The following is a 115,343-nucleotide window of genomic DNA, read 5'->3' on the forward strand; positions in this document are numbered from 1 at the left end:
GCAAAGATGGTATTACTCGTATCGTAGTTGATGAGCATGAAGTAGCAACGCTTGAAGACGGTATGGTATATGCTGGTGACCAAGGTAGTGCTGCTGTTAAGTTAAATAAGAAAGTCACTGTATCTGGTGGTGTAACTAAGAGCGATACTTTATCTACTGCTGACAATATTGGTGTGGTAGCAACAAAAGATGAAAAGGGTAATGCGGTTCTTGATGTACGATTAGCCAAAGATATTACAGGTCTTAACTCTGTGACTGCTGGTGGCGTAACTGTTGGTACACAATCGACTACGACTGAAGGTGGCGTAACAAAAGACGGTAATTTCGTTACTGGATTGACGAATACAACTTGGAATACAGACGATCCAGATATTGTATCTGGTCGTGGTGCTACGGAAGACCAATTGAAAGTGGTGTCTGGTGATTTAACAGAAAAAATTAATGCTAAATCAGATTATCGTTTAATCCAAAATCCAGCTGCTGATTCCAATGGGGCCTATAAAGTAGCCGATAACAAAGTGACGTTGAAGGTGAAAAATGTTAATGACCCTAATGCTACCGCTGAAGATGTTGTTATTGATGATGTAGCGTCTGCAGATGATTTAGATAAGCTAACGGATCGTGCTGTTAAATATGATTTGACTGGCGATACTGTGAATAAAAATCAAGTAACGCTAGAAGGTACTAGTGGTACACAAATCAAGAATTTAGCAAGTGGCTCTGATGGTATTAAGGATGGGAAACCAACCTATAATACTGATACGAATGCAGCTAATATTGGTGATGTGAAGCATTTTGCGAATGAAGCCGAAGAAAAAGGCTTAAACTTCTCCGCTGATTCTGGTGCGGTTGTACATCGTGACCTTGGTGAAACTTTAGCGATTGCTGGTGATACACAAAACATTGCGACTACAACAGATCCTACTTCCGGCAAAATTATAGTATCTTTAACTAACGATATTTCCGTAGGCCAACCAGGCGTACCAGGTAAAGATGGTCAGCCAGGCACACCAGGTAAAGATGGTTCCATTGGCGCTAAAGGGGCTGATGGTTCGGCTGTCGTACTTAATGGTAAAGATGGCTCTATCGGCTTAACCGGCCCTGCAGGTAAAGATGGGGAACCAGGTAAAACTATCACTATTAAAGGGATTGATGGTAAACCAGGTGTTGATGGGAAAGATGGTATTACTCGCATCGTAGTTGATGAACATGAAGTAGCAACGCTTGAAGACGGCATGGTATACACTGGCGATACAGGTCGCGCAGCCGTTAAATTGAACAAAACAGTAAATATTACTGGTGGTCAGACCGATGCAACAAAATTAGCGGCAGGTCCTAACATTGGTGTTGTAGCAGCTCAAAATAGTGAAAATGGTAAATTAACCATTCAATTAGCTAAAGACATCAACCTTGGTAATGATGGTTCTGTAACAACTGGTAATACTGTAATTAACAATGGTGGTTTAACAATCAATAACGGTCCATCTGTAACAAATACAGGCATCAATGCTGGGGATAAACAAATTACAGACGTAGCGAGTGGCGCTACTGGTAAGGACAAAGATGATAATCCAATATATGGCAATGATACCAATGCAGCCAATATTGGTGATGTGAAGCATTTTGCTACTGAAGCCGAAGAAAAAGGCTTGAATTTCTCAGCTGATTCTGGTGAAGTTGTACATCGTGACCTTGGTGAAACCTTAGCGATTGCTGGGGATACACAAAACATTGCGACTACAACAGATCCTTCTTCCGGCAAAATTATAGTTTCCTTAACTAACGATATTTCCGTAGGTCAACCAGGCGTACCAGGTAAAGATGGTCAACCAGGTATCCCAGGCAAAGACGGTTCTATTGGTGCTAAAGGAGCAGATGGTTCTGCTGTTGTACTCAATGGTAAAGACGGTTCCATCGGGTTAACCGGTCCTGCTGGTAAAGATGGTGAACTAGGTAAAACTATCACTATTAAAGGGATTGATGGTCAACCAGGTGTTGATGGCAAAGATGGTATTACTCGTATCGTAGTCGATGAGCATGAAGTGGCAACGCTTGAAGACGGCATGGTATATGCTGGTGACCAAGGCAGTGCTGATGTTAAGTTGAATAAGAAAGTCACTGTAGCTGGTGGTGTAACTGAGAGCGACGCCTTATCTGCTGCTGACAATATTGGTGTGGTAGCGGCAAAAGATGAAAACGGCAATGCAGTTCTTAATGTACGATTAGCTAAAGATATTAACCTTGGTAATGATGGTTCTGTAACTACAGGTAATACTATTGTAAATAATGATGGTGTAACTATCACTAAAGTAACACCAGATGAAACAGATGCTGTAGATACTAAGCACAAAACTACTATCGGAGCTAAACAAATTGTTGTAAATAACCAAGAGGGTAAAGCTGGCATTGATAGTAAACCGGGGATTGTTATTGGTAATCAAGATGTTACCCCAGTTATTACTAATGCAGATGGCGAGACTAAAGACGGTGAAACTGAAACTGGCAATTATATAACTGGTCTTGATAACACGAAATGGGATCCTACTAAAAAGGGCATTGTAGAAAATCGTGCTGCTACGGAAGGTCAAGTAAAAGCAGCTGTTGATGGCGTCTCTTCCAATGTGACAACTAAAGGCCTGAATTTCTCTGATGATAAAGGCACTGAAGTACATCGTGATTTGGGAGAAACCCTACAAATTACTGGTGATGGTAAAAATATCGCCACAATAGCTGATGCTGAAAGTGGCAAAATTAAGGTATCTTTAACCAACGACCTTAGTATTGGTGTAGCAGGTAAAGATGGTGTTGATGGTAAGATTGGTATTAATGGTAAAGATGGCTCTAGTGTAGTAATTAATGGCAAGGATGGTAGTATTGGAGCTACTGGTGCTGATGGTAAAACGGGTGTAACTATTAATGGTAAAGATGGCTCCATCGGTCTAACTGGCCCAGCAGGTAAGGATGGTCAACCTGGCAAGACAATTACAATTAAAGGTCTTGATGGTAAAGATGGCGTTAATGGTGTTGATGGTCAACCAGTGGACCGAATTATCGTGAATGACGAAACTGTAGCGACTATGAAAGATGGCATGCAATATGCTGGTGATGATGGTCAAACAAAGAATACTCAGATTATTGCTAAAAAGCTTAATGGAAAGCTGGACATTATTGGTGGTGCTACGGGTACATTAAGTGATAACAACATTGGCGTTAATAATGTTAACGGTCAATTAAAAGTTCAATTAGCTGATGAAATTGTTCTGGGTGGCTATGGTAAGAGCGATAGCAAGATTACGGTAGGTGGCAAAAATGGTGGTGCGGTTATTATTGATGGTAGTAAGCGTTCCATTACATTCCAAGATCCTACCAATGGTGAACGCGCACCGATTAATGTGACTGTAGTTCAGGCTGCAACTGAAGAATCTGTTGGTGGTGAACGTTACTCTGGAGATACTCGCTTGACTGTAGGAGGCGCGAATGGTGCTGATTACATAGCATATACATCTGATGGTTATGATTATCAAGGTGATATTGGTGAGGGCGCAGCTGTTGGCCTTAATAGTACTGTTTCTGTAACTGGTGGTATTACTCGTGAAGAGGACCTTGCAAAAGATCCTAATATTGGTGTAATTGCGACATCAGATACTGATGAAAATGGTGATAAGGCTAAATTAGAACTCCGTTTAGCAAAAGACTTGAAAGGTCTTAACAGTGCTGAGTTTGGTACAGTTCTTATTGGCAAGCAGCCAAATGGTAATAATCCTGCAGACGTTAGAAACTATGTAACGGGTCTTGATAATAAAGAATGGGATAAGGATAATATCGTATCTGGCCGTGCAGCTACAGAAGATCAATTAAAGGCAGCTACCGATGCCATTACAAGTTCAAACGATGGTGGTGGTTTTGGCTTAGCAGACCAAAGTGGTGAAACTGTTAAAAAAGATCTTGGTCAAACAATCACCATTAAAGGCGGCGCTACTGAAGGCACAACAAGTGATTCTAATGCTGGTGGTGTTTCCAATATTACAACTAAAGTAAAGGATGGGGCTTTGGAAATTAGTCTTAATAATAAGATTGATTTAGGCAAAGACGGTTCCGTTAAAGTTGGTGAAACTACTATCGATAAAGATGGCATTAAAACTAATAATGTAACGGCAGGTAGCGTAAAAGCCGGTTCTGTTGAGACTGGTACGATTACTGTTGGTGATACTATACGTATTACTAAAGATGGTATTAATGCAGGCGGCACTCAACTTACTAATGTTGACAGTGGTAAATCAGGTACGGATGCTGATGGGAAACCAGTATATAATATAGAAACTAATGGTGCTAACATTGGTGATGTAAGAAATATTGCTAAGTATGAAGCTCAAGAAGCTGCTGAAGGCGTACGTGCTAAAACTGGTAAAAATATTACAGTGAAACCTGATAATACAGTCAACTTAAATGACAAAGTAGAAATGGGCGATGGCCAAATTATTATCGATGCTACTGACAAAGGTCTCGTAACTATTGGCAAAGAAAATTCCATTAAGATTGGCTCTCAGAAAGTATCGCCAATGAAGATGTATCGTGATGTTGGCGATGATGGTACTGAAACAGGAAACTATGTGACAGGCTTAGATAATATAGTTTGGGATCCAGTTGATCATGGTTATGTGCCAAATCGTGCAGCAACAGAAGCCCAATTAAAATCTGTAGACGATAAAATCGAACGTGGTCGTGTCTTTGCCGGTGATAGTGGCTCTACAACTGTTGGTCTTGGTGAAACATTGAAAGTACAGGGCGGTATTTCTGATACAAGCAAATTGAGTGATAATAATATTGGGGTTGTAGCGGATGGTAATCAATTATTGGTTAAATTAGGTAAAGAATTGTCTGGTTTGACTAGTGTTACAACTACTGATGGTACCAATACAACGGTTGTCAATGGTGGCGGTGTACGTACTGGAGATGACACACATAATACGACAATCGCTAGTGGTACTGTTACTCTTGCAGAAGGTGATCAAAATACTGTAATCAATGCGAACGGACTTACTATCTCTGATGGTCCAACCTTCACACGCAATAAAATTGATGCTGCTGGTAATCAGATTACGGGTGTAGCTGATGGCAAAATTGAACAAGGCTCTAAAGATGCTATTAATGGTGGGCAATTATTTGATGCCTTTAACAATGTAGGTGGTGCGATTAATAAACTTGGCAATCGCATTAATCGAGTAGGTGCTGGAGCAGCAGCCTTGGCTGCTTTACATCCACTTGATTTTGATCCAGATGAAAAATGGGATTTTGCAGGTGGCTATGGTAATTACCGTGGTGCTAATGCGGTGGCTGTTGGTGCGTTCTATCGTCCGAATGAAGATACACTCTTTAGTGTTGGCGGAAGCTTTGGCGGCGGTGAAAATATGGTAAATGCAGGTGTAAGCTTTAAAGTTGGCCAAGGAAACCATGTATCAACTAGTCGTGTAGCGATGGCGAAAGAAATTAAAGATCTTCGTCAAGAAGTCGAAATGCTTCGTAAGGGCATGGTAGAAATGTCACAAGGTAAGCAATTAGACCCTACAAAGACCAAGTTATTCCCTGATGTGGATGAAAATCATTGGGCGTATAATGAAATTGCTCAATTGGCTGGTAATGGTATTGTTGAAGGCTATCCTGATGGAAACTTTGGTGGTGATCGTATGATGACTCGTTACGAATTTGCTATGATTGTATACCGTCAGATGCAACAAGGTGCTAAGTTATCTAGTCGCTTGATTAATGAATTTATTCCAGAATTAGAACGCATTCGTGTTGATGTGATTTCTAAAGATAAAGATGGAAATCCAACAATTGAACGTGTTCGAGTAATTCCTGGTCGTGGTTGAGGTGAATTTTATTAAGTATAAAATAGAATATTGAGAAGCACTTACGTGTAAGTGATTGATAAAGGACTACAACTATTATGATTAAGTCGTGAAATAATCTAATGAGTTGTAGTCCTTTTTATTTGTGAAAAAATGGTTTTATAGTGATAATAATAAGTTGTTGAGAAAATATAAATATATGAATAGATATTCAGATATTGTAAAAAGTATATAATTGTTTCTATTTATTTACATAAGATAATCCTTTTATTTACTGAGTTTAAATGTATTTTTTAAGGTTATTATCTATTTTTGAAATATATAGTTGACTAAAAAATAACACTTTTGATATACTTTAAAAAGTTATTAAAGAAAGATGAAGAATAATTGATGAACGTTTATGTGTAAGATGTGATTTGATTTGGAGGGAACATGAACAAAGTTTATAAAGTTATATGGAGTCGTACAAAAGGCTGCTATGTAGTGGCATCTGAATTTGCTAAAAGACATACAAAATCAAGTGCCACGAGTGTAAGTCGAGTAGCGCTTGCCAGCTTGTTGGTAGCAGGGGTATTGACAAGTAGCGTGTACGCAGCTGAGGATAATATAGTCGTTGCTGATGGTAAAGTAGGTATTGGTTATACCACTAGTGCGAATGGTAATCAATCTATTGCTATAGGTTCAGAAGCTACGGCAAGAACTAAAAGCAGTATTGCTATTGGTGAAAAAGCAACGGTAGGGCCAGTGGCTACTAATTCTATTGCTATTGGTGGTGTAGTAGATAGCACTGGTGTCGGAAATACAGTGAATAGTGCAGAGTCCATTGCTTTAGGTGTGGGGAATATAATCAATTCATATCAGGGGGAAACTCAAGGGACAAGTAATTTAAATAGAGAAAATATAGCTATTGGTAAAAATAACATTATGAGAGAACATGGGGAACAAGTTAATAATCCAGTTTTTGGTAATGTTGTAATGGGTACAAATAATGTGATGTATGGCCAGCAGAGTGTAGCTATTGGATATAAAACAACAGTGAGTAATACATCTTCTGTAGCAATTGGGCATAATACAGAAGCTTTGCGAGCTAATACGATTGCAATTGGACAAGCACATGCTAAAAGTACACAATCTATAGCTATAGGTATGAGTTCTACAGTTGAACCTGGCTCAGGCGATGGGATTGCACTTGGTGCATCGGCTAGAGTAGAACAGGGTGCTGTAGAAAGTATTGCTATAGGACCGAGTGCCCGCGCTCAAGGAAAGAATGGAACGGCCTTAGGTAGTTATGCTTTCACTTATGCTGATAATGGTGTAGCCATAGGTACAGCCTCTCAGGCAGTACGTTCTGGTGGTACGAGCATTGGTTATGACCCAATGACAGGTAAGAGAGCGGCGATTACTGGAGATAATCCTACATGGAAAGGTACACATGGTGCCGTATCCGTAGGGGGGACTACGCAAGAGTTTGTAGGTCTTGATGAGAATAATACGCCTCAGTATAAGCGTACTTATATTACTCGACAGATTACGAATGTTGCAGCTGGTGAATATAATACCGATGCAGTTAATGTAGCCCAGTTGAAACGTGTGGATTTGAAAACGACTGCCGATGTAATGAATCCAGCAAACCCTTCAGGTGGCGGGGTTATTTTAAATAGTGAGAGGCTAAAGTTGACCGGTGGTGCTACGGGTGAAGTGGCAGCTAATAATATTAAAACGACAATTACTAGTGATCGAACCGAAGTAAAAATTGAGTTGGCTAAGGATGTTAATTTAACTGAATCTGGCTCTGTTTCGTTTGGAGCACCACAAGTAGAGACCAAAGGTCAGTCAACTACGCCAGTGACAGGTTTAAATAAAGATGGCTTAACTATTGTTGGTACAACGACTGATAAAGATGGTACAACACAAGCTCTGACTACTACAAAAATTGGTGCTGATAAGATTGTAGTTAATGGCCAAGAGGGTAAAGATGGTAACCCAGCGACTGGTGTAGTGATTGGTAAACAAGATGTTACACCTTCCATAAAACAAGCTGATGGCATTACTAAACCTGGTGAGGCACAGACTGGTAACTATGTAACTGGTTTAGATAATACGAAGTGGAATCCTGAAGAAAAAGGAATCGTTGAAAGTCGTGCCGCTACAGAAGGTCAGTTGAAAGATGCAGTCGATGGTATTGTGGATGGTACTGGTGAAAATGCAACTGGTGGGTTTGGTCTTACCGCAGATAACCAAGTTGATGGTAAGCCAGTTGAAGTACGACAAGACTTAGGAAAAACCATTCAAATCGCTGGTGATGGTCAAAACATTTCCACGACAGCTGATCCGACTAGTGGCAAAATTACAGTGGGCTTAACTAATGATCTATCTATTGGTGGTCCAGCAGGTAAAGATGGCAAAGATGGCGTTGATGGTAAAATCGGTGTCAAAGGTAAAGATGGTCTTGCAGGGGTAAGTATTAATGGTGCTGATGGTTCCATTGGCTTAACTGGCCCTAAAGGTGCTGATGGTAAAGCTGGTGTATCTATTACTATTAAAGGTGAAAAAGGGCAACCTGGTGTAGAGGGTGTAACGGGGCAAAATGGTAAAGACGGCTTAACTCGTATTGTGTATGAAGACGAAGCAGGTACACCACATCAAGTCGCTACTCTTGAAGATGGCCAAAAATATGCTGGTGATAATGGCCAAAGTGATGCAACTAAGGTTATCAATAAAAAACTTAATGAACAATTAGACATCATCGGTGGTGCTGACAGCACTAAATTAACAGACAATAATATTGGAGTTAATAATGTAGGTGGTAAGCTAAAAATTCAATTAGCTAAAGATATTAATCTTGGTGAAGCTGGTTCGGTTCGCTTTGTTCCTGAAAGTGCGCCATTGGATGAAAACGGTCAGCCAACAGTACCGGTTACAGGCTTAGATAAAAATGGCTTAACTATTGCAGGCACAACGACTGATAAAGATGGTACAACTCAAGTTCCAACTACAACTACAATTGGTGCTGACAAGATTGTGGTAAATGGTCAAGACGGCCAAGATGGTAAACCAGGAACAGGTGTAGTGATTGGTAAACAAGGTGTTACTCCTTCCATAGAACAGGCTGATGGCACTATTAAACCTGGTGAGACACAGACTGGTAATTATGTAACAGGCCTAGATAATACAGAGTGGAATCCTGAAGAAAAAGGAATCGTTGAAAGTCGTGCTGCTACAGAAGGTCAGTTAAAGGATGCAGTCGATGGTATCGCGAAGGGTACTGGCGAAAATGCAACTGGTGGCTTTGGTCTTACCGCAGACAACCAAGTTGATGGTAAGCCAGTTGAAGTACGACAAGACTTAGGAAAAACCATTCAAATCGCTGGTGATGGGCAAAATATTTCCACGACAGCTGATCCGACTAGTGGCAAAATCACTGTGGGCTTAACTAATGATTTATCCATTGGTGGCCCAGCAGGTAAAGATGGCAAAGATGGTATTAATGGTAGCATCGGTGTTAATGGTGCGGATGGTAAATCTGGCGTTGGTATTAACGGCAAAGATGGTATTAGCATTAAAGGTGCTGATGGTAAAAACGGCGTAACTATCTATGCAAAAGATGGCAAAGACGGCGAAGATGGCGTACCCGGCTCTGAAGGTCATATTGGCTTAACCGGTGCACCAGGTAAAGATGGACAACCTGGCTCTTCGGCAGATATCCATGTTATTAGAGGGGCTGCTGGTGTAGATGGTGTAACTGGTCAAAATGGCAAAGACGGCTTAACTCGTATTGTGTATGAAGACGAAGCAGGTACAACCCATCAAGTAGCTACGCTTGAAGATGGTCAAAAATATGCGGGTGACAATGGCCAAGGTGTTGGTAATGAAGCCAATATTATTAAGAAACATCTTAATGAACAATTAGACATCATCGGTGGTGCTGACAGCACGAAGTTAACGGATAAGAATATTGGTGTTAACAATGTAGATGGCAAGCTGAAAGTTCAATTAGCTAAAGATGTTAATTTAGGTGAAGTTGGTTCGGTTCGCTTTATGCCAGAAAATACACCATTGGATAAAAACGGTCAGGCAACGGTACCTGTTACAGGCTTAGATAAAGATGGCTTAACTATTGCAGGCACAACGACGGATAAAGATGGTACAACACAAGTTCCAACTACTACAAAAATTGGCGCTGATAAGATTGTAGTTAATGGCCAAGAGGGTAAAGATGGTAACCCAGGAACAGGTGTAGTGATTGGTAAACAAGGTGTTACTCCTTCCATAGAACAAGCTGATGGCACTACTAAACTTGGTGAGGCACAGACTGGTAACTATGTAACTGGTTTAGATAATACGAAGTGGACTCCAAGCGAAGGCATTGTTGAAAGTCGTGCTGCTACAGAAGGTCAGTTAAAGGATGCAGTCGACGGTATCGCGAAGGGTACTGGTGAAAACGCAACCGGTGGTTTTGGTCTTACCGCAGATAACCAAGTTGATGGCAAGCCAGTTGAAGTACGACAAGACTTAGGGAAAACCATTCAAATCGCTGGCGATGGTCAAAATATTTCGACTACAGCCGATCCGACTAGTGGCAAAATTACTGTGGGCTTAACTAATGATTTATCCATTGGTGGTCCAGCCGGTAAAGACGGTCAAAATGGTAAAGATGGTGTTGATGGTAAAATCGGTGTGAATGGTGCAGATGGTAAATCTGGCGTTGGTATTGACGGTAAAAATGGCATTAGCATTAAAGGTGCAGATGGTAAAAACGGCATAACTATCTATGCAAAAGATGGCAAAGATGGTGAAGACGGCGTACCAGGTTCTGAAGGTCATATTGGCTTAACGGGTGCACCAGGTAAAGATGGACAACCTGGTTCTTCGGCAGACATCCATGTTATTAGAGGGGCTGCCGGTGTAGATGGTGTAACTGGTCAAAATGGCAAAGACGGCTTGACTCGCATTGTATATGAAGATGAAGCAGGTACACCACATCAAGTCGCTACGCTTGAAGATGGTCAAAAATATGCTGGTGATAATGGTCAAGGTGTTGGCAATGAAGGCAATATTATTAAGAAGCATCTTAATGAACAATTAGATATCGTCGGTGGTGCTGACAGCGCGAAGTTAACAGATAAGAATATTGGTGTTAACAATGTAGATGGCAAGCTGAAAGTTCAATTAGCTAAAGATATTAATCTTGGTGAAGCTGGTTCTGTTCGCTTTATGCCAGAAAATACGCCATTGGATGAAAAGGGTCAGCCAACGGCACCTGTTACAGGGTTAAATAAAGATGGTTTAATTGTTGTGGGTACAACCGCAGGTGAAGATGGTACAACACAAGTTCCAACTACCACAAAAATTGGCGCTGATAAGATTGTAGTTAATGGCCAAGAGGGTAAAGATGGTAACCCAGCGACTGGTGTAGTGATTGGTAAACAAGATGTTACACCTTCCATAAAACAAGCTGATGGCACTACTAAACCTGGTGAGGCACAGACTGGTAACTATGTAACTGGTTTAGATAATACAAAGTGGAATCCTGAAGAAAAAGGAATCGTTGAAAGTCGTGCCGCTACAGAAGGTCAGTTAAAGGATGCAGTCGATGGTATCGCGAAGGGTACTGGTGAAAATGCAATTGGTGGGTTTGGTCTTACAGCAGATAATCAAGTTGATGGTAAACCAGTTGAAGTACGACAAGACTTAGGTAAAACTATTCAAATCGCTGGAGACGGTCAAAATATTTTCACGACAGCAGATCCGACTAGTGGCAAAATCACGATTGGATTAACTAATGACTTATCCATTGGTGGTCCAGCTGGTAAAGACGGCCAAGCGGGTCAAGATGGCAAAGATGGTATTAATGGTAATATCGGTGTGAATGGTGCGGATGGTAAATCTGGCGTTGGCATTAACGGTAAAGATGGCATTAGCATTAAAGGTGCTGATGGTAAAAACGGCGTAACTATCTATGCAAAAGATGGCAAAGATGGTGAAGACGGCGTACCAGGCTCTGAAGGTCATATTGGCTTAACGGGTGCACCAGGTAAAGATGGACAACCTGGCTCTTCGGCAGATATCCATGTTATTAGAGGGGCTGCTGGTGTAGATGGTGTAACTGGTCAAAATGGCAAAGACGGCTTAACTCGTATTGTGTATGAAGACGAAGCAGGTACAACCCATCAAGTAGCTACGCTTGAAGATGGTCAAAAATATGCGGGTGACAATGGCCAAGGTGTTGGTAATGAAGCCAATATTATTAAGAAACATCTTAATGAACAATTAGACATCATCGGTGGTGCTGACAGCACGAAGTTAACGGATAAGAATATTGGTGTTAATAATGTAGATGGTAAGCTAAAAGTTCAGTTGGCACAAAATATTGACTTAGGTGCTAAGGGTTCTTTGGAAGCTGGGGATGTTAAAGTTGGTTTCCACGAAGGTAACTTAACCACTGTAAGCGGAAATCCAGTTAAAGCTGGTCAATATGTAACCGGTCTAAGCAATATAGATTGGGATATTAAGAATCCAGACATTGTATCTGGACGAGCCGCTACTGAAAATCAATTAAAGACTGTATCTGATGCAATCAAAGGTGTTATAGATGGCACTGGTGAAAATGCAACTGGCGGTTTTGGCTTAACTGGGGACGATGGCAAAGAACTTAAACAAGACCTTGGCAAAACGATTAAAGTGGTAGGTGGTATTACATCAAGTGATACAGCGGAAAGTGATGCAAGTGGTGTTTCCAACATTACAACTAGAGTTAATGGTTCTGCGTTAGAGATTAGCTTAAACAAGGATGTTCTCTTAGGTTCTGAAGGTTCTGTTACAGCTGGTGAGACATTTATTGATAAAGCAGGCGTTGATACGAATAAAGTAAACACTGGTGAAGTTGCTATTAAAGAGTCTGATATCAAAATTACTAAAGATGGTATGAATGCAGGCAATAAACAGATTACTAATCTTGCAAGTGGCGCTACTGGCAAAGATGAAAATGATAAACCGGTATATGGTAATGATACTAATGCCGCTAATATTGGTGATGTTAAAGAGCTTGTAGGGCAGGTTGATAAAAAAATTGCCGGTGGACGTGGTTTTGCTGGTGACAGTGGAATGACTACGGTTGGTCTTGGTCAAAACTTAGTTGTTAAAGGTGGCATTGCTGATGAAGCTAAATTGGCTGATAATAACATTGGTATTATCGCTAAAGATGGTTCTTTAAATGTTAAATTAGCTAAAGATTTAACAAATCTTAACAGTGTAACCATTGGAGATAAAGAGGGTGATCATACAAGTATCACTTCTGATGGTATTGCTATCTCTGGTGGCCCAACGTTTACTCGTAATCAGATTGATGCAGCTGATAATAAGATTACTGGTGTAGCTAAAGGGGATATTAATGAAAAATCTACGGATGCTATTAATGGTGGTCAGTTGTTTGAGGAATTAGGAAAACGTGATCAGGCTATCGATGGTTTAGGTGGCGCTGTGAATAAGCTTGGTAATCAAATTAATCGTGTTGGTGCTGGGGCAGCGGCTTTAGCAGCATTACATCCGCTTGATTTTGATCCGGATGATAAATGGGATGTAGCAGCTGGTTATGGACATTATAAAGGCGCTAATGCAGCCGCTATTGGGGCCTACTATCGTCCAAATGAAGATACGATGGTTAGCCTTGGTGGTAGCATCGGCGGTGGTGAAAATATGGTTAACGTTGGCGTAAGTTTAAAATTAGGTCAAGGTAACAATGTATCCCGTGGTCGTGTAGCGATGGCTAAAGAAATGAAAGACATGCGTAAAGAAATTGAAGATTTACGTAGTGCGTTAGTGGCCGTATCTGAAGGTCGTCGTTTAGATCCAACCAAAACTAAGTTATTCCCAGATATTCCTAAGAATCATTGGGCATACAATGAATTAGCTATTTTAGCAGGTAATGACATTGTAATTGGCTATCCAGATGGTAATTTTGATGGCAATCGAATGATGACTCGTTATGAATTTGCTATGATAATTTATCGTGAAATGATGCGTGGCGCTCAGATTAGTGATCGTTTATTTGATGAATTTGAACTTGAATTAGAACGAATTCGTGTTGATGTAATCGCTAAAGATAAAGATGGTAATCCAACTATTGAACGTGTACGTGTTATTCCTGGTCGTGGTTAATAGGAAATTATAAAAAGAGGCTGTAGCCTAGCGTTTGCTAAGCTACAGCCTTTTTAGTTCATTAAGGGGATAGGATAAATATTATTTTTTCTTTTTATCAGGTACATAGACTTGTAAAAAGCCTGGTAATACTTCTAAGTCAACAGGCATAAGTGGACCTTTGTTGCCATCCATATTAGTAGGCAATTCGATATCGTCTAATAATGTGATGTTGGCTTTTCGGACTTTTAAAATCGTTACGTATTTTGATGTGTAAATAGAACCACGTAAAATTAATGGTAATATACGAAGCACATCCATAATAAAATATTCTCGGAAAATGATAATCCGCATATATCCATCATCTACGGAAGCTACAGGCATAAATTTTTCAAAACTAGAAACTACGTTAGTTAATAAAGCGATAACTAATGGCGATCGAATGGTAAAGTCGTGATCTTCCGTTTTAATATGAAAACTATAGTCTTTGGTTGTGAAAAGGGCCTGACCACCTTTTACGAAATAGGCTAAAGGACCTAGTAATTGTTTTTCTTTAGGTGTTACTTCTTCGACGACCTTTGGAATTACACCAGCGGCAATATTATTACAAAAATATTGATCGTTACAGCGACCAATATCTACATGGCGAATTTTACTATGTTTTAAAGCCCGTATAGCAGCCAGTGGCTCTAAAGGAATACCAAGTGCTCTAGACATGTCATTGACCGTGCCTACAGGGACAAATCCGAATTTAGATGTGCCACCACCTTGGGCAATGCCATTAACCGTTTCATTGATGGTACCGTCACCACCCATACAAAATACGGAATGAAAGCCGTTTTCTGTAGCCTCTTTTGCAAAACGAGTTGCATCTCCCGCTTTGGTTGTAAATTTTACTTCCATATGTTCAAAAAGGGTGCTTAGTTGCCATTGTAATTCCATGGCGTATTGTGTTGCACGACCTCCACCCGAGACGGGATTGATAATAATTAAACAGCGACTCATGTATATGTTCTCCCGTGTGTATTTTAAGTTGACTCATTCTATCTATTATCTATATAATTAAAGTAATGCAGTCTGTAGAATTTTATGCGAGTATGCAAGATTTGATTTCTAAGACAAATATTATACATAATATTTAAATTATAATATATATTATGTATATATTATAGTATACTAAAGATTGGCTGTCATTAGAAAGAGTGACATGTAAGATATACATACTTTTATTTTATACCTAAGGTTAGTGTTATTACTAGCATACGGTTACTATCCCTTCTATCATTGAAAGTTGAGGTCCATTATGGGTAAGCAAGAAGAATATCATCTTAATGCGATTGATTCTATTGGTCGTTTACCATTGAGTGAGCAAGTGTATGTAACATTAAAGCAAGCGATTTTAACAGGCGCTTTGAAGCCACAAGTTAAATTGAATGAAGTAAAAATTGCAGAGCAGTTGAATGTAAGTGCTACTCCTGTTCGTGAAGCCTTTCGTAAATTAGCTAAAGATAATTTAGTGGTTATTAAGCCTTGGAAAGGTGTTACGGTAAAAGGCTATACGCCAGAAGAGATTATTGGCATGTATCAGTGCCGTGAAGTGATGGAAGGATTAGGGGCTCGTTTATGTGCTGAAGTTTGTACAGAAGAGCAGATTGAAGAATTACAGAGCCTTTGTGACGCGGGGGCTGCTACGACTGATGCCGAAGAACGAGTACAGATTAATAGTCGTTTTCATACATTAATTTCTTTTTTCTCACAGAATGAGCGCGTGATGGACTATTTAGGTGAGTTCCGTGAAATGGTCAATCGTGATATGTATATTAGTACGATGGATCAGGCCCGGACAGATTCTTGTAATCAAGAACATGCTGAAATTATGGATGCTATTCGAAATCATAATCCTGAAGCAGCGGAACAAGCTATGCGCAATCATATTCGGAATGCTTTTGTATTTAAGAAGGCACATGCTGATTTACGAGCTAAAAAATTTGGCGTGTAAGAGGTTCCTTGTGTAAAGGGATGAAGTTGGAAATGAGTATGTTATAAGGAAAGTGTGTGCTGAAAAGACATAATGGCAGAGTTTTGCATGAAAAAATGCAAAATTTGCATAAGACCTGTTTACATTTTCCTTACAGTTTGCTATAATCATTTCAGGATGTGACCACAGAGTCATATCTCGGGGCACCCCCCAAAGCCCCTAAACATTTGAATGTGATTCAAATGTTCTCTCTCTCTTTTTTCTCAAGCACAAAAGCCTCGGCAGAAGCCGAGGCTTTTGTGCGTTTTAGTAACAATAAATATGAAATACAGTAATACACTTAAAATGTACATTGTAAATGTACATCAATCTTTTGTATAAATGGAGTTGTAGGAGGTCAGGATGAAACGAGTTTCTGTAGCAGAGGCCGTAGGTCAAGTATTGGCTCATGATATTGCACGTATTGTTATTGGTGAAGTGAAAGATACCCCGTTTCGCCGTGGTCATGTAATAAGTTCTGAAGATATAGAGTTATTATTAACGTTAGGTAAAGAACATGTCTTTGTACAAGAAGCGGGCGATGAAGAGGCTTTTGCCCATAAATTGCATGAAGAAGATGTCGCACTCGGCTTATATGAAGTATGTGCCCATGAAAGTTTATATGCTTCTGAAATCCGTGAAGGTAAAATCGAAGCCTTGGCTGCTTGGGACGGTATGCTCAGTATTGATGTTAATCGTTTGAACATGATTAATAGTATTGGTGAATTGACGATTGTCACAAAGTATAATCATCAAGCTGTGCGTAAAGGGGATAAAGTAGCGGGTATGCGTTGTATTCCTTTATGGCTTGAAGGGGTACAGTTAGAGCAAGCACGAAGGATTGGACAAGGGGCACCACTTATGCAGATTAAACCATTTGTGCGTAAGCGTATAGGTTTAGTTACTACTGGTTCGGAGGTAGCTAAGGGACGAATCAAAGATGCATTTCGCCCACGTATTGAAGAACGGGCGGCTTCTTTTGGGATGACGGTTATTGCGCAAGAAATTGTCACTGATGATACAGAAGCGATTATGAAGGCCATTGAAACGGTAAAGCAGGCTGGTGCTGATATTATATTTTGTACTGGTGGCATGAGTGTTGATCCTGATGATTTAACGCCTGGTGCGATCGCACGAAGTGCAGCTCAAGTGGTAACATATGGTTTGCCGGTATTGCCTGGTTCCATGGTTTGTATTGCCTATATGGCTGATGGAACTCCGCTTATTGGTTTACCTGGTGGCGTATTATTTAGTCAACCGACAGCATTTGATATATTGTTACCGCGATTAGCCGCTGATGATCCAATTACCAAAGCTGATTGTGTAGCCTTAGGACATGGTGGTTTACAATAATGTATGTTTGACAGTGTTTCATAGGTAGCGTACAATGAAGGGTGAATTATTTTATAGTAATGTGAGGTGAGATAGAAAATGTTTAGCACATCATTGCAAGTGCGATTTTACGAAACCGATATGATGTCAGTGGCACATCACACTAATCACTTACGATGGTTTGAGCTAGGTCGTGTGGAATTTTTTAGAGCTTGTGGTATTACCTTATGGGATATGATGAACGATGGGATTGTGTTTCCGATTACAAAAGTAGCTTGCGAATACAAGGAACCAGCCCGTTTTGATGATATATTGACAGTAGAAGTGACAGTGGCTAAAATCACACGTGCGCAGTGCGTGTTTACGTATCGAATTGTGCGGGAAGCGGATGGGGCTTTGATTGCTACTGGTGAAACGCAAAATGTATTTACGGATAAAGCAACAGGCAAGGTAGTCCGTCTAAGTGACACTTACTATGTGCCTATGATGCGGACCATGAAGGAGAGACAGAGCGTATGAGTAGACTAGGACCGGCTGAGGTAAAAAAATTGCCTATCGGCGTATTTGATTCTGGTGTAGGTGGCTTGACTGTATTGTCTGTTTTACGGACTATGTTTCCTCATGAAGATTTTGTTTATGTAGGCGATAGTGCTAATAATCCAGTAGGTAATCGGCCTAAAGCTGAAATAAGTCAGATTGCTATGAATATCGGTCATTTTTTAGCAACTGTACCTGTAAAAATGGCAGTTGTTGCTTGTAACACATTCTCTGTAGTGGCCTTAGAGGATTTACAAGCGACCTTTGATTTCCCCGTGATTGGAGTTAGTAAAGGGGTGCGGACCGCTATTGATATGAGTCAGACTCGTTCGATTGCTATTATGGCAACCAAGGCGACGATTGAGAGTCATAAACATAAGGAAGAAGCGCAAGAATTAGATGCTTCTGTAGCCGTGTGGGAACAGGCTTGTCCTGATTTAGCGCATTTAATTGAACAGGGGCATTTGCGCGATGAAGTGATTCATTCGTCTACCAATGCATATTTAACACCGATTATCGCGAGTGGTGCAGATACGGTAGTTTTAGGTTGTACACATTTTCCGTTTTTGACGGAATTGATGCAGGGGTTAGCTGGCCCTAAGATGCAATTTATTGATCCTTCTTATGAAACAGCTCAAGAAGTGAAAGAGGTGTTAACTGCACAACAGTTAATGAATCCACAGACTAATCCGGGTACATTAGATATTTGTTTTACTAAAGATTTACCACTAGCGAAACGAATGATTTCGTTGTTGATTCCGCCAGAAGAATTTACGCTTCGGCATATTACTTTATAAGGGAGTGACATATGGATATGTATTTTTACACCTTAATTAACATAATCGTAACGATTATATTTATTGTGGCCTTGCTATTTGTAGCATTCCGTATTTTTGCTTGGAAACAAGGGGACGAACAAATTGTGATGCTACCTAAAAAACGCACACCGTTTGAAGTAGAAGATATTAGTTTCAATCAAGTGACATTAGTATCTGATATTCCTTTTATCAATAAAGGTCGCCAGAATGGGACAATTATGGATTTATATCCTCGTCATTTATTGCCACAAGAGCAATTTGATGCAGTGCAAGTCAATTCTTGGACTACAGATGTAGCCGATGAACGTCATGATGGATATTGGAAATCTGTAATTATTGAGCCACGCAAAGGTGGTACTGTTCGATTGCGATTAATTTTAACCGCTAAAACTGGCAATATTCGCAAAGATTTAGTGGGTTTTCCTGACATGAATATTGATATTGTATATCAGGTTGTAGGTCGTAGTGATTGGCATATTTCTAAAAATCGTTTAATTTTAACTGCTGAAGAATTACAGCAGGCTATGCGGCAGTAAGAGGAGGTAACCATGGCAAATTTAGAATTAGTACCGGTTCATACTCGTATACTGACCCATCGAGATGATATTGTAGAAGCTATTATGCATTATGCAGGTGATAATATAGGGCCAGAAGATATTGTGTGTGTCGCTGAGTCAGTAGTGGCTATTACTCAGGGGCGGATTACTCGTCCAGAAGATTTACGGCCTACTTGGCAAGCTCGTTTATTATGTCGTTTTGTACCAGCTGAAGGCTCTATGAGTTCTGTATATGGTATGCAATCGGCCATGGAATTAGATGGCAAATGGAAAGTTTTTGGGGCGTTTATTCTAGGGGCCATTGCCAAAGCATTCCGTAAGGATGGTGTATTCTATCAAATTTCAAGAGCCGCAGCGTTGACAGATGATGTAACAGGGACTATGCCACCATTTGATAAACATATTGTATATGGTCCAAAAGATGCGGATAAGGTAGCAGAACGCATTGTACAACGCACTGGTAGTTATGGGGCTGTTGTGGCTGATGTTAATGATTTGAAACGAGCGGCTGTATTGGGCCATAGTCGTGGTATGGACCCTAAGCGCATCGCACGTATTTTGATTGATAATCCATTTGGCAATGATGACCAGATGACGCCAATCGTTATTATTAAAAATTTTGCCTCCATTTCGGAACGGCAATAATAAAGGAGGCCTGAGGGCCTCTTTTTGTTTCTTCAATTGGTTTTAGGGGCTTATAGAAAGGAGAATACTATGTTATTAGGTCTTGATGTAGGTGGTACCTTTACAGATGCAGTAGTGATTGATGAAGGGCATATTTTACAAAGTCATAAATGTCGCACTACAAAGCCTGATTTGATGCAAGGCATTGAAGCGGCTCTGGCTGGGGTGGCAAAGGCCATTGAACCTAGTAAAGTAACACGTATTACCTTGTCGACTACAATGGTAACCAATGCGCTAGTAATGAATCAGGTAGAACCAGTAGATTTATATATTATTCCTGGGCCTGGCATGGACATTCGGCCGTTATTGCCAGTAGACCCAATTGTACTTAGTGGGTATACGGATCATCGTGGTTCTTTAACAGCCCCTTTGAAATCAACGAAATTATCTGAGTTAGCTATGCATAAACAATATAAACGAGCGGCCGTTTCTGCTAAATTCGCTGTACGGAATCCTAGTTTAGAACAGACATTAGTGAAAACATTGAATGAGATAGGTTATGAAAGTGTATCAGCAGGCGCCCAGTTAAGTGGTTCTTTGAATTTTCCGCGTCGAACAATTAGCGCTTATTTTAATAGTGCTGTGCAAAATACGTTTCAAGAGTTTGCTAATGCTGTAGAAGCTGCTTTAGCTAGATATGGGCTGACAGCGCCGATATACATATTAAAAGCTGATGGTGGTTCATTACCATTAGCCCATATGCAGGCTTGCCCTGTAGAAACCGCTTTTACAGGACCTGCTGCGAGTGTATTAGGAATGGCCGCGTTACAATCGATGCCAAAAGCTATGACCGTTGCGCTGGATATGGGCGGTACGACTACCGATATTTCACTTTGGCAAGCAGGAAAACCGCTTATGGCACGTGGTGGTGCAAGAATTCAAAGTTATTCGAGTGCAGTCCGTTCTTTTGCCGTTAGTTCAGTAGGCATTGGTGGTGAGTCAGCCGTTATTGTAGATGATGGTGATATACAAGTGGGGCCTCATCGAATGGGACCTTCTATGGCTTTAGGTGGCGAGATACCTACCTTAGGTGATGCCTTAATTGTATTAGGCCGTGCTTCTTATGGCGAGGAATCAAGGGCCTGGGCAGGATTACGCACATTAGCAGCCAATTTAAAGGCGTGTAGTGAGTCTTCTATTGAGGATGATTCTGTTATTAGGTTAGCTCAAGATATAGTAGCAAAAGCTGTGGCGGTGATTGTTAAGGGGATTACTACATCGGTAAGCCAAGAAAATAAACTCCCTATTTATGTAGTTCGTGATATTGTTGAGCCTGTTGTTTTTAAACCAGAACAATTAGTGGCAGTCGGTGGAACTGCTGAGTCATTGGCTCCTTTTGTGGCGCAAGCTTTGCAACTACCACTAGAAATTCCTACTAATGCGCCAGTTGCTAATGCAGTAGGCGCTGCCGTGGCAAAGGAAACATTAATGATAACACTTCATTTAGATACAGCTAAAGGTATATTAGTTGTACCTGAGTTAGGCATTCATGAAAAGAATCGTTCCCTTCATTCCGCTGCTGAAGTGGAGCAAATGGCTTTAACATATTTAGCCCAAGAGGGGCAACGTCTAGGTTTACACAATGCAAATGAGGGCCATATTGTGGCCGTAGAAGATGTTCCGATTATTGAAGGCTGGCAATCCATACATCGTTTAATTACGGTCAAAGCACAGTTAGAACCGGGGGTGAGCTTGTATGTTAAATAAGAATAAGCAAACAGAAGCTAACTTAGGATTAGTCTTTTTTCCTGCTTTTGATTGGAAGATATCGGCAACACATCCTGAACGACAAGAGCGCTTATTATATACGCGTGACCAATTATTAGAAGAGGGCCTATTAGAGCATCCTGCTATTCGAGAATATAATCCGCTACTAGCATCGTGGCAAGATATAGAACGCGTTCATGTAGGGGCACCGTCTTTACAAAAATGGGTGACAGAAGCTCATCGTGTTTCGGTTGGTGGAGCTATAGCAGCGGCGGAAGCGGTTATGCGTGGTGAAGTGAAACGAGCATTCTCCCTTGTGCGACCACCAGGCCATCATGCGATGACTATGGTCCATGGTATTCGTGGGTTTTGTACGGTTAATGTAGAAGCTATTATGATTGCGTATTTACGTCGTCATTATGGTGTGAAACGAGTGGCAATTGTTGATACAGATGTACATCATGGTGATGGCTCTCAGGATGTGTTTTATCACGATCCGGATACACTGTTTATATCGTTTCATCAAGATGGCCGTACTTTATATCCAGGGACAGGGTTTATGTATGAATATGGTGGGCCACAAGCAGTAGGAAGCACGGTCAATATTCCACTGCCACCGGGTACTGGCGATGAAGGAATGCTCAAGGTGTTACAGGAAGTAGTGTTGCCTATGTTAGCTGATTTTCAGCCTGATATTATTATTAATTCTGCAGGACAAGACAATCATTTCAGTGATCCGTTAGCGAATATGATGGTAACAGCAAAAGGATATGCGCAACTTACTGATTTACTACAGGCTGATATTGCTGTGCTGGAAGGTGGCTATTCTGTGCAAGAAGCCTTGCCTTATGTAAATACGGGGATTGTGTTATCTATGGCTGGCCTTGATTATAGTCAAGTCATTGAGCCTGCTTTTGATGCCTATAGTAATCGTCAACGTAATGATGTGACGCAGCGTATTGATGGTATTATAAAACAATGGCAACACCAGTGGCAACGGCGCTATGAAATGCAAGTTGATGCTTTATTGGGGCTTGGTGACTATTGGCAGGATCAGCATCAAATTTACTATGATGAAACGGGCATTTCAGAGTATCGTAAGGAAACAATTAGACTCTATCCTGATAAAGTGGGTTGGCATAGTATTGACTCTCGTAGTGATGGCGGGCCTTTTGGCTCACAACATGTGTTTGCAACCTTTATTCCTTGGCAAGCTGATGAAATATGTCGCCAAGACGCTTACGATGCCACTTGGATGGCTAAAAAAGAAGGTAAGGCACAACGATATGTAGTGGTAGATCCGATGAAAGATATACAAGAGGAATTATAGACATTATATTTTTACCGGCTGTGAATTAGGACGAGATGACCTTTATAAAGTGTGGAAGGAAAAGTAGTTTGTATATTGAGAAAACTAGGTATCTATATGATATAATAGGAGGGAAGAAAGAATTTAGGAGTGACAACTATGAGAATTGATGGTAGAAATCCAAAGGCTGTACGGCCTATTAAAATTACACGTCATTTTACAGCGTATGCCGAAGGGTCTGTATTAATTGAGTTTGGCAATACGAAGGTACTTTGTAATGCATCAGTAGAACCTAAAGTACCTCGTTTTATGAAAGGCGAAGGTCGTGGTTGGGTGACCGCAGAGTATTCTTTATTGCCGCGTGCAACGCAGACTCGTAATAGTCGTGAAGCCGCAAAAGGTAAGCAAACGGGTCGGACTGTTGAAATTCAACGCTTGATTGGTCGTGCATTGCGGGCGGTGGTTGATTTAGAGGCTCTCGGAGAAAATACCATTACATTAGATTGCGATGTATTACAAGCTGATGGTGGTACACGTACGGCTGCGATTACTGGTTCTTTTGTTGCCTTAGTAGATGCAGTGAACACGCTATTTAAAGGGACCGGTGTCTATCCAGTACGTGATTATTGTGCCGCTATTTCTGTAGGCATTGGCAGTGAAGGACCTATTACTGATTTATGTTATGAAGAAGACAGCAAAGCTGTTGTAGATATGAATGTAGTACGTACTGGTTCAGGAGCCCTTATAGAAGTACAAGGAACAGGCGAACATGGTACATTTAGCCGTGATGAGCTGAATGCTCTCTTAGATTTGGCTGAAACGGCGACTGATGATTTAATGAAAGCACAAAAAGAAGCGTTAGGTGAAGCGGCACAGCATATAGGAGCGACGTATGAAGATAGTAGTAGCGACGCACAATAAAGGTAAACTGCGAGAATTTAAAGCGGCCTTAGAACCACTAGGTATTGAAACTGTTAGTGTTGGTGATATTGTGGCAGTCCCCGAGCCGGAAGAAACAGGGACTACTTTTTTAGAGAATGCTCGTATTAAGGCACAATATTATATGAAAGCTACGCAACTGCCTTGTTTAGCTGATGATAGTGGGCTCGCTGTTGATAGTTTAGGTGGTGAACCTGGTGTATATTCAGCACGGTATGCTGGTGAAGCTTGTGACGATGAAGCAAATAATAGAAAACTTGTTAGTGCCTTACGTGAGGTACCGTTTGAAAAACGGACAGCTCATTATGTATGTGAGTTAGTACTAGCGTATCCTGATGGCCGTGAAGTTAAAGCTACGGGATGTTGCGATGGTATAATTCAAGATAAACCTGTCGGTGATGGGGGCTTTGGTTATGATTCTTATTTTTATGTGCCCCAGTTTCAAAAAACGATGGCGCAAATTAGTATGGAAGAAAAAAACGCCATTAGTCATCGCGGGTTAGCATTACAAAATTTATTACAACAATTAAAAATAGATTAGAATATAGAATTTTAAAGTAAGTGAGTTTATATGAGTACAGTGCATCGTATAGGAATTATAAGCGATACCCATGGGTACTTAGAGGTAATTGATAAAATTTTAGTTGATACGGCTGATTGGCAGTTAGATGTATGGTTGCATGCCGGTGATTATGGGGATGATGCTCGTTATATGGCAACAAAGACTGGAGTACCGGTGATTGCAGTGCGCGGTAATAATGACCGTCAACGTCCTTTTGAACCGAGGGAACAATTGATACCCTTTCAAGATACATATGTATATATGACACATGGTGATCAGTTTTTACCATATAATCGGATTCAGGACGTTATGAGTTTAGGCGCTAGTATGGGGGCGACCCTTTGTATTGCTGGGCATAGTCACCATCATGCTATGTATGAACATCAAGGCTGTTTATTTGTTAATCCAGGTAGCCCTGCTTTACCTAGGGATAAATCAGGGGGGACTTTTGCTGTGGCTACATATGAAAATGGTCAGTTTAAAGGGCAGTTCTATTACTTAAAGGAAAAACCTTGGTTAAAACCTGACTAAATAAAACCATGTATGCGAAAATAAAATATCGAAAGAGTTGAATGTGCAGCATGCTTTCGATATAATGTATTTATGCGAATTTTGAATGAGGAAGGTGTACAGAACATTATGGAGACATCCGTAAAACCGATTAAGAAAATGAAATTATACGGTTTTAATAACTTGACGAAAACATTGAGTTTTAACATTTATGATATTTGTTATACAAGTACAGAGGCTGAAAAGCGACAGTATATCGAATACATTGATGAAGTGTATAATGCACAACGGCTAACGGATATTTTGACTGATGTGTCTCATATGATTGGGGCCAATGTCCTTAACATTGCGAAGCAGGATTATGATCCACAAGGGGCGAGTGTTACGATTTTAATTTCTGAAGAAGAAATCCAGAAAGAAGATGTGGTATGTCATTTGGATAAAAGCCATTTGACTGTTCATACGTATCCTGAAAGCCATCCATATCGTGGAATTAGTACATTCCGTGCCGATATTGATGTGTCTACTTGTGGTCAGATTTCACCACTTAAAGCTTTGAATTATTTAATTAGTAGTTTTGACTCCGATATTATAAGCCTTGATTATCGCGTTCGTGGTTTTACCCGTGACGTACAAGGTAAAAAACTCTATATTGATCATCGCATTAACTCCATTCAAAATTATATTGATGCTAAAACTAAGAATTTGTATAACATGATTGATGTTAACGTATATCAGGAAAATATCTTCCATACTAAAATGATGCTCAAAGAATATGATATTAATAATTATCTTTTTGGGATTACTGAAGAAGACTTAACACCGAAGGAACGTAAACATATTAATCAGTTATTGAAACAGGAAATGGCTGAAATTTTTTATGGTAGAAATCTACCAACTTTGAAACAGTAGGAGGGAATAACATGGACGTACGCGAAGAAGCAGTGCAAAAGAAATTGGAATTAGGTGGCTTTTTAACAACTGGGACAAAGTATCCGTTGAAGGATGCGCATGATTTATCCGTGGCCTATACGCCAGGGGTAGCTGAACCTTGCTTGCGCATTAAAGAGAAAGAAGAATTATCCTTTGATTTAACTTGTCGTGGTAATATGGTGGCTGTTGTATCTGATGGTACTCGTGTGCTTGGTCTTGGTGATATTGGGGCGGCCGCTGCTATGCCAGTTATGGAAGGTAAATCTTTACTTTTCAAACGGTTTGGTAATGTAGATTGTGTGCCAATCGTAGTAGATACTAAAGATGCAGATGAATTAATTCATACGGTTAAATTATTGCAGAAAAACTTTGCAGGTATTAACTTAGAAGATATTTCTTCTCCTAAATGTTACGAAATTGAAAACCGCTTAAAAGAAGAATTAGAAATTCCTGTATTCCATGATGATCAACATGGTACGGCGATTGCTTGCTTAGCTGGTGTTAAAGCAGCGCTTCGTTTTGTGAAAAAAGATTTAAGTAAAGTTAAAATTGTTGTAAATGGTGCTGGCGCGGCTGGTGCTAATATTGCCCGTTTGCTGTATCTTGCAGGAGCACGCGATATTACGCTAATGGTAAGCTCCGGTGTTCTTAATAAAAATTATAAACGTCTTGATTCCTTACAAGCTGAGTTGATTAAATTACTTGGCCAAGAAGAAAAGACTGGTACCTTAGCTGAAGTGGCTAAAGGGGCTGATGTATTATTAGGTGTATCGGCTGCAGGTGCTTTTACTGAAGAAATTTTGAAAAACTTGGCAGAAGATTCTATCGTATTTGCTATGGCTAATCCAAATCCAGAAGCTATGTATGATGATGCAAAAGCTTGTGGTGTACGTGTAATGGGTACAGGTCGTAGTGATGCGCCAAATCAGATTAATAATGTCAATGTATTCCCTGGTTTGTTCCGTGGTGCTATTGACGTGCACGCATCTAAAATTAATGATGAAATGAAATTAGCAGCTGCTGAAGCACTGGCTAATTTAGTTGCTGATGAAGATCTTCGTGAAGACTATGTGGTAGCGAATGCGTTTGATGAACGTGTTCCATTGGCCGTGGCGAAAGCGGTAGCTGAGGAAGCGGTAAAAACTGGCGTAGCTCGTAAAGAAATTAAATAATATTGATTAAAAAAAGGTCTAAGAGTTTACTCGTGACCGGGCTAGGTACACTAGCAACGGTCGCTATATAAACTCTTAGACCTTTTTTGTAATATTATAGTTGTGGATTGTTATTGGTAGGCAAGCTGATTTCCACTTTATTTCCAAATTTTTTGGTGAAAGCTTTAATCGTATCCGCTTTTAATTCATCAACGATTAGTACTAAGCCGGATGCATTTTTATTGGGGGTTACCGCTATAATCGAGCCAGTTGGTTCTTGTTGGTTGTAAAAATAAGCAACGTCAGTCTGCAATTTACCAAGTTCGATTTCTGTTAAATTCCCTATGGTAACTTGTACATTATTGACTAAGTTTTTATCCTTAGTAAATGCGAGGGCGGCGCCTAATTTCTTAGCATCTGCTTCCGATTTCAAGGCGGCGACTAATTTATTGTTTTGCCAGAACATAGCACCATGTGTGCGGAATATATAGCCTTTGCCAAAAGTTCGTTCAACAAGTGTAATCATTTTGTTTTCAATCTGTTGATGTAAGATTTTTTCACGTAAGGCTACCGCTGAACTACTATTGGTTACGCGATACATAATTTCAGTAGCTTCAGCACGAGTGATATATTTTTCAGGACTAAACAGTAGGCGTGACTGATAGTGTAAGAAACCAAGACTAGCGAGTTCACGAACGGCATCTTGGGCCCAAGGGGCTATAAATTTCTGATCGTTGTAGTGGATAGCATCAAGTGTTGTAAGATCTTCTGTTGTGTAGCCTAAGTAATGAATATAATTATTGGCTACAACGGCAAATTCTTGACGGGACATAAAGCGTTCTGGACGATAGGTTTTATCACCATAACCACTGATGATATTAAGTTGTGCTACGCGTTCAATGGCATTAGCTGACCAGCGGTCAGAGGTAATATCTTTGAAAGAGCTAGCCAACATAATAGGCGATTCATCAGAAATTAGATTACTAAATAAAGAGGCTACTTCTTCACGGGTAATCGGTTTATCTGGGCGGAACGTGTTATCGCTGTAACCTGAAATAAGTTCTTGATTCGTCATAACGGCAATAGAAGTGGCCGCCCAATAATCAGCGGGTACATCAATAAATGTGTATTTACGTGCTTCTTGGAATACGGATGGTTGTGCTGTTCCTGTGAAAATGGCACTATCTGCGTTAGTATTAGCCGATGAATTTTTGAAAGACGGTAGTAATTGGATTTGGCCTGTTGGTTTTGATGTCTCATTTTGCGGGGCTTTTTCGTTGCTTGCTGGTAATGTATTTGTTTGAGTTGTTACTGTTTTCGTGTTACTTGCATCCTTTGTTTGTTGTGAATTTTGTAATTGTTGGTCTCTAGAGGCCTTTCCTAAGGCCTGGGCTGTATTATTTTGCATATAATAATTTAGCGTTAAAGGACCAAAAGTGGTTTCATTACTTGCTTCTTTAACAACGCGGACAGGACTGTAGCCAGCTTCGGTGTAATCTTGGTCATCAGTTATTGTTACTGTATTGGCTCCAACAGTGGTACTGGTAAGCAACAGTGCGCAGAGCCATGCTGCTGATTTTGTGTGAAAAAATTTGGACATAAAAAGCCTCCCAAATGATGAAACAGTGTATAATTAATATTTTGATTTAAAAATAATGACATTTTCTACTTGTCCGGCTTCTACAACGTAGGAACTTAAGGTTGTCTGTAAAAAGTCGGTTTTGTATTTACGAGGTACGCAGATAATAAAATCTGTAGTAGTTTGAATTGCTTGTGTCGTTTCAGCCACCGTAGCGATAGGCATTATATTTTTACCTTCACTCCAGATAGACGCTTCTTCGTGAGGATTTAGAATCTGGGTTACGGGATGTTTACTATAATATACTAGCGATGTGCGATAATCACGATAGTAAAAGACTTTTGTTGTATTGGTTAAAGGTAAAGTTTTAGCTAATTGTGCGGTAGAGGCATCATCGACAATTGGTGGTAATAAAATAAGCAATAAAAGATACAGTATACTAGCACTGAGAGCTGTACTTAGCATAGAGAGCTTAAGCTGACGTTTCAGCCAAGCATAGCCTAATGGCAGACAGGCTAAAAGAGTACCACTAGTTAAGATGGCTATGAAGTGGGATAATCCCATGGCTGTAGGATTCATAGGATCTTGGGCTTGCGGAGCACCTAGTATCCACAGGGTTATTGTGATTATGAGGAAAAATAATGTGCCAGGGAATAGGATTGGCCATCCGCCATAATAATCGGTGGATGCTTGGTGGTGTTGCTTGGTTGTTAGATACCCTTGGGCGGTTAAAATAACGAAAGGGATAAGACAAAGAAACGTATAGGTTAAATATTTGGTTGCCATTACATTATAGAATAAAAAGACGCCGAGGCCCCAAGTGAGTAAATAGATTCGCCAAGGATTTCGAGTACCATAGCGTAATTCATAAAGGGTAAGACCTGTCCAGGGCAGTAGCGATACGGGCCAGAGTACTAGATAGAGAAACCACCAGTTTTGTTCTGGATGCTCAGGAATTGTAGCTCGAACAACATTGTGGAGACCAAGGAAGCCTTCGATAAAATTCATACCATGGTAGATATACATGAGTAGATACCATGGTAGCGCTACTAAAGCAAAGAGGAACCACCCTTGTGGTGCAAATAGTAAGGTCACAGTTTGTTTAGTTCGTTGAAATAAAAATACGTAGGCAAGCAGAATAAGGCCGGGCAATACGATGCCTACGGGGCCTTTGGTGAGAACGGCCAAGCCAGCAAAAGCATAGGCTATCATTATATGATGTTTAGCTGATTTGATATCTTGAAGAGATACCTTTGTAGCTCGTACTGTGTTAAACGCCAAGTAAGCAAAATATAAAATACCCTGCGTAAATAAGAATAGATAACCATCTGTTAAAATGGCGTGACTAATATACCAAAATTCTAGGGATGTTCCTAAAAGTATGGCACTCCATAAGGCGAGTGTACGGTGTTGCGTAATAATACGGACGCCATAGTACATCATCATACCGTTTAAAGCGGCGCAACAAATAAAGGGGAGGCGTGCCGTAAAATCCGACACGCCAAAAGTACTAAAGGAAGCCATCAGCATCCAATAGGTCCAAATTGGTTTATCATACCAATATTGGTCATAAATCATAGGGGATACATAGCTGTGATGTTGCAGCATATTGACGGCACTTAATGTATAATTGGACTCTACCGTATCGGTTATGGGGAAGTTCCAAGTAAAGAGGCCATAGGCTAAGAGTAACCAAAGTCCAATGGCTATTAGATAGAGTACATCTTGCCGTTGTAATCGTGTTGCCAGCATGTAATGAAAACTCCTTCAATTATCGTGTAGTAGGCTTGGTTGTTGTATCAGAACTTTTAGGATTGTTGGCTATGAGGAAAACATGAACCTTGTTACCAAAAGCATTGCGGATAGATTCATTCATATAATCAAAGCCTTTATCGATACGAACAACTAATTGGTTGTGGACTACACTTGGGTAGGCGGCTAAAATGGTACCTGCTGGTTGTTTTTTCGCATAATAAGTGCGGAAGTTAGCTTCGATACGATCATATTCTGCCTGACTATATTCAGTGGATTCTAAGTGAATTTGTTTTGCCAAGGCAATCTTATCTTCGTCGGTATTCTTTTCATCCTTAGCCAAGATATCTTCAAATTTTGCTAAATCGTCATCACTTTTGAAGGCTACATGGAGGACATTATTTTGCCAGTACATTACGCCAAAGTTTTGGAAATTACCTGGTGTTTTGTACAACGTATTAAGTTTTTTAAATACTTTGTTTTCTAACTCTGATTGTGCTTCTAAATCTGTTGTTGGTTTAGCAGTTACTGTTTGATTTGATGGCACTGTAGTCGTTGTTGTAGTGCTTTTGGTCGTTGTCGTTGTACTTGTTGTTTCTTTATTGCTTGTAGTTTTACCATTGTCACTTGTTTTATTTGTAGTGGAGCTAATTGGTAAGTTTTTATCAATTCGGAATAGAATTGCAACTGCTTCAGCTCGTGTAATATCGTCAGTAGGACGGAAGAAATTAGAGTCCCCACCAGAGGCCACCATGCCACGGCTGGCTAAGATAATAATAGCGTCTTTATAATCGCTATTGATTTTACTTTCATCAGGGAATGTAACGTTTTCAGGTTTAACTACGATATGAGGCGCATATTCTTTTGCTTTTGTTTTGCTTTTAATGGCCGCTTTAGCAAGTTCATCTTTATAGGCTAAGTATTGGGCTGCGGTTTGGGCAAATTCTTCGCGCGTCAAAGTTTCCTCTTTAGCAAATGGGGCGAGTAGTTCATTGCCTGTAATTTCTTTAACTGTATTAGCAGTAGTTTTTTTATTAGTTTTGGCTTCTTTTGCATCTTTGGCTACTTTAGATGCTTCTTTGGCTTTATCTGCTGCTATTAATTTATTGTATAAGGAAGTGGCATCGGCTGTTTTCAACACTTCATCAGGATGGAATAAGCCTTGACCGTTACCGGATAGAATGCCTTCTTCAAGGAATGTATTGATTTGTATAGCAGCCCAATGATTTTTTACATCTTTGAACCCTTTAGCTTCTTGTTCGGCTGCATAAGCCGCCGCTTTTTTGTTCATTTCTGTTATTAAAACAGCCTTTTTTTTGTCTGCATCTGTTAAGTCTTTTGTTTTGACCGTAGTTGTTGTGGTTGTAGTAGTATCACCATCAGCATCAGTCGCTACGGTTGTAGTTTTAGTTGTGGAAACAGCATTGTCGGTCGTTGATGAGCTAACGGTAGTAGCCGTTGTTTGGCTGGTTGTTGTTTCATCAGCGGCTAAGCTAGTAAAGGATGTAGTTGTTAATAAGGTAGCCACTAATACAGCGAGTGATAAGGATTTTGTTTTCATTGAGAAACCCCTTTCTAATTCATGATAGATTGTCTTATGTAACATGCACATAAGGAATTGGAAATACTGTTTGAATACTTTGATTATATCACGAAGTAGCAGGCCGTTAAAGGTATATATAAGGCTAATAATCAAGGGCGTTTATCAAATGTCGATTTTGAATTGTGTAGAATAAATTCATTTTACTTATATATATTCAAGGTATGCGTTTAGTGCATATAGAATCAAGTATTTGCTAATATCGCAATTCTTTGGACAGAATTTTCTTTATTCTATATAATATTAGTAATGATTTCCGTGCGAATACAGAGGATGAATCTTTTTCAATTTTGAGAATTAGAAAGTGAGTATGCGCAAGTGTGGGTAATCTAAGTAAGTGTAAGTACGTAGGAAAGTTGAGGATGTGAGGAAATGAAAATTCATTTATTTTCACAATGTTTGATTGACATGTTTTATCCCCATGTGGGGATGGCCGGCGTACAGGTATTAGAACGATTGGGCTGTGACTTAACAGTGCCTAAGAAGCAAGTATGCTGTGGGCAGATGTTTGTTAACTCCGGGTATAATGATGCGGCAAAAGGGGCTATCAAGAATACAATTGAAGTCTTTGAAGATGCTGAGTATATCGTGAGTATGTCTGGTTCTTGTGCCTTTGCGATTCGTGATGAATACCGCCATATTTTAGCTGATGAGCCAGAGTGGTTGGCACGGGCGGCTAAAGTAAGTGAACGTATTTATGAGTTTACTGAATTTATTGTAGATGTATTGGGTGTTACTGATGTAGGTGCTACTTTCAATGATAAAGTAACATATCATAAATCTTGTCACGTAACTCGTTTAATGGGTGTTAAAGAACAACCTATGAAATTATTGGAAAATATCAAAGGGCTTGAATATTTACCAATGAATCGAGCTGAAGGTTGCTGTGGTTTCGGTGGTACCTTTACCGTAAAACAGCCAGAAATTTCTGCTGTTATGACACGCGAGAAAGCAATGAATATTTATAATTCTGGTGCTAATGTTGTAGCTGGTAGTGACCAGGCTTGCCTTATGAACATTGAAGGTATGCTTGACCGCCTTTACAAAGATGGTGAAATTGATCGCCGTATTAAAGTAATGCACATTGCAGAATTATTGAATTCTCGCTAGTCGTTAGGAGGAACTGAAAATGGCTATTTTATATGATCAACGTCCATTTAAAACTCGCGTTGCTGATGTTCTTGCCAATGACTTTAAGGTAAAGGCCATTCAAAAAGCGCAAGATGTTTTTTATGCGAAACGTAAAGCCTTGGTTGACCAAGTGCCTGAATGGGAAGAATTTCGTGATGAAGCGGCAGAACTTCGTGACCATGTATTAAGTAACTTAGATTACTATTTGAATCAATTTGCTGAAAATGCAACTAAAGCCGGTGCAAAAGTACATTTTGCTCGCGATGCCAAAGAAGCTAATGATTATGTGCTTCAAGTTGTTCGTGAAAAAAATGCTAAGATGGTTGTAAAAGGTAAAACCATGGTGTCTGAAGAGATTAGCTTGAACGAAGCATTAATGAATGCAGGCGTAGAAGTTAATGAAACAGACTTGGCAGAATTTATTTTACAAACGGCTGATTGGAATCCACCATCTCATATCGTAGTACCAGCTTTGCACTTTGCGCGCGAACGTATTCGTGAAACGTTCCATGATAAATTAGGTTATGAAGGTACAGAAGATCCAGAAGAAATGACTCGTTTTGTACGTAAACGTATTCGTGATCGTTTCCTTCGTGCTGATATTGGTTTCACTGGTTGCAACTTTGCTGTAGCCGAAACAGGGTCTATTACGATTGTATCTAATGAAGGTAATGGTCGTATGAGTAGCTCCATGCCTAAGACAATGATTTGTCTTATGGGGATGGAACGTATTGTGCCTGATTTTGCTGGTCTTGATGTAATGATGGAATTGTTGATTCGTTCCTCTGTAGGGGCGAAGATTTCCAATTACTTCTCCATGATTACAGGTCCTGCTAAAGCTGGTGAAGCTGATGGTCCAGAAGAATTACATATTGTAATTATAGACAATGGTCGTTCCAATATTTTAGGTGGCGAATTTAATTCTATGCTTCGTTGTATCCGTTGTGGTGCGTGCATGAACATTTGCCCAGTCTATCGCCATATCACAGGTCATGCGTATGGTTCTATTTATCCAGGTCCAATGGGCGCTGTATTGACGCCATTATTGGTAGGCTATGAAAAAGCAGGTGACTTGCCATATGCTTCGACACTTTGTGGTGAATGTTGGGAACATTGTCCAGTTAAGATTCCACTCCATGAATTATTGTTGAAACATCGTGTAAATATTGCTGACAAAGCACATCTTCGTCCAGCCGCTGAAGAAGCAATCTTCAAAACAGTGGCCACTGTATTTAGTAACTCCTTCTTATTTGACTATGGCACTAAACTTGGTGCTATCGGTATGAAGTTGATGAGTAAAAATGGTCAGATGGCAGATTGGACTAAACTTTTACCAGTTGTTGGTGGTTGGGTAAAAGCGAAAGATATGAATACATTGAAACTCAAGAAGTTCCGCGATGTATATGCAGAATATGAAGCTAGAAAAAAACGTAAGTAAGGAGATAGGACAATGGATGATGTAAATCGTAAAACATTTTTAAGCCGTGTTTCTCATGCGTTGGGTCGTAAAGAGATTCCTACATTCGTAGCTCCTTACCCTTATGAAAAAGGACCGCAGGAAACGATGTATTCTGACCTTTCCCATGAACAAGTTGTGGATATGTTTAAAGCTGAATGTGAAAAAGTAGGGACTAAATATGTAACTACAGATGAAGCACATGTGGTAGAAACAATCTTGAAAGAAATTGAAGAACGCGGTGGCGGTAAAGTTATTTATCCGTCTTGTGAAGAATCTAAACACTATAAATTAGAAGAAGCTTTTGCGAAAGTAGATGGCACAAAAGCCACATTCTTTGAATGGGATGGAGCTAAAGGCCGTCAGGCGAATATTGATGAAGCAAAAGTGGCTGAAATTGGTATTACGTTCCCAATTCTTGGTATTGCTGAAACAGCAACGGTTATTCAACCAAGTGATCAAACAAGTGGTCGTTCTGTAGGTTTATTGCCACTTTGTCACATTGCTGTAATTCATACTAATACGATTGTACCTCGTATGACACAATCTATGGCAGCTTTGAAAAAAGTATATCAAGATAACCCAGAAGGCTTTCCTTCTAATGTAGTACACATCTCAGGGCCTTCTAACACAGCTGATATTGAGTTAGTTCGTGTTGTAGGGGTTCATGGTCCAATTAATGTAACTTTTATTTTAGTAGATTAATTGACTAGTATAGGTAGATGAATATTTCCGGTGGCAAACGCACATATTGTGTCAATTGTCACCGGATTTTTTTGGAATTTTCTATTAAAATAGTAGGAATTTAAAAAATCTTATGATATAATATCAACGTCACATTCACAATTGAATAAGTTAGGAGGAAATAAAGTGGATATTCCATTTTTCCAACAGTTTTTGATGATTAGCTCACCAGTTACAGTGGGTATACTCATCTTGTTTGCGATTTTGTTAGGGTATATTTATTTCTTACAACGTCGTCAAACAGCCTTTGGCACGCTTGTTATCATTGGTACGTTATTAGGTGCCGTATTGGGCTTTGCGGTTCAATTTATTGCGCAATTCCCAGATGATCCTATGAAAGTCGTTTATATTAAGGAAAGTACAAAGTGGTTCTCCTTAATTGGTGGTGGCTTCATTGATCTAATCTTAATGCTAGTTGTTCCATTGGTATTTATTTCTATTATTCATGTTATTTTAAACATGAGTCATGGAGCTGATTTAAAGAAATTAGTTACGTCTACAGCTGGTGTAGCCCTTATTATGGTAGCTATTGCGGCTATAGTTGGTTTGGCTTTGGGTTCTTTAGCTCACCTTGGTGAAGGTATGATGGCCGTTAATGATGGACCAGCTAAAATGAAAGAAGTAAAACCAGTAGTAGACACTATTCGAGCTTTGATTCCTAAAAATCCAGTAGCCGCTATGGCGAACACGAGTGTAATCGCCGTTGTAGTATTTGGTGTTATTATTGGTGGGATTGCTCGTTTGATTAAACAAACAGGTACTAGCGATTTAGAAATGTTTACCAAATTTTTCAATGAATTGCATTTAATCATTTCTTGGGTTGCCGATTTTGTAATTGGTTTAATGCCTTATGGCGTTATGGCTTTATTGGCAGGTACTTTGGCTACTAAAGGTTTCCAAGCAATTGCCGATATGGGTTTATTCATCGTTTTAATTTACGTTGGCGTAGTTATTATGTTGATTGTACAAGCTATCTTGCTTACTATTTTCGGCGTGAGTCCAGTTATGTACTTCCGTAAAGCAAGAGCCCCTTTGTTCTTAGCCTTTACGTCCCGTTCTAGTATGGGTGTATTACCGTTAACAGTTGATACGTTGACAAAACGTTTAGGTGTTAATGCGACTACTGCTAATACAGTAGGTAGTTTTGGTACAACGGCTGGTATGCAAGGTTGTGCTGGTATTTTCCCTGCTTTATGTATCGTATACATTGCCAATGTAGCAGGTGTTCAACTTGATGTTACGATGTATGTAATGAGTGTTATCGTTATCGCTCTTGGCTCATTGGGGATTGCAGGCATTCCAGGTACTGCGACTATGGCCGCTTCAGTATCCTTGTCTGGTACTGGTTTAGGTGCTTTCTATGGCATGATTTCTCCAGTATTAGCTATTGATCCTATCGTAGATATGGGCCGTACTATGCTTAATGTAAGTGGTTCTATGACAAATGCAATTGTGGTAGATAAACTTATGGGGACTTTTGATAAAGATGCATTTAATGACGCAAGTACGATTGATCGTCCTGTATCCAATAAATAAAATATAAAAAATACTCCATACTCAAGTTACGCGTTCTTACGAACAAAGTTATTTGAGTTATGGAGTATTTTTTATTTGCGAAGAGAGGGGCTTTTCGAGCAGGCTGTCTTTTTACTTAAAAATAGGTAGTTTACTTAATTCATTTCGTAAGTTGATAATATCCCACGGCAAATATTCAACAATAGAGAGGCCTACTAAGTCGGCTACTTGTGATGCATCTAGCAATAAACGACTAATTTGGGCTAATGTCATTTCCCCTACGGCATAGTCAACGGGGCCTTGGTGAGGTTTATTACAAAGGAGACTGCGGAAATCTGAAGGAGTTAACACGTCTAAATCCAAATGAACAAGAAATTGTTTAAATTTATTATTTGTTAGCCATTGTAATAGTGATTGGCTAGAGGCTAACTCTTGTGGTGTTAGATAGGATAATTTATGTGCCTTTAAAAAGTCTGTTTCAAAATCTAATAGACTTTTTTCAACAAGGCCTACATATAGCACTTGCTCAGGGGTAAATGGATGTTGAACTGTTTTAGCAAAATTAGGTGCACCATGGCCTAATAAATTGCCTAGTACCATAGCATGTTCATGATCGAAGTCTTGGGGTGTCATAATATCAGGATGGGCATCTAGCCATAAAATAGCCGTATCTTTTGGGTACTTGCCATGAAGATAATCAAAAGGAACCTGAGAGATGGAACAGTCCCCGCCGAATGTAATTATTTTACTCGGCTGTTTCACGTCAAGAATAGCTTTGGCTGCTTGCTGTTGTTTTAGTAAAACGTCTTCGGCATATATTTTTTTATCAATTTGTTTTTCATAACTGGTGGTCGTTTGAGACATATCCATAATAGGAACTTCTATTTTTTCAGAATCTTTTGGTAAAGGAAATAGCGCAGATAATACTTGGGATCCTACTTGATAGTTGGGATTAGCACCGCCTTGCTATTGCGGATATACTAATTGTAATGTGTGGTTCTTAATTTGAGTATTCATAGTGAAATCTCCTTGGTCTACGTATATGATATAATGAAAAAAATTGTGTGAAATTAGTTTGACGAATTGGGTGGGGAATTTTATGTTGTTGCCACGTTACATTTTTATGAATGATTTTATTGAATTACACTCTATTTTAAAGACGGCACCCTTTGTGAAACAACAGCTAGGTGTTGGCGATTTTTTATGGAAACCGGATGAGCAATTGCAATATATACATTATATTGAATCGGGATTGGCTAAAACCTACATTGTACATGAAACAGGGCGTCGTAAAATTATTTCCTATCATGGTGTAGGCACTATATTTCCCGTATTTCATGAGCTAGACTTTAAAATTGAACAAGCATTAGTAACCGAGGCTGTCAGGCCAATGACTGTATTATCATTTACACGGGCAGATTTTAAAGTATTAGTAGATACCGTCGGGGCTTTATATCCTCATATGGTTTCTTGGTATGCTCGCTATATTAATTTATTATTGTATGAAACGGCACATCAAGAGTATAATGCAGGCTTTGTAAAAGTCTGTAATATTTTGTTTTTATTACAGACTACAGCAGACGCAGAGGGGTTAAAAAGCTTGTCCATATCACAAGAAGAATTAGCTGAGATATTAGGTATGAGTCGCGTTAACTTGACTCGGCATATTCGGCGATTGCGAGATGAAGGAATTATCAATACCTCACGTAAGTGCATTGAGATTTTGAAATTAGCAGCATTATTAGCTTATTGTTCAGGGGAAACAAAACAAGAAACAAAATAGTTGTATTTACTATTCTAGTATAAAAGAATCCTTGCTTGTTATTCTGCTTCATATGATACAAATTAGAAAAATTTTAAAATAAGTTTTATTTCTTGCTTTCTCATTCTCAATGATGATACAATCAAGTTAGATGAATTTAAAATGAATATTAGGGAAGTTCATTTTATGGGGTACTATTTAGTTAAGCAAGGAGTGAAACGTATGAAGAGATTGATGTTACTTTGTTTAGCTTTATTTGCGTTATTAGCAGTTGGTTGTGCGCAAGTAACGTCTGAAATTAAGGTGGATTCAGATTTTAGTGGTGAATGGAACGCTACCATTCAGGCGCCCGTACCAATTAGTAAGGGCGATTTGTTAAGTGCGGTTACTAAAAGTTCAAAAAAACAACCACAAATTGATTTGAAAAAAATTGAATTAGAAGCTATTGGACCTGATGGTAAAGAATTGGATGCAGATAAACCAGGTGTACAAGCACAGACTTGGAAATTAGAAGCTAAGTTTGATAATAAAGATGAACTGGCACAAATGAGTGCCGCTGTATTTGGCCGAAATTCTAATTCTAAGATTAATGTTATTTATCCATATGGTGATGATCCTGATGTATATACCTTCAATTTGGGAGAGGCTTCTGGTGCAACGACCATTGAAGTGGATGGCAAAATTATTAAGGAAAGTGTTGGTAAAGGCCTTCTAAAAGATGATGATACGGTCATTTATGCAGCTGGTGATACCATTAAATTCCAATTTAAAAAAGAAAGTAGCTTTGGCTCTATTATTGGCGGTATTGTAGTTATTGCAGCATTAGCGGGAATTGGGTATGTTATTTATCGTCGACGTCAAACTGCATAGGGGGGAGTCATTATGAAACGGTGTATTACTTATATGATGATGGCTTTGGCTATGGTTAGCCTATTTATTGTTAGTGGCTGCGGTGGCAATTTAGGCAGTTCACAGGATTTTTCTGGTACATGGGGCTATGTAGAAACTGCGTCACCAATAGGAAATAATGAAATAGACTATGAGTATAATCAAGATACAATTTATGTAGTTACATTAGAGAAAAAAAGTGAACATACCTATGCAGCTGACTTTAAAGACTACAAATATTCTTATAAAGGTAGTAGTTTTTTGAATCGGGATGAATATGAACGAGGGGATCGTTGGATAACATTTTTTATTCCAGATGGACCTAATAGTCAAGGATTACTGCCTAAAGTAGAACCAGTATATGAGTTCAAATTGGTAGCTCATGATATGGAAACCATCAGTTTTACTGAACGAGATGGAGTATTATATGTTGATGAAAGTGGTTTAGAATACACGTATGATAAAGATAATGATGCATTAGTAAGTGGTAAAACTGTATTACATCGTATTAAAGATGGAGATATTACATCATTGAAAGAGGAAGTTCAACAACATATTAAAGATTTTTATACAAAAGAATATGTAGATACTAAAAAACGTGATATTACTAATATTAAATTTAATGATGCCCCTAAAAGCAAATAAAGTTCTTCCCTTTTCTTAAATCATCTTTATATTTGGGGGGAACGGCGTAAATGTAGCAAGTAAAATAAAAGGATAGTGTGCTAGCAAGTACCCTTGTTCGTAAGAACGCAGGTACGGCTAGTACACTATCCTTTTATTCTTTTAAAATTATACGGCGTATCCTAAAGTTAAAGTTGATATTTTTTATTCCACAATGTTCTCACACCAAAGTAGAGCAAGAGGAAGGAGGATAGGCAAACGGTAGTACAGTTGGCGACCATAATTGTAATTTGGTAGAGAACGGCTTCATTTGGCATAGCACCCGCTAAAATTTGACCTGTCATCATACCTGGCAAGGCAATGATACCCATACCGACCATGGAATTCATAGTTGGTAAAAAAGCCGTTTCAAGAGCCTGATTAATAAAAGGTCGTAAGATTTTAGCGGGATGAGCGCCTATATTTAGAAGTACTTCGATTTGATGCCGGTTGCTGTCCAAGGCTTCTTTAAAGGCTTTTAGCGCGAGTGTAGCTCCATTCATTGTGGCGCTGACTAACATACCACTAATAGGAATGATATATTGTGGTACAAGGATATTTTTTTGAATAACTACTATTAGCATAAATAAAACAATAGTTAAGCAAGTGATGATGATGGAGGCGGCCGTTATATATTGAAAACGGCGATTGAGCCAAGGATTTTTTCGCAAGGTACGAAATACGGCAAATCCAATCATTAGGGATAAGTACGCTAAAATATATAATGGTGAGGGATTTTTAAAAATATATAAAAGCACATAACCGGCAATAATGAGTTGCACGGTCATTTGAATGGTGCCGAGTAGAAGAAATTTAGTTTGGTCAATATGGCAATATTTAAATACACCGACTACAAGTAAAAGTAATAAATAAATGGATAGGAAACCACTTAGTTGCATCGTAATTGCTTCTGTCATAGATATACCCCTTTGTGTGCTAGTGATTACATATGGAATAGTTTGCGGGCTTTTTCTTTAGCTTTTAGTTCAATTAGATGGTCACTAAATTTAGGATAGAGACCATCGTCATGAGAGATAACTAGGCAGGTTTTATTATAGGTGTGCATGTGTTTTTTTAGCCGTTCAAAAAAGGTGATGGCTGTTGCCGAATCTAAGGCTGAGCTAGGTTCATCCCACATGTAAATATCGGCGTCTAAAGAGAGCATAATCGCATTAAAAACACGTTGTTTTTCGCCGCCTGATAAATTAGTGACGGCTTGATTTACTGTAAATGGAGCAACGGCGATGTGTAAATACTGTTCCATCTCTGAATCCGTTGGGGCCGTGGATTTACGGTACTGATGAAATGTTCGGAAGTTATCTTTAATACTTCCTCCGAATAGGAAGACATCTTGATTCACTAAAATAATTTGTTGGCGGAGTTCCAATGTATTTATAGTTTGAATATCTGTACCTTTAAAATAGATAGTCCCTCGAGAGGGGTTGACAGTTGCATTAAATAAATGAAATAATGTACTTTTCCCACAGCCACTAGGCCCTTGTAAAAAAGTCATTTTACCTTGGGGAATTGTTAAGTCGGGATAAAAGATAGCATCTTGAAATGCTAATCGTGTAGTTGATAATACGTTCATATATTAGCTCCTTTTATATATTGCGAGATTACTTTTATTGTACTGAATTTTTTATATTTTATGTAGTCTTATTTATAATTAGTTATGTGTAACAGTTGATTTAGCCTAGCTTATTTTCAAATGTAATGGATGAAATGACTAAAAGGAATAAATTTTGTAAGACAGGAATCATGTTCGTATAGAGTATACAAATTTGAAATTTAGGAGTATAATTTAGGCGTAGTAATGCGAATGGAGGCAAGTATAATGAGCTTTTCTGTGCGTACAGATGTATGTGTACGGTGTAATATGTGTGTGGCAGAGTGCCCAACAGGATTATTAGTAATGAAAGAACATGGACCAGAAGCCGGTCGAGGTAGTTGTATCTCTTGTGGACATTGTGTCGCTGTTTGTCCTACGAAGGCTATTGATTATTCAGTAACGCCTAGAGAAGAACAGTTGCCAGTTGGTGATTATAGGGTACCCGCACCAGAAGAGGCGGAACAATTTTTACGATATCGTCGTTCCATTCGTACATTTAGCGATAAGCCAGTTTCTAAAGAGTTGCTTACGAAGTTACTGAATGTAGCTCGTATGGCACCAACAGGCTCTAATAGTCAAGGCATTTCATATCGGGTCATTCAAAATGAAGAGACATTACATGCTATTAGCGAAGCCGTGATGAACTGGATGAGCGCACTGGGGAAAGAAAATAGTCGTATGCGAATTTATTCGTACAATGCAAAACGCTATAATCGGACAGGACGAGACTTTATTTTGCATAAAGCCCCTGTTCTTGTATTAGCCATTTCTAAGGATAAATTAGTAGAGCGTGGCCGTGATAATGGTCATTTTGCTCTTACATATGCGGAATTAATGGCGCCTTCTTTGGGGTTAGGCAGTTGTTGGTCCGGTTTTGTAGAATATTGTGCGCAAGCAGGATATGGGCCCTTGTTAGAGTTATTAGGTGTGCCAGATGGGTATACAGTAGCTGGGGCCATTATGGTAGGATATCCTAAATATAAATATCGTTATATGCCAGAGAGAGAACCGCTAACGGTTTATTTTGATGAGGAGGATTAATATGTCGACATCATTAGTTACTCTGGACATGGTCAAGGAAGCACAAGAACGCTTAAAAGGGGTTGCACAGCGGACTGCTATCATGCAGTCTACCTCACTCAGTGAGCGCTGCGGTTGTGAAGTGCATTTGAAAATGGAAAATTTCCAGCGGACCGGTTCTTTTAAATTGCGTGGCGCCTATAATAAAGTGGCATCCTTAACGGCTGAGGAACGAGCTCGTGGGATTGTAGCCTCGTCGGCAGGTAATCATGCGCAAGGGGTGGCGTTAGCTGCTAAAGAATATGGCTGCAAGGCGACGATTTGTATGCCTTCTAATGCACCTATTGCAAAAATTGAAGCGACTCATAGTTATGGTGCTGATATTGTATTAGCTGGTGATTTTTATGCTGATGCGTATGAAAAAGCATGTGCCTTAGAAAAAGAAAAGGGATTTACCTTCTGTCATCCTTTTGATGATCCCGTTGTTATTGCTGGGCAAGGGACAATTGGTCTTGAAATTTTAGATGAACTACCTGATACCGATGTAATTGTGGTACCTATTGGTGGGGGTGGTCTTATTTCAGGTATTGCTGTAGCAGCGAAAGCCGTGAAACCAGATATTCGTATTATTGGGGTACAAACTCAAAATATGCCTTCAATGCAACAATCTGTAGCAGCGGGGAAAGTGACGACTGTGCCAGCGTTAAAGAGTTTAGCTGATGGTATTGCGGTAGGAACGCCAGGGACGCTTACCTTCGATATTGTGTCAAAATATGTAGATGAAGTTGTGACAGTTAGTGAAGCTGAAATTGCAGAGTCTATTTTATTTTTACTAGAACGTGTGAAAACAGCGGTAGAAGGGGCTGGTGCCTGTCCAGTCGCTGCTTTGATGAATAATAAAATTAATCATATTGAAGGCAAGAAGGTCGTGGCCTTAGTCAGTGGTGGTAATATTGACGTTAATATGATTGATCGGATTATTAATAATGGTCTAGTAAAATCTTGGCGACGTGCTTATTTTGATATTGTAGTACAAGATAAGCCCCATGTTTTATCTACTATTACCGGACTTGTATCGGATAGTAATGCCAATATTTTAAGTATCTATCATGATCGTAGTCAGCGGGATATAGAAGTGGGGTATGTTCATGTCGCACTTGAAATTGAAACGATGAATGAAAAACATGTGCAGAATTTATTAACTACTTTAGCTGAACATGGATTTCCAGCTGTATTGCGATAGTTTTGATAGGGCATGTAATATCAAAGCTTTGGGGATATTTCGTATTAATTTAGATACAATGTAAGAATGGCTTAACGTGTAATCTGAGTCATGGTATGTTGGGAATGGTATGGGGAGTTGACGTATTGAGGATTATTGACTAAATGGAGTAGGAGTAAAAAATATTATGGAATCGGGAAAAAGTTTAGAACGTAATTTAAAGCCCCGTCACGTGGAGATGATTGCCCTTGGTGGTACGATTGGGGTTGGATTGTTTATGGGTTCAGCAAGTACTATCCAAACGGCGGGGCCTTCAGTTTTATTATGTTACGCTTTAACGGGCGTAGTTATGTTCTTAATTATGCGCATTATGGGGGAAATGTTGTATTTAGAACCAGTGCCAGGTTCGTTTGCTGCGTATGGCTATCGCTATATTTCACCCTATGTAGGCTTTATTACAGCCTGGTGTTATTGGTTTATGTGGATTTCGGTAGGGCTAGCGGAAGTGACAGCTGTGGGCATTTATATGAGTTATTGGTTCCCTGAATTACCGCACTGGATATCTGCTTTTGTAGGGATGGCCATTATTGTATCGGCCAATATTGCCTCTGTTAAATACTATGGGGAATTTGAATTCTGGTTTGCTCTTATTAAAGTAGCGACAATTGTTTTTATGCTTGTTGTAGGCATGATGATGATTCTCTTCGGCTTTGGAAATGAAGGCGTTGCCATTGGATTTTCTAATTTGTGGGCTCATGGTGGCTTTATGCCTCATGGTTGGGGCGGTATGCTTGCGGCCATGTGTGTAGTGGCTGCTGCGTTTCAAGGGGTTGAACTCGTAGGTATCACTGCTGGTGAAGCGCAGAATCCACGTCATACGTTAGTAAAAGCAATAAAAAGTATTGTATGGCGTATCTTGATTTTCTATGTAGGAGCTATTTTTGTTATCCTTTGTATTTATCCATGGAATGAACTTGGTTTTGTGGGAAGTCCTTTTGTACAGACGTTCCAACGCGTTGGGATTGCTAGTGCGGCTGGTATTATTAACTTTGTAGTCCTAACAGCTGCTTTATCTGGGTGCAACAGTGGCATTTATAGTTGTGGACGGATGTTGTATACGTTAGCTAAAAATGGGCAGGCCCCTAAAATATTTGCTAAATTATCTGATTCGGGGGTTCCTCGTAATGGGATTTATGTATCCATGATTTCTTTGCTATTTGGCGTTGTATTAAATTATTTAATCCCAGATTCGAAATTGTTCTTGTATATTTATAGTGCAAGTGTATTTCCTGCTATGGTATCGTGGTTTGTTTTAGCAGGGGCGCAGCTTAAGTTTAGAAAACGTTGGGGGGCTGACATTATAGCGCAACATCCATTTAAGTCACCTTTATATCCGTATTCCAATTATTTCTGTTTAGCCTTTTTAGTAGTCGTAACTATTGGGATGATTTGGAATGAAGATACACGGGTATCTTTAATTGTTGGTTGGTTATTTATCGGGATTATTACGGCCTTTTATTATGGTTTGGGGATGTATAAACGCCCGATTGTACATGAAGAATTTGTACATGAAGAGGGCTTGGGTGCTGAAGGTGCCTTAGCTGATAGAAAATAAATTAAGTAATATAGATAACCTCATGAGATAGATACATATTTTCTACTCATGAGGTTGTTTTATGTCCTCGTAGTATGATAGGATAATACATAAGTTGATTCCAGGTGGGGATTTTTGGAAATCAATGAAATTAGTAGTTGGATACGACGTTTTATATGAGAATAAAACAGTGTATCTATTGTTGTATTGTGTAGTCAAAAGAAGAGAGAGGTCATACACATGAAAGTAAAAAAATTGTTAGCGCCTTTGTTGGTGGGCGTACTCGCCCTTGGTATTACTGGTTGTGGCAGTGATAGTGGTTCTAAAGAAATTCGGATTGGGGCTACAGCAGGACCGCATGCTGAAGTGGTAGAAGCGGTAGCTAAGGAAGCGGCTAAAGAAGGGATTACTGTTAAGTTGGTAGAATTTTCTGATTATGTAACTCCGAATAAAGCGTTAGCTGACGGTGATTTGGAACTTAATAGTTATCAACATGTGCCATTTATGGAAAACTTTAATAAGCAAAATAATGCGCATTTAGTATCGGTGGGTAAAACGATTTTAATGCGTATGGGCTTATATAGTAATACCGTTAAATCCGTAAACGAGGTGCCAGAAGGAGCCGTAGTAGCAATTCCTAATGATCCGACAAATGGTGGCCGTGGTTTAGCATTACTAGCTAAAGCTGGTTTGATTACTTTAAAAGAGGGCGTTGGTTTTAAAGCTACCTTAGCGGATGTTACGTCTAATCCAAAAAATCTGGTTATTAAAGAGTTAGAAGCGGCTCAATTACCACGTAGTTTAGATGATGTAACCTTGGCTGCGATTCCTATGAATTATGTCATGAGTGCCGGTATTGATGTGGCTAAACAAGGCGTCTTTTTAGAACCTAAAGATGAGCCATTAGCAGTCATGAATCTGGTGGCACGTGAACAGGATAAAGATAATCCAACGTATAAAAAAATTGCGGACATGTATCATTCAGAGGCCGTTAAGCAATTTATTGCTGATAAATTTAAAGGTACTATTATTCCAGCGGAATAAATATAAATTAACAGGTTTATTTTTAAGTTAAGTCTTAAAATTGAAATTTTATAGTAAAAGGAGCTATCTTGAACTACAGTGAGTTCGAGGATAGCTCCTTTTTACTGTTTGTGGTTATTGTAATACTTAGCAAACCTTGGGACGTGATTGTTACGTTTTATATGCGTTTTCGGTGGACTAACTGACCATAGCCTGCCTCACCACAGAACGTATTATTTTCAGCAATTAATTGACCGCGTAAGAAGACTTTTGCTACGGTGACATTAACAGACATTCCTTCGTAGGCTGAATACCCACAGGTTGTGTGTAGCGTATTAGCCGTAAAGGTACGGGATTCTTTAGGATTAAAGAGTACAATATCGGCATCATAGCCGATTTGAATATCCCCTTTGCGTGGTAGCCCAAAAATTGTAGCCGCATTGGTAGCGGTCACTTGTACAAATTGTTCAGGTGTAAGTTTGCCGGTTAAGACACCTTCGCTAAATAGTAAAGGCATTCGTTCCTCTACGCCTGAAATGCCACCAGGACAGTGGCGGAAATCATTGACATAGGCCTGTTTTTCTTCAACGGTGAAAGGACAATGGTCAGTGGCAACGACTTGGATTGCGCCTGTTTGTAAGCCTTGCCAAAGGGCCGCTTGATCTGCTTGTTTGCGCAATGGTGGGGCTAACATATATTTGATCCCCTCTAAAGGACCACCGTCACTGAATTTTGAATCTGTAAGAAATAGGTATTGGGGACATGTTTCTATGAAGATATTTTGTTGGTTCGTTTCACGGGCTAGCATGACTTCACGAAGACTTTCTTTGGCTGATAAGTGGACGATATAAATAGGGGCATCGCCAGCAGTTTTGGCCAAACCAAGAACATTGGCGACACTTATACTTTCAGCTACATTAGGTCGAGTGGTTGCTTGGCTAGCTGGAGTGAGTTCGTTTTTAGATAAGCGACGTCGTAAAGAGGTTGTAATGACATCATTTTCAGCATGGATTGTAAGTAGCCCATGACTTGTTTTCATTTGTTCGAGAATGGCTAGTAGTTCGGCATCGTGCATGGGGGCACTATAGGTTGTATAAGCTTTAAAAGAGGGAAATCCTTCTAGGGTGATGAGTTCATTAGCTTCAGTTAATATTTGCTCATCAATATGCTGAAAAACACCGTGAAAGCTATAATCAATCGGGCAGCTTTGGGCCAGCTTTTTATATATGTCAAATTGGTGGTGCAGGGTACAACCTTTAGGGCCAAAGGCCATATGGTCAATGATTGTAGTAGTACCACCACAGGCAGCGGCTAGGCCACCGTGATAAAAATCATCACAAGAGCGATGTAGCGGGGATTGCTGTAAATCAAAATGCGTGTGGGGATCAATGCCACCAGGGACTACATAATGGTCTGTAGCATCAATAATTTCGTAGGAGTCATCAACAAGTTGCCGTCCTTTGAGGGGCTCTGTAATGGCTGAGATGATCGTCTTAGAGATTATAATATCGCCTTTAAAATGACGTGTAGCCGTGCAGATTAGGCCATTTTCTATGAGATAGTTCATGGTGTTTCCTTTCATAATTGAGTGAAGCTTGAGGGATAGATGGTAAATAGTAAATAGGTACAAAGATTGTTGATTTTGCTAATATATTTATATCATACGCTTTTTAATGTTGAAATCCTAGCGTGAAGTATTCTAATTTGGAATTATTCGTAAAAATAGCCCTACTGTAATAAATAAGGTATAATGAATAATAAGTATTTTAGAGGATTTTGTAGATTGCTATGTCTTTAAATATATAGCGAGTTTGTTTCTAGTAAATAGCAATACTCATAAAGGAGGTCTTATATGTCCATTCTTAAAGTGGCCATTTCTGAACAGGCAGAAGCTGTTATTGGCATGATTACTAAACGTCCTGTGATTCGACCGACAGCTACAGATTTTACAGATGTAGGGGCGGTGCTCATTGGTGATTGTGAAATTGATACGTTAGCTACGACACCAGTCAAAGCATTTGATATTCCCGTATTTGTGGTTCGTACAGGAACTGGTATGGAAGGGTTGACTCCAGAGCAAGTGGCTAAGGCTGAAGATACTGTGTTGCGTGATGCGTATGGTATTTTGGATAGTGAACCTTCAGAGCGCGAATTTTATGCACGGCGTGTAGAGACGGCCGTGCAAAATTATGAACAACGGTCTTTACCACCATTTTTTAGCACTTTGCGCCGATATGTAGAGACGGGTAATTCGCAGTTTAATTGTCCTGGTCATCAAGGTGGCCAGTTTTTTAGAAAACATCCGGCTGGTCGTGCGTTTTATGATTTTTATGGTGAAAATATTTTCCGTAGTGATTTATGTAATGCTGATGTGCAATTAGGAGACTTGTTGATTCATGAAGGTTATGCTTTAGATGCACAGGAACATGCAGCTCAAGTATTCAATGCGGATAAAACGTATTTTGTATTAAATGGCACCTCGACTTCTAATAAAGTTGTGCTTAATGCTTTATTAGCGCCGGGGGATATTGTGTTATATGATCGGAATAATCATAAATCGATTTCTCATGGCGCTTTAGTGCAGGCTGGTGCTATTCCTGTTTATTTAGAAACAGCACGTAATCCGTTTGGGTCCATTGGTGGTATTCCAGAGGCTTGTTTTGATGAAACGGTGCTTTGGGAGCGTATTGCAGAACGAGATCCAGCAAAAGCTAAGGCAGAGCGTCCTATTCGTCTAGCCGTTATTCAATTGGGAACCTATGATGGCACGATTTACAATGCGCGCCAAGTAGTAGATAAGATTGGCCATTTGTGTGATTATATTTTATTTGATTCTGCTTGGGTCGGCTATGAACAATTTATTCCTATGATGAAAGATTGTTCCCCTTTATTGCTCGAGTTAGGGCCTGATGATCCAGGGATTATTGTGACACAATCTGTGCATAAACAATTAGCTGGCTTTTCACAGACCTCACAAATTCATAAAAAAGATGGTCATATTCGGGGGCAAGCACGCTATGTGAATCAGAAACGGTTTAATAATGCTTTTATGATGCATGCGTCAACGTCACCCTTTTATCCGCTGTTTGCAGCGCTTGATGTAAATGCTAAGATTCATGCTGGGGAAGGTGGTCTTGCTTTATGGCATGATTGTGTGGCTGTAGGTATTGAAGCACGTAAGACAGTATTACGGAACTGTCAATATTTGCGTCCTTTAGTACCACCAATGGTACATGGCAAACCTTGGGAAGAAGGTAAGACTGTTGATATGGCACAAGATATTGCTTATTTTTCCTTTGAACCAGATGCTAAATGGCACTCCTTTGCTGGGTATGGGGACGGGCAATATTTTATTGATCCTTGCAAATTTCAATTAATTACGCCAGGGATTAATATGGAAACTGGGGCCTATGAATCCTTCGGGATTCCTGCTACAATTTTGGCTAATTATCTGCGCGAGCATCAGGTTATTCCTGAAAAGTGTGATTTAAATACAATCCTTTTCTTATTGACACCAGCTGAATCATATACAAAAATGGATGCGTTGATTGCCAAATTATTGCGTTTTGAGCAACTGATTGAAGCGGATGCGCCTATGCAGGAGGTATTGCCGACATTGTATGCTATGCATATTGATAAATACCGTGGATATACGATTCGCCAACTTTGTCAAGAAATGCATGATTTTTATAAAGCCCGTCAAGTGAGTCAGTTGCAACAGCGATTATTTCAAAAAGACTATTTTCCGACTTATGTGAAAACACCACAGGAGGCTAATATTGATTTTGTTCGTGGCTATGGCGAGTTAGTTCCTATTGCTGATTGTGTTGGACGTATAGCGCTAGAAGGAGCTTTGCCCTATCCGCCAGGGGTTATTTGTGTACAGCCCGGTGAAGTGTGGTCAGAGACGGCGCGTGATTATTTTGTTGCCTTGGAAGAAGGCATTAATGCATTGCCTGGATTTGCACCAGAGCTACAAGGGGTGTATATTGAAAGAGATGAAACGGGTTACCGAAGAGCGTATGCGTATGTATTGCGTGAAGCGGTAGTGGTTAAAGCATAATGAGGAAGAAGGGGTATAATGGGATTACCAAATGAGGCGTTAGTCGCCATTAAAGAGGCTGTTACAGCAGCGGTGACAGAATTGGTGGCTGTGGGGCGTTTAAGCGCTGGTCATGTATTGGTTGTAGGTTGCTCAACTAGTGAGGTGCGGGGCGCACGCATAGGGACTGACTCAACTACTGAAGTAGGACAGACCATTGTAGAGGCTTTATTAGCCGTATTAGCACCCAAACAAATTGCCCTAGCGGTGCAATGTTGTGAACATTTAAATCGAGCATTAGTCGTAGAGGCTACCGTAGCCAAGGCCCATGGGTGGCCTATTTGCAATGCTGTACCACAATTACATGCAGGGGGGGCTGCATCGATGGCGGCTTTTGCACAATTTAAGGAGCCTGTTGTAGTTGAGACGATTCAAGCTGAAGCCGGCCTTGATATTGGTGATACGTTTATTGGCATGCATTTACGGCCTGTAGTTGTGCCAGTTCGTTTACAGGTAAAACAGATTGGTGAAGCCCATGTGACGGCAGCTCGAATCAGACCAAAATACATTGGTGGTAGCCGGGCGGTGTACGATGATTCGCTAATGTAGTAGAGGTGAAGGAAGTTTGAATTTTTATAGCTATGCCTATATTGTGCAACAAGGGCAGTTTAATGCCCTTATGCAATATGGTGTGTCTTTTTTGTTATTAATAGCACTGTTGTTAGTAAGTATTCAATTTATACGACATCGGCTGAATAGTCGGTATCGTGATTTAACCATTTTGTTATCCTTAATCATAGTGTTTGTCTTAGGTATTCGGTGGAGCGAATATGACTCGTCACTACGTAACTCAGAAGAAAGCAGTCGTATGGCTAATTTTGTAGTCACGGTTTCACAGCGTTTAGGTGTTCCTAAAGAAGATATACGGGTTAGTGCTTTACATTTGAATGAAGATGTAATTATTAGTGTAGGTAATCGTTTTTACCGAGCCCATTTTACTAACAATTTTGAAGCCTATTCGTTGACGCAAGTCCATATGATTGATTCTCAAATAAAAGTAGTGGACATAGCGAAGGAGTAAGACGATTATGATAACAGGATATACGCTCATTATGATTAAATTAATTTTGGGCATTTTATGTTTAGTTTTTCAGATTAATCTGATGGGGAAAGGCAATTTAGCACCCAATTCAGCGATTGATCAAGTGCAGAATTACGTGCTTGGTGGAATCATCGGTGGGGTTATTTATAATGACGCTATAGGGGTGTTACAATTTTTATTAGTTTTGATAGGCTGGACTATTGTGGTTATGGCTTTGCGGTATTTAGCGGCCTATAATCACTATGTGAAACGAATTATTGATGGTAGTCCTGTCATTGTTGTTGAACGTGGCGAAGTGCAAGTTGAAGATTGTATGCGTCAGGGTGTTAGTGCAGGCGAGTTACATCTGAAGCTGCGAAGTGCTGGTGTTCGGCAGATACATGAAGTCCGTCGAGCAGTGCTTGAACAAAACGGACAATTGACAGTGGTTAAATATGGGGAAGATACGGTACATTATCCCTTGATTGCTGATGGGCAAGTGGATGAAAACGTGTTATCCTTAGTAGAAAAGGATCGTGCATGGTTGGATGAAACTGTGGCGACACAAGGCTATTCTATATCCGATGTGTATATGGCTGAATTAATCAAAGATGAGTTAGTCATTACTCCTTATGTTAAAGAGGGGCGTTAACACGTAAGGGGCGATGCTGAGAGGAGCTATTTATGGCAAGTTTACAGCGTGCGTTGTTAGTGATTGCGTTTTTATATATTTTCTATCATATTTATTCGTACGGTGTGACTACGACGAACATGATTGCTGTTGTTTTATTGATAGTATCCTTTATTTTAGAAATCACACGTAAGTCTAGGCGTGCTAAATTAGAGGCCTATTTTGCTCGTAAAGAAGCTGAATTAGCTGCGGAAGAAGCGGCTAAAACGGATGTCTTGATGGAAGATACAAGGGAGAATATAGTAGATAAAACAGTGTCAAAGAATGATACTAAGTAGGTTAGTTATAAGTCATATGTCATATGTGATATGTGTATATACTTGTTTAACCTGCTGGATTAAAATAGACAAGGATGTCTATTCCATGAGAAAGGAGTCTTGCATGAAATTAATTTCTTGGAATGTCAACGGTTTACGAGCCGCTGTGACTAAAGGGTTTATGGAGAGTTTTGAAAAGCTAGATGCGGATATGTTTTGTTTACAAGAAACAAAATTACAGCCTCATCAAATTGAATTAGCGTTGCCCGGTTATGAGCAATATTGGAACAGTGCGGTTAAGAAGGGCTATAGTGGTACGGCTATTTTTACTCGTCATAAACCGATTCAAGTGACTAATGGGATTGGTATTGAAGAGCATGATCAAGAAGGTCGTGTTATTACAGCGGAATTTGAAAATTTCTTTTTGGTGACTTGTTATACACCTAATAGTCAACGGGAATTGGCTAGATTGGCCTATCGAATGACTTGGGAAGATGCATTCCGCGAGTATTTGTTAGGACTAGATGCAAAGAAGCCCGTTATTCTTTGTGGTGATTTAAATGTGGCGCATAAAGAAATTGATTTGAAAAATCCAAAAACAAATCGTAAAAATGCAGGCTTTACAGATGAAGAACGAGCAAAGATGACAGAATTATTAGGTGTTGGCTTTACTGATACGTTCCGCAAATTATATCCTGATGTGACTGATGCGTATAGCTGGTGGTCCTATATGGGCAAAGCGCGTGATAGGAATGTAGGATGGAGAATTGATTATTTTATTACATCGTCACGTTTAGATGATAAAATTGTAGAAGCGCGGATTCATCCAGATATTTTTGGTAGCGACCATTGTCCTGTTGAATTGGATATTAATCTTTAGAGAGTGATCGATTTTGATTTATACTCTATAGAATTAGAAAAATAGAGCTACTTTATAGAGAAATATCTATATTTAATAGTCATATGAATGTAAAAATTGAGAGAGTCTAGCTAACATATGTTAGCTAGACTCTTTTTGTTTCCTGCTGTTTTTGATGTATGCGTATAAGTAATGGGAAAAATGATGAATATGAAAAATGAATGGTGAATATGAGCGCTCTGTGTTATAGTGTTAACAGGATATAGATTAGTTTGTATTAAACTATTGAGTTTATTGTGTACACGCAATAAGGAGAAACGATTATGGCAAATTATAATCCCTACGAAAACATGCTTAATACTCTTGACGAAGCCGCTCAAAAACTTGGCTTAGAGCGTAACGATTATGAAGTAATTCGTCATCCAGAACGTGAATTGCAAGTAGCGATTCCAGTTCAGATGGATGATGGTCATGTAGAAGTATTTAGTGGCTACCGTACGCAACATAGCACTATTATGGGTGCAGCTAAAGGTGGCATTCGTTTCCATCCTGATTCTGACGAAAATGAAGTTCGTGCGTTGGCAGCTTGGATGACAATTAAAAACTCTATCGCTCACTTACCTTATGGTGGTGGTAAAGGCGGTATTAAAGTGGATCCTAAGAAATTAAGTCAGCGCGAATTAGAACGCTTAACTCGTGGCTTTGTACGTAAAATCGCACCTATTATTGGGGTAGATACTGACGTACCAGCACCTGATGTTAATACAAACCCACAAATTATGGCATGGATTGTTGATGAATTCTCTACATTAAAAGGCGTATGGTCACCAGGCGTTGTAACAGGTAAACCATTAGCTGTTGGTGGTTCTTTAGGCCGTAATGAAGCAACTGGTCGTGGTTGTATGTTCACTCTTAAGAGCTATCTTGAAAAGAATGGCAAAAAGATGTCGGACGTAACGATTGCCGTTCAAGGGTTTGGTAACGTAGGTAGTGTAGGTGCTTTATTGATGCATCGTGAAGGCGCTAAAATCGTAGCCATTGGTGATGTTCATGGTTCCATTTATAATGAAAATGGTATTGACGTTGAAAAAGCATACGAATATGCTAACTCTCATGGCCGTTCTTTAGAAGGGTATGAAGAAGCTGGTATGAAACGCATTCCAAATCCAGAGTTATTATTACTTGATGTAGATGTATTATACTTAGCAGCTCTTGAAAACCAAATCAATGGTAGCAATATGAAAGAAGTTAAAGCAAAAGCTATCTTAGAAGGGGCTAATGGGCCTACTACTAATGAAGCTGACCTATACTTCTTCGATAAAGGCATTGACATTATCCCTGATGTATTGGCTAATGGCGGTGGCGTTGTTACCTCTTATTATGAATGGGTTCAAAATAAAGCTGGTTTCTATTGGGACGAAGAAGAAGTAAATACTCGTCTTGAAAAGAATATGAAAATGAGTTTTGAAGAAGTATGGGCTATGCAACAGGAATACAAAGTATATCCTCGTTTAGCAGCCTACATGGTAGCATTGAAACGTTTAGTAGATGCTAGCAAACTTCGTGGCTTTAATGGCTAATTATTGTTTACTATGTACAGTTAAGTACATATCATATAACGCGTAGTTGTACTGTCTAACCAAAGCCTATGAAGTTGAGGCTCTATAATGATATAAAATAGAAGTATACTGTGCGCAACAGCGGCTAGGGAAATGATGCCTAGCCGCTTTTTATGTGACTTTTTGCTATAGAATTAAAAGCTTTTGGGAAAATGTAAAAATTATATAAAAAAGTACTTGCATTTAATTTGATTTTAGTATAGAATATCTCTTGTACCATTCCTCGATAGCTCAGTCGGTAGAGCAATCGGCTGTTAACCGATCGGTCGTAGGTTCGAGTCCTACTCGGGGAGCCAGTGGCCCGTTGGTCAAGCGGTTAAGACACCGCCCTTTCACGGCGGTATCGGGGGTTCGATTCCCCCACGGGTCACCAATATGGACGATTAGCTCAGCTGGGAGAGCGCCTGCCTTACAAGCAGGATGTCGGCAGTTCGATCCTGTCATCGTCCACCACATTGGCGAGTTCGCAATAGCGAGCTCGCTTTTTTATTTTATTATGTAACTTCATTGGCTAATAGCGTAAGATGTGGTAACATAAGAGAATAAATATATAGCTATTATGGATAAGTGAAAATCGATTGGCAGGAGGAATAAGATGTCTGCATATATACCGTATTTAGTTGTATTAGGTGTAGTTTTAGTTTTCTTTATTGTATGTTATTTAGTGTTTCGCGATGGCGGGCCACGTGAAGACGTTGCTAAGCAAGCTACAGACTCAGTTGCTAATGCTGATTATTATGCACGTAAACGACGTGATTATGGGGCTACCTACTATGGCGCAGAGAGTAAAACGGCTGATGAGGTGAGTGAAACCACTGAACAAGAATTAGCGGAGACCTTTGTACCTTTATCTAAGGAACAGGTAGGTAATGAATTTGATAGTGCTTTAGAAGATTCCACAACAACGAGTTTAGGTCGTGAGTTTGCCGCGTCTGTTAAAGAACGTCGCTTAGGTGATGATATTGTATCAGATTTAGACATGACAAAGCCGATGCTTAAGATTCCTACAGAGCCTGCGTCTACAATGGATCCTGATTTAGAATTAACGCGCCGAATTCAACGTGTTGTACCAGCTGGTGTTGAAGGAGCTGAAGCAGCCGATGATGCAACGCGTGTGATGCCTGTGATTAGCGATTCCTTGGGGAAAGATACAAAGAATGGCTATACGGCGAGTGATGGTAATCACGGACCGGCTTTAACGGATTTAATCGCATTAGGTACTAGTCATTTTATGAATTCCTTTGGTGCTGTTAGTCCGAGTACGAAGGAACAAGTATTAGATATTACCACGACGGCCTTTGAACGGTTAGGAATTACTGAGAGTGCTGAATTACATGCGCTATTAGAGAATATTGTGGTGCAAGAAGCGTTATTGTGTATGCAAAAGGCGTATGCAACGACACCGACGGCATGGATGAAAGAAACCGCTATTGAAGCCTTTATGGATGTAGTGCAGGAACCAAAATCGAGCACGCCATATTTAGTAGCGTTTGATGCTTTGCGTATTTTACCACATTTACAGCTCGGTCATTTTCAAATTTTAGCGTTAGCCTTGTTATTGCAATACTCGCGTAATTCGAATAACTATAGCTTAGAACATTTGCAGCATTATGTAGATAAATATATTGAGCCATTCTTGTCAGATTTGCCACGAGAAGAATCTATGTATCGTCAGCTTGATTATTTACGTTGTTCGACGGCTGAACCAGAACGCAATACATTCTGGGATATTATGATTCATTCGTATCCACTAGTATTTGCCTATGCTGGTTTTGATAAAGAAGAATTATCGCGCGCTTTGCGTGGGCAGGCTTTGGATGGTCGATATGTAGTAAAGAGTATTAACTCTCCTTTATTAAAATTGGCTGTTGTTGATGAAGGCTTGGCGATACGCTATTTCCAAATGGCTCAGATTGATAATCCTGAAATTCAACAGCATTTATTAGGGTTAGCGACAAGTAAACCACTTAACTTTACTCAAGCAGACCGCAAAAGGGTCTTAGAACATATTTCACCTGTATTACCAAAGGTAGCTGACATTTATGATGCTATGCCATTGAGCCATACAAGTCTCACATTGTTAGGTCTTTATTTAGGTCGGGCTCATGTGAAAGTGACGATTGGTGAAGAATTTGATTTATCACCTTGGTTTTGATAAAAGTATAGCGTGCTACATAGAGGAAACGCCACTCTTCCGTAGAGGAGAGTGGCGTTTTTGTATTTAGAATCAGCTAAAAGAAGCTGTAAAGTCCATGCTGTACTATTTTTAGTGCGTTAGAAACTATATTCACTAATTGCTTGTAAATCTAAGAGGGTTACTTTTTTACCTTCTAAGGTAATAATACTTTCATCTTGTAAGCGCCCTAATTCACGACTTAATGAAGTTCGCGATACATTGAGGACATCGGCCATTTCTTGTCGATTGTGAGGTAACGTAATGGGGTTTTGTTTTTGACGGCGATATAAATCATCGAAATACGCGAAGATGCGTTCACGCATGCCCTTTAAAGAGAGATAATGAACTTTACGGGTAAGGGCGAGTGCTTTTTCAGACATGTCATGTAGCAAATTAGTTAAAATTTGTTTTTGACAAGTATCACAATGATTAAACGAGTTAGTGAAGGCTGATTTAGGTAAAAATAGGACTTCGCAATCTTTAGTTGTTTGGATTGTAGCCGGCCAGTTTGGTATATCGGTAAATAGTAAAGCTTCGCCAAACATGGCAGAAGGGGTTAATTCGGTCATAATAGTGCGTTGGCCTAGTACGTTTTCTCGAGTTAAGTGGGCACGACCTGACAGTAATAATCCCATACCTTCCATAGGTTCGCCGGCAATCGCGATAAAACTATTCTTTTTGAATGTTTTGATGGTTAGGTCTGGAGAACTTAAAAAGAGTCGTAATTCGTCTTCTCCTATATGGCGAAATAAGGCGCTACTACTTAGCGTTGTTAAATATGAAGAAATAGTGTCATTTGATAATCCGATACTCATAGACGCCTCCTTTAGATAAAATTTTGGTAAATGTTGCCATAGCTACCGTTTTTCATTTACAAGTATAATATACTTTACTTGTAGTTACAAATAAACAACTTGCATATAGTGATAGTTTACTAGGTCTTGCAGCAAGTGATGTATATGTTTTAGCTTTCTTGCTAGTGTTGAGAAAGTGCGTATCGGGTGAGTCCCGAAGAAGGAGGATACTATGAGTATGTTTTGTTTCCAATGTGAACAGTCTGCTAATCCAGGTGGTTGTACTGTACAAGGTGTATGTGGTAAAACGGCACCTGTTGCTAATAAACAAGATGAATTGACAGCTGCTTTGATTGGATTAGCCCGTGCTTGTGATGCTAAAGGTGCATCTGCTAAAGAATACCAATTATTAAAACAAGGTTTGTTCATGTGTGTAACAAACGTTAACTTTGATGAAGATCGTGTACAAGAGTTTATTAATCGTGTAGAAGCAACGCGTACGGCTATTGATGGTAGTGCTCAAGATTTTGATTGGGAAGCTCTTTGGGTAGGTGAAGAAGATATCATTTCCTTACGTTCTACTTTGCTCCTTGGGATGCGTGGTATGGCTGCCTATGCTTGGCATGCCTCTGTACTTGGCTATGATGATGCTGAAGTAGATGCTTGGTTTGTAAAAGGTCTTGTAGAATTTGCTAAGGATCACAGTGCTGATGAATGGTTGGCTTTATTGATGGAATTCGGTCATGTAAACTTGAAATGTATGGCCCTTCTTGATGCGGCTAATACGGAAAGTTATGGTACACCAGTGCCAACTAAAGTGCCTTTGACAGTCGAACCAGGTCCTTTCATCGTAGTAACTGGTCATGACTTACATGATCTTAAAATGTTATTGGAACAATCCGAAGGTAAAGGCGTTAACATTTATACTCATGGTGAAATGTTACCTTGTCATGCGTATCCTGAACTTAAAAAATATGCACACTTAAAAGGGAATTTCGGTACAGCTTGGCAGAATCAGCAGAATGAATTTGATGGTGTACCAGGTGCATTCCTATTTACAACTAACTGTTTAATGCCACCTCGTAAAACGTATGAAGATAATATTTTCACTACTGATATGGTAGGTTTCCCAGGGCTTAAACATGTAGAGGCGAAGGAAGATGGCACTAAAGATTTCACGGCTGTTATTGAAAAAGCACTTGAACTTGGTGGTTATACAGAACCTCAAGAATTTACAGGGATTAATGGTGGTCATGAAGTAACAACTGGTTTTGGCCATGGTACGGTACTTAGCATTGCTGATAAAGTAATTGATGCTGTTAAAGCAGGGGCGATTAAACATTTCTTCTTGGTTGGTGGTTGCGACGGTGCTAAAGTAGGCCGTAACTACTATACTGAATTTGTAAAACAAACACCGAAAGATACAGTAGTCTTAACATTAGCTTGTGGTAAATATCGTTTCAATGACCTTGAAATTGGCGAAATTGGTGGCATTCCACGTATGCTTGATATGGGTCAATGTAATGATGCGTACTCGGCTATTCAAGTAGCTGTAGCATTGGCTGGTGCATTTGAATGTGATGTAAATGACTTGCCATTAACACTCGTATTGTCTTGGTATGAACAAAAAGCAGTATGTATCTTGTTAACATTATTAGCCTTAGGTATCCGTAACATCTATATTGGACCTACTTTACCTAAATTCTTATCTAGTAATGTATTAGGAATTTTAGTTGAAAAATTCCAATTACATCCAATTACTACACCAGAAGAAGATATGAAAGCAATTTTAGGTAATAACTAATTATATTTTAGCAAGTAATATAACTGAATTGGTGCTGTGGGATTGTAATTCATTAGTAGGCTAAAGGATTACAAAAACATATATAAGCCATGCAACCCCCTCCTAGGAGGGGGTTGTTTTTGTATTTTATGCTCAAAAATTCAACTTGTTTCCCTATACGAGATATTTTCTGTGCGCCAAGAAGCAAGTATTTATGGGCGAATTGAGAACGTAATGAATATGTCATGCATAAAAAGTATAGTGTTGTCTATTCTGCAAAAACAATCTGTGGTATAATACAAATTAAGGTAAGCCGTGGCTTTACGATATATGGTATAGAAGAAAAAGCCTTGTGACGGCGTGAAAACGTTTCCTGTAGGAGGACATAATGAGCAGTGTTTTTGAGATTATCGGGCCGGTGATGATTGGTCCATCCAGTTCGCACACCGCAGGGGCTGCGCGATTGGGCAAAATGGCGCGTTATATTTTTAAGGAACATATTGAACGCGTAGATTTAACATTATTTGGATCCTTTGCTAAAACCTATAAAGGACATGGCACTGACCGTGCATTGATTGGTGGTTTGTTGGGGTTTGATGCGGAAGATGAACGCATTCGTGATGCTTTTAAAGCAGCGGCTAAGGGGAATTTACAATATCAATTTATTGAATCGGCTGAAGATGGTGGTCATCCCAATGAAGTACGATTCGACTTATATGGAAAAAATGATTATCATATGTCAATCGTAGGTCGTTCATTAGGGGGCGGTCGTATTTTAGTGACAAATGTTAATGCGTTAGATGTAGAAATTTCTGGGGAAGATTATACAATCTTAACATTCCATCATGATTGCCCAGGTGTGATTGCAGCGGTAACTAGCTTATTAGGCCGAGCGGCGGTTAATATTTCAACCATGAAAGTATTCCGCAAACGTAAACACTGTGAAGCAGTTATGTTGATTAATACAGACTCCCCTGTTGAGGCGAGTGTAATGAGTGAAATTCAGAAGAATAAAGATATTTCTTCCGTTATGTATTTTGAACCATTAGAAAAGGCGGTAGCAGAATGAGTTACTTATATGAAACTTTAGCAGATTTGATGCATCTCAGCGAAACTCATGATTTGCCAGTTTGGGAAATTGTGATTCGAGCGGAAATGGAAGCTACCGGTGAAACTCGTGAAGCTATCGAAAGAGAAGCACTTCGTCGAGTACAGATTTTTAAAGATTCTGTAGTGAATGGGATTGAGGATCGTAAACGTACATTAAGCGGCATGTCTGGTGGTCAGGCACATGTGTTATTGGGACACAATCCGCGTTTATTGAGTCCAGTGGCGTATAAAGCCTTAACATATGCCATTGCGGTAAATGAAGCTAATGCTAAAATGTTCCGCGTAGTCGCTTGTCCAACAGCTGGTTCTTGTGGTGTTATGCCAGGCTGTATGTGTGCGGTTGGTGAAGAGTTTGAAATGGATGATGCGGCCTTTTTACGTGGTTTCTTTACCGGTGCAGGGATTGGCAATGTAATTACGAATCAGGCCTGTGTAGCTGGGGCTGTTGGCGGTTGTCAAGCTGAAGTTGGTTCGGCTGCAGCTATGGCTGCTGGGGCGATTGTAGCCATGTTAGAAGGCACTACCAAGCAGGTTATGAATGCAGTTGCTTTATGTTTGAAAAATGTGCTAGGTCTTGTGTGTGATCCGGTAGCAGGGCTTGTAGAAGTACCTTGTGTAAAACGTAATGGCGTTTATGCAGTGCATGCCTTTAGCGCAGCTGAAATGGCGATGGCTGGTTTAATTAGTCAGATTCCAGTAGATGAAGTCATTGAGGCTATGGACCGGATTGGTCGCGCTTTGCCAAGCACGCTTCGTGAAACGAGTGAAGGTGGGCTGGCTACGACAGAAACAGGTCGTCGTATTGCTGCTCAATTGCGCGATATGTAATATGAATGCATCTTTGCAAGGAAACTTGTGAAGATGCATTTTTTATATGATAAATTAGTATTGACCTACCTCTGATTTCTCTTAAATTGCTATATTCAAAAGGATGAATTTAATAAGGGGCTATGCTATAATAAAGTATTATGAGAGAGGTGAGGATGATGAAATGGTTTACACAGTCGAAGACAATACTGAAGCCGTCAGGGCCTATTTGGGCTGGGGCAGTGCGTATTATACAAGCTTTGGCGACAGCTGGGTTTGAAGCTTACGTCGTAGGTGGTGCTGTACGTGACTTATTACTTCATCAAGATCCTCATGATTATGATATTGTGACTAAGGCTAGGCCTGATGAAATCATAGCTGTTATGGAACAATGTGGATATACAACAACGGGTGTTATTGGCAAGTCTTTTGGTGTTGTGGTTGTTTCTGTACCAGAAGGTTCCTATGAGGTGACTACTTATCGGCAGGAACGTTATGGTGCTGATAGTCATCGCCCTGAAGAAGTAACCTATGCGGATTCGCTAGTTGAGGACGTGAAACGACGAGATTTCACTGTTAATGGGATGGCTATGAGTGTCACTGGTGAAGTGGTAGATTTAGTTGGTGGTTTGCAAGATTTGAAGAAACGGACATTGCGAACTATTGGTGATGCTAATGAACGATTTCAGGAAGATGCGCTTCGTTTATTTCGTGCATGTCGTTTCATTGGTAAACTTGACTTTTTACCGCATCGTACCTTATTAGCGGGGATGACGCCTAGCTTTGAACGAGTTAAAGGGTTGTCGCTAGAACGAGTGCGTCAAGAGTTGGACGGCTTGTTGGTAACACCGGCGGTGGCTAAAGGTCTTGATGTATTGGTTCAGTCAGGTCTTGCCAATTGTTCATGCCGTGTGTTAGAACATGGTGAGTATAAAGAAGTTCCTATCTTGCCAGAATTACATCATTTAGTAGGTTTGCCACAACAACCAGAATTTCATGCTTATGATGGCTGGCTACATACCTTAGCGGTAGTACAAGCTACTCGCCCAGACTTAACCTTGCGTTGGGCTGCCTTATTGCATGATGTAGCCAAAGGTGAAGAAGGGATACGCGGTTTTAATAATGGCCGTATCACGGATCGTGGTCATGATAAAGCGGGGGCTGTTATGGCAGAGGATATTTTAACGCGGCTCCAATATCCCAAACAGTTAGTTAATCGTGTGGCTTGGCTAGTAAGTAGTCATATGCGGTTTCACTATTTTGTAAATAATGAAGAGGCCGATCCATGGAAATGGATGCGCAAAGAAGCTGTAAGTGGTACATTTCGTAAAAGTGATGAATTAAAAGAGGCTGTTCTTCAAATGGCAGAAGTATGTGCCGCTGATGTCATTGGCTGTGGTCGCCCTCATAGTAGTACGGCAGGGACGCTGGCATTTGGTGATTGTTTAGCTGAGATTACTAAGTCTATGCCGATTCATACTCGTGATTTAGCATATGGTCCAGAATTGCCTGATTTATTAGGTAAGCAAACAGGAACGATTTTACAAGAATTATTAGTTCAAGTGCGTAGTGGTCAAGTAGCAAATGAGCCGACAGCCTTGTTAGCGGCGGCTGAGCGTAAATTGGCACGAAAAGCACATAAGGAGTTATAACGATTTATGATTAAAGGTGAAGAAAAAATAGCCTTTCGTGATAATATATTTAAGCTTATGGCTTTTGTGTCTTTGGCTATTGCTGTACTGGTTTGTCGTTTGATTTGGCTACAAGTCATTGATAAAACAACATTGGATACTAAAAATTTAGATCAGGTGGAAACAAGTCGTAAGTTACAATCACCGCGCGGTACCATTTATGACCGCAATGGGAACCCTTTGGCCATGAGTATGGTAACACGTTCGTTATATGCGGATCCTAAGATGATTAAAAAGTCACCAGACGAAATTGCCTCACTTATTGCGCCCTATACACGGATAAAAGAAGATGAAATTGTAAAACGGCTTAAAGAAGATACGGCTTTTATTTGGCTTGATCGCATGATGGATCCTGATAAATCGAAAGCGTTAGCGCAGGTCATGAAAGAAAATGAATTAGAAGGGCTTAATTTCGTAGAAGAAAGTCGTCGTTTTTATCCAAATGGCAATCTATTAGCGCAAGTGTTAGGTTTTGTAGGCACTGATGACAAGGGACTTGATGGCCTTGAAATGGCTAAGGATGATATTATCCGTGGTGGCATTACCAAAGAACTTGTTGCTACAGACCAACATGGCAATGCGATTTTTGGTTCAGTGCTTTCTAAATTTTTGCCAGAGAAAGAACGAAGCATTACATTAACAATTGATACGACAGTTCAGTTTATTGCTGAACGAGCACTCGATAAAGTTATGGCAGAGTCGAAGCCAAATGGGGCGAGCATTATTATTATGGACCCTAAGACTGGTGAAATTTTGGCTATGGCTAATCGTCCGACCTATGACCCGAATCATTATGAAAAAGGAAGTGAAAATTCCTTTAAAAATCGAGCTGTTATTGATATGTATGAACCGGGCTCGACATTTAAACCATTGACGGCTTCCGCAGCGTTAGCTTCTGGTAAATGGTCGGTAGATACTGTGTACAATGATATGGGGAGTATTAATATTAGTGGTCATACCATACAAAACTGGAATGGTGAAGGGTATGGCAATGTAAAATTATTAGAAATTTTGAAATATTCCATTAATACTGGGATGGCACAATTAGGTGTTACTACAGGTAAGTCCATTATGATGGACTATTTAAAGGCCTATGGATTTGGCAAGAAGACGGGCATTGAATTACCTGGTGAAGCAGAGGGTCAATTAATTCCTGAGGAAGATATTTCACAACTTGACTTAGCTACGATGGCGTTTGGTCAAAGTGTGGCGGTTACGCCTTTGCAAATGGTGCAAGCTTTTGGAGCTATTGCGAATGGTGGGAAGATGATGATGCCTCATATTATTAAAAGTATTAATAATCCTGATGGTAGCCCTGTAGAAACTGAAGAAATTAAAGAGGTGGGGCAGCCAATTCCTGAAGATGTGGCCAAAACTATTTTAGGCATGCTTGAAAAAGAAGTGTCTGAAGGGGGCGGTAATAAAGCGGCTGTTGATGGGTATCATTTTGCTGGTAAAACAGGGACCGCCCAAAAATTAGATGCTGAACACGGGGGGTACTTGGATGGACGTTACATCGCTTCCTTTGTTGGCGTAGGGCCGGTTGAAGATCCTCGTTTTGTAGCCCTTGTCGTAATTGATGACCCTAATGGAGTTTATTATGGTGGACAAATCGCGGCCCCTGTATTCAAAGACATTATGAGTCAATTAGTACGTTACTTCCAATTGTCGCCTTCGGTGACTAAGGAAAAGGATTTACAAGGACAGGAAGCGACACATAGACCGTCTAAACCAGCGGTGTCTAAATCGGATGATGGCACTATTATTTTGCCAGATTTTACAGGTTGGACAACGGGGGAAGTTCGTGATTGGCTTCATGAAGCGGGCTTACAATTTATTCCTGATGGCACAGGCTATGCGATTAGCCAAGATGAGCCAGGTGGGGCTGAAGTCTCTATAGGGGATGCTGTTACAGTATATTTTAAACGTTAAGGAGGATATGGCATGATGGAATTGCGTGGTAAGGCGGTGGCTGATGCTCACAAGGCAGTGTTAAATGAACGACTCGTTGCGTTGGAGTCTAAGGGGATTGTATTAACCTTGGGTATCTTATTAGTTGGTGACGACAAGGCAGCGCAGATGTATGCTCATTTTATGGAAAAAACAGCTAAGAGTGCAGGGTTTGCCGTTGATTTGGCTCATTTGCCAGCCTCTGCTAGTTTTGACGAAGTGGTTCAGGTTATTGAACGGTGGAATAAAACAGATACAGTTTATGGTGTGTTACCACTCATGCCTATGCCACCACAAATTGATAGAGATGCTTTAATAGAGCGCTTAGCGCCAGAAAAGGATATTGATGGTTTAACCTCTAAGAATATTGGGCTAGCAAGTGCAGGTAAAGGCGGTTTTTGGCCTTGTACACCACGAGCGTGTATGGCGATTTTAGAACATTACCATATTCCATTAGCAGGCAAAGAAGTCGTTGTGGTAGGCCGTAGTCAAGTGGTAGGAAAACCGGTGGCCCTATTATTATTAGAAAAACACGCCACTGTTACGCTTTGCCATTCTAAGACGGCTGATTTAACAGCTCATTTAAAACGAGCTGATATTGTGATTGCTGCTGTAGGGCGAGCGCATGTAATTACCGGTGACATGTTGAAAAAAGGCGCCGTCGTTATTGATGTGGGGATTAATGATTTAGATGGTAAAACGGTGGGGGACGTAGATTATGAATCCGCATTGTCGGTGGTAGGTGCGATAACACCGGTACCTGGTGGTGTTGGCTCTGTAACGACTACGATGTTGTTAGAGAATATTTATGAGGCGTATCATGCACGAAATGTCGATTGCTGAAGGAATTGTGGATATTGCGCTACAGACATTAGCGGCTAATCAGGGGACTGTTGTTCATGCGATTCAGTTGCGGTTAGGTGTTATGTCTGGTGTTGAACCTGACGCGTTACAATTCTGTTTTACGGCTGTTACTAGGAATACGGCGGCTGCTGGTGCTAGTTTGCAAATTGAAATGATACCATTGCGGGGTAAGTGTCTAGACTGTGATTATGAATTTAGTGTAGCCGATTATGTGTTTAAATGCCCGCAGTGTGGAAGTTTAGCGATTCAAACTATCACTGGTCGTGAGCTACAAGTGGCGTCAATTGATATGGATTAAAGAAAGGGAATTATGGAAGTTACAGTAATGACCGATGTGCTTGCTAAGAATGATGCTATTGCAGCTAACTTGCAACGCATATTTAAAGAAAAGAATATTTTTGTATTTAACTTATTAGGTTCGCCAGGGGCTGGTAAAACATCTTTGTTAGAAGCTACCCTAAAAGAATTGTCTAAAGAGTATTCCTTAGCTGTTATTGAAGGCGATTTGTATACGGCTAAAGATGCAGAACGAATTCATAAATTAGGAATCCCTGTTTTACAGATTAATACAGTAGGCGGTTGCCATTTAGATGCCAAGATGATTGAAGAGGCCTTGAGTGATTTAGATTTAGAGGCACTCGATATGATTATTATAGAAAATGTGGGGAATTTAGTATGTCCTGCTGAATTTGCTATTGGCGAAGCGATGAAAGTGACGGTTTTATCCGTTACTGAAGGGGAAGATAAACCGTTAAAATATCCACTTATCTTTAAAGAGTCGAAAGCGGTATTGTTAAATAAAGTTGATTTATTGCCATACATTCCGTTCGATAAAGCGAAAGCGTTGACAGATATTCATAACTTAAATCCTACGGCGGATGTATTTGAAGTGAGTTGTACTGCTAAAACAGGCATAGAAGAGTGGACCAATTGGTTACGAGCGCAAATTGATACAGCGCGAAAGGGTTAATTATGAAGGATTTACAGAAAATGCGGTTGGTTTTTGCATTGGGGGCTTTTTTATTACCTATCGCGGTAGGAATTATGCCTGTATGGGGTGCTGATGCGGATATAAGTATGGATCCTACTGATACGTGGGCCCCAGAACGGGCGGCTGTTAATAAGATGGCGGTACGCTTAGCTGAAAGTTTAGAAGCGCAAAAAAGTCAAGAAGCTGGCGTTGATTTGACGGCCGTTGGTAAAAGCTATACAGCCGATACGTTAGAACCTATGAAGGCGAGCGACTTTAAGGTGCGTGATTTTGCGCTTGGTATGACAGAGCCCGCTTTGACAAGTGAATCATTACGCTCTAGTTTAAGTGGGGATCAAGTCGGACAAACAACAGGTGACTTTACAACCTATACGGGTGAAGCGGGGAGTTATACGGTTTATTCTGGGCCAACTTTTTCTAATTTAGATTCAAATAAAATTCTTCGTAAAGAAGGTTTAACCTATGCGTATCAGCCAAGAGCGATTACGAATATTCACATTACATCAGCTGATATTGAGACAGAAAGAGGTATTTTTGTTGGTAAAAGTCGGGGAGCCGTACTATTTGCTTATGGCGCACCACAGGCCATGTGGCGTGACTTAAAAAAGGGAACGGTTTCCTTAATATATTTTTTTGATTCACGTAAAATATTTGTAAAAAACAAGCAGGAGTTTACCAGTGCTGTGGCGAATGATAACAAGGTAAGCACAGCAGTGTTGAATCCTGAGACAGATAGGGCCATTGCGCAGTATTTAGTCTTTACCTTAAAGGATAATAAAGTAAATACAATTGATATGATTGATGGTCAAGTGTGGACACATCTTCGGTTACCGGCTATTACGCCACAATATTATAAGGCAAATCAGTTGGCAGATGATGATTTCATGCTTATGGGATATCGTGTAAATAGGCCTTTTGTGACAAACCAAGACGAACAGTGGCAACAACGTGGCTTCTTATATGGTGATGAATTTATAGCCTACGATGATATTTTGATTGGCTATGACAAACATCAAACAGTGGCTCGGGCCATGATTACTAAGAGCACAGCCCTAACAAGACGAGGTATATCTATTGGCGATAGTAAATATCTATTGCTCTATTTGTATGGTATGCCAAGCGAGATAGAAGCTGATACAGGGGCTAATGGTGAGTCATTAATGGTATATACTTATAAAAATCCAGATTCAGCATATAGCTATCTATTGTTTACGGTAGGTGAAAAGGACAATTTTATAAAAAGTGTAATGCTGTCAGACAGACCTAACAAAGAATTAAGTAAGTAGGCTTTCGGTAAAGGAGGATGACACATGGTAACAACACAGGACATTAAAGAACGATGGGCATCGCTACAGAATGATGAAGAACGCATTCTGTTTGTAGTGGGCGGTCCAGGCTCCGGCAAGAGTAAGTTAATTCGTGAATTAGCTGAACAAGACGGATGGAAGTACATCGAAGCAAAAGATCTTATTGAAGAAGAATTTTTGGAAGTGGCCCGTGATTTACGACCTGATTTAGCGAAGGATGTTATGTGCAAAGCATTAAAGGCCTGTGGGTCTGATGTGATTTTGTTGGATGGTGTAAATGTTTTGTTTGCGCCTATCTTAAACTTAGAGCCTATTGAGCTATTAAAGACAATTAGCCGTATGTATCCATTAGTTGTCGGCTGGCGTGGTAAATTTGATGGTGAAACTTTATTTTTAGAACATAATAATAATCCAAAATACTTTTCATTTAAAGTAGAGAAGCCAGAACGAATTGTTACAATTGATTAAAGCTAACGGTTTGTTGTAAGCCTTGAATATGAATTGATTACAAAGGGAACTATAGGGAGACACCATTTGAGGTTGTCTACTATAGTTCCTTTTATATTGGTTGAAAGCTTGCTACTTAGGCAGTTGTGTTTTATTTTGTTTTAGGTATAGACAGACAGTCTATAGTTTGGTATAATGAATCGTCAGGTAGTCGCCTGGCTTTTTTAAGTTGCCTAAAACTTGACAGGCAGGGCCTACTGTGGTAGGCTATATTAGCATATTATGTTTTAGACAAGTATATTTTGAAGTGAGGTGTATCCGGATGCGTAATGCAGTGACTATGGCATGTACTGATTGCAAACAGCGTAACTATCAGACGAACAAGAATAAGAAAAACAATCCTGATCGTATTGAAATGATGAAATACTGCAAATTCTGCGGTAAACATACGCTACATCGCGAAACGAAATAATTCGTTTCATCCAAATTACCTGATGATTTAAGGATGTGAAATGATGGCAGGATCCAATTCTACAGCACCGCAGCGTCGTGGCGGCGTAGGTCGTATGGCGCGTGAAATGAAAGCGGAACTCAAAAAAGTAGTCTGGCCGACAAAAAAAGAGCTCATCAATTACACGATTGTAGTATTTCTCACTGTAGTATTCGTCGCTGCCTTAATTGGCATCGTTGATGCTATCTTTGGCGAATTATTCCAGTTGTTGATGCGTGTTGTCGGATAGGAGGCCTTTCCGTGGAAGCAGAAAAGAAATGGTATGTTATTCATACTTACTCAGGCTACGAAAATAAAGTAAAAACTAATCTGGAACTGAAAGTTCAATCTATGGGGTTAGAAGATACGATTGGTCGTATTCTTGTGCCTGTAGAAGATGAAGTGGACGAGAAGGATGGCGTAAAGAAAGTTGTTAAGCGCAAAATCTTCCCTGGCTACGTGTTAGTAGAGATGGAAGTAAATGATCGTTCCTGGTATGTAGTGCGTAACACGCCGGGGGTAACAGGCTTTGTTGGGTCTGCTACAAAACCGGTACCGTTATCTGATTCCGAGGTTGAATATATCCTCAAATCACAGGGGCTGGATCAAGCGCCAAAGCATACAATCGATGTCGTAGTAGGCGAAACAGTGCGCATTACTTCTGGTGCCTTTGAAGATAGATTAGGTACAATTACTGAAATCAATCACGAAAAACAAACATTGAAACTCGATGTGGAAGTGTTTAATCGTGATACATCGGTAGAGGTAGATTTTTCTCAAATCGAGAAAGATCTTTAATATATACAATATAACTCTAAACTTTTTAGGCGGCTTGGTGGTCGCCAGTGGGAGGAAGTCATTCCGTTACCACCACATTTTGAGCGCAAGGAGGTGTAATCACCATGGCTAAAAAAGTTACAAAAATTGTAAAACTTCAGTGTGAAGCAGGAAAGGCAAGTCCAGCGCCACCTATCGGTCCAGCTCTTGGTCAGGCAGGTGTTAACATTATGGCATTCGTTAAAGAATTTAACGAACGCACAGCACAACAGGCTGGCTTAACAATTCCAGTTGTTATTACTGTATTTGAAGATAGAAGCTTCACGTTTGTTACGAAGACTCCACCAGCAGCTGTTCTTTTATTAAAAGCAGCTGGCATCCCTAAAGGATCTGGAGTACCTAACCGTGACAAAGTAGCAAAGGTTAGTCGCGATAAAGTTCGTGAAATCGCAGAACTTAAAATGCCTGACTTGAATGCAAATACTGTAGAACAAGGCATGCGTATGGTAGAAGGTACTGCACGCAGCATGGGCATTGTAATCGTTGATTAATTAGCGTACGACATGCGCTAATAGAGCGCATATCGGTGGGAGGGAGTTCCCGTTAAACCACATAAGGAGGATTTTAAGATGGCAAAAGTAGGTAAGAAATACGCTGAAGCAGCTAAACTTATCGAAGCAGGCAAATTCTACGAACCAGTAGAAGCTGTTGAGCTTGTTAAGAAAACTGCGACTGCTAAATTCGACGAAACTGTTGAAATCTCTTTCAACTTGAATGTCGATCCTAAATACGCTGATCAACAAGTTCGTGGTGCCGTTGTTTTACCTCATGGTACTGGTAAAACTAAACGCGTACTCGTATTTGCGAAAGGCGATAAAATTAAAGAAGCTGAGGATGCTGGCGCAGATTTCGTTGGCTCCGAAGAATTAGTAGCTAAAATTCAGGGCGGTTGGAGCGACTTTGACGTTGCTGTAGCAACGCCTGATATGATGGGCCAAGTTGGTCGTTTAGGTAAAATTTTAGGGCCTAAAGGCTTAATGCCAAACCCTAAAGTTGGTACTGTAACGATGGACGTAGCTCGTGCTGTTAATGAAATTAAAGCTGGTAAAATTGAGTATCGTACTGATAAAGCAGGTATTATTGCTTGTGCAATTGGTAAAGCATCTTTCGATGACGCTAAATTGCTTGACAATTATCGTACAATCGTTGATACTATTATTAAGGCAAAACCAGCTGCAGCAAAAGGTCAGTATATTAAATCTGTAACCTTGAGCTCCACAATGGGACCTGGTGTTCCTCTTAACGTATTCAAATTGACTACTGTTACGAAGGAACAATAATTATATATGTTCTCTTAGCTGTAGACCGCAGGTACGTATAATGGATGTAAATCCGCCCGCAGAGGCTGACACCGAATTCTATTATGGAACGGTTACGACCTCATCGCGTTGGTGGTGAGGTCGTTTTTACGCTAAGATAGTACATAGAGCATCACCAAAATCTATAAGGAGGTATTCTAATGGCTGTCACTACACAGAAACAGGCAATCGTTGCACAGATGAAAGAAAATCTTTCTGAAGCAAAGGGGGCCGTACTCGTTGGTTACCATGGCTTGACAGTAGCTCAGGTAACTGATTTACGCCGTAAATTCTTAGCGGAAGATGTAGAATACAAAGTAATCAAAAACACTTTGACTCGCATCGCTGTTAATGAATTAGGTATTGAAGGTTTCGCTGAACACTTGGAAGGTCCAACTGCGTTGGCCATTTCCAAAACTGATGCTGTTGCACCAGCTCGTATCATCGAAGACTTCATTAAAGACACTAAAACGGAAGCAATCGACGTTAAAGTTGGTCTTGCAGAAGGTAAACTTCTTTCTGCTGACGAAGTTAAAGCGCTTGCTAAATTGCCTAATCGCGAAGGTATGCTTTCCATGCTTCTTTCCGTACTTCAGGCTCCAATCCGCAACGTGGCTTACGCTGTAAAAGCTGTTTCGGAAGCAAAAGACGAAACTGTAGCATAATCAGTAATTTTAACATATTACTACAAAATATAATTAGTGGAGGAACTAAATCATGGCACTTAACATTGAAAACATCGTTGCTGAATTAGAACAAGCAACTATCCTTGAATTAAATGATCTTGTAAAAGCTATCGAAGAAAAATTTAACGTAACTGCAGCTGCTCCAGTAGCTGTTGCTGCTGCTGGCGGTGCTGCTGGCGCAGGCGAAGAAAAATCCGACTTCGACGTAATCTTGAAAGATGCTGGCGCTGGTAAAATCAACGTAATTAAAGTTGTTCGTGAAGCAACTGGTCTTGGCTTGAAAGAAGCTAAAGCTGTTGTTGACGGCGCTCCTGCACCTGTTAAAGAAGGTATGCCTAAAGCTGACGCTGAAGCTCTTAAAGCTAAATTGGAAGAAGCTGGCGCAACTGTTGAACTTAAATAATTTAAGCCCTGTGGCGTAATTATTAAGACAATAAGCTAATAGAAACCGCTCTCTTAGGAGGGCGGTTTTTTGTATTTCAAGTGATATAGGAAGCGCCTTTGGTTATTCTATGTTAACTAGAAATAGGCGATACGACCTCGTTTGATGTGATGATAGATATTCGATTTAATTATAATGTATAAAAACTATTATTCCTTAAAGTCATATGATAAAACACTTGGATTAAAGCAGGTTTTCAAGATGTTCTATAGAAAAAGACATGTTCTTAGCAGTGAATATCCTTATTTGATATAGCTTCATGGCACTTTTTGCTTTAGTTGTACATTGTATACATGTTATAATGAGCGTGTCCAATAGATACGGGATGGAGTGATCTTAGCCCATCCTGGACATGTTAAAAGATCATTACACCAGTAAAAGGGTGCAAAACTCAGCTGTAATAGTGAGTACAATAAAGGAAACATAGTGTTAGATTGAAACAAAGGATGAGGTACAGTATGCGTAAAGAACATGATTTTTTAGGTGAATTAGAAGTCGCTGATGAATTGTATTATGGCGTGCAAACATTGCGTGCTATGGAAAACTTTAATATTACGGGTAAACATATTGACCATGATTTTATTCGCTCTTTAGCCATGGTTAAAAAAGCGTGTGCTTTGGCTAATATGAAAACAGGTCGTATGGATCCAACAATTGGTAATGCTATTGTAAAAGCGGCTGATGAAATCATTGCTGGTGGATTAGTCGATCAATTCCCTGTAGATCCAATTCAGGGTGGTGCTGGTACGTCCTTTAATATGAATATGAATGAAGTATTAGCTAACCGTGCTCTTGAAATTTTAGGCCATCCAAAGGGTAGTTATGATATTATTTCGCCAAACAATCATTGTAATATGGCGCAGTCTACTAACGATGCGTTTCCAACAGCGATTAAAGTATGTGCTATTTTGAAAAGCAAACCATTATTGGTAGCGTTACAGCGTTTAGTCGATGAACTTGAAAAGAAAGCGGAAGAATATAAAGAAGTCTTAAAAATGGGCCGTACTCATTTACAAGATGCCGTGCCAATTACCCTTGGTCAAGAAATGGGATCCTATGCGTCCGGTATTCGCCGTGGTATCAAACGGATTGAATCCTCTATGCTAGGGGCGCATATCGTAAATATGGGGGCGACTGCTGTTGGAACTGGTCTTAATGCAGAACCTTCTTATATTAAAGACGTAGCTGCTGAATTGTCTACTGTAGTAGGTGAAGAATTTTATACAGCTGAAAATTTAATTGATGCGACTAATAATACCGATGTATTTGCTGATATTTCGAGCGGTATGAAAGTAACCGCATTAGTACTTATTAAAATGGCGAATGATTTCCGCTTGATGGCTTCTGGTCCTCGCTGTGGTATTGGCGAATTGAAATTACCACCTCGTCAACCAGGCTCTTCTATCATGCCAGGTAAAGTTAACCCGGTTATTGCCGAAGTGCTAAATCAGGTATGTTACCAAGTCGTTGCTAATGATTTGGCCGTTACATTAGGTGTTGAAAATGGCCAGTTTGAGTTAAATGTTATGGAACCGGTTATTGCCTATAACTTATTTAATGCTATGTGCTATTTAAAGAATGGTGTAAATACATTCGTTGATAAGTTGTTAATTGATTTAGAAGCTGATCGTGAACGTTGTCAATACTGGTTAGAACGGAGCGTTGGTATTGTTACGGCCTTACTTCCTCATGTAGGGTATGAAAATGCTTCAGCATTGGCGAAAGAAGCTTACACGACAGGTCGTGCGATTAAAGAAATTATTCTTGAAAAGGGTTTATTAACCAAAGAAGAAATGGAGCATATTTTATCACCTGCTGAAATGACTAAACCAGGTATTGCTGGTGCAGACATTTTAAAAGTAAAAGGTAATTAATTTAAAATAGCCCCCTTACAAAAGACCAAGGTTTGATGTAGTCTATCATCTGATCTTGGTCTTTTTTAGTAAATAAAATATTTTTTGACAAAGATAACTATTAATGCTATAATACTAAATTGCAAATGTACTCAATTAGAGAGTGATGTTTATATCACGTTCGTTCTGTGCATCGCATAGAATGAACCGGCGAGTATGAATAAATAAGACTATAACATTGTTACTGATAAAGGGAATTCTTCCAAGGTTGTGTCAGCCGATGGCGAAGCAAGGTTCAAAAGAAAAAAATTTGAGAGCCTTGCTTATTTTGTCATTGTGTTGACAGGAAAACTGAGACCTGGATGATTGTCTTGTGTCATACCGTTATAGAATAGAAGGTAAGCCAATTGAAATGAGGGGTGAAAGCTGGTATGTTCAAACCTGAGCAGGTAGGTAAAAGAACGCGTTATACGTATGCTAAAATTGACGAAGTTCTAGAAATGCCACATTTATTGGACGTGCAACGCAAGTCTTATGAGTGGTTTTTGGAGAGCGGTTTACAAAATATTTTTGACGATATTTCTCCGATTAAAGACAATTCAGGTAATTTAGTGCTTTCTTTTGAAGGTTTTAGCCTTGGAGAGCCAAAATATGATATTAACGAATGTAAAAATCGTGATGCGACTTATGCGGCGCCATTGCGTGTAAATGTTCGTTTGATTAATAATGATCCAGAAAATCAGGATATTAAAGAACAAGAAGTATTCATGGGTGATTTCCCATTGATGACAGAAACAGGCACATTTATTATTAATGGTGCTGAACGTGTTATCGTATCACAGTTAGTACGTTCCCCAGGGGTGTATTATACTCGTGAAATTGATACAATGGGTAACCGTTTATATGGTTCGACTGTTATTCCTAACCGTGGTGCGTGGATTGAACTTGAAACAGATGCCAATGAAATGGTAGCTGTTCGTATTGACCGCAACCGTAAATTACCAGCGACTGTGCTTGTACGTGCGCTCGGTTGGAGTACGGATGAATCCATTTTAGAATTATTCTGGAATGGCGAAACTGACGAAGAGGGCAATCGTTTATATGATGAGCGCTTAGTTCGTACACTAGAAAAAGATACGACTGAATCTTCGGAAGAAGCCTTAGTAGAAATCTACAAAAAACTTCGTCCAGGTGAACCACCTACGGTAGAAAGTGCCCGTAATTTATTTGACAATTTATTTTTTGACCCACGCCGTTATGATTTAGCACGTGTTGGTCGTTATAAATTAAATAAAAAATTAGGTTGGCGTCAACGTATGTTGGGTCAGACATTAGCACAACCAATCGTCAATATGGAAACGGGCGAAGTTATTGTTGATGCGGGCACTGTTATGAACGAAGAACAGCTTGATATCGTTGCTGATAGTGGCGTATTTAATGGTGAAGGGTTTGCCGAATTCTATGTAAGAAATGCAGATGGGACTTCTTTCAAAGTAATTTGTAATAATTGCAACTTGCCATTTGAACACCGTACAGTAACTCGTGAAGATATGATTGCCAACATTAGCTATTTGCTAAATCTTATGGATGGGGTAGGTCATATTGATGATATCGACCATTTAGGTAATCGTCGTTTACGTTGTGTTGGCGAACTTTTACAGAATCAGTTCCGCATTGGCTTGACTCGTATGGAACGTGTTGTACGTGAACGTATGACAATTCAAGATAATGCTATGATTACGCCACAAGCGCTAATCAATATTCGTCCAGTAGTAGCAGCGATTAAGGAATTCTTTGGTTCTTCGCAGTTGTCCCAGTTCATGGACCAAACAAATCCACTTGGCGAATTGACTCACAAACGTCGTTTATCTGCCTTAGGGCCTGGTGGTTTATCACGTGAACGCGCTGGTTTCGAAGTTCGTGACGTGCATCACTCCCACTATGGTCGTATGTGTCCAATTGAAACGCCAGAAGGTCCGAACATTGGTCTTATTTCTTCCCTTTCCAACTATGCGAAAGTAAATGAATTCGGTTTCATTGAAGCGCCATATCGCCGAGTAGAAAAAATTTACGGCACTGGTGAAGATGCTAATAAAATTGTGAAAGTACAAGTTACTGAACAAGTTGTATATATGACGGCTGATGAAGAAGAAGGTATGACAATTGCGCAGGCTAACTCCATTCTTGATGCGGATGGTTGCTTCGTAGATGCTCATATTGCTTGTCGTCGTGGTCATGAAGTCCTTGAAGTAGTACCTGAAAAAGTTGACTACATGGACGTAAGTCCTAAAGAAGTTGTATCCATTGGTACAGCGATGATTCCATTCCTTGAAAATGACGATGCGAACCGTGCCTTGATGGGGGCGAACATGCAGCGTCAGGCTGTGCCATTACTTCGTGCACAAGCTCCACTTGTTGGTACTGGTATGGAATATAAAGCGGCTTGTGACTCTGGCGTGTGCGTATTGGCTAAAGAAGAAGGCGTTGTTACTCGTTGTTGGGGTAATGAAATTCACGTTATGCGTGATAATGGTCGCGTAGATGTTTACAAATTAAACAAATTCTTGCGTTCCAACCAATCCACTTGTTTTAACCAAAAACCAATCGTATTCCGTGGTGATCGTGTTGTAAAAGGACAAGTATTGGCTGATGGACCAGCAACTGATGGTGGCGAATTAGCGCTTGGTTTCAACGTACTCGTTGCCTTCATGCCTTGGGAAGGTTACAACTATGAAGATGCTATTTTGCTTAGTGAAGAACTTTGCAAAGAAGATATTTATACGTCCATTCATATTGAAGAGTATGAGTGTGATGCTCGTGATACCAAACTAGGAGCGGAAGAAATTACACGTGAATTACCAAATACAGGTGATGATAATCTTCGTAACCTTGATGAAGATGGTATTATCTGCATTGGCGCGGAAGTACATCCAGGAGATATCCTAGTTGGTAAAGTAACACCAAAAGGGGAAACTGAATTAACACCAGAAGAACGTTTATTACGTGCTATCTTTGGTGATAAAGAACGTGAAGTTCGTGATACATCCTTGCGTGTACCGCATGGTGAATCTGGTAAAATCGTTGACGTTAAAGTATTTACTCGTGAAAATGGCGATGAATTACAACCAGGCGTAAATAAATTAGTTCGTGTATATATTGCACAAAAACGTAAAATCCATGAAGGCGATAAAATGGCTGGTCGTCATGGTAACAAAGGTGTCGTTTCTCGCGTTATGCGTCAGGAAGATATGCCATTCTTGCCAGATGGTACGCCTGTTCAAATCGTATTGAACCCACTAGGGGTACCTTCCCGTATGAACATCGGTCAGGTATTGGAAACTCATCTTGGCTGGGCTGTACAAGGTCTTGGTATGCAGATTAAAGCCACTGACCTTAAAATTCAAAACGTATTAAATCAAGCAAAAGCGGATAGCCGTTATTGGGATAATATTGATCGCATTAAGGAATTATATGCTGAAATGGAATCCTTACAGGCTAAAGTGGCTGAAAATGTAACTGTTTCACATTTAGATGTGGATAGTGAAATTGATGCACGCCGTGAAGAAGCTTTGAATTTAATTTATGATGAAGCGCAGAAACAATTAACTTCTTTAGGTGGTCGCGCTCGTTATGATGAATTGCGTGCTCTTGAAAAAAGCTACAGTGATGCGGAAATTGAATACTTTGATGATGAAGAACAAGCGCCAGAAATGGAAGAATCTTTACAAGAGGAATTGAAAGCGATTTCAGTAGTAGTCGATATTATTGAAGCTATTGAAACATCACGTGTAAAACGTGAAGAAATCCGCAAAGATTTGGAAGCCTATGGGTATGATTATGCTACATATGGCATGCCAAAACCAGATGTGGCAGGGATTCATATTGCAACGCCTGTATTTGACGGTGCGCATGAAAGTGATGTATTTAATACACTTCGTATTGCCGGTAAAGATGATGACGGCAAAACCGTTTTATATGATGGTCGTACGGGGGAACCAATGGATAACAAAGTTACCGTTGGTTATGTATATATGCTGAAACTTCACCATCTAGTAGATGATAAGATTCATGCTCGTTCTACAGGTCCGTACTCCTTAGTAACACAACAGCCATTGGGTGGTAAAGCTCAATTCGGTGGTCAGCGTTTCGGGGAAATGGAAGTATGGGCATTAGAAGCATATGGTGCAGCATATACCTTGCAAGAATTACTTACTGTTAAATCTGACGATGTAGTTGGTCGTGTTAAAGCGTACGAAAAAATCGTTAAAGGTGAAAACATTCCTGAACCAGGTGTGCCAGAATCTTTCAAAGTATTGCTTAAAGAACTTCAAAGTATCGGTCTTGATGTAAAAATCTTGAATGAAGATCAAGAAGAAGTAGTAATCAAAGAACTCGATGACGATGATGATGTAGATACAAATGAAGATGAAATCAAAGAAGTAATGGAAGGCTCAGATACAACCTCTACTGAAGAGGAATTGCCAAATGTTGAAACATCCGAACCAGTAACTAGTGGCGAAGATGATGATGTGTTAAGCGCAATGGCTGCGTATGGCGATGAGTCTGATACAGATGAAGACTAATATTTGAGTATCCAAAAAGAAGGGAGCGATACTTGTGCTAGACGTTAATGAATTCGATTCTATGCGAATTGGCTTGGCTTCGCCGGACCAGATTTTAGAATGGTCCTATGGGGAAGTTAAAAAGCCAGAAACAATTAACTACCGTACGCTTAAGCCAGAACGTGATGGCTTGTTTTGCGAGCGTATTTTTGGACCGACCAAGGACTGGGAATGTCATTGCGGTAAATATAAACGCATTCGCCATAAAGGTGTAGTCTGCGATAAATGTGGTGTAGAAGTGACTCGTTCTAAAGTGCGTCGTGAACGCATGGGTCACATTGTATTAGCTACACCAGTGTCTCATATTTGGTACTTCAAGGGGATCCCATCTCGTATGGGGCTCATCCTTGATGTATCGCCACGTTCCTTAGAACGCGTACTTTACTTTGCAGCGTATATCGTTGTAGATCCAGGTAATACGCCTCTTATGAAACGTCAATTATTGTCTGAAACAGAATTCCGTGAGTATGAAGCTCAATTTAACGAAGACGATTATAAGATTAACGGTAAGCAAGTAGAAATTGAAACCGTTGCACAACGTCGTGAACGCTTAGCTGTTATTACTGAAGCTAAACGCAAATTAGCGGCTAATGAAGCATTAAAAGCAAATACTGAAATTCCGGAAGAGGAAAAAGAATACGAAGAATTAACTCGTGAAGAACGCTATGAATTAGGTGCTGCCGAAGACGTAGAATTCGTATGTGTTGACATGGGGGCAGAAGCGATTAAAGCTTTATTAAGTGAATTAGATTTAGAAAGCCTTAATGTAGAACTTCGTAGTGAATTAGAAACAGCGACAGGACAACGTAAGATTCGTGCTGTTCGTCGTTTAGAAGTCGTAGAAGCATTCCGCCAATCTGGCAATAAACCAGAATGGATGATTATGGATGTAGTGCCAGTAATTCCACCAGAATTACGTCCTATGGTACAGCTTGATGGCGGTCGTTTTGCAACGTCTGATTTAAATGATTTATATCGTCGTGTAATCAATCGTAATAATCGTTTGAAACGCTTATTAGATTTAGGCGCCCCTGATATTATTGTGCGCAATGAAAAGCGCATGCTTCAGGAAGCCGTTGATGCATTAATCGATAATGGTCGTCGTGGTCGTCCTGTAACAGGTCCTGGTAACCGTCCGTTGAAATCTTTATCCGATATGCTTAAAGGTAAACAAGGTCGTTTCCGTCAGAACTTGTTAGGTAAACGTGTTGACTATTCCGGCCGTTCTGTAATCGTAGTTGGTCCAGAACTTAAAATGCACCAATGTGGTTTGCCTAAAGAAATGGCGCTTGAGTTGTTCAAACCATTTGTTATGAAACGTTTGGTAGAACGGCAACAAGCTAGCAATATTAAAGCAGCTAAACGCCAAGTAGAACGAATTGGCCCTGGTGTTTGGGAAGCCTTAGAAGAGGTTATTAAAGAACATCCAGTTCTTTTAAACCGTGCCCCAACACTTCACCGTTTGGGTATTCAAGCGTTCGAACCAATTCTTTGGGAAGGCCGTGCTATTAAATTACATCCATTAGTATGTACCGCGTTCAATGCTGACTTTGATGGTGACCAGATGGCGTGTCATTTACCATTGTCCGTAGAAGCACAATCAGAAGCACGTACCCTTATGTTGTCTTCTCATAACATTTTATCTACTAAAGATGGTAAACCAGTAGCTGTTCCATCTCAGGATATGATTTTAGGGACTTACTACTTAACCGTAGTGCGTCAACATACTAAAGAAAAAGCGAAATACTTTGCTAATTATGATGAAGTTATGCTCGCGTATGATTCTGGTATTATTGGCTTGCAAGATATTCTTTACATTCGTGAAGAAGGGTATGGTCGTGTTGAAACGACGGCAGGTCGTTTGATCTTTAACAATGCTCTTTATCCAGAGTTACGTCAATATGAATTGCAAGATGATGGACATTATACCTTAGGTCGCGTTATGGATAAGAAGATGGTTGGTAAATTAGTTGACCAATGCTTCCAATTATTTGGCAATGAAAAAACAGCCGAACTTCTTGACCGTGTTAAATCATTAGGTTATTCTTATGCGCGCCGGGCTGGTATGACTATTGCGATTGCTGACATTAAAGTTCCAACTGAAAAAGCTGAAATTTTACAAAAAGCGGATGAAGACGTAGATAAAGTATCACGTAATTATCGTCGTGGTTATATGTCTGAAGATGAACGTTATCGTAAGACAATTCAACTTTGGACACAGGCTACAGAAGATGTAACGGATGCCATGATGGATACGATGATGCGTGACCAAGAAGGCTTTAACCCAGTGTATATGATGGCTATTTCTGGTGCCCGTGGTAATAAACAACAGATTCGTCAGTTGGCTGGTATGCGTGGTTTGATGGCCGACCCATCTGGTCGAATCATCGACTTGCCAATCAAAGCAAACTTTAAAGAAGGCCTTACTGTATTGGATTACTTTACATCTAGCCATGGGGCGCGTAAAGGTTTGGCCGATACAGCACTTCGTACGGCTGACTCCGGTTACTTAACACGTCGTCTTGTTGACGTATCGCAAGATGTTATCGTGCGTGAAGAAGACTGTGATGTAGTGGGTATTGATTTAGTGCGTGAACGTGCTCGCTTAGCAAGTTCCACTCGTCAAGCTCTTGCTTTATTGAAAGATAAATTAATTGGTCGTGTTCTTGACAAAGATGTTGTGGATACTGCGACTGGTGAAGTTGTGTTAACATCGGAAACTGTATTAACGCAAGCTGACTTAGATGCATTGGCTGATCATAAGATTACTGATATTGATCTTCGTGGTGCTCATTTAGGTAGTGATAGTGACATTAACCACACTAATCTTGTACAAAAAATTAGCCTTGGTGAAACGGATGAAGGTATCCGTCAAACCTTGCGTGAAACTATGGTACAAAATATGCTAGGTAAAGATACTGTTAATGCTGTAGTTGATAGTGAAGGTAATGAAGTATTCCCTGCTCATAGTGCGCTCACTGAAGAAGGGATTGAAGCAATTCTTGATAGTGATGTAAAAGAAGTTCAAGTGCGTAACAATGACATTCACGGGATTGAAGTAGAAGCCATCGTAGAAGGTCAAGGTATTATTGAACCACTTAAAGATCGTATTATTGGTCGTACTGCTGCTGAAGAATTAATTAATAAAGAAACTGGTGAAGTTATCGTACCGCTTAATGGTGAAATTACGGAAGAATTAGCTGATGAAGTAGTAAAACACTATGAAACCGTTAAGATTCGTTCCGTGTTGACTTGTCGTTCTCCATATGGTGTATGTATGAAATGTTATGGTCGTGATTTAGGCACTGGTAACCAAGTACAAGTTGGGGAAGCTGTAGGTATCATTGCAGCTCAATCCATCGGTGAACCTGGTACACAGTTGACAATGCGTACATTCCATACTGGTGGTGTCGCTGGTGACGATATTACACAAGGTTTGCCTCGTGTCGAAGAATTGTTTGAAGCGCGTCGTCCTAAACGCCATGCAATCATTAGTGAAGTAGAAGGTACGGTTCGCGTTGTACCTAACGATAATAAGAAAGGGACTAATACAATCTTTGTTACTGACAAAGAAGGTGTGGAATTCGATTACTTAATTCCATATGGTGCTCGTATTATTGTTCGTGATGGTGATTTTGTGAAGTTAGGCGCTCGTTTAACTGAAGGATCGATTAATCCACATGATATTATGCGGGTAATGGGGACTGAAGCAACACAACGTTATCTTGTATATGAAGTACAAAAAGTATATAAATCTCAAGGTGTAGAAATTAATGATAAACATATTGAGGTTATTGTGCGTCAAATGCTTCATAAGGTTAAGGTAGAAGAAGTGGGCGATGCTGATTTATTGCCAGGCGATCCTATTGATGTAAACACCTTTGAAGAAGAAAATCGTCGTTTAATCTTAAATGGTAAACAACCAGCGACAGGTAAACGTATTCTTCTTGGGATTACTAAGGCTGCTTTGGCTACGGACAGCTTCTTGTCAGCTGCTTCCTTCCAGGAAACAACTCGTGTACTTACCGATGCCGCTATTAAGGGCAAAATTGATCCATTGTTAGGTCTAAAAGAAAACGTAATTATTGGTAAATTGATTCCAGCTGGTACAGGTATGAGTCGTTACCGTAAAATTAAAGTTGTAAAAAAAGACCCACAAGTGGAAACAATCGACCCTATGGATGCAGTGGTGTCTGAAGACGAATAAAAAATACTCTTTGATATGAACCGAGTAGTTTGTTTTTATCGAAAATACTATAGGTATGATTGCTGTATAATGAAAGTACCTCTATCAATTGATAGGGGTACTTTTTATATTTGTTAAGAAAGTTACGTATGCTAAATTTGCAACTTATGAATAGAACTGTATAAAATAAAGTAAAATGGGTGAAATATTGCATAAAATTTATAAAAATATACAGGATATATATGTTTTGAAACACACGGATAAGTGTACATATAAAAGCTAGAGAATATGCGGAAAAATAGCTAAAAAATGTGTTGACAGAGATAGGGGAGTAATGCTAAACTGATATAGTGCTCAGGGGAGAGTATGTCTGAGTACAAGAAAATCATGAGGAGTTAAGGTATGGAAATCGAAGTATTAACATCGGCAAAAAAGACAATCGGAGCTAAGCAAACGTCGAAAGCAATTATGCGCGGCGAAGTTCAGATGGTGTTTGTTGCTAATAACAGCGATGACCGTGTGGTGTTGCCCATCCTTGAACTTTGTGAAAAACAGGCAGTGCCAGTGAATCAAGAGTATTCAATGGAAGAACTTGGTAAGGCTGGCAAAATCAAAGTGAAAGCCGCTGCTATCGGCGTGCTTCGTTAAACTTGGTAATATCTGTAGTAACACTTTGTTGCCGCAGATCAATTATAAATCTAATTGTTTGGAAAGGAGGTGCCCTAATGCCAACTATTAATCAGCTAGTACGTAAAGGTCGCGAAACCGTGACTACTAAATCTACGGCTCCTGCGTTGAAAAACTGTCCGCAGAAACGTGGTGTATGTACTCGTGTGTACACAGCTACTCCAAAGAAACCGAACTCCGCGCTTCGTAAAGTTGCCCGTGTTCGTTTGACAAACGCTATTGAAGTAACTGCTTACATCCCAGGCATTGGTCACAATTTACAGGAACACAGTGTAGTACTTATTCGAGGTGGTCGTGTTAAAGACTTACCAGGTGTGCGTTATCACATTGTTCGCGGTGCATTGGATACAGCTGGCGTACAGAACCGTATGCAGAGTCGTTCCAAATACGGCGCTAAAAAAGCTAAAAAATAATAGCTAACAATTGAAATCACACATCGTAGAGGAGGAAATAACATGCCAAGAAAAGGCCCTGTGTTGAAGCGTGATGTACTTCCAGATCCGGTGTACAACAGCAAATTGGTTACACGCTTCATTAACAAAGTAATGTACGATGGTAAAAAAGGTATTGCCGAAACTATCGTATATGATGCATTTGAAATTATTCGTTCCAAAATGGGTCAAGACCCAATGGAAGTTTTTGATCAGGCTTTAAAAAATGTAATGCCTGTATTGGAAGTTCGTGCTCGTCGTATCGGCGGTGCTAACTACCAAGTGCCAGTTGAAGTTCGTGCTGATCGTCGTCAGACATTAGGCATTCGCTGGATGGTAAACTATGCTCGTCTTCGTGGCGAACGTACCATGAAAGAACGTTTGGCTGGTGAATTAATGGATGCGTTCAACAATACTGGCGCAGCTATTAAGAAAAAAGATGATACTCATAAAATGGCAGAAGCTAATAAAGCATTTGCTCATTATCGTTGGTAATTAGTTAAGAGGAGTTGACATTCGTGGCAAGAGAATTTTCTTTAGAGAAAACTCGTAATATCGGTATCATGGCTCACATCGATGCTGGTAAAACAACCACAACGGAACGTATTCTTTACTATACAGGCCGAGTTCACAAAATCGGGGAAGTTCATGAAGGCGCTGCGACAATGGACTGGATGGCACAGGAACAGGAACGTGGTATTACAATCACGTCTGCTGCGACAACTTGCCACTGGAAAGGTCATCGCGTAAATATCATTGATACTCCTGGTCACGTTGACTTTACTGTAGAAGTAGAACGTTCGTTGCGTGTACTTGATGGTTCTGTTGCAGTATTCAGTGCTAAAGGTGGCGTTGAACCACAATCTGAAACTGTATGGCGTCAAGCTTCTACTTACGGCGTACCTCGTATTGCTTATGTAAATAAGATGGATACCGTAGGCGCTGACTTCTTCAATGTAGTAAACATGATGAAGGACCGTTTAGGTGCAAACAGTGTAGCTCTTCAGGTTCCAATTGGTGCTGAAGATACTTTCAAAGGCATTATCGATTTAATGACTATGAAAGCGGAAATTTACATCAGCGATGATGGTAAAGAATTCGAAATCACTGATATTCCTGCTGATTATGAAGAAATTGCAAAAGAACGTCGTGAAATGTTAGTTGATGCTATTGCTGAAACTGATGACGAAATCATGATGAAATACTTGGAAGGCGAAGAAATTAGCATTGATGAATTGAAAGCAGCTCTTCGCAAAGCAGTTTGTGATAACAAATTGTTCCCAGTACTTTGTGGTTCTTCTTACAAAAATAAAGGTGTGCAGATGTTATTGGATGCAGTTGTAGACTACATGCCATCTCCACTTGATATTCCAGCAATTAAAGGTGTTAACCCTGATACTGGCGCAGAAGAAACTCGTCCAGCATCTGATGAAGAACCATTCTCCGCATTGGCCTTCAAAATCATGGCTGACCCTTATGTTGGTAAATTAGCGTTCTTCCGCGTATACTCCGGTTCTTTAGAATCTGGTTCTTACGTATTTAACTCCACAAAAGGTAAGAAAGAACGTATCGGTCGTATCCTTCAAATGCATGCTAACAGCCGTCAAGAAATTGAACGCGTTTACTCCGGTGATATCGCAGCTGCTGTTGGTTTGAAAGATACAACAACTGGTGATACACTTTGTGATGATAAAGCTCCAGTAATTCTTGAATCTATGGAATTCCCTGAACCTGTTATCTCCGTTGCTGTTGAACCAAAAACAAAAGCTGACCAAGAAAAAATGGGTATTGCATTAGCTCGTTTGGCTGAAGAAGATCCAACCTTCAAAGTTCGTACTGATGAAGAAACTGGTCAGACAATCATTTCCGGTATGGGTGAACTTCACCTTGACATTATCGTTGACCGTATGAACCGTGAGTTCAAAGTTGAATGTAATGTTGGTAAACCTCAAGTTGCTTACCGTGAAACGATTCGTAAAGCTGTTAAATCTCAAGGTAAATTCGTACGTCAGTCCGGTGGTCGTGGTCAATATGGCGATTGCTGGTTAGAATTGATTCCTCAGGAACCAGGCGCTGGCTTCGAATTTGAAAATAAAATCGTTGGTGGTGCGATTCCTCGTGAATACATCGGACCAGTAGAAAACGGTGTAAAAGAAGCTATGGAATCTGGTGTAATTGCTGGATATCCAATGGTTGACATCAAAGTAATCGTATTTGACGGTTCTTATCATGATGTTGACTCCTCTGAAATGGCGTTTAAAATCGCTGGCTCTATGGGCTTCAAAGAAGGTGCTCGTAAAGCAGATCCAGTACTTCTCGAACCATACATGGCTGTAGAAGTAGATGTTCCAGAGGAATACATGGGCGACGTAATCGGCGACTTGAACTCTCGTCGTGGTCGTATGGAAGGTATGGAAGCTCGTAACGGTAGCCAACATATTAAAGCATTCGTTCCATTGAGCGAAATGTTTGGTTATGCAACAGATCTTCGTTCTAAAACACAAGGTCGTGGTAACTACTCTATGACAGTAGACCATTACGAAGAAGTACCTAAGAAAATTGCTGAAGAAATTCAAGCAAAGAAAAATGGCTAATCCCTTGAGGGTTAACACAATAAGTTAAATTTTAATTATCCGGGAGGACAATTCAAAATGGCAAAAGCAAAATTTGAACGTACTAAACCGCATGTTAACATCGGTACTATCGGTCACGTTGACCATGGTAAAACAACTCTTACAGCAGCAATCACTAAAGTATTAGCTGAAGAAGGGAAAGCAGATTTCCAAGATTACAGCATGATCGACAAAGCTCCAGAAGAACGTGAACGTGGTATTACAATCAACACTTCTCACGTTGAATATGAAACTGAAACTCGTCACTATGCACACGTTGACTGCCCAGGCCATGCTGACTATGTTAAAAACATGATCACTGGTGCTGCTCAGATGGACGGCGCTATCTTAGTTATCGCTGCTACTGACGGCCCTATGGCTCAGACTCGTGAACACATCCTTCTTGCTCGTCAGGTAGGTGTACCAGCTATCGTTGTGTTCTTGAACAAAGCTGATATGGTTGACGATGAAGAATTAATCGAATTAGTAGAAATGGAAGTTCGTGAACTTCTTTCCACGTATGAATTCCCTGGCGACGATGTGCCAATCGTTGTAGGTTCCGCTTTAAAAGCTTTAGAAGGCGATGAAAAATATGTAGCTAAAATTAAAGAATTGATGGACGCTGTTGATTCCTACATCCCAACTCCAGAACGTGACACTGACAAAACTTTCTTGATGCCAGTAGAAGACGTTTTCACAATCACTGGTCGTGGTACTGTAGCAACTGGCCGTGTTGAACGTGGCGAAGTTAAAGTAGGTGACACTGTTGAAATCGTTGGCTTGAAAGAAAAAGCTGAAAGCTATGTTGTAACAGGTCTTGAAATGTTCCGTAAAACATTGGACTCTGCAGTAGCTGGTGACAACGTTGGTGCGCTTCTTCGTGGTGTAGACCGCAAAGACATCGAACGAGGTCAAGTATTGGCTAAACCAGGTTCCATTCACCCACACACTAAATTCAAAGGTGAAGTTTACGTATTGACTAAAGAAGAAGGTGGCCGTCATACTCCATTCTTCTCCAACTACCGTCCACAGTTCTACTTCCGTACAACAGACGTAACGGGCGTTATCGAACTTCCAGAAGGTACTGAAATGTGTATGCCTGGTGATAACATCACTATGAGCATCGAATTAATCACACCAATCGCTATCGAAGCTGGTCTTCGTTTCGCTATCCGCGAAGGTGGCCACACAGTAGGCGCTGGTGTTGTTACTGAAATCATCGAAGGCTAATTAGTCTTTTAAGTAGTAGGTCAAACCTATACTTTGTGCAGCGCAGAGCGGCATGTAAGTGCCGCTCTTGTGTTGTGTTTTTAAACTATGATATAGAAGGTTGCCTCTGCGGAGGAGAATTTCTATGGAGCAGTTCATTCATGAAATGGACGACAGGAGGAAGTTATTCATGGCAAAACAGCAGAAAATTCGTATTCGTTTAAAATCATACGATCACAAAGCTCTTGATCAGAGCGCGGCAAAAATTGTTGACACAGCAAAACGCAATGGTGCGTTAGTATCTGGTCCAATTCCATTGCCAACAGAAAAAAATATTTTCACAATTTTACGTTCACCACATGTTAATAAAGACTCTCGTGAACAATTCGAAATGCGTACTCATAAACGCTTAATCGATATTCTTGAATCAAATGCGAAAACAGTAGATGCTATCACTCGTTTAGAATTACCAGCTGGTGTATCTATTGAAATAAAATTATAATAAGGAGGTGCGATTATGTCTAAAGCTATTTTGGGTAAAAAGTTAGGAATGACTCAAATCTTCACTGCTGAAGGTAAGTTAGTTCCTGTCACTGTAGTGGAAGCAACCCCAAGCGTAGTAGTGCGTGTTAAAACTGTTGAATCTGACGGTTACAATGCAGTACAGCTAGGTTATGGCTCCATTAAAGAAAAACATTTAACTAAACCTGTAAAAGGCCAGTTCGAAAAAGCCGGTGTAGCACCAGTTAAATATCTTCGCGAACTTCGCCTTGCTGAAGCAACTGATTACACAGTGGGCCAAACTCTGGCAGCTGATATCTTCGCAGAAGGTGAGTTGGTTGATGTTGTAGGTACAGGTAAAGGTAAGGGTTTTGCGGGCACTATTAAGCGCCACAATTTCCATCGTGGTCCTGTAACTCACGGTTCCAAATCTCATCGTGAACCTGGTTCCATCGGTCCTATGATCTCCGGTGGTGGCGGTAAGGTATACAAAGGCAAGAAACTCCCTGGACAAATGGGTGGCGGCAGAGTTACCGTACAGCGCTTATCTGTGGTTAAAGTTGATGCAGACCGTAACTTACTTTTAGTTAAAGGTGGCATTCCAGGCGCTAAAGGCAGCCTAGTAATGGTTCGCAACACGGTGAAACCTGTTAAATAACATTGTCGAAAGGAGGATCTCTAATGCCAACAGTAACAAAATACAATATGTCCGGCGCTAAAGTCGGTGAAATACAGTTAAATGATGCAGTGTTTGCAGTGGAAGTTAATGAAGCTGTTATGCATCAAGCCGTAGTTCGTCAGTTATCTAACGAACGTCTTGGCACTCACGCAACTAAAACGAGAGGTCTTGTTCGTGGCGGTGGTCGTAAACCTTGGAAACAAAAAGGGACTGGCCGTGCTCGTGTAGGCTCCACTCGTAGCCCATTATGGGTTGGTGGTGGTACCGTATTTGGTCCACAACCTCGTAGCTACTACAAGGCAATGCCTCGTAAAGCTAGACGTCTTGCAGTTAAATCTGCGCTTAGCGATAAAGTAAACAACAACGAATTAATCGTATTGGACGAATTAACCTTAGCAGCTCCTAAAACTAAAGAAGTATTAAATCTTCTTAATAATTTCAACGTAGGTGATGCTAAAGTATTATTTATCACTGAAGGTGATATTAATGTAGAACGTTCTGCTCGTAACATTCAAGGCGTTAAAGCTTTGGCATGTGAAGGCATGAACATTTTCGATCTTCTCCACTACGATAAGCTCTTCATTACCGAAGGTGCCGTAGCAAAGATTGAGGAGGTGCTCGCATAATGGAATTACGCGATGTTCTTATTCGTCCGATTATTACTGAAAAAACTACATTGCTTATGGAAGAAGGCAAATACACTTTCCGTGTGCCTTTGACTGCTAACAAAGTGCAGATTCGTCAAGCTGTAGAAAAAATCTTCAACGTTCAGGTAGAAAAAGTTGCTACCATTCGAGTTCTTGGTAAAGTAAAACGCATGGGCCGTACACAAGGTAAACGTAGCGATTACAAAAAAGCTATCGTAACTTTAAAGGCTGGCGAATCCATTGAATTCTTTGAAGGTGTTTAAGATAGTCTAGTAAGGAGGCCCCATAATGGCAATTAAATCATTCAAACCGTACTCCGCTGGTCGTCGGTTTATGACAGTATCTGCCTTCACTGAAATCACTGCAAGCAAACCAGAAAAATCTTTGCTCGCTAAGGTTTCTCAGACAGGCGGTCGTAATAACACCGGTAAAATGACTGTACGTCACCAAGGTGGCGGTCACAAGCGTCAGTACCGTATTATTGACTTCAAACGTACTAAAGATAATATTCCTGCAAAAGTAGCTTCTATTGAATACGATCCTAACCGTAGTGCTCGTATCGCGTTACTTAACTATGCAGATGGTGAAAAACGCTACATTCTTGCTCCACATGGCTTGAAAGTGGGCGACACTGTATATAGCGGTCCTGAATCCGACATTAAGCCAGGCAACTGCTTACCATTACTTAACATTCCATTGGGTACTCAAGTACACAACATTGAAATGAAAATTGGTAAAGGTGGTCAGATTGTTCGCTCTGCTGGTACATCCGCACAGCTTATGGCTAAAGAAGGTTCCTATGCATTACTTCGTTTACCATCCGGTGAGCTTCGTCGTGTGCATATTAACTGCCGTGCAACAGTAGGTGTTGTTGGTAACATCGATCATGAAAACATCACAATCGGTAAAGCTGGTCGCCATCGTTGGATGGGCGTTCGTCCAGGCAACCGTGGTGTTGTAATGAACCCTTGTGACCATCCACACGGTGGTGGTGAAGGTAAGTCTCCAGTTGGTCGTAAACATCCAGTTACACCTTGGGGTAAACCTGCACATGGTGTTAAAACTCGCGACAAGAAAAAAGCTTCTAGCAGCTTAATTGTTAAACGTCGTACAAAATAGGATAACAGGAAGGAGATAAGACAGTGTCCAGATCTATAAAAAAAGGCCCTTTCGTCGCAGCTTCGCTTGTGAAGAAAATTGATGCCTTAAACGAAACAAATGATAAGAAAGTTGTAAAAACCTGGTCTCGTGCCTCTACTATTATTCCTAACTTTGTAGGCCATACAATTGCTGTGCATGATGGTCGCAAACATGTACCTGTATTTATTACAGAGGATATGGTAGGTCATAAACTAGGCGAATTCGCTCCAACTCGTACCTTCAAAGGTCACATTAAGAACGAAAAAACAACTGGTAAGAAATAATATAGGAGGAATTAGATAATGGAAGCAAAAGCAATCGCTAAACACGTGCGCATCGCGCCTCGTAAAATCCGTATTGTTGCTGACTTAGTTCGTGGCAAGAATATCGGCGAAGCATTTGCCATCTTGAAGTTCACTCCGAAAGTTGGCGCTGATGTAGTAGAAAAAGTATTGCGTTCCGCAATCGCTAATGCAGAACACAATTTTGATATGAATGTTGACAATCTTTATGTATCCGGTATCTTTGTTGATCAGGGTCCAACAATGAAACGCATTCATCCTCGTTCCCGTGGACAGGCTTTCAAAATTTTGAAACGTTCTAGCCACGTAACTGTAGTAGTTTCTGAAAGAGCTTAATAGAAGGAGGGAATATAGTGGGTCAGAAAGTTAATCCCCATGGTTTGCGTGTTGGTATCGTAAAAGATTGGGACGCAAAATGGTATGCTGATAAAGATTACGCTGCAAATCTTCACGAAGACGTTTTAATTCGTAACTTCTTGAAGAAAACCCTTTTCATTGCTGGTATTTCCCGCATTGAAATTGAGCGTATTAATAAACGTATTAAATTGACTATCCACACTGCAAAACCAGGTATGGTTATCGGTCGTGGTGGTGCTGGTATCGAAGATATCCGTAAAGCGTTAAAACGTTTCACAGATAAACAAATCGATGTAAACATTGCTGAAATTAAACAAGCTGATATGGATTCCGTATTAGTTGCTGAAAATATTGCTAGCCAGTTGGAACGCCGTATTGGTTTCCGCCGTGCTATGAAACAAGCCGTAGGTCGCACAATGCGCTTAGGGGCAAAAGGTATTAAAATCATGGTTAGTGGTCGTTTAGGCGGCGCTGAAATCGCTCGTAGCGAATCTTACCGTGAAGGTAGTATCCCATTGCATACGCTTCGTGCAAACATCGACTATGGTACTGCTGAAGCTCATACAACATATGGTTGTATCGGCATCAAAGTATGGATCTACAAAGGTGAAGTATTGCCAGAGGCAAAACAGGCACCTGCTAAAAAGGAAGAAGGTGACAACTAATGCTTATTCCAAAGCGCGTAAAACATCGTAAACAATTCCGCGGTCGTATGAAAGGTCGCGCAATGCGTGGTAACAAAGTTGCTCACGGTGAATTCGGTTTAGTAGCATTAGAGCCATCTTGGATCACAAACCGTCAGATCGAAGCTGCTCGTATTGCTATGACTCGTTATATCAAACGTGGTGGTAAAGTTTGGATTAAAATTTTCCCAGACAAACCAATCACTGCTAAACCAGCTGGTACTCGTATGGGTTCCGGTAAAGGGTCCCCAGAATATTGGGTAGCAGTAGTAAAACCAGGTCGCGTAATGTTCGAAATGGACGGCGTATCTGAAGAAGTAGCTCGTGAAGCTATGCGATTGGCAGGTCATAAACTTCCAATCAAAACTAAGTTCGTTGTTAAGGGTAAAGAATTGGGTGGTGACGTAAATGAAGGTTAATGACATCCGTAACATGAGCGCTGCCGAAATGGAACAAAAAGTTTCCGGCCTTAAAGAAGAGTTGTTTAACCTCCGTTTTCAGCTCGCAACTGGTCAATTAGAAAATCCAATGCGTATTCGTGAAGTTAAGAAAACTATTGCGCGTATTAAAACAATTCAGCGTGAAGCTGCTCTTAAAGAAAACGCATAATAACAAATTTTGTTTGGATTGAAAAGGAGGCTAATGGTCGTGGCAGAAGAAAGAAATGTACGTAAAGTACGTGTGGGCAAAGTTGTAAGTAACAAGATGGACAAAACCATCGTTGTGTCTGTTGAACGTAAAGTGCCGCACGCATTATATAATAAGCCAATGGTAACAAGCAAACGCTTCAAAGCTCATGATGAAAATAATGAGTGCCAAATTGGCGATACAGTTAAAATTGTAGAAACTCGTCCACTTTCCAAAGATAAACATTGGAGATTGGTTGAAATTATTGAAAAAGTAAAATAATACGTGATGTAAGGAGGAAACACGATGATCCAGCAACAAACAATTTTGAATGTTGCCGATAACACTGGCGCAAAACGTATTATGTGTATTCAAGTTTTGGGCGGTTCTTATCGCAAATTCGGCAATATCGGTGACGTAATCGTTGCTTCTGTAAAAGATGCATCACCCGGTGGCGTTGTCAAGAAAGGCGACGTAGTTAAAGCCGTAATTGTTCGTTCTAAAAAAGGTATCCGTCGTCAGGACGGTTCTTATATTCGTTTCGACGAAAATGCAGCAGTAGTAATTAAAGATGACAAGAGCCCACGTGGCACTCGTATTTTTGGACCTGTAGCTCGTGAGCTTCGTGAAAAAGATTTCATGAAGATTATCTCTCTTGCTCCAGAAGTTTTATAAGAAGGAGGAACGCGACGATGTCCCAAACTAAACTTCTAGTAAAAAAAGGCGATACTGTTGTTGTTATCTCCGGGCGAGATAAAGGCAAACAAGGTGAAGTTATTGCAACTGAGCCTAAGAAATCGCGCGTGTTCGTAAAAGGCGTTAACCTTGTTAAACGTCATACGAAACCAAGCCAGGCTAACCCTCAGGGCGGTATCATCACTAAGGAAGCTCCTATCCATGTTTCCAATGTAATGGTACTTGATCCTGAAACTAAACAGCCTACTCGTATTAAAAAAGTAGAACAAAATGGTAAATTTGTACGTGCTACTGTTAAAAGTGGTGCAATACTCGATAAATAATAGGGAAAGGAGGGCTTTTAACTAATGTCTCGTTTAAACGAAAAATATACTAGTGAAATTCGTCAGGCTTTACAGGAAAAATTCCAATACAAAAACGTTATGGAAATTCCTAAATTGGAAAAAGTCGTTATCAATATTGGTGTTGGCGATGCAGTAGGTAATGCTAAAGCATTAGAAGCTGCTGTTAACGACCTCACTATCATTGCTGGTCAAAAACCAGTTATCACTAAAGCTAAGAAATCCATTGCTAACTTTAAAGTTCGTGAAGGTATGTCTTTAGGTACTAAAGTAACTCTTCGCGGCGAACGCATGTATGAGTTCTTGGATAAATTGATCAACGTAGCTTTGCCACGTGTACGTGACTTCCGCGGCGTAAGTGCTAAGGCTTTTGATGGCCGTGGTAACTATGCATTGGGTCTTAAAGAACAGCTCATCTTCCCTGAAATTGAATATGATCAGGTAGAACGTGTAACTGGTATGGATATCATCGTAGTTACAAGTGCAAAAACTGATGAAGAAGCTCGTGAGTTATTGGCTCTTTGTGGCATGCCGTTTGAAAAATAATTAGGAGGAACTTATAGATGGCTAAAAAATCTATGATTGAACGCGAAAAGAAACGTGCAAAGATTGTTGCTAAATATGCTGCTAAGCGTGAAGCTTTAAAAGCTGCTGGCGACTACGAAGCATTGGCTCAATTGCCAGCAAATGCTTCCCCAACTCGTTTACATAATCGTTGCAACTTGACCGGTCGCCCTCATGGCTACATGCGTAAATTCGGTATTAGCCGTATTGCGTTCCGTGAACTTGCATACAAAGGACAGATTCCTGGCGTTAAAAAAGCCAGTTGGTAATTGGATTACGGGAGGAGGTTTTTAGAATATGGTAATGACCGATCCGATTGCGGATATGCTTACGCGCATCCGTAATGCAAATGCTGCTCTTCATGAAACAGTTGAAATTCCTGTTTCTCGCATGAAGGCTGCCGTTCTAGAAATCCTTAAAGAAGAAGGATTTGTAAAGAGCGTTGAAACCGTTGAAAGCGGCAAACATACAGTTTTAAAAGTAACGTTAAAATATGGTTCCAATAATGAAAAAGTAATTACTGGAATTAAACGTATTTCCAAACCAGGTTTACGTGTTTATGCGAAGAAGGAAGAACTCCCTCGCGTACTAGGTGGTTTAGGTATTGCAGTTATTTCTACATCTAAAGGTGTAATGAGTGATAAACAAGCTCGTAAAGAAGGCCTTGGTGGCGAAGTACTTGCATACGTATGGTAATCAGGCAATAGGAGGTAGAAATAATGTCACGTATCGGTAGAATGCCTATCGAGATCCCTGCTGGCGTTACAGTAAATTACGAAAATCATGTAATGACTGTAAAAGGACCAAAAGGTGAATTATCTCGTGAATTGCATCCGGATATGATTATTACTGTGGAAGGTAACACAATCACAGTAGCTCGTCCGAGCGAAGATAAAGCGCATCGTTCTTTACATGGCCTCACTCGCGCTCTTGTTGCTAACTTGGTAACAGGCGTTCATGATGGCTTTGCAAAAACATTGGAAATCAACGGTGTTGGTTACAGAGCAGCAAAACAAGGTAATAAATTAGTTCTTACTCTTGGCTTCTCTCATCCAGTAGAAATGGAAGCTCCTGCTGGTATTACCATCGATGTTCCAGCTCCTAACAAAATCATTGTTAGTGGTGCGGACAAAGAAGTGGTTGGTGCTGTAGCTGCTAATATTCGTAAATGGAGAGAACCAGAACCTTACAAAGGTAAAGGTATCCGTTACGAAGGCGAAGTAGTTCGTCGTAAAGCTGGTAAAGCTGGCGCTAAAGGCAAATAATATCAGTAGAATTTAGAAAGGAGTGAACATCTTGGCTCGTAAATCCACAAGAAATATTGCTCGAGCAAAACGTCATCTTCGTATTCGTCGTCACATTTCTGGTACGGCGCAAACTCCACGTTTGAACGTATTCCGTAGCCTTAGCAACATTTACGCTCAGGTTATTGATGACGTAGCTGGTACAACTTTAGTAGCAGCTAGCTCATTAGATAAAGAATTAAACTTGAACTATGGTGGCAATGTGGCCGCAGCTAAAGCTGTTGGTGAATTAGTTGCTAAACGTGCTATCGAAAAAGGTATCGAAACAGTAGTATTCGATCGCGGTGGTTACATTTATCATGGTCGTGTCGCAGCCCTTGCAGAAGGCGCTCGTGAAGCAGGCTTGAAATTCTAAGAAGGAGGAACTTTAGACATGGCGAGAATTGACTACACCAGTCTTGATCTTAAAGAAAGAGTAGTATTCATCAACCGCGTAGCCAAAGTAGTAAAAGGCGGTCGTCGTTTTTCCTTCAGCGCTTTAGTTGTTGTTGGTGATGGCAACGGTCACGTAGGCGTTGGCTTAGGTAAAGCGGCAGAAGTGCCAGAAGCAATCCGCAAAGGCATTGATGATGCTAAGAAAAATCTTATTCATGTTGTTATTAAAAACGGTACTATTCCTCACAGTGTTACAGGTACGTTCGGTGCAGGCCGCGTATTCTTGAAACCAGCTGCAGAAGGTACTGGGGTTATCGCAGGTGGCCCAGTGCGTGCCGTATTGGAATTAGTTGGTGTTCGTAACATTCTTACGAAATCCATTGGTTCTTCTAATCCTAACAACATGGTTCGCGCAACAATTGAAGGCTTAGCACAGTTGAAACGTGCCGAAGACGTAGCAGCTCTTCGTGGCAAAACTGTAGCTGAGATTTATGGCTAATAAGGGGGATTGACTGTAATGGCACAGGTAAAAATTACATTGACCAGAAGCTTAATCGGTCGCCCTGAAGATCAGCGCGCAACTGTAAAAGCTCTTGGCTTAAAGAAAACTAACTCTCAGGTAGTTAAAGAAGTTACACCTCAAATTCAGGGTATGCTTCACAAAGTTAGACATTTAGTTACTGTAGAAGAAGTATAATATAGATAAGGAGGTGCACTGAATGAAACTTCATGAATTAGCTCCAGCAGCAGGTTCTAAAAAGACACGCACTCGTCGTGGTCGCGGTCTTGGTTCCGGTCTTGGTAAAACCTCTGGCCGTGGTCAGAAAGGTCAAAACTCCCGTAGTGGTGGTGGCGTACGTTCTGGCTTCGAAGGTGGCCAGATGCCTCTTTATCGCCGTTTACCAAAACGTGGTTTCAAAAATGTGTTCGCTAAAGAATATGCGGAAGTTAATATTTCCCAACTTAACCGTTTCGAAGACGGTGCTACCGTTGATCCAGTAGCTCTTATCGAAGTAGGCATTTTGAAAAACGTTCGTGACGGTATCCGTATCCTAGGTAATGGCACGTTAGAAAAGAAATTAACAGTTATTGCTAACGGTTTTACTAAAACTGCCGAAGAAAAGATTGTAGCAGCAGGCGGAAAAGTAGAGGTGATCTAGGGTGCTAGAAGGCCTCTCTAACATCTTTAAAATAACAGAGCTCCGTAACAAAGTGGCGTATACGTTACTCATGTTTATCGTGTTCAGGGCAGGCGTTCACATCCCAGTTCCTGGCGTAGATGCCTCTGTTATTGAAAGCTTATTTACCTCTGGCGGTTTGTTCGGTTTACTCGACTTATTCGCTGGTGGTGCATTAAGTAAGTTTTCCATTTTTGCCATGAGTATTACACCATACATCAATGCGTCCATTATTATGCAGCTTTTAACAGCTGTTATTCCGACCTTTGAACAGTGGAGTAAAGATGGTGAAGATGGTCGTAAGAAAATTGCCAAAGTAACGCGATATGGTACGGTTGTGCTTGGTTTTGTTCAAGCCTTCGGCATGGCCTATGCGTTGCGTGCCAATAGTGCATTAATTGACAACAGTTTCTTATCGGTAATCGTAATTGCTATCATTCTTACAGCGGGAACATGTCTTCTCATGTGGATTGGTGAACAAATTACAGCATATGGCATTGGTAATGGTATTTCTCTTATCATTTTTGCTGGTATCGTAGCACGCTTCCCTTCAGGGTTTAGCACAATTTATGAATACCTACAAGTAGGAACAATTAATATTTTCCAAGCTATATTATTTGCTATTATTGCAGTTGCTATGATTGTCTTTGTAATTGCAGTAACTCAAGGTCAACGTCGTATTCCGATTCAATATGCAAAACGCGTAGTTGGTCGTAAAATGTACGGTGGCCATTCAACCTTCCTTCCTCTTAAGGTCAACCAGGCAGGTGTTATTCCAATTATCTTTGCGTCATCCGTTTTGATGTTTCCTGTGACGTTAGCTCAGTTTGTGCAGGTTGACTGGGTGAGAACACTAGCTAACTACTTTACATGGGGAACGCCATTGCAGACAGTTTTATACGCTGTATTGATTTTCATATTTACTTACTTCTATACAGCGATCTCAATAAACATTACGGATATGGCAGATAATATGAAAAAATACGGTGGATTTATCCCAGGCATTCGCCCAGGTAAACCTACTGCTGATTATGTAGATCGCGTAATGACACGCATTACCTTTGCTGGTGCTATGTTCTTAGCATTAGTTGCCATTTTACCAAACTTTATTGGTGGTATAACTGGTATTGAAGGTGTGTATTTTGGTGGTACAGCTCTTCTTATCGTAGTGGGCGTTGCATTAGATACAATGCAACAAGTTGAATCATTAGTATTAACTCGCCACTACAAGGGCTTTGTTAAATAGGAGGAAAATTGCTATGTATATTTTGTTAATGGGACCTCCCGGTGCAGGTAAAGGCACGCAGGCAACTCGTTTAATTGATAAATATGGTATTCCTCAGATTTCAACCGGTGATATGTTCCGCGCTGCGGTTAAGGAATGTACCCCTCTTGGTCTTGAGGCTAAGAAATACATGGATGCTGGTCAGCTCGTACCGGATAGTGTTACGGTAGGAATTGTACGTGAACGCCTTGCTAAAGATGATTGCAAAAATGGCTTCATCCTTGATGGCTTCCCACGTACAACCGCCCAAGCAGTATCATTAGATGCTATATTAAAAGAAATGGGAATTGTTCTTGATGCCGTTGTGAACCTTAATGTTCCAAATGATGAATTAGTTCGACGCATCAGCGAACGAGCACGTCTTGAAAATCGTGACGATGATAAACCGGAAACAGTACAGAAACGTCTTGCTGTATACGACGAATCTACAAAGCCTTTGATTGATTACTATCGTAACAGTGGTTTATATGTAGAAATCAACGGATTACAGGATGTGGATACAGTATTTACAGATATCATTAAAGCGTTGGAGAAATAATCAATGATTATTTTGAAATCGGAACATGAAATTGAGTATATCCGTCAGGCATGTAAGCTAACTGTTGAAACATTGCAACAGCTTATTGCAGTAGCTAAACCAGGTGTTAGCACCTTAGAATTAGATCAATTTGCCGAAGAATATATTCGCAGCCACGGTGGAGAACCTAGCTGCAAAGGTTACTATGGGTATCCTGCAACAATTTGCGCTTCTATCAATGATGAAGTGGTACATGGTATTCCCAATGCTCATCGCAAACTGAAAAATGGCGATATTATTAGTATCGACCTTGTATCCTCAGTTAATGGGTATCATGGGGATTCCTGTGTAACCATTCCTATTGGGAAGGTCAAACCTCAGGTTATGAAACTTCTCAAAGTGACAGAAGAAAGCTTGTTTAAAGGAATTGAACAGGCTGTTGTCGGGAACAGAGTGGGTGATATTTCTCACGCTGTTCAGACGTATTGTGAAAAATTCGGATTTGGAGTGGTACGTGATTTTGTAGGTCATGGTCTTGGCCGTGAAATGCATGAAGATCCACAAATTCCAAATTACGGTCCGGCTGGGCATGGCCCTCTTTTAAAGCCGGGTATGGTGCTTTGTATTGAGCCAATGATTACTATGGGTACTTACGAAGTGCAGGTTCTCGGTGATGACTGGACAGCTGTCACACGTGATGGCAAACCAGCGGCTCACTTTGAACATACAGTGGTTGTTACTGAAAACGGCCCTGAAATTTTGACCATGCGTGATGAACCCAGGTTGATAAAATAACCAGTAGCCGGAGGAAATGATATGTCAAAAGAAGACGTTATTGAAGTGGAAGGTACGGTCGTTGAAGCTTTACCAAATGCCATGTTTCAGGTAGAACTTGAAAATGGTCATGTGGTACTTGCTCATGTGTCAGGCAAAATGCGTATGAATTTTATTCGTATCCTTCCCGGTGATAAAGTTACTATGGAACTGACACCATATGACTTAAATCGTGGTCGTATTACCTACCGTTTTAAATAGTAAGCGGCAGCGACACAAAGGAGGTACTTATGAAGGTTAGACCATCAGTTAAAAAGATATGCGAAAAATGCAAAATCATTAAACGTAAAGGCCGTGTAATGGTAATTTGCGAAAACCCAAAACATAAACAAAAACAAGGATAATTGATAGGAGGTGGATGAATAGATGGCACGTATAGCCGGTGTAGATTTACCACGTGACAAACGTGTGGAAATTGGTTTGACTTATATTTATGGTATCGGACTTACTTTGTCCAAAGAAATTTTGGAAAAAACAGGTATCAATCCAGATACTCGCGTTCGTGACCTTACTGAAGATGAAGTTGCGAAAATCCGTGCTCTTCTTGACGAAGAGTACAAGGTTGAAGGTGACCTTCGTCGTGAAGAAGCACTTAACATTAAGCGCTTAATTGAAATCAACTCCTATCGCGGGAAACGTCATCGTGCAGGCTTGCCTTTGCGCGGTCAACGCACTAAGACAAATGCTCGTACTCGTAAAGGTCCTAGAAAAGCAATTGCTGGGAAGAAGAAATAATAAAGGAGGGATAAAGCGTGGCTAAAAAGGTAGTAAGAAGCAAAAGAAAAGAAAAGAAACACGTTGAATCTGGTGCGGCTCATATTCGCTCCACATTTAATAACACTATCGTAACAATTACTGATACAAACGGTAATGCCCTTTCCTGGGCCTCCGCTGGTGGTCTTGGATTCCGTGGCTCCCGTAAGAGCACTCCATTTGCTGCTCAGATGGCTGCTGAACAAGCGGCTAAAGCTGCAATGGAACATGGCTTACGTCAGGTTGAAGTATTCGTAAAAGGTCCAGGCTCTGGTCGTGAAGCTGCAATCCGTGCATTGCAAGCAGCAGGTCTTGAAGTTAACAGCATTAAAGATGTTACTCCAATTCCTCACAATGGTTGCCGTCCTCCAAAACGTCGTCGTGTATAATTTATAGTTTAAGCGATCGCTTGGAGCGGTCGCTATGATATACTATAGATGAAAGGCGTGTTTAATAGGAGGATTGTCCTGATGAGCGAAGAAAAGAAATTAAAAATCGAGAAAGTTGAAGTACGCGATGACGGTCGTTATGGTAAATTCGTCTGTGAACCATTAGATCGTGGCTACGGGATTACGCTCGGTAATAGCTTACGTCGAATTCTGCTTTCATCTTTAGATGGAGCGGCCATTACTTCCATTAAGATTGATGGAGTGCTTCATGAATTTTCTACCATTCCTGGTATTCGTGAGGACGTAACGGATATTATTCTTAACCTCAAACAGTTATGCCTTCGTGTAGATAGCGAAGCACAAATTCCTTTGGATCTTCATATTGATATCCAAAAGGAAGGGGTATTAACTGCTGGTGAATTTGGACGAAATTTCCCACCTGAGGTAGAAATTTTAAATCCTGACCTCGTAATTGCTACGATGGATGAGGTAGCTCATCTAGTAATGGATGTGCGCATTGAACGTGGTAAAGGGTATGTGCCATCCACGAAGAATAAAAAGGATGATGATGTAATCGGTCGTATTCCTATCGACTCTATTTTCTCTCCTATTCTTCGAGCAAAATATGAAGTAAGTGATGTGCGCGTAGGCAACGAAATGGACTTTGATAAACTGACTCTCGAAGTAGTTACCAATGGTTCTATTACTGCCGCTGAAGCTGTAGCACGTTCTGCCAATATTATGATTGGTTACTTAAAGAACTTCACTAAATTAGCACATTCTGCTGAGGAATTCATTGTTCCTGGAGTAGATGATACTGAAGGTACTATTCTTGAGTCTTCTCAAGCTGGAGAAGAACCAGATGATGGTCCATCAAAAATCCTTATCGATGATTTAGAATTGTCTGTTCGTGCATACAATTGTTTAAAACGTGCAAGCATTAATACAATTGCTGATCTTTTAGATAAGAGCATGGACGATTTAGGTAAGGTACGTAATTTAGGTAAAAAATCCATTGATGAAATTGAAGAAAAACTTCAAAATCATCCGTTAGGACCATTTTACTTGAAGAAAAAAGGCGAATAAGGAGGATGACTAATGTATAGAAAATTAGGCCGTGACAGCTCTGCTCGTAAAGCATTATTCCGCGGTATGTTAACATCTTTCTTCCAGTATGATCGTATTGAAACGACTGAAGCTAAAGCTAAAGAACTTCGTGGTTTAGCTGACCAGATGATCACACTTGCAAAACGTGGTGATCTTCATGCTCGTCGTCAGGTACTTGCATACCTTATGGACGAAGATGTAGTTAAAAAATTGTTTGACGAAATTGCTCCAAAATATGCTGATCGTCAGGGCGGTTACACTCGTGTAATTAAGCTTGGCCTTCGTAAAGGCGATGCGGCTCCATTAGCACTTATTGAGCTCGTTTAATAATTAGGAAGTCGGTGTTGCAACGGATGTTAGCAACACCGCTTTTTTATGTTATACTGATAGGGTAGCCTTGCTAGTAAGGTCTATGTATTGACCGTATAAAAATATAGATCAAAGATAGCAAAATAAAATTGTTAACCTTTATTTTTGTTTAGGTTGACATGTGACCTCTATTTTTATATTATCAATATAGTAATTATGTAAACATTAAGTTGAGGATAAATAATGAGTGCACAAGACATTATGATACAAACCAATCACATGAGTCATACTTATGAAGATGAATCTGGAAATGTGGTCTATGCTTTAGATGATGTCAGTCTTACCATTCGCAAAGGTGAATTTGTTAGTATTATAGGGACTAACGGAAGTGGTAAAAGTACATTAGCTAAGCATTTTAATGTACTATTGACGCCTACTAAAGGAACGGTTAAGGTACTGGGGATGGATACTAAAGAGGCCGATCATCTATGGGATATTCGTCAACATGTTGGTATGGTATTTCAAAATCCCGATAATCAAATTGTGGCAGCTGTAGTTGAAGAAGATGTAGCCTTTGGGCCTGAAAATTTGGGCATAGAACCAGAGGAAATTCGTCGTCGTGTTAAAGAAGCTTTAAAGAGTGTTAACATGACAGAATATGCGTTACATTCACCAGGTTTGCTTTCCGGTGGACAAAAACAACGAATCGCTATTGCTGGAGTATTGGCGATGAAACCAGATTGTATTGTACTAGATGAGCCAACGGCTATGCTCGATCCTGTAGGTCGTAAAGAAGTGCTTGAAACAGTTCATCGATTAAATAAAGAAGAAGGCATTACGATTGTGTATATTACACATTTTATGGAAGAAGCTGTTACATCTGATCGTGTAGTTGTGATGAAAAATGGTAAACTATTACACGAAGGTACACCACGAGACATTTTCACACAGGTACCTATGTTAAAAGAGTTAGGGTTAGATGTACCTGTAGCGGCTGAGGTGGCTTCTAAATTGAGGGCTCACGGAATGCCCTTACAAGCAGATATTATTACAGAGGAAGAATTGGGGGACCAATTATGCCAATAAAATTGGAAGCGGTTTCCTATGTATATGGTGAAAATACACCATATCGTAAAGAAGCCCTAAAAGGTATTAACTTAACAATCAATGAAGGTGATTTTGTAGGTATCATTGGTCATACGGGATCTGGCAAATCTACTTTAGTGCAGCATTTAAATGGATTATTGCATCCCTCGACAGGGCGAGTTACCATTAATGGTGTTGATGCAGCACTTAAAACAGAAGAGGCTAAATTAATGCGTCATAAAGTAGGCATGGTATTTCAATATCCTGAACATCAACTCTTTGAAGAAACTATCGCTCAAGATATAGCCTTTGGACCTAAAAATTTAGGGTTTAGTGACACTGAAGTAGCACAACGCGTGCGGGAGGCCATGGACTTTGTAGGACTTGATTATGAAATGTATGCAGAGCGTTCACCGTTTCAGCTATCTGGAGGACAGATGCGCCGTGTTGCCATTGCGGGTGTTGTCGCGTTAAATCCAGATTATTTGATTTTGGATGAACCTTCAGCAGGGCTAGATCCTTTTGGTCGTGAAGAAATTTTTCAGAAAATTATGGAATTGCACGAGAAAAAAGGCATTACTGTAGTTCTTGTGTCACATAATATGGAAGATATCTCGCGTATGGCGAATCGCCTTATTGTTATTGATGATGGTCAGATTCAATTAGATGGAAAACCACTTGATATTTTTATGAATCAGCGGGAAAAACTGCAAGCCGCAGGTGTTGATGTACCACCGGTTTCAAAATTAATTGAATATTTACGGCAACGTGGATTGCCTGTATCACAAGAAGTTATTTCTGTTGACGATGCTGTTAAGGCTATTGAGGTAGCCGTAAAGGAGGTACACCATGTTAAGTAATATTACCATTGGCCAATACTTCCCTGGAGATTCATTTTTACATCGTATGGATCCACGAGCAAAAATTATAGCGACTATGATCTTTATTGTTGCTATATTTTTAGCTGAAACAGCATTAGCGTATGCTGTTGTTGGCGTATTTACTATTTTTACAGTAGCTTTATCTCGGTTACCGATGCGCCTTGTGTGGAATTCTATTAAGCCTTTGTGGATTATTATTGTTTTTACCATGACAATTCATATTTTTACGACCCCAGGAACGATGGTTTGGGAAATGGGCTTTTTGCATATTAGTGAAGAAGGCTTACGTATGGGGAGTTTTATGGCCGCTCGTTTAGTCTTTTTGATTATATTCTCTTCACTACTTACTTATACAACTTCACCAATTCGATTGACTGATGGGATAGAACACTTATTAAATCCATTTCGTCGTATTGGTGTACCTGCCCATGAATTGGCGATGATGATGACCATAGCCTTGCGATTTATTCCTACTTTATTGGAAGAAACTGATCGCATTATGAAAGCACAAGCCTCTCGTGGTGCAGATTTTACAACGGGGAGTATTATTAAACGCGCTAAAAATATGGTTCCTTTATTAGTTCCTTTATTTATTAGTGCGTTTCGTAGAGCTGATGAATTGGCCGTAGCTATGGAGGCACGTTGTTATCGTGGTGGTCATAACCGAACTCGTATGCGTGAATTAACGATTACGTCATATGACTATATAGGGATTAGTGGCGTTATAGTGGTAACCGTAGTTTTATTAGTATTGCGCTTTTTTCCGATTACTTTTTGAATAGCGACGAGCCCTATAAACTAATTAGTCATAGGGATCGTCTAGGATAGAAGTGTTGGCTATAGGATAGAAACGGTTATTACAGGATAGAAATTGTATGATTGTTGTAGAAAGGAGCCTTTATTGGAGCTAGTACAACGTAATATTCGCTTAATTGTTGCCTATGATGGCACTGAACTTAATGGCTATCAAAGCCAGCAAAATGGGATAACCGTGCAAGATTGTTTAGAGTCGGCACTGAGCCTTGTTTGTAATGAACCGATTTCTATCTATGGGGCGTCAAGAACGGATGCAGGGGTACATGCACAGTTTCAAGTTGTTACCTTTTTTACAACAGGACGGATTCCTGTAGAAAATTTAACAAGGGCTTTAATTGCACATTTACCGCCGTATATTGTAATTCGAGGGGCAGAGGAAATTCCATTAGATTGGAAGCCCCGATGGAATATAGTAGGTAAAGAATATGTGTATACGATTCATAATGATATAATTGAAGACCCTCTAACCATGAGGTATCATTGGCATGTAAAAAAGCCTCTATGTCATGAGTCTATCTTACAAGGGGCCTGTCTTTTAGAAGGTACTCATGATTTTACTACCTTACAAGGGGCTAATTCGACACCGGCTAATCCTGTGAAAACGATTTTTGCAGTGACACCGCGTTTTGAAGGGAAGACTTTGCGTATACATGTTGTAGGCGATGGATTTTTATATCATATGGTACGAAATATTGCGGGCTTACTTGTGGATGTAGGATTGGGGCGCATTGAAGCAGCGTCAATTCCTGAGCTATTAGCTCGTCGTGATCGACGTTGTATTGGTAAAACGGCACCGGCGCAAGGCCTTTGTTTGGAAGAAATTTTCTTTGATGAAGTTAGGCGAAGTGCAGTGCTAAAAAGTTTAGGGCGTTAAAAAACGCCCTTTTTTTGTAGAAACATGAAGGACTTTATAAGGAGGGGGGATTTAGAGGGTCTATGAGTATCTAGACTTTAACAGAGTAAAAGGGTACTAAAAAGTGGGGATATATCATTTGGTCATAGCTTTACGCGTAATTCTTTAAATTGAGGGATTATTGCTAGTGGTTAGTATATTTCATTACTGTATATGGTAAATCAAATTGACTATATATGGGCTTTATTTCTTTCTTATTGTTTCCTTATATAGGTTTAAAATTAATAAAATATAAGTTATACGTGGACTTATTTAGTTACTTTATAAAAGGGTAGGCGTATCTATTTTCAGGGGTCTCAATGGGAACCATGACTATAGGTACGCCTTTTATAGTTCTAATGGAGTAAGACATTTGTTAGGAAGTTGTATTTATGAAATGACTAATTGGAAGAATAAATATTCTTAGTTCATGTAATAATATAATCCTTGAATAGAAGTAGATATATTTTATACACTATAGAATATCAGTCTCGTATAAGCTAGTAATAGCCTTGCAAGCTAGTCATAATGAGGTTACGAGATTCGTGTAAGAGGTTTGCTGATTTTGTATAAAAATGTTAAAATGTAAAGTAGTTGAAAGATTTTACAGATCCACTATACCATGTAATGTTTAATCCTAAGGAGGGTGAATCTTTTGCAAAAACGTAAAGATTTTATCTGGAAAATGGGTGGCCAGCAGGGCGAAGGTATCGAAAGCTGCGGCGAAATTATGGCCACAATCTTAGCTAAAGAGGGGTACTCTTTATACAGCCAACGTTTATTTGCGTCTCGTATTAAAGGCGGACATACAACCTTTGCATTGCGCATTGCGTTAGAACAAATTATGACGGTTGGTGAATCCGTTGACTTCTTGGTAGCATTAGATCAAGAAACGGTTGATATGCACGGCAATGAAGTTCGTAATGGTGGTTACATTATTTGCGATAGCAAAGTAAACCCTGACTTCTCTAAATTTGAAGGGGCACCAGTTACTTGCTTAGCAGTACCGATTACTGAAACTGCTATGAAACAAGGCTCCTTGTTAATGCGTAATATCGTAGCATTAGGGATGTCAGTTGCTCTCTTAGGATTTGATAAAACCCCATTTAAGAAAGCCATTGCAGAACGGTTTGCTAAAAAATCGCAAGATGTAATTGACAAAAACTTAAATGCATTTGAAGATGGTTATACCCTTATCGTTGAAAAACGTGGTGAAGGGGACGTAGATACGCTACCAGTACCTGAACCTAAAGATCAGATGTTCTTGTTAGGTAATGAAGCCTTGGCCTTAGGGGCGATTGCTGCTGGCTCTCGTTTCATGGCATCCTATCCAATTACACCAGCTTCTGAAGTTATGGAATACATGATTAAGAAAATGGATAAAATTGGTGCTACTGTTGTTCAGACAGAAGATGAAATTGCAGCTTGTATGACGGCTATGGGTGGTGTATATGCTGGCGTACGTGGTTTCACTTGTACATCTGGCCCTGGCTTAAGTCTTATGGCAGAATCCTTGTCTATGGCTTCTATGGCTGAATTGCCAATGTTAGTTATTGACGTACAACGTTCTGGTCCATCCACAGGTATGGCGACTAAAGTAGAAACTTCAGATATTAATGCAGCTTGTCACAATGCTCATGGTGACTATGCTAATATTGTTATTTCACCAACCAGCATCGAAGAATGTTTCTATGAAATTCAGAAAGCATTCAACTTAGCTGAAATGTATCAGTGTCCAGTTATTTTCATGCCTGACTTACAACAAGGTTTGAATAAACAATCGGTTCCATCCTTTGACTTGAACCGTGTACCAATTGAACGCGGTAAAATGATGAAGGAAGAAGATTTACCAGAATTAGAACGTCCACATTACTTCAAACGTTTTGAATTGACTGAAGATGGTATTTCACCTCGTACAATTCCTGGTATGAAAAATGGTTTATTCTTATCGACTGGTCTTGAACATAATGAAGAAGGTAAACCAGCGGAAGCACCTACTATGCACGTTAGCCAGACTGATAAACGTCTTCGTAAATTAAGCACAGTAGCTGATGTATATGAACCATTCCTTAACAATGCAAAACATGATGAATGTGATGTATTGGTAATCGGTATTGCATCGAGTCGTGGTGCTATTGAAGAAGCTGCTGCTGAATTAGAAGCTGAAGGTGTTAAAGTTAACCACTTACAACTTCGTCTAATTAAACCATTCCCTAAAGAACAACTTATGCCTTTCTATGAAAAAGCTAAAAAAGTTGTGATTTGTGAACAAAATGCAACCGCACAATTAGCTGACTTATTCCGTATTAATATGCCTAATAAATGTAAGCTCCATAGTTGCTTAAAATATGATGGGAATCCATTCACAGCAACCTATGTAAAAAAAGCAATTAAGGAGGTTTTATAAGATGGCTCAAGTGACTGATTATAGAAATGATATTCGCCCTAACTGGTGCCCAGGTTGTGGTCACTATGGGGTACAAGCGGCCATTACTGATGCGGTAACTCAGCTAGATATTTCTCCTGAAAAACTAGCAGTTATTTCTGGTATCGGTTGTTCTAGCCGTATTGGTGGCTATTTCTATGCATATGGTGCGCATACGACTCACGGTCGTGCCTTACCTTATGCACAAGGTGTAAAATTAGCTAACCAAGATTTGGAAGTTGTTGTTTGTGGTGGTGACGGTGATGCGTTCGCTATCGGCATGGGCCATACGATTCATGCATTCAAACGTAATGTTAATATTACCTATGTTGTAATGGATAACCATGTATATGGCTTAACGAAAGGGCAAACATCCCCTCGTTCTGATATTGGCTTTGTAACAAAAACTTCGCCACATGGTTCCTTTGAATCTCCATTACCAATTTGTGAAACAGCGATTGCTGCTGGCGCTACTTTTGTAGCTCAAGGGTATATGATTAACCGTGCTGAACTGGTAGAATTAATTAAACAAGGTATGCAACATGAAGGTTTCTCTTTCATTAATGTATTCAGCCCATGCGTAACGTATAATAAACGTAACGGTTATGATTACTTTAAAGAAAACTTAACATCTTTGTCTAAGATTGAAGGGTATGATCCTTCTAATCGTGCAGAAGCATTAAAAACATTGGGTGATTACCAAGGTTTATTGACTGGTTTAATCTATGAAGATACGACTAAACCATGCTTTGAAAAAGCATTAGCTGATGCTAATGGTGGTCCACATGCGCGCGCTCTTGTACATGATGTAGTAAAACCAGATGCTACTATGTTCCAAGGCTTATGTGACGAATTTAAATAATAGATTTAGATTCTTAACGTAGAAAAAGCTAATAAATTTTATAAATTTAACTTTTTCTATATAAAGTCAATTACATACGGTAACAGTTTATGGTATAATAAACCGTAGATGTTACAGAACTAACAGGCGATGCGTAGGTATCGCCTGTTAGCATGTATGTAGTAAGACAGTTCGTAACCATCCTGTCTTTAAATAAAACTAAGGAGATTTTAAAAATGAATACTTTGAGTACAACAAAAAAGCTGACTATTTCAGGTTTGTGTCTAGCCTTGTATATTGTGATTATGATGGTCACGCAAGGTTTTGCATTTGGTCAATATCAAGTTCGAATTGCCACTGCTTTGTATGGCTTAGCAGCCTTATTTCCATTTTCTATTTTGGCTTTTGGATTTGGAAATTTAATTAGTAATTTAATTATGGGTGGCTTAGGTCCTATTGATGCTATTGGTGGCTGTATTGTAGGTTTAGTTACTACAAGTGGAATTGTTTTAGGGAAACGCATGGGCCTAGGCAATTGGATTGTAATTCCATTTATTACGCTAGTTCCAAGTCTAGTGGTTCCTTTGTGGCTATCACCTATGTTAGGCGTACCTTATGGAGTATTAGTTTCTTCACTATTAGTAGGCCAAGGAATTTCTGCAGTAGTGAGCTTTTTTATTGTGAATGGATTATCACGTTTTAGTCATATGATTATGGGAACAGCACCTGTGGCTGTTGATTCTGAAATAGATTTACAAGGGGAGGTGCCGTCCTATGGCAAGCGGTAGAACAAGTGAAGAATTACAAGGGGTACATGGTTTAGGGCAAACGACAAAATACCCAACGGACTATGCACCAGAGGTCTTAGAGTCATTTCCTAATAAACACCCTAATAATGATTATTTTGTAAAATTTAACTGTCCAGAATTTACCAGTCTTTGTCCTATGACAGGACAGCCGGACTTTGCGACAATTTATATTTCCTATGTACCAGATGAGCGGTTGGTAGAAAGTAAATCCCTGAAATTATATTTATTTAGCTTCCGTAACCATGGTGATTTTCATGAAGACTGTGTCAATATTATTATGAAAGATTTAATAGCGTTGATGAGTCCTAAATATATTGAAGTATGGGGTAAATTTACACCACGTGGTGGTTTAGCGATTGATCCATATGCTAATTATGGTAAACCTGGTACAGAATGGGAGAATGTAGCAAAAGAGCGCTTACATTTCCATGATATGCAACCAGAGCGTGTAGCATATCGGTAAGTTGATCGTAGCGCTAGGTGTAACAAAATGATAATAGGACCTAGGTAAATCTAGTTGCGTAAGCACGGATTTTATCTAGGTCCTATTGTCATATAAGCTATGTATTCGCCGATATATATTCGTGTTCTTTCGTTCTCATTTAAAGGTATATTTGATATAATATAAGTAGACTTAATAGAGCCTGAAGAGGCTACGATTTCTTTATACCATAGTAAAGGAGTGACATAGGTATGTCAGAGGTATTTTACACATCGTTACGAACTCGTGTAGGGGAAAGTTTACTTGATAAATTGGAACGCTTAGTGCGTCGTGCAGGGATGGATAAAATTGATTTTAATAATAAGTATGTAGCCATTAAATTACATTTTGGCGAGCCAGGTAATTTAGCCTTTATTCGGCCACAATATGTAGCGCGTATCGTTAAACTTATTAAAGAGTGGGGCGGTAAGCCATTCTTGACAGATTGTAATACTTTATATGTTGGCGGGCGTAAGAATGCACTTGATCATTTAGAATCGGCCTATCAGAACGGGTTTAACCCTTACAATACAGGGGCTCATGTAGTCATTGCTGATGGACTTAAAGGTCTTGATGAAGTGTTGGTACCAGTACCTGATGGGAAGCATGTAAAAGAAGCTAAAATTGGTCGGGCACTTATGGATGCGGATATTATCATTTCCTTAACACATTTTAAAGGTCATGAAGCGGCTGGTTTTGGGGGTGTCATTAAAAATATTGGCATGGGCGGTGGCTCACGGGCTGGTAAAATGGAACAACATAGTGCGGGTAAACCCTATGTACAACAAGATATTTGTGTAGGTTGTCATAAATGTGAACAATATTGTGCGCATGATGCGGTTCATGTGACCGATGGAAAATCTTTTATTACAGAAGAAAAATGTGTCGGTTGTGGTCGCTGTGTTGGCGTATGCCCTGTAGATGCGATTTCACCTATGTGGGATGAAGCCAATACTGTATTAAGTGAAAAAATGGCAGAATATACGGCGGCTATCGTACGCAACCGGTCGCGCTTCCATATTAGTTTTGTAATGGACGTATCACCATATTGTGATTGTCATGGTGAAAATGATATGCCAATCGTACCTGATGTGGGGATTATGGCATCCTATGATTTAGTAGCACTAGATCAAGCTTGCGTTGATAAAGTGAATGCACAACCACCAATGCCAGGCAGTCTGTTAGATGAAAAAATAGAAAAGAGTTGGGATCATTTCCATACTATTGCACCTGACACTGATTGGGAAGCCGCCTTAGTGAGAGCTGAACAATTAGGGCTTGGTACGCGAAGCTATTCCATTGTAGAAGTAAAATAATGGAGTCGTAACAGTCAATTATAGAATCGTAAAATAGTTAATTATAGATATAAAACGGCTAGGAGTACAAGTGATAGATACTTCTAGCCGTTTCTTATAGGTGAAAAGAGGTAAGATTGTTGATAATAAAATAGCCTCCCAACAGGGAGGCTTGAAATAGTAAGCTATTATTTGCTGTACAATTCGACGATGAGCGTTTCATTAACTTCGATAGGAAGTTCAGAACGTTCAGGAAGACGAGTCAAAGTACCTTTGAAAGCTTCTAATTCTTTAGTAATATAAGGAAGTTCGAAAGAACGAAGTTCCTGGAAGTTAGATTTGAACATTTCGTTGTCACGGGATGCTTCGCGAAGTTCGATTACATCACCAGGTTTGCACTGGTAAGAAGGAATGTCTACGCGACGACCGTTAACAAGTACGTGACCATGGTTAACCATCTGACGGGATTGACGGATGGAGTTACCAAAACCGATGCGATATACAAGGTTGTCAAGACGGCATTCTAACAAGATTAACATGTTTTCGCCGGTAACACCTTGCATTTTTTTCGCTTTATCATAATAGCGTACGAACTGGCGTTCTAGCAAGTTGTAGTATGCTTTAACTTTTTGTTTTTCTAATAATTGTGTGCCATATTCAGACATTTTTTTCTGACGTTGGTCTTTTTTTACGCGCTTTAAAGCTTTGGAGTGACCGAAAACGTTCACACCGAAGCGACGACATAACTTAAAGCGTGCTTCTCTTCTCGTTGCCATGTGATTATCACCTCATGATTTAAAATAAAAATATAAAAATATATACCTAATAAAGGTACTCGATAATCATAGCATAGATGAGGGCTGATTGTCAATTTTTATCTACCGTTTTAGATGTAACAAATCGCAGTAGTTGGCGCCTTCGTAATGAAGCGTAGTATCTTAATTGTCATTGTGTAACAAGTACTAGAATAATTATTATAATAGTGTTAAGTGGCAAATCTTGAATCGTTGTAAAGAGGGAAATCCTGTGCATTATATTCTATAGGTGTCATGAGGCATAAAAAGTTGAATTTATATGCTAATATATTGCATATTATGAAAAATATTTGAGTTTTAGTAAGGTTTTTGAAATAAAAAATTATTAGTAAATATTACTAAATAGTTTATTTTAATTATATATAAATACAAATTAAAATAATATTCATATTATTTTAGTATAGTATAATTGTTGATTGACAAAAGACTTTTGATAAAGTCAGTCGTAGACAGTATCTTTTAGTGTGATAAATTGATAAAAAATGCAAAAAAGTTGGTTCTATCTCTTTTCTTAATTAATGAATACATGATATACTAAAGTAAACAATGAGGAATACCTTCAATGCTCAATGAGGGTATTTTTTAGTATTTTTTTGAACGTATGATTATGTATTGCGTAAAAAGGAGATGATACGAATGGATGAACTACCTACTCTGCAAGAGTTACAAAGTTTTATCACGTATAGCAAGATGGGCAATTTTACCCTAGCAGCTCAAGCTGCCAACATTACACAATCTGCTTTTAGTGCGCAGATGAAAAAATTGGAACGCTTAGTGGGAGTGAAGTTAATCGCTCGTTCCACCCGTGGTAGTCGACTAACGGCAGAAGGTGAAAAGTTCTTACCAGAAGCGGAGCATATCATTGAAACGCTAGAGCGAGCTATTCATAGTATTCGTTTAGCAAACAAATTGGAACGTCCTATGTTAAATGTTGGGATTTTACGGAGCATTGGTGACGTACGGATGAATGCTTATGTATCTTATTTTCAACAAGCTAATCCGAATTTTTCTATTTCCATTTATGATATGGAAGAAGAAGAAATGTTATTAGACTTACGTGAAAACCGTATTGATATTGGAACTTGCTATTTGCCAAATAATAAAGATATGAGTAGCTATGAAAGCATTGCTATTCGTGAAGACTCAGTCGTTTATTATGCGCCAAGACGTGAGATTCCTGGAGACAAGTTATTAACTTGTGAAGAATTGTTAGATTATACAATGGTAATGTATCCACCTAAATATTTTATGAGTCATCGATTGAAATCTTATTTCTCCGAAGAAGGTCGTCAATCCTTGCCTCAATTAGTACGACTATCTAATCCATATGCTATGATTGATTATTGTCAGCGCAATGATGCGGGGGCTTTAATTTCTCGTCATTTATTGGATACGTTAGGCATTACAGAAGGCTTTAATGCTTTAGCTAAACCTTTAAACTTACAAGTTTGTTTCGTCTATCGAAATAATAACTCTAAGTGGGATACCATGAAAACATTCATGGATTATATTGTACAAAAAGTGGGTCAATAAGCTATGGCAGGTACTATAGGTAGTGCCAATATATATTTTTTGTGGCGATTAAATCAGTTTGTATATGATGGGGATCGTAGTAGACGGTTTATTAAAATCCATACGAAAAACGCGGTTTGAACCGAGGGGCTCAAACCGCGTTTGCTATTTAATTAGTATATAATGGATTAGAAATCTACAGGTTTACCATAATAAGCTGCTTCGTAGATTTTTTTAATATCTTCTGTTGTTGGTTTACGTGGATTTGTTAAGGTACAAGCATCCTCAAGGGCGCGAGGGCTCATGCGATCAATAACAGCTTGAAAATCAGCTTCTGAAATTGCTGTGTTCTGCCCTTCTTGAATTGTGCGAGTTAAGCCTAATCGTTGGTTTAAATTCCAGATGGCTTCTTCCAAGTTATCAATACCTAAAATGCCCTCGAGTTTAGCGTATTTAGATGTTGCCTTTTTATTGTATT

At 39.9% G+C, this 115,343-nt stretch carries 110 protein-coding genes and 3 tRNA genes (2 of these 113 only partly in view); 102 read left to right on the forward strand and 11 right to left on the reverse strand.

The window, feature by feature from the left end; genetic code table 11:
* Nucleotides 1-5,870: the 3' end of an ESPR-type extended signal peptide-containing protein gene (locus tag DYE54_RS10165; RefSeq protein ID WP_172460581.1), read on the forward strand. The gene continues 9,403 nt to the left of window position 1, outside the view; 5,870 of the gene's 15,273 nt are visible here — the last part of the coding sequence; its start codon lies off the left edge, out of view; it ends in the stop codon at nt 5,868-5,870.
* Between the two features lie 411 nt (nt 5,871-6,281).
* The gene (locus DYE54_RS08050; RefSeq protein WP_115310746.1) at nt 6,282-14,006 is read left to right on the forward strand and encodes an ESPR-type extended signal peptide-containing protein; all 7,725 of its coding nucleotides are present in this window, start codon (nt 6,282-6,284) and stop codon (nt 14,004-14,006) included.
* A gap of 81 nt (nt 14,007-14,087) precedes the next feature.
* Here DYE54_RS08050 and DYE54_RS08055 read toward each other — a convergent pair whose 3' ends face one another.
* Entirely contained in the window at nt 14,088-14,990 is a 903-nt protein-coding gene (locus DYE54_RS08055) for a diacylglycerol/lipid kinase family protein (protein WP_115310747.1), read from the reverse strand.
* Nucleotides 14,991-15,288: 298 nt separating this feature from the next.
* Here DYE54_RS08055 and DYE54_RS08060 point away from each other — a divergent pair, with 298 nt between their 5' ends.
* The 13 genes from DYE54_RS08060 (at nt 15,289) to DYE54_RS08120 (ending at nt 27,062) form a co-directional block, all read left to right on the forward strand.
* On the forward strand, nt 15,289-15,984 hold the full coding sequence (locus DYE54_RS08060) for a GntR family transcriptional regulator (RefSeq protein ID WP_115310748.1): 696 nt from the start codon (nt 15,289-15,291) through the stop codon (nt 15,982-15,984).
* 381 nt (nt 15,985-16,365) lie between these two features.
* Nucleotides 16,366-17,355, forward strand: a complete 990-nt coding sequence (locus DYE54_RS08065) for a molybdopterin-binding protein (protein ID WP_115310749.1) — start codon at nt 16,366-16,368, stop codon at nt 17,353-17,355.
* Between the two features lie 78 nt (nt 17,356-17,433).
* On the forward strand, nt 17,434-17,853 hold the full coding sequence (locus DYE54_RS08070; RefSeq protein WP_115310750.1) for an acyl-CoA thioesterase: 420 nt from the start codon (nt 17,434-17,436) through the stop codon (nt 17,851-17,853).
* The gene (gene murI, locus DYE54_RS08075; protein WP_115310751.1) at nt 17,850-18,668 is read left to right on the forward strand and encodes a glutamate racemase; all 819 of its coding nucleotides are present in this window, start codon (nt 17,850-17,852) and stop codon (nt 18,666-18,668) included. The genes DYE54_RS08070 and murI overlap by 4 nt, the downstream gene beginning before the upstream one ends.
* Nucleotides 18,669-18,685: 17 nt before the next feature.
* Nucleotides 18,686-19,225, forward strand: coding sequence for a hypothetical protein (locus DYE54_RS08080; RefSeq protein WP_115311123.1), 540 nt, complete (start codon nt 18,686-18,688; stop codon nt 19,223-19,225).
* 12 nt (nt 19,226-19,237) lie between these two features.
* Nucleotides 19,238-19,891, forward strand: a complete 654-nt coding sequence (locus tag DYE54_RS08085; protein ID WP_115310752.1) for a coenzyme F420-0:L-glutamate ligase — start codon at nt 19,238-19,240, stop codon at nt 19,889-19,891.
* Between the two features lie 69 nt (nt 19,892-19,960).
* Nucleotides 19,961-21,637 carry a hydantoinase/oxoprolinase family protein gene (locus DYE54_RS08090; protein ID WP_115310753.1) on the forward strand — a complete coding sequence of 559 codons (1,677 nt, stop codon included), beginning with the start codon at nt 19,961-19,963 and terminating at the stop codon, nt 21,635-21,637.
* Complete coding sequence (locus DYE54_RS08095; RefSeq protein ID WP_115310754.1) at nt 21,627-22,967, forward strand: histone deacetylase family protein; 1,341 nt, start codon at nt 21,627-21,629, stop codon at nt 22,965-22,967. Before DYE54_RS08090 ends, DYE54_RS08095 begins: the two co-directional genes overlap by 11 nt.
* Nucleotides 22,968-23,105: 138 nt before the next feature.
* Nucleotides 23,106-23,867 carry a ribonuclease PH gene (rph, locus tag DYE54_RS08100; protein WP_115310755.1) on the forward strand — a complete coding sequence of 254 codons (762 nt, stop codon included), beginning with the start codon at nt 23,106-23,108 and terminating at the stop codon, nt 23,865-23,867.
* On the forward strand, nt 23,839-24,426 hold the full coding sequence (locus DYE54_RS08105) for an XTP/dITP diphosphatase (protein ID WP_115310756.1): 588 nt from the start codon (nt 23,839-23,841) through the stop codon (nt 24,424-24,426). The genes rph and DYE54_RS08105 overlap by 29 nt, the downstream gene beginning before the upstream one ends.
* A gap of 39 nt (nt 24,427-24,465) precedes the next feature.
* Nucleotides 24,466-24,978 carry a YfcE family phosphodiesterase gene (locus DYE54_RS08110; protein ID WP_115311124.1) on the forward strand — a complete coding sequence of 171 codons (513 nt, stop codon included), beginning with the start codon at nt 24,466-24,468 and terminating at the stop codon, nt 24,976-24,978.
* 108 nt (nt 24,979-25,086) lie between these two features.
* A complete protein-coding gene (speD, locus tag DYE54_RS08115; protein WP_115311125.1) occupies nt 25,087-25,869 on the forward strand; it encodes an adenosylmethionine decarboxylase in 783 nt (260 codons plus the stop codon).
* Between the two features lie 11 nt (nt 25,870-25,880).
* Nucleotides 25,881-27,062: an NAD(P)-dependent malic enzyme gene (locus DYE54_RS08120; protein ID WP_115310757.1), complete on the forward strand. Its 1,182-nt coding sequence runs from the start codon at nt 25,881-25,883 to the stop codon at nt 27,060-27,062.
* Between the two features lie 94 nt (nt 27,063-27,156).
* Here the strand turns inward: DYE54_RS08120 and DYE54_RS08125 are convergent, their stop codons facing one another.
* The 3 genes from DYE54_RS08125 to DYE54_RS08135 are packed head-to-tail and all read right to left on the reverse strand — an operon-like array spanning nt 27,157 to nt 31,933.
* Nucleotides 27,157-28,641, reverse strand: a complete 1,485-nt coding sequence (locus tag DYE54_RS08125; RefSeq protein WP_115310758.1) for an S-layer homology domain-containing protein — start codon at nt 28,639-28,641, stop codon at nt 27,157-27,159.
* Nucleotides 28,642-28,674: 33 nt separating this feature from the next.
* A complete protein-coding gene (locus DYE54_RS08130; RefSeq protein WP_115310759.1) occupies nt 28,675-30,372 on the reverse strand; it encodes an ArnT family glycosyltransferase in 1,698 nt (565 codons plus the stop codon).
* Between the two features lie 19 nt (nt 30,373-30,391).
* A complete protein-coding gene (locus DYE54_RS08135; RefSeq protein WP_172460582.1) occupies nt 30,392-31,933 on the reverse strand; it encodes an S-layer homology domain-containing protein in 1,542 nt (513 codons plus the stop codon).
* Between the two features lie 411 nt (nt 31,934-32,344).
* Here DYE54_RS08135 and DYE54_RS08140 point away from each other — a divergent pair, with 411 nt between their 5' ends.
* The 4 genes from DYE54_RS08140 (at nt 32,345) to DYE54_RS08155 (ending at nt 36,839) form a co-directional block, all read left to right on the forward strand.
* Entirely contained in the window at nt 32,345-33,082 is a 738-nt protein-coding gene (locus DYE54_RS08140; RefSeq protein WP_115310761.1) for a (Fe-S)-binding protein, read from the forward strand.
* A gap of 19 nt (nt 33,083-33,101) precedes the next feature.
* Nucleotides 33,102-34,541: a LutB/LldF family L-lactate oxidation iron-sulfur protein gene (locus DYE54_RS08145; protein WP_115310762.1), complete on the forward strand. Its 1,440-nt coding sequence runs from the start codon at nt 33,102-33,104 to the stop codon at nt 34,539-34,541.
* A 12-nt stretch (nt 34,542-34,553) separates the two neighbouring features.
* Entirely contained in the window at nt 34,554-35,264 is a 711-nt protein-coding gene (locus DYE54_RS08150; protein WP_115310763.1) for a LutC/YkgG family protein, read from the forward strand.
* Between the two features lie 165 nt (nt 35,265-35,429).
* Complete coding sequence (locus DYE54_RS08155; RefSeq protein WP_115310764.1) at nt 35,430-36,839, forward strand: cation:dicarboxylate symporter family transporter; 1,410 nt, start codon at nt 35,430-35,432, stop codon at nt 36,837-36,839.
* Between the two features lie 111 nt (nt 36,840-36,950).
* On the opposite strand, the gene DYE54_RS08160 is transcribed toward DYE54_RS08155, so the two are convergent.
* Nucleotides 36,951-37,688 (reverse strand): arginase family protein, encoded by a 738-nt coding sequence (locus DYE54_RS08160; protein WP_218564766.1) that lies wholly within the window; start codon nt 37,686-37,688, stop codon nt 36,951-36,953.
* A 229-nt stretch (nt 37,689-37,917) separates the two neighbouring features.
* Here DYE54_RS08160 and DYE54_RS08165 point away from each other — a divergent pair, with 229 nt between their 5' ends.
* The 3 genes from DYE54_RS08165 (at nt 37,918) to DYE54_RS08175 (ending at nt 40,113) form a co-directional block, all read left to right on the forward strand.
* Nucleotides 37,918-38,601: a Crp/Fnr family transcriptional regulator gene (locus tag DYE54_RS08165; protein ID WP_115310765.1), complete on the forward strand. Its 684-nt coding sequence runs from the start codon at nt 37,918-37,920 to the stop codon at nt 38,599-38,601.
* A 201-nt stretch (nt 38,602-38,802) separates the two neighbouring features.
* Nucleotides 38,803-39,450: a hypothetical protein gene (locus tag DYE54_RS08170; RefSeq protein WP_115310766.1), complete on the forward strand. Its 648-nt coding sequence runs from the start codon at nt 38,803-38,805 to the stop codon at nt 39,448-39,450.
* A gap of 12 nt (nt 39,451-39,462) precedes the next feature.
* Complete coding sequence (locus DYE54_RS08175; RefSeq protein ID WP_115310767.1) at nt 39,463-40,113, forward strand: hypothetical protein; 651 nt, start codon at nt 39,463-39,465, stop codon at nt 40,111-40,113.
* A gap of 167 nt (nt 40,114-40,280) precedes the next feature.
* Here DYE54_RS08175 and DYE54_RS08180 read toward each other — a convergent pair whose 3' ends face one another.
* Entirely contained in the window at nt 40,281-41,048 is a 768-nt protein-coding gene (locus DYE54_RS08180) for an ABC transporter permease (RefSeq protein WP_115310768.1), read from the reverse strand.
* Nucleotides 41,049-41,074: 26 nt separating this feature from the next.
* The gene (locus tag DYE54_RS08185; protein ID WP_115310769.1) at nt 41,075-41,722 is read right to left on the reverse strand and encodes an ABC transporter ATP-binding protein; all 648 of its coding nucleotides are present in this window, start codon (nt 41,720-41,722) and stop codon (nt 41,075-41,077) included.
* A gap of 246 nt (nt 41,723-41,968) precedes the next feature.
* On the opposite strand from DYE54_RS08185, the gene DYE54_RS08190 reads away from it, so the two are divergent.
* The 4 genes from DYE54_RS08190 (at nt 41,969) to DYE54_RS08205 (ending at nt 46,623) form a co-directional block, all read left to right on the forward strand.
* Nucleotides 41,969-42,784: a nitroreductase family protein gene (locus DYE54_RS08190; RefSeq protein WP_115310770.1), complete on the forward strand. Its 816-nt coding sequence runs from the start codon at nt 41,969-41,971 to the stop codon at nt 42,782-42,784.
* A gap of 1 nt (nt 42,785) precedes the next feature.
* A complete protein-coding gene (gene ilvA / locus DYE54_RS08195) occupies nt 42,786-44,006 on the forward strand; it encodes a threonine ammonia-lyase (protein ID WP_115310771.1) in 1,221 nt (406 codons plus the stop codon).
* 166 nt (nt 44,007-44,172) lie between these two features.
* Nucleotides 44,173-45,600: an amino acid permease gene (locus DYE54_RS08200; RefSeq protein WP_115310772.1), complete on the forward strand. Its 1,428-nt coding sequence runs from the start codon at nt 44,173-44,175 to the stop codon at nt 45,598-45,600.
* Between the two features lie 219 nt (nt 45,601-45,819).
* Complete coding sequence (locus DYE54_RS08205; RefSeq protein ID WP_115310773.1) at nt 45,820-46,623, forward strand: MetQ/NlpA family ABC transporter substrate-binding protein; 804 nt, start codon at nt 45,820-45,822, stop codon at nt 46,621-46,623.
* A gap of 157 nt (nt 46,624-46,780) precedes the next feature.
* Here DYE54_RS08205 and hydA read toward each other — a convergent pair whose 3' ends face one another.
* Nucleotides 46,781-48,169 carry a dihydropyrimidinase gene (gene hydA, locus DYE54_RS08210; protein ID WP_115310774.1) on the reverse strand — a complete coding sequence of 463 codons (1,389 nt, stop codon included), beginning with the start codon at nt 48,167-48,169 and terminating at the stop codon, nt 46,781-46,783.
* Nucleotides 48,170-48,454: 285 nt separating this feature from the next.
* Here hydA and speC point away from each other — a divergent pair, with 285 nt between their 5' ends.
* The 11 genes from speC to DYE54_RS08265 all read left to right on the forward strand — a co-directional run bounded on the left by speC (nt 48,455) and on the right by DYE54_RS08265 (nt 57,306).
* A complete protein-coding gene (speC, locus tag DYE54_RS08215; RefSeq protein ID WP_115310775.1) occupies nt 48,455-50,665 on the forward strand; it encodes an ornithine decarboxylase in 2,211 nt (736 codons plus the stop codon).
* Between the two features lie 18 nt (nt 50,666-50,683).
* Entirely contained in the window at nt 50,684-51,253 is a 570-nt protein-coding gene (locus DYE54_RS08220; RefSeq protein ID WP_115310776.1) for a TIGR01440 family protein, read from the forward strand.
* Nucleotides 51,254-51,269: 16 nt separating this feature from the next.
* Nucleotides 51,270-51,725 carry a DUF3290 domain-containing protein gene (locus DYE54_RS08225; protein WP_115310777.1) on the forward strand — a complete coding sequence of 152 codons (456 nt, stop codon included), beginning with the start codon at nt 51,270-51,272 and terminating at the stop codon, nt 51,723-51,725.
* 7 nt (nt 51,726-51,732) lie between these two features.
* Nucleotides 51,733-52,377: a DUF421 domain-containing protein gene (locus DYE54_RS08230; protein WP_115310778.1), complete on the forward strand. Its 645-nt coding sequence runs from the start codon at nt 51,733-51,735 to the stop codon at nt 52,375-52,377.
* A 32-nt stretch (nt 52,378-52,409) separates the two neighbouring features.
* Nucleotides 52,410-52,694, forward strand: coding sequence for a hypothetical protein (locus DYE54_RS08235; RefSeq protein ID WP_115310779.1), 285 nt, complete (start codon nt 52,410-52,412; stop codon nt 52,692-52,694).
* A 103-nt stretch (nt 52,695-52,797) separates the two neighbouring features.
* The gene (locus DYE54_RS08240; RefSeq protein ID WP_115310780.1) at nt 52,798-53,553 is read left to right on the forward strand and encodes an exodeoxyribonuclease III; all 756 of its coding nucleotides are present in this window, start codon (nt 52,798-52,800) and stop codon (nt 53,551-53,553) included.
* 302 nt (nt 53,554-53,855) lie between these two features.
* On the forward strand, nt 53,856-55,112 hold the full coding sequence (locus DYE54_RS08245; protein WP_115310781.1) for a Glu/Leu/Phe/Val family dehydrogenase: 1,257 nt from the start codon (nt 53,856-53,858) through the stop codon (nt 55,110-55,112).
* Nucleotides 55,113-55,371: 259 nt separating this feature from the next.
* A tRNA-Asn gene (locus tag DYE54_RS08250) sits at nt 55,372-55,447 on the forward strand.
* 2 nt (nt 55,448-55,449) lie between these two features.
* A tRNA-Glu gene (locus DYE54_RS08255) sits at nt 55,450-55,524 on the forward strand.
* Nucleotides 55,525-55,528: 4 nt separating this feature from the next.
* Nucleotides 55,529-55,604, forward strand: a tRNA-Val gene (locus tag DYE54_RS08260).
* Nucleotides 55,605-55,746: 142 nt separating this feature from the next.
* Entirely contained in the window at nt 55,747-57,306 is a 1,560-nt protein-coding gene (locus DYE54_RS08265; RefSeq protein WP_115310782.1) for an LPO_1073/Vpar_1526 family protein, read from the forward strand.
* A 119-nt stretch (nt 57,307-57,425) separates the two neighbouring features.
* On the opposite strand, the gene DYE54_RS08270 is transcribed toward DYE54_RS08265, so the two are convergent.
* Nucleotides 57,426-58,142: a Crp/Fnr family transcriptional regulator gene (locus DYE54_RS08270; RefSeq protein ID WP_115310783.1), complete on the reverse strand. Its 717-nt coding sequence runs from the start codon at nt 58,140-58,142 to the stop codon at nt 57,426-57,428.
* A 211-nt stretch (nt 58,143-58,353) separates the two neighbouring features.
* On the opposite strand from DYE54_RS08270, the gene hcp reads away from it, so the two are divergent.
* The 64 genes from hcp (at nt 58,354) to DYE54_RS08590 (ending at nt 112,559) form a co-directional block, all read left to right on the forward strand.
* Entirely contained in the window at nt 58,354-59,925 is a 1,572-nt protein-coding gene (hcp, locus tag DYE54_RS08275) for a hydroxylamine reductase (protein WP_115310784.1), read from the forward strand.
* Between the two features lie 367 nt (nt 59,926-60,292).
* On the forward strand, nt 60,293-60,973 hold the full coding sequence (gene sdaAB, locus DYE54_RS08280; protein WP_115310785.1) for an L-serine ammonia-lyase, iron-sulfur-dependent subunit beta: 681 nt from the start codon (nt 60,293-60,295) through the stop codon (nt 60,971-60,973).
* Entirely contained in the window at nt 60,970-61,842 is an 873-nt protein-coding gene (gene sdaAA, locus DYE54_RS08285; RefSeq protein WP_115310786.1) for an L-serine ammonia-lyase, iron-sulfur-dependent, subunit alpha, read from the forward strand. Before sdaAB ends, sdaAA begins: the two co-directional genes overlap by 4 nt.
* 158 nt (nt 61,843-62,000) lie before the next feature.
* On the forward strand, nt 62,001-63,473 hold the full coding sequence (locus tag DYE54_RS08290; RefSeq protein ID WP_115311126.1) for a CCA tRNA nucleotidyltransferase: 1,473 nt from the start codon (nt 62,001-62,003) through the stop codon (nt 63,471-63,473).
* A gap of 6 nt (nt 63,474-63,479) precedes the next feature.
* Nucleotides 63,480-65,444 carry a penicillin-binding transpeptidase domain-containing protein gene (locus DYE54_RS08295; protein WP_115310787.1) on the forward strand — a complete coding sequence of 655 codons (1,965 nt, stop codon included), beginning with the start codon at nt 63,480-63,482 and terminating at the stop codon, nt 65,442-65,444.
* Nucleotides 65,445-65,456: 12 nt separating this feature from the next.
* Complete coding sequence (locus DYE54_RS08300) at nt 65,457-66,305, forward strand: bifunctional 5,10-methylenetetrahydrofolate dehydrogenase/5,10-methenyltetrahydrofolate cyclohydrolase (RefSeq protein ID WP_115310788.1); 849 nt, start codon at nt 65,457-65,459, stop codon at nt 66,303-66,305.
* Nucleotides 66,283-66,624 carry a hydrogenase maturation nickel metallochaperone HypA gene (hypA, locus tag DYE54_RS08305; RefSeq protein WP_115310789.1) on the forward strand — a complete coding sequence of 114 codons (342 nt, stop codon included), beginning with the start codon at nt 66,283-66,285 and terminating at the stop codon, nt 66,622-66,624. The genes DYE54_RS08300 and hypA overlap by 23 nt, the downstream gene beginning before the upstream one ends.
* 12 nt (nt 66,625-66,636) lie before the next feature.
* Entirely contained in the window at nt 66,637-67,296 is a 660-nt protein-coding gene (hypB, locus tag DYE54_RS08310; RefSeq protein ID WP_115310790.1) for a hydrogenase nickel incorporation protein HypB, read from the forward strand.
* Between the two features lie 2 nt (nt 67,297-67,298).
* Nucleotides 67,299-68,603 carry a hypothetical protein gene (locus tag DYE54_RS08315; RefSeq protein ID WP_115310791.1) on the forward strand — a complete coding sequence of 435 codons (1,305 nt, stop codon included), beginning with the start codon at nt 67,299-67,301 and terminating at the stop codon, nt 68,601-68,603.
* 24 nt (nt 68,604-68,627) lie between these two features.
* A complete protein-coding gene (brxF, locus tag DYE54_RS08320; protein ID WP_115310792.1) occupies nt 68,628-69,092 on the forward strand; it encodes a BREX-3 system P-loop-containing protein BrxF in 465 nt (154 codons plus the stop codon).
* A 301-nt stretch (nt 69,093-69,393) separates the two neighbouring features.
* On the forward strand, nt 69,394-69,543 hold the full coding sequence (rpmG, locus tag DYE54_RS08325; protein ID WP_115310793.1) for a 50S ribosomal protein L33: 150 nt from the start codon (nt 69,394-69,396) through the stop codon (nt 69,541-69,543).
* 43 nt (nt 69,544-69,586) lie between these two features.
* Complete coding sequence (secE, locus tag DYE54_RS08330; RefSeq protein ID WP_115310794.1) at nt 69,587-69,811, forward strand: preprotein translocase subunit SecE; 225 nt, start codon at nt 69,587-69,589, stop codon at nt 69,809-69,811.
* An 11-nt stretch (nt 69,812-69,822) separates the two neighbouring features.
* Nucleotides 69,823-70,359: a transcription termination/antitermination protein NusG gene (gene nusG / locus DYE54_RS08335; protein ID WP_115310795.1), complete on the forward strand. Its 537-nt coding sequence runs from the start codon at nt 69,823-69,825 to the stop codon at nt 70,357-70,359.
* Between the two features lie 104 nt (nt 70,360-70,463).
* Nucleotides 70,464-70,889, forward strand: coding sequence for a 50S ribosomal protein L11 (rplK, locus tag DYE54_RS08340; RefSeq protein ID WP_006555621.1), 426 nt, complete (start codon nt 70,464-70,466; stop codon nt 70,887-70,889).
* A gap of 78 nt (nt 70,890-70,967) precedes the next feature.
* Complete coding sequence (gene rplA / locus DYE54_RS08345) at nt 70,968-71,678, forward strand: 50S ribosomal protein L1 (RefSeq protein WP_115310796.1); 711 nt, start codon at nt 70,968-70,970, stop codon at nt 71,676-71,678.
* 179 nt (nt 71,679-71,857) lie between these two features.
* Complete coding sequence (gene rplJ, locus DYE54_RS08350) at nt 71,858-72,361, forward strand: 50S ribosomal protein L10 (RefSeq protein WP_115310797.1); 504 nt, start codon at nt 71,858-71,860, stop codon at nt 72,359-72,361.
* A gap of 52 nt (nt 72,362-72,413) precedes the next feature.
* Nucleotides 72,414-72,785 carry a 50S ribosomal protein L7/L12 gene (gene rplL, locus DYE54_RS08355; protein ID WP_115310798.1) on the forward strand — a complete coding sequence of 124 codons (372 nt, stop codon included), beginning with the start codon at nt 72,414-72,416 and terminating at the stop codon, nt 72,783-72,785.
* A gap of 497 nt (nt 72,786-73,282) precedes the next feature.
* Entirely contained in the window at nt 73,283-74,698 is a 1,416-nt protein-coding gene (locus tag DYE54_RS08360) for an aspartate ammonia-lyase (RefSeq protein WP_115310799.1), read from the forward strand.
* Nucleotides 74,699-75,108: 410 nt separating this feature from the next.
* A complete protein-coding gene (gene rpoB / locus DYE54_RS08365; protein WP_115310800.1) occupies nt 75,109-79,260 on the forward strand; it encodes a DNA-directed RNA polymerase subunit beta in 4,152 nt (1,383 codons plus the stop codon).
* A gap of 34 nt (nt 79,261-79,294) precedes the next feature.
* A complete protein-coding gene (rpoC, locus tag DYE54_RS08370) occupies nt 79,295-83,506 on the forward strand; it encodes a DNA-directed RNA polymerase subunit beta' (RefSeq protein WP_115310801.1) in 4,212 nt (1,403 codons plus the stop codon).
* Between the two features lie 381 nt (nt 83,507-83,887).
* Nucleotides 83,888-84,133: a L7Ae/L30e/S12e/Gadd45 family ribosomal protein gene (locus tag DYE54_RS08375; RefSeq protein ID WP_115310802.1), complete on the forward strand. Its 246-nt coding sequence runs from the start codon at nt 83,888-83,890 to the stop codon at nt 84,131-84,133.
* Nucleotides 84,134-84,210: 77 nt separating this feature from the next.
* Complete coding sequence (gene rpsL / locus DYE54_RS08380; RefSeq protein WP_115310803.1) at nt 84,211-84,585, forward strand: 30S ribosomal protein S12; 375 nt, start codon at nt 84,211-84,213, stop codon at nt 84,583-84,585.
* 42 nt (nt 84,586-84,627) lie between these two features.
* Nucleotides 84,628-85,098, forward strand: a complete 471-nt coding sequence (rpsG, locus tag DYE54_RS08385) for a 30S ribosomal protein S7 (RefSeq protein WP_006555649.1) — start codon at nt 84,628-84,630, stop codon at nt 85,096-85,098.
* Nucleotides 85,099-85,121: 23 nt separating this feature from the next.
* On the forward strand, nt 85,122-87,197 hold the full coding sequence (gene fusA, locus DYE54_RS08390) for an elongation factor G (RefSeq protein WP_115310804.1): 2,076 nt from the start codon (nt 85,122-85,124) through the stop codon (nt 87,195-87,197).
* A gap of 57 nt (nt 87,198-87,254) precedes the next feature.
* Complete coding sequence (tuf, locus tag DYE54_RS08395; protein WP_115310204.1) at nt 87,255-88,445, forward strand: elongation factor Tu; 1,191 nt, start codon at nt 87,255-87,257, stop codon at nt 88,443-88,445.
* Between the two features lie 169 nt (nt 88,446-88,614).
* The gene (gene rpsJ, locus DYE54_RS08400; RefSeq protein ID WP_040770779.1) at nt 88,615-88,926 is read left to right on the forward strand and encodes a 30S ribosomal protein S10; all 312 of its coding nucleotides are present in this window, start codon (nt 88,615-88,617) and stop codon (nt 88,924-88,926) included.
* A gap of 15 nt (nt 88,927-88,941) precedes the next feature.
* Nucleotides 88,942-89,583 (forward strand): 50S ribosomal protein L3, encoded by a 642-nt coding sequence (rplC, locus tag DYE54_RS08405; protein ID WP_115310805.1) that lies wholly within the window; start codon nt 88,942-88,944, stop codon nt 89,581-89,583.
* A gap of 23 nt (nt 89,584-89,606) precedes the next feature.
* Entirely contained in the window at nt 89,607-90,230 is a 624-nt protein-coding gene (gene rplD, locus DYE54_RS08410) for a 50S ribosomal protein L4 (protein WP_115310806.1), read from the forward strand.
* A complete protein-coding gene (rplW, locus tag DYE54_RS08415; protein ID WP_006555655.1) occupies nt 90,230-90,514 on the forward strand; it encodes a 50S ribosomal protein L23 in 285 nt (94 codons plus the stop codon). The genes rplD and rplW overlap by 1 nt, the downstream gene beginning before the upstream one ends.
* Before the next feature lie 25 nt (nt 90,515-90,539).
* A complete protein-coding gene (gene rplB, locus DYE54_RS08420) occupies nt 90,540-91,370 on the forward strand; it encodes a 50S ribosomal protein L2 (RefSeq protein WP_006555656.1) in 831 nt (276 codons plus the stop codon).
* A 23-nt stretch (nt 91,371-91,393) separates the two neighbouring features.
* The gene (rpsS, locus tag DYE54_RS08425) at nt 91,394-91,675 is read left to right on the forward strand and encodes a 30S ribosomal protein S19 (RefSeq protein WP_115310807.1); all 282 of its coding nucleotides are present in this window, start codon (nt 91,394-91,396) and stop codon (nt 91,673-91,675) included.
* 18 nt (nt 91,676-91,693) lie between these two features.
* Nucleotides 91,694-92,029 carry a 50S ribosomal protein L22 gene (rplV, locus tag DYE54_RS08430; RefSeq protein WP_115310808.1) on the forward strand — a complete coding sequence of 112 codons (336 nt, stop codon included), beginning with the start codon at nt 91,694-91,696 and terminating at the stop codon, nt 92,027-92,029.
* A 17-nt stretch (nt 92,030-92,046) separates the two neighbouring features.
* Nucleotides 92,047-92,715 (forward strand): 30S ribosomal protein S3, encoded by a 669-nt coding sequence (gene rpsC, locus DYE54_RS08435; RefSeq protein ID WP_006555659.1) that lies wholly within the window; start codon nt 92,047-92,049, stop codon nt 92,713-92,715.
* Nucleotides 92,715-93,152 carry a 50S ribosomal protein L16 gene (rplP, locus tag DYE54_RS08440; protein ID WP_028254682.1) on the forward strand — a complete coding sequence of 146 codons (438 nt, stop codon included), beginning with the start codon at nt 92,715-92,717 and terminating at the stop codon, nt 93,150-93,152. The genes rpsC and rplP overlap by 1 nt, the downstream gene beginning before the upstream one ends.
* Complete coding sequence (rpmC, locus tag DYE54_RS08445; RefSeq protein ID WP_115310809.1) at nt 93,142-93,342, forward strand: 50S ribosomal protein L29; 201 nt, start codon at nt 93,142-93,144, stop codon at nt 93,340-93,342. Before rplP ends, rpmC begins: the two co-directional genes overlap by 11 nt.
* A 39-nt stretch (nt 93,343-93,381) precedes the next feature.
* Complete coding sequence (gene rpsQ, locus DYE54_RS08450; RefSeq protein ID WP_277600414.1) at nt 93,382-93,642, forward strand: 30S ribosomal protein S17; 261 nt, start codon at nt 93,382-93,384, stop codon at nt 93,640-93,642.
* A gap of 24 nt (nt 93,643-93,666) precedes the next feature.
* A complete protein-coding gene (gene rplN, locus DYE54_RS08455; RefSeq protein WP_006555663.1) occupies nt 93,667-94,035 on the forward strand; it encodes a 50S ribosomal protein L14 in 369 nt (122 codons plus the stop codon).
* Nucleotides 94,036-94,052: 17 nt separating this feature from the next.
* A complete protein-coding gene (gene rplX, locus DYE54_RS08460; protein WP_115310810.1) occupies nt 94,053-94,379 on the forward strand; it encodes a 50S ribosomal protein L24 in 327 nt (108 codons plus the stop codon).
* A gap of 24 nt (nt 94,380-94,403) precedes the next feature.
* Entirely contained in the window at nt 94,404-94,943 is a 540-nt protein-coding gene (rplE, locus tag DYE54_RS08465) for a 50S ribosomal protein L5 (protein ID WP_115310811.1), read from the forward strand.
* A 17-nt stretch (nt 94,944-94,960) separates the two neighbouring features.
* Nucleotides 94,961-95,230, forward strand: coding sequence for a 30S ribosomal protein S14 (gene rpsN, locus DYE54_RS08470; RefSeq protein ID WP_006555666.1), 270 nt, complete (start codon nt 94,961-94,963; stop codon nt 95,228-95,230).
* 28 nt (nt 95,231-95,258) lie between these two features.
* Complete coding sequence (rpsH, locus tag DYE54_RS08475; RefSeq protein WP_115310812.1) at nt 95,259-95,657, forward strand: 30S ribosomal protein S8; 399 nt, start codon at nt 95,259-95,261, stop codon at nt 95,655-95,657.
* 23 nt (nt 95,658-95,680) lie between these two features.
* On the forward strand, nt 95,681-96,226 hold the full coding sequence (gene rplF, locus DYE54_RS08480; protein WP_115310813.1) for a 50S ribosomal protein L6: 546 nt from the start codon (nt 95,681-95,683) through the stop codon (nt 96,224-96,226).
* Nucleotides 96,227-96,248: 22 nt separating this feature from the next.
* Complete coding sequence (rplR, locus tag DYE54_RS08485) at nt 96,249-96,620, forward strand: 50S ribosomal protein L18 (RefSeq protein ID WP_479694053.1); 372 nt, start codon at nt 96,249-96,251, stop codon at nt 96,618-96,620.
* Nucleotides 96,621-96,638: 18 nt separating this feature from the next.
* Complete coding sequence (gene rpsE, locus DYE54_RS08490) at nt 96,639-97,139, forward strand: 30S ribosomal protein S5 (RefSeq protein WP_115310815.1); 501 nt, start codon at nt 96,639-96,641, stop codon at nt 97,137-97,139.
* An 18-nt stretch (nt 97,140-97,157) separates the two neighbouring features.
* Nucleotides 97,158-97,337 (forward strand): 50S ribosomal protein L30, encoded by a 180-nt coding sequence (rpmD, locus tag DYE54_RS08495; protein ID WP_006555671.1) that lies wholly within the window; start codon nt 97,158-97,160, stop codon nt 97,335-97,337.
* A 22-nt stretch (nt 97,338-97,359) separates the two neighbouring features.
* Nucleotides 97,360-97,800: a 50S ribosomal protein L15 gene (rplO, locus tag DYE54_RS08500; protein ID WP_115310816.1), complete on the forward strand. Its 441-nt coding sequence runs from the start codon at nt 97,360-97,362 to the stop codon at nt 97,798-97,800.
* A gap of 1 nt (nt 97,801) precedes the next feature.
* On the forward strand, nt 97,802-99,064 hold the full coding sequence (gene secY, locus DYE54_RS08505; RefSeq protein WP_115310817.1) for a preprotein translocase subunit SecY: 1,263 nt from the start codon (nt 97,802-97,804) through the stop codon (nt 99,062-99,064).
* Nucleotides 99,065-99,077: 13 nt separating this feature from the next.
* On the forward strand, nt 99,078-99,641 hold the full coding sequence (locus DYE54_RS08510) for an adenylate kinase (protein ID WP_115310818.1): 564 nt from the start codon (nt 99,078-99,080) through the stop codon (nt 99,639-99,641).
* 3 nt (nt 99,642-99,644) lie between these two features.
* On the forward strand, nt 99,645-100,415 hold the full coding sequence (gene map / locus DYE54_RS08515) for a type I methionyl aminopeptidase (RefSeq protein ID WP_115310819.1): 771 nt from the start codon (nt 99,645-99,647) through the stop codon (nt 100,413-100,415).
* A 21-nt stretch (nt 100,416-100,436) separates the two neighbouring features.
* On the forward strand, nt 100,437-100,655 hold the full coding sequence (gene infA / locus DYE54_RS08520; protein WP_005377071.1) for a translation initiation factor IF-1: 219 nt from the start codon (nt 100,437-100,439) through the stop codon (nt 100,653-100,655).
* Nucleotides 100,656-100,684: 29 nt separating this feature from the next.
* Complete coding sequence (gene rpmJ, locus DYE54_RS08525) at nt 100,685-100,798, forward strand: 50S ribosomal protein L36 (protein ID WP_006555676.1); 114 nt, start codon at nt 100,685-100,687, stop codon at nt 100,796-100,798.
* A gap of 22 nt (nt 100,799-100,820) precedes the next feature.
* Entirely contained in the window at nt 100,821-101,189 is a 369-nt protein-coding gene (rpsM, locus tag DYE54_RS08530) for a 30S ribosomal protein S13 (protein ID WP_115310820.1), read from the forward strand.
* Between the two features lie 17 nt (nt 101,190-101,206).
* Nucleotides 101,207-101,596 carry a 30S ribosomal protein S11 gene (rpsK, locus tag DYE54_RS08535; protein WP_115310821.1) on the forward strand — a complete coding sequence of 130 codons (390 nt, stop codon included), beginning with the start codon at nt 101,207-101,209 and terminating at the stop codon, nt 101,594-101,596.
* 81 nt (nt 101,597-101,677) lie between these two features.
* A complete protein-coding gene (locus DYE54_RS08540; protein WP_115310822.1) occupies nt 101,678-102,682 on the forward strand; it encodes a DNA-directed RNA polymerase subunit alpha in 1,005 nt (334 codons plus the stop codon).
* Between the two features lie 12 nt (nt 102,683-102,694).
* Nucleotides 102,695-103,030, forward strand: coding sequence for a 50S ribosomal protein L17 (gene rplQ, locus DYE54_RS08545; protein WP_006555680.1), 336 nt, complete (start codon nt 102,695-102,697; stop codon nt 103,028-103,030).
* Between the two features lie 225 nt (nt 103,031-103,255).
* Nucleotides 103,256-104,098 (forward strand): energy-coupling factor transporter ATPase, encoded by an 843-nt coding sequence (locus DYE54_RS08550; RefSeq protein ID WP_115310823.1) that lies wholly within the window; start codon nt 103,256-103,258, stop codon nt 104,096-104,098.
* Nucleotides 104,089-104,958, forward strand: coding sequence for an energy-coupling factor transporter ATPase (locus DYE54_RS08555; RefSeq protein WP_115310824.1), 870 nt, complete (start codon nt 104,089-104,091; stop codon nt 104,956-104,958). The genes DYE54_RS08550 and DYE54_RS08555 overlap by 10 nt, the downstream gene beginning before the upstream one ends.
* Complete coding sequence (locus DYE54_RS08560) at nt 104,948-105,757, forward strand: energy-coupling factor transporter transmembrane component T family protein (protein WP_115310825.1); 810 nt, start codon at nt 104,948-104,950, stop codon at nt 105,755-105,757. The genes DYE54_RS08555 and DYE54_RS08560 overlap by 11 nt, the downstream gene beginning before the upstream one ends.
* Before the next feature lie 123 nt (nt 105,758-105,880).
* On the forward strand, nt 105,881-106,669 hold the full coding sequence (gene truA / locus DYE54_RS08565) for a tRNA pseudouridine(38-40) synthase TruA (RefSeq protein ID WP_115310826.1): 789 nt from the start codon (nt 105,881-105,883) through the stop codon (nt 106,667-106,669).
* 673 nt (nt 106,670-107,342) lie between these two features.
* On the forward strand, nt 107,343-109,094 hold the full coding sequence (locus tag DYE54_RS08570) for a 2-oxoacid:acceptor oxidoreductase subunit alpha (protein ID WP_115310827.1): 1,752 nt from the start codon (nt 107,343-107,345) through the stop codon (nt 109,092-109,094).
* Between the two features lies 1 nt (nt 109,095).
* A complete protein-coding gene (locus DYE54_RS08575; protein WP_115310828.1) occupies nt 109,096-109,974 on the forward strand; it encodes a 2-oxoacid:ferredoxin oxidoreductase subunit beta in 879 nt (292 codons plus the stop codon).
* Nucleotides 109,975-110,189: 215 nt separating this feature from the next.
* Nucleotides 110,190-110,741 carry a QueT transporter family protein gene (locus DYE54_RS08580; RefSeq protein ID WP_115310829.1) on the forward strand — a complete coding sequence of 184 codons (552 nt, stop codon included), beginning with the start codon at nt 110,190-110,192 and terminating at the stop codon, nt 110,739-110,741.
* Nucleotides 110,728-111,225, forward strand: a complete 498-nt coding sequence (gene queF, locus DYE54_RS08585) for a preQ(1) synthase (protein ID WP_115310830.1) — start codon at nt 110,728-110,730, stop codon at nt 111,223-111,225. Before DYE54_RS08580 ends, queF begins: the two co-directional genes overlap by 14 nt.
* Before the next feature lie 230 nt (nt 111,226-111,455).
* Entirely contained in the window at nt 111,456-112,559 is a 1,104-nt protein-coding gene (locus DYE54_RS08590; RefSeq protein WP_218564767.1) for a DUF362 domain-containing protein, read from the forward strand.
* A gap of 167 nt (nt 112,560-112,726) precedes the next feature.
* Here DYE54_RS08590 and rpsD read toward each other — a convergent pair whose 3' ends face one another.
* Nucleotides 112,727-113,314 (reverse strand): 30S ribosomal protein S4, encoded by a 588-nt coding sequence (gene rpsD / locus DYE54_RS08595; protein ID WP_115310832.1) that lies wholly within the window; start codon nt 113,312-113,314, stop codon nt 112,727-112,729.
* A gap of 675 nt (nt 113,315-113,989) precedes the next feature.
* Here rpsD and DYE54_RS08600 point away from each other — a divergent pair.
* A complete protein-coding gene (locus tag DYE54_RS08600) occupies nt 113,990-114,886 on the forward strand; it encodes a LysR family transcriptional regulator (RefSeq protein WP_115310833.1) in 897 nt (298 codons plus the stop codon).
* Nucleotides 114,887-115,053: 167 nt separating this feature from the next.
* On the opposite strand, the gene DYE54_RS08605 is transcribed toward DYE54_RS08600, so the two are convergent.
* Nucleotides 115,054-115,343, reverse strand: partial view of an iron-containing alcohol dehydrogenase gene (locus DYE54_RS08605; RefSeq protein WP_115310834.1) — the final stretch only. Its footprint extends 865 nt past the window's final position; only the last 290 of its 1,155 coding nucleotides appear in the window; its start codon lies beyond the right edge, outside the window; its stop codon occupies nt 115,054-115,056.

This window comes from Veillonella criceti (assembly GCF_900460315.1).
Classification (GTDB): Bacteria; Bacillota; Negativicutes; order Veillonellales; family Veillonellaceae; genus Veillonella_A; species Veillonella_A criceti.

What these genes read in the sequence shown, in the direction of transcription:
- DYE54_RS08050 (WP_115310746.1), top strand. Translation starts at nt 6,282, where the DNA reads ATGAACAAAGTTTATAAAGTTATATGGAGTCGTACAAAAGGCTGCTAT.
- DYE54_RS08055 (WP_115310747.1), bottom strand. Translation starts at nt 14,990, where the DNA reads ATGAGTCGCTGTTTAATTATTATCAATCCCGTCTCGGGTGGAGGTCGT.
- DYE54_RS08060 (WP_115310748.1), top strand. Translation starts at nt 15,289, where the DNA reads ATGGGTAAGCAAGAAGAATATCATCTTAATGCGATTGATTCTATTGGT.
- DYE54_RS08065 (WP_115310749.1), top strand. Translation starts at nt 16,366, where the DNA reads ATGAAACGAGTTTCTGTAGCAGAGGCCGTAGGTCAAGTATTGGCTCAT.
- DYE54_RS08070 (WP_115310750.1), top strand. Translation starts at nt 17,434, where the DNA reads ATGTTTAGCACATCATTGCAAGTGCGATTTTACGAAACCGATATGATG.
- murI (WP_115310751.1), top strand. Translation starts at nt 17,850, where the DNA reads ATGAGTAGACTAGGACCGGCTGAGGTAAAAAAATTGCCTATCGGCGTA.
- DYE54_RS08080 (WP_115311123.1), top strand. Translation starts at nt 18,686, where the DNA reads ATGTATTTTTACACCTTAATTAACATAATCGTAACGATTATATTTATT.
- DYE54_RS08085 (WP_115310752.1), top strand. Translation starts at nt 19,238, where the DNA reads ATGGCAAATTTAGAATTAGTACCGGTTCATACTCGTATACTGACCCAT.
- DYE54_RS08090 (WP_115310753.1), top strand. Translation starts at nt 19,961, where the DNA reads ATGTTATTAGGTCTTGATGTAGGTGGTACCTTTACAGATGCAGTAGTG.
- DYE54_RS08095 (WP_115310754.1), top strand. Translation starts at nt 21,627, where the DNA reads ATGTTAAATAAGAATAAGCAAACAGAAGCTAACTTAGGATTAGTCTTT.
- rph (WP_115310755.1), top strand. Translation starts at nt 23,106, where the DNA reads ATGAGAATTGATGGTAGAAATCCAAAGGCTGTACGGCCTATTAAAATT.
- DYE54_RS08105 (WP_115310756.1), top strand. Translation starts at nt 23,839, where the DNA reads ATGAAGATAGTAGTAGCGACGCACAATAAAGGTAAACTGCGAGAATTT.
- speD (WP_115311125.1), top strand. Translation starts at nt 25,087, where the DNA reads ATGGAGACATCCGTAAAACCGATTAAGAAAATGAAATTATACGGTTTT.
- DYE54_RS08120 (WP_115310757.1), top strand. Translation starts at nt 25,881, where the DNA reads ATGGACGTACGCGAAGAAGCAGTGCAAAAGAAATTGGAATTAGGTGGC.
- DYE54_RS08125 (WP_115310758.1), bottom strand. Translation starts at nt 28,641, where the DNA reads ATGTCCAAATTTTTTCACACAAAATCAGCAGCATGGCTCTGCGCACTG.
- DYE54_RS08130 (WP_115310759.1), bottom strand. Translation starts at nt 30,372, where the DNA reads ATGCTGGCAACACGATTACAACGGCAAGATGTACTCTATCTAATAGCC.
- DYE54_RS08135 (WP_172460582.1), bottom strand. Translation starts at nt 31,933, where the DNA reads ATGAAAACAAAATCCTTATCACTCGCTGTATTAGTGGCTACCTTATTA.
- DYE54_RS08140 (WP_115310761.1), top strand. Translation starts at nt 32,345, where the DNA reads ATGAAAATTCATTTATTTTCACAATGTTTGATTGACATGTTTTATCCC.
- DYE54_RS08145 (WP_115310762.1), top strand. Translation starts at nt 33,102, where the DNA reads ATGGCTATTTTATATGATCAACGTCCATTTAAAACTCGCGTTGCTGAT.
- DYE54_RS08150 (WP_115310763.1), top strand. Translation starts at nt 34,554, where the DNA reads ATGGATGATGTAAATCGTAAAACATTTTTAAGCCGTGTTTCTCATGCG.
- DYE54_RS08160 (WP_218564766.1), bottom strand. Translation starts at nt 37,688, where the DNA reads ATGGATATGTCTCAAACGACCACCAGTTATGAAAAACAAATTGATAAA.
- DYE54_RS08165 (WP_115310765.1), top strand. Translation starts at nt 37,918, where the DNA reads ATGTTGTTGCCACGTTACATTTTTATGAATGATTTTATTGAATTACAC.
- DYE54_RS08170 (WP_115310766.1), top strand. Translation starts at nt 38,803, where the DNA reads ATGAAGAGATTGATGTTACTTTGTTTAGCTTTATTTGCGTTATTAGCA.
- DYE54_RS08175 (WP_115310767.1), top strand. Translation starts at nt 39,463, where the DNA reads ATGAAACGGTGTATTACTTATATGATGATGGCTTTGGCTATGGTTAGC.
- DYE54_RS08180 (WP_115310768.1), bottom strand. Translation starts at nt 41,048, where the DNA reads ATGACAGAAGCAATTACGATGCAACTAAGTGGTTTCCTATCCATTTAT.
- DYE54_RS08185 (WP_115310769.1), bottom strand. Translation starts at nt 41,722, where the DNA reads ATGAACGTATTATCAACTACACGATTAGCATTTCAAGATGCTATCTTT.
- DYE54_RS08190 (WP_115310770.1), top strand. Translation starts at nt 41,969, where the DNA reads ATGAGCTTTTCTGTGCGTACAGATGTATGTGTACGGTGTAATATGTGT.
- ilvA (WP_115310771.1), top strand. Translation starts at nt 42,786, where the DNA reads ATGTCGACATCATTAGTTACTCTGGACATGGTCAAGGAAGCACAAGAA.
- DYE54_RS08200 (WP_115310772.1), top strand. Translation starts at nt 44,173, where the DNA reads ATGGAATCGGGAAAAAGTTTAGAACGTAATTTAAAGCCCCGTCACGTG.
- DYE54_RS08205 (WP_115310773.1), top strand. Translation starts at nt 45,820, where the DNA reads ATGAAAGTAAAAAAATTGTTAGCGCCTTTGTTGGTGGGCGTACTCGCC.
- hydA (WP_115310774.1), bottom strand. Translation starts at nt 48,169, where the DNA reads ATGAACTATCTCATAGAAAATGGCCTAATCTGCACGGCTACACGTCAT.
- speC (WP_115310775.1), top strand. Translation starts at nt 48,455, where the DNA reads ATGTCCATTCTTAAAGTGGCCATTTCTGAACAGGCAGAAGCTGTTATT.
- DYE54_RS08220 (WP_115310776.1), top strand. Translation starts at nt 50,684, where the DNA reads ATGGGATTACCAAATGAGGCGTTAGTCGCCATTAAAGAGGCTGTTACA.
- DYE54_RS08230 (WP_115310778.1), top strand. Translation starts at nt 51,733, where the DNA reads ATGATAACAGGATATACGCTCATTATGATTAAATTAATTTTGGGCATT.
- DYE54_RS08235 (WP_115310779.1), top strand. Translation starts at nt 52,410, where the DNA reads ATGGCAAGTTTACAGCGTGCGTTGTTAGTGATTGCGTTTTTATATATT.
- DYE54_RS08240 (WP_115310780.1), top strand. Translation starts at nt 52,798, where the DNA reads ATGAAATTAATTTCTTGGAATGTCAACGGTTTACGAGCCGCTGTGACT.
- DYE54_RS08245 (WP_115310781.1), top strand. Translation starts at nt 53,856, where the DNA reads ATGGCAAATTATAATCCCTACGAAAACATGCTTAATACTCTTGACGAA.
- DYE54_RS08265 (WP_115310782.1), top strand. Translation starts at nt 55,747, where the DNA reads ATGTCTGCATATATACCGTATTTAGTTGTATTAGGTGTAGTTTTAGTT.
- DYE54_RS08270 (WP_115310783.1), bottom strand. Translation starts at nt 58,142, where the DNA reads ATGAGTATCGGATTATCAAATGACACTATTTCTTCATATTTAACAACG.
- hcp (WP_115310784.1), top strand. Translation starts at nt 58,354, where the DNA reads ATGAGTATGTTTTGTTTCCAATGTGAACAGTCTGCTAATCCAGGTGGT.
- sdaAB (WP_115310785.1), top strand. Translation starts at nt 60,293, where the DNA reads ATGAGCAGTGTTTTTGAGATTATCGGGCCGGTGATGATTGGTCCATCC.
- sdaAA (WP_115310786.1), top strand. Translation starts at nt 60,970, where the DNA reads ATGAGTTACTTATATGAAACTTTAGCAGATTTGATGCATCTCAGCGAA.
- DYE54_RS08290 (WP_115311126.1), top strand. Translation starts at nt 62,001, where the DNA reads ATGAAATGGTTTACACAGTCGAAGACAATACTGAAGCCGTCAGGGCCT.
- DYE54_RS08295 (WP_115310787.1), top strand. Translation starts at nt 63,480, where the DNA reads ATGATTAAAGGTGAAGAAAAAATAGCCTTTCGTGATAATATATTTAAG.
- DYE54_RS08300 (WP_115310788.1), top strand. Translation starts at nt 65,457, where the DNA reads ATGATGGAATTGCGTGGTAAGGCGGTGGCTGATGCTCACAAGGCAGTG.
- hypA (WP_115310789.1), top strand. Translation starts at nt 66,283, where the DNA reads ATGCACGAAATGTCGATTGCTGAAGGAATTGTGGATATTGCGCTACAG.
- hypB (WP_115310790.1), top strand. Translation starts at nt 66,637, where the DNA reads ATGGAAGTTACAGTAATGACCGATGTGCTTGCTAAGAATGATGCTATT.
- DYE54_RS08315 (WP_115310791.1), top strand. Translation starts at nt 67,299, where the DNA reads ATGAAGGATTTACAGAAAATGCGGTTGGTTTTTGCATTGGGGGCTTTT.
- brxF (WP_115310792.1), top strand. Translation starts at nt 68,628, where the DNA reads ATGGTAACAACACAGGACATTAAAGAACGATGGGCATCGCTACAGAAT.
- rpmG (WP_115310793.1), top strand. Translation starts at nt 69,394, where the DNA reads ATGCGTAATGCAGTGACTATGGCATGTACTGATTGCAAACAGCGTAAC.
- secE (WP_115310794.1), top strand. Translation starts at nt 69,587, where the DNA reads ATGGCAGGATCCAATTCTACAGCACCGCAGCGTCGTGGCGGCGTAGGT.
- rplK (WP_006555621.1), top strand. Translation starts at nt 70,464, where the DNA reads ATGGCTAAAAAAGTTACAAAAATTGTAAAACTTCAGTGTGAAGCAGGA.
- rplA (WP_115310796.1), top strand. Translation starts at nt 70,968, where the DNA reads ATGGCAAAAGTAGGTAAGAAATACGCTGAAGCAGCTAAACTTATCGAA.
- rplJ (WP_115310797.1), top strand. Translation starts at nt 71,858, where the DNA reads ATGGCTGTCACTACACAGAAACAGGCAATCGTTGCACAGATGAAAGAA.
- rplL (WP_115310798.1), top strand. Translation starts at nt 72,414, where the DNA reads ATGGCACTTAACATTGAAAACATCGTTGCTGAATTAGAACAAGCAACT.
- DYE54_RS08360 (WP_115310799.1), top strand. Translation starts at nt 73,283, where the DNA reads ATGCGTAAAGAACATGATTTTTTAGGTGAATTAGAAGTCGCTGATGAA.
- rpoB (WP_115310800.1), top strand. Translation starts at nt 75,109, where the DNA reads ATGTTCAAACCTGAGCAGGTAGGTAAAAGAACGCGTTATACGTATGCT.
- DYE54_RS08375 (WP_115310802.1), top strand. Translation starts at nt 83,888, where the DNA reads ATGGAAATCGAAGTATTAACATCGGCAAAAAAGACAATCGGAGCTAAG.
- rpsL (WP_115310803.1), top strand. Translation starts at nt 84,211, where the DNA reads ATGCCAACTATTAATCAGCTAGTACGTAAAGGTCGCGAAACCGTGACT.
- rpsG (WP_006555649.1), top strand. Translation starts at nt 84,628, where the DNA reads ATGCCAAGAAAAGGCCCTGTGTTGAAGCGTGATGTACTTCCAGATCCG.
- tuf (WP_115310204.1), top strand. Translation starts at nt 87,255, where the DNA reads ATGGCAAAAGCAAAATTTGAACGTACTAAACCGCATGTTAACATCGGT.
- rpsJ (WP_040770779.1), top strand. Translation starts at nt 88,615, where the DNA reads ATGGCAAAACAGCAGAAAATTCGTATTCGTTTAAAATCATACGATCAC.
- rplC (WP_115310805.1), top strand. Translation starts at nt 88,942, where the DNA reads ATGTCTAAAGCTATTTTGGGTAAAAAGTTAGGAATGACTCAAATCTTC.
- rplD (WP_115310806.1), top strand. Translation starts at nt 89,607, where the DNA reads ATGCCAACAGTAACAAAATACAATATGTCCGGCGCTAAAGTCGGTGAA.
- rplW (WP_006555655.1), top strand. Translation starts at nt 90,230, where the DNA reads ATGGAATTACGCGATGTTCTTATTCGTCCGATTATTACTGAAAAAACT.
- rplB (WP_006555656.1), top strand. Translation starts at nt 90,540, where the DNA reads ATGGCAATTAAATCATTCAAACCGTACTCCGCTGGTCGTCGGTTTATG.
- rplV (WP_115310808.1), top strand. Translation starts at nt 91,694, where the DNA reads ATGGAAGCAAAAGCAATCGCTAAACACGTGCGCATCGCGCCTCGTAAA.
- rplP (WP_028254682.1), top strand. Translation starts at nt 92,715, where the DNA reads ATGCTTATTCCAAAGCGCGTAAAACATCGTAAACAATTCCGCGGTCGT.
- rpmC (WP_115310809.1), top strand. Translation starts at nt 93,142, where the DNA reads ATGAAGGTTAATGACATCCGTAACATGAGCGCTGCCGAAATGGAACAA.
- rplN (WP_006555663.1), top strand. Translation starts at nt 93,667, where the DNA reads ATGATCCAGCAACAAACAATTTTGAATGTTGCCGATAACACTGGCGCA.
- rplX (WP_115310810.1), top strand. Translation starts at nt 94,053, where the DNA reads ATGTCCCAAACTAAACTTCTAGTAAAAAAAGGCGATACTGTTGTTGTT.
- rplE (WP_115310811.1), top strand. Translation starts at nt 94,404, where the DNA reads ATGTCTCGTTTAAACGAAAAATATACTAGTGAAATTCGTCAGGCTTTA.
- rpsN (WP_006555666.1), top strand. Translation starts at nt 94,961, where the DNA reads ATGGCTAAAAAATCTATGATTGAACGCGAAAAGAAACGTGCAAAGATT.
- rpsH (WP_115310812.1), top strand. Translation starts at nt 95,259, where the DNA reads ATGGTAATGACCGATCCGATTGCGGATATGCTTACGCGCATCCGTAAT.
- rplF (WP_115310813.1), top strand. Translation starts at nt 95,681, where the DNA reads ATGTCACGTATCGGTAGAATGCCTATCGAGATCCCTGCTGGCGTTACA.
- rpsE (WP_115310815.1), top strand. Translation starts at nt 96,639, where the DNA reads ATGGCGAGAATTGACTACACCAGTCTTGATCTTAAAGAAAGAGTAGTA.
- rpmD (WP_006555671.1), top strand. Translation starts at nt 97,158, where the DNA reads ATGGCACAGGTAAAAATTACATTGACCAGAAGCTTAATCGGTCGCCCT.
- rplO (WP_115310816.1), top strand. Translation starts at nt 97,360, where the DNA reads ATGAAACTTCATGAATTAGCTCCAGCAGCAGGTTCTAAAAAGACACGC.
- DYE54_RS08510 (WP_115310818.1), top strand. Translation starts at nt 99,078, where the DNA reads ATGTATATTTTGTTAATGGGACCTCCCGGTGCAGGTAAAGGCACGCAG.
- map (WP_115310819.1), top strand. Translation starts at nt 99,645, where the DNA reads ATGATTATTTTGAAATCGGAACATGAAATTGAGTATATCCGTCAGGCA.
- infA (WP_005377071.1), top strand. Translation starts at nt 100,437, where the DNA reads ATGTCAAAAGAAGACGTTATTGAAGTGGAAGGTACGGTCGTTGAAGCT.
- rpmJ (WP_006555676.1), top strand. Translation starts at nt 100,685, where the DNA reads ATGAAGGTTAGACCATCAGTTAAAAAGATATGCGAAAAATGCAAAATC.
- rpsM (WP_115310820.1), top strand. Translation starts at nt 100,821, where the DNA reads ATGGCACGTATAGCCGGTGTAGATTTACCACGTGACAAACGTGTGGAA.
- DYE54_RS08540 (WP_115310822.1), top strand. Translation starts at nt 101,678, where the DNA reads ATGAGCGAAGAAAAGAAATTAAAAATCGAGAAAGTTGAAGTACGCGAT.
- rplQ (WP_006555680.1), top strand. Translation starts at nt 102,695, where the DNA reads ATGTATAGAAAATTAGGCCGTGACAGCTCTGCTCGTAAAGCATTATTC.
- DYE54_RS08550 (WP_115310823.1), top strand. Translation starts at nt 103,256, where the DNA reads ATGAGTGCACAAGACATTATGATACAAACCAATCACATGAGTCATACT.
- DYE54_RS08555 (WP_115310824.1), top strand. Translation starts at nt 104,089, where the DNA reads ATGCCAATAAAATTGGAAGCGGTTTCCTATGTATATGGTGAAAATACA.
- DYE54_RS08560 (WP_115310825.1), top strand. Translation starts at nt 104,948, where the DNA reads ATGTTAAGTAATATTACCATTGGCCAATACTTCCCTGGAGATTCATTT.
- DYE54_RS08575 (WP_115310828.1), top strand. Translation starts at nt 109,096, where the DNA reads ATGGCTCAAGTGACTGATTATAGAAATGATATTCGCCCTAACTGGTGC.
- DYE54_RS08580 (WP_115310829.1), top strand. Translation starts at nt 110,190, where the DNA reads ATGAATACTTTGAGTACAACAAAAAAGCTGACTATTTCAGGTTTGTGT.
- queF (WP_115310830.1), top strand. Translation starts at nt 110,728, where the DNA reads ATGGCAAGCGGTAGAACAAGTGAAGAATTACAAGGGGTACATGGTTTA.
- DYE54_RS08590 (WP_218564767.1), top strand. Translation starts at nt 111,456, where the DNA reads ATGTCAGAGGTATTTTACACATCGTTACGAACTCGTGTAGGGGAAAGT.
- rpsD (WP_115310832.1), bottom strand. Translation starts at nt 113,314, where the DNA reads ATGGCAACGAGAAGAGAAGCACGCTTTAAGTTATGTCGTCGCTTCGGT.
- DYE54_RS08600 (WP_115310833.1), top strand. Translation starts at nt 113,990, where the DNA reads ATGGATGAACTACCTACTCTGCAAGAGTTACAAAGTTTTATCACGTAT.